The sequence below is a fragment of the Bradyrhizobium sp. CCGUVB1N3 genome (genome assembly GCF_024199925.1).
In the GTDB taxonomy this organism is placed as follows: Bacteria; Pseudomonadota; Alphaproteobacteria; order Rhizobiales; family Xanthobacteraceae; genus Bradyrhizobium.
Window position 1 is genome coordinate 6,414,283 of the sequence record NZ_JANADR010000001.1, and the last position, 110,738, is coordinate 6,525,020.

108 protein-coding genes, 1 tRNA gene and 1 pseudogene (2 of these 110 only partly in view) are annotated in these 110,738 nt (G+C 64.6%); 48 read left to right on the forward strand and 62 right to left on the reverse strand.

Going from position 1 to position 110,738, the window contains the following annotated elements:
• The 5 genes from NLM33_RS30605 to sdhC all read right to left on the reverse strand — a co-directional run.
• Positions 1–1,933, reverse strand: the 5' portion of a protein-coding gene (locus tag NLM33_RS30605) for a hybrid sensor histidine kinase/response regulator (RefSeq protein WP_254101745.1). The gene continues 206 nt to the left of window position 1, outside the view; 1,933 of the gene's 2,139 nt are visible here — the first part of the coding sequence; it begins with the start codon at positions 1,931–1,933; its stop codon lies beyond the left edge, outside the window.
• 194 nt (positions 1,934–2,127) lie between these two features.
• Positions 2,128–2,910 (reverse strand): succinate dehydrogenase iron-sulfur subunit, encoded by a 783-nt coding sequence (locus NLM33_RS30610; protein ID WP_254101747.1) that lies wholly within the window; start codon positions 2,908–2,910, stop codon positions 2,128–2,130.
• Positions 2,911–2,933: 23 nt separating this feature from the next.
• Positions 2,934–4,769, reverse strand: coding sequence for a succinate dehydrogenase flavoprotein subunit (gene sdhA, locus NLM33_RS30615; RefSeq protein ID WP_254101749.1), 1,836 nt, complete (start codon positions 4,767–4,769; stop codon positions 2,934–2,936).
• Between the two features lie 3 nt (positions 4,770–4,772).
• Complete coding sequence (gene sdhD / locus NLM33_RS30620) at positions 4,773–5,177, reverse strand: succinate dehydrogenase, hydrophobic membrane anchor protein (RefSeq protein WP_254101751.1); 405 nt, start codon at positions 5,175–5,177, stop codon at positions 4,773–4,775.
• Positions 5,174–5,572 (reverse strand): succinate dehydrogenase, cytochrome b556 subunit, encoded by a 399-nt coding sequence (gene sdhC, locus NLM33_RS30625; protein WP_254101753.1) that lies wholly within the window; start codon positions 5,570–5,572, stop codon positions 5,174–5,176. Before sdhC ends, sdhD begins: the two co-directional genes overlap by 4 nt.
• Before the next feature lie 568 nt (positions 5,573–6,140).
• Here sdhC and NLM33_RS30630 point away from each other — a divergent pair.
• A pseudogene (locus NLM33_RS30630) lies at positions 6,141–6,305 on the forward strand (sulfite exporter TauE/SafE family protein); the annotation flags it as partial.
• Positions 6,306–6,313: 8 nt separating this feature from the next.
• Here NLM33_RS30630 and NLM33_RS30635 read toward each other — a convergent pair.
• On the reverse strand, positions 6,314–6,811 hold the full coding sequence (locus tag NLM33_RS30635; RefSeq protein ID WP_254101755.1) for a DUF3658 domain-containing protein: 498 nt from the start codon (positions 6,809–6,811) through the stop codon (positions 6,314–6,316).
• A 31-nt stretch (positions 6,812–6,842) separates the two neighbouring features.
• Positions 6,843–8,372 (reverse strand): malonyl-CoA synthase, encoded by a 1,530-nt coding sequence (locus tag NLM33_RS30640; RefSeq protein ID WP_254101757.1) that lies wholly within the window; start codon positions 8,370–8,372, stop codon positions 6,843–6,845.
• Between the two features lie 86 nt (positions 8,373–8,458).
• Here NLM33_RS30640 and NLM33_RS30645 point away from each other — a divergent pair, with 86 nt between their 5' ends.
• The 4 genes from NLM33_RS30645 to NLM33_RS30660 all read left to right on the forward strand — a co-directional run bounded on the left by NLM33_RS30645 (position 8,459) and on the right by NLM33_RS30660 (position 11,754).
• On the forward strand, positions 8,459–9,208 hold the full coding sequence (locus NLM33_RS30645) for an SDR family oxidoreductase (RefSeq protein ID WP_254101759.1): 750 nt from the start codon (positions 8,459–8,461) through the stop codon (positions 9,206–9,208).
• Between the two features lie 319 nt (positions 9,209–9,527).
• Positions 9,528–10,082: a fasciclin domain-containing protein gene (locus NLM33_RS30650; protein ID WP_254101761.1), complete on the forward strand. Its 555-nt coding sequence runs from the start codon at positions 9,528–9,530 to the stop codon at positions 10,080–10,082.
• A 182-nt stretch (positions 10,083–10,264) separates the two neighbouring features.
• Positions 10,265–10,894: a cytochrome b/b6 domain-containing protein gene (locus NLM33_RS30655; protein WP_254101763.1), complete on the forward strand. Its 630-nt coding sequence runs from the start codon at positions 10,265–10,267 to the stop codon at positions 10,892–10,894.
• 77 nt (positions 10,895–10,971) lie between these two features.
• Positions 10,972–11,754, forward strand: coding sequence for a molybdopterin-binding protein (locus NLM33_RS30660; RefSeq protein WP_254101765.1), 783 nt, complete (start codon positions 10,972–10,974; stop codon positions 11,752–11,754).
• A 99-nt stretch (positions 11,755–11,853) separates the two neighbouring features.
• Here the strand turns inward: NLM33_RS30660 and NLM33_RS30665 are convergent, their stop codons facing one another.
• Positions 11,854–13,053 (reverse strand): YbfB/YjiJ family MFS transporter, encoded by a 1,200-nt coding sequence (locus tag NLM33_RS30665; protein WP_254101767.1) that lies wholly within the window; start codon positions 13,051–13,053, stop codon positions 11,854–11,856.
• Between the two features lie 132 nt (positions 13,054–13,185).
• Between NLM33_RS30665 and leuB the strand changes: the two genes are divergently transcribed.
• Both leuB and NLM33_RS30675 read left to right on the forward strand, forming a co-directional pair.
• Complete coding sequence (gene leuB / locus NLM33_RS30670) at positions 13,186–14,298, forward strand: 3-isopropylmalate dehydrogenase (RefSeq protein WP_254101768.1); 1,113 nt, start codon at positions 13,186–13,188, stop codon at positions 14,296–14,298.
• 133 nt (positions 14,299–14,431) lie between these two features.
• The gene (locus tag NLM33_RS30675) at positions 14,432–15,076 is read left to right on the forward strand and encodes a DapH/DapD/GlmU-related protein (protein WP_254101770.1); all 645 of its coding nucleotides are present in this window, start codon (positions 14,432–14,434) and stop codon (positions 15,074–15,076) included.
• 71 nt (positions 15,077–15,147) lie between these two features.
• On the opposite strand, the gene NLM33_RS30680 is transcribed toward NLM33_RS30675, so the two are convergent.
• Together NLM33_RS30680 and NLM33_RS30685 are read right to left on the reverse strand one after the other, a co-directional pair.
• Positions 15,148–15,531 (reverse strand): hypothetical protein, encoded by a 384-nt coding sequence (locus tag NLM33_RS30680; RefSeq protein WP_254101772.1) that lies wholly within the window; start codon positions 15,529–15,531, stop codon positions 15,148–15,150.
• Between the two features lie 156 nt (positions 15,532–15,687).
• The gene (locus tag NLM33_RS30685) at positions 15,688–16,470 is read right to left on the reverse strand and encodes a hypothetical protein (protein WP_254101774.1); all 783 of its coding nucleotides are present in this window, start codon (positions 16,468–16,470) and stop codon (positions 15,688–15,690) included.
• Positions 16,471–16,597: 127 nt separating this feature from the next.
• Here NLM33_RS30685 and NLM33_RS30690 point away from each other — a divergent pair, with 127 nt between their 5' ends.
• Positions 16,598–17,632: an aspartate-semialdehyde dehydrogenase gene (locus tag NLM33_RS30690; protein ID WP_254101776.1), complete on the forward strand. Its 1,035-nt coding sequence runs from the start codon at positions 16,598–16,600 to the stop codon at positions 17,630–17,632.
• Between the two features lie 129 nt (positions 17,633–17,761).
• Here the strand turns inward: NLM33_RS30690 and NLM33_RS30695 are convergent, their stop codons facing one another.
• Positions 17,762–18,406: a carbonic anhydrase gene (locus tag NLM33_RS30695; protein WP_254101778.1), complete on the reverse strand. Its 645-nt coding sequence runs from the start codon at positions 18,404–18,406 to the stop codon at positions 17,762–17,764.
• 111 nt (positions 18,407–18,517) lie between these two features.
• On the opposite strand from NLM33_RS30695, the gene NLM33_RS30700 reads away from it, so the two are divergent.
• Positions 18,518–19,399 carry a CoA ester lyase gene (locus NLM33_RS30700; RefSeq protein ID WP_254101780.1) on the forward strand — a complete coding sequence of 294 codons (882 nt, stop codon included), beginning with the start codon at positions 18,518–18,520 and terminating at the stop codon, positions 19,397–19,399.
• Positions 19,400–19,461: 62 nt separating this feature from the next.
• Here the strand turns inward: NLM33_RS30700 and NLM33_RS30705 are convergent, their stop codons facing one another.
• Together NLM33_RS30705 and NLM33_RS30710 are read right to left on the reverse strand one after the other, a co-directional pair.
• A complete protein-coding gene (locus NLM33_RS30705) occupies positions 19,462–19,860 on the reverse strand; it encodes a RidA family protein (RefSeq protein WP_254101783.1) in 399 nt (132 codons plus the stop codon).
• 781 nt (positions 19,861–20,641) lie between these two features.
• The gene (locus NLM33_RS30710; protein ID WP_254101785.1) at positions 20,642–21,142 is read right to left on the reverse strand and encodes a DUF1269 domain-containing protein; all 501 of its coding nucleotides are present in this window, start codon (positions 21,140–21,142) and stop codon (positions 20,642–20,644) included.
• Between the two features lie 171 nt (positions 21,143–21,313).
• On the opposite strand from NLM33_RS30710, the gene NLM33_RS30715 reads away from it, so the two are divergent.
• Entirely contained in the window at positions 21,314–21,586 is a 273-nt protein-coding gene (locus tag NLM33_RS30715; RefSeq protein ID WP_254101787.1) for a SemiSWEET family sugar transporter, read from the forward strand.
• A gap of 43 nt (positions 21,587–21,629) precedes the next feature.
• On the opposite strand, the gene NLM33_RS30720 is transcribed toward NLM33_RS30715, so the two are convergent.
• The 4 genes from NLM33_RS30720 to NLM33_RS30735 form a co-directional block, all read right to left on the reverse strand.
• A complete protein-coding gene (locus NLM33_RS30720) occupies positions 21,630–22,049 on the reverse strand; it encodes a hypothetical protein (protein WP_254101789.1) in 420 nt (139 codons plus the stop codon).
• A gap of 229 nt (positions 22,050–22,278) precedes the next feature.
• Positions 22,279–23,064: a hypothetical protein gene (locus NLM33_RS30725; RefSeq protein WP_254101791.1), complete on the reverse strand. Its 786-nt coding sequence runs from the start codon at positions 23,062–23,064 to the stop codon at positions 22,279–22,281.
• 159 nt (positions 23,065–23,223) lie between these two features.
• Entirely contained in the window at positions 23,224–23,829 is a 606-nt protein-coding gene (gene leuD / locus NLM33_RS30730) for a 3-isopropylmalate dehydratase small subunit (RefSeq protein ID WP_254101793.1), read from the reverse strand.
• Between the two features lie 275 nt (positions 23,830–24,104).
• Positions 24,105–24,503: a metallopeptidase family protein gene (locus NLM33_RS30735; protein ID WP_254101795.1), complete on the reverse strand. Its 399-nt coding sequence runs from the start codon at positions 24,501–24,503 to the stop codon at positions 24,105–24,107.
• A 160-nt stretch (positions 24,504–24,663) separates the two neighbouring features.
• Here NLM33_RS30735 and NLM33_RS30740 point away from each other — a divergent pair, with 160 nt between their 5' ends.
• The gene (locus NLM33_RS30740; RefSeq protein WP_254105968.1) at positions 24,664–24,939 is read left to right on the forward strand and encodes a hypothetical protein; all 276 of its coding nucleotides are present in this window, start codon (positions 24,664–24,666) and stop codon (positions 24,937–24,939) included.
• 1 nt (position 24,940) lies between these two features.
• Here NLM33_RS30740 and NLM33_RS30745 read toward each other — a convergent pair whose 3' ends face one another.
• Positions 24,941–25,153 (reverse strand): hypothetical protein, encoded by a 213-nt coding sequence (locus NLM33_RS30745; protein ID WP_254101798.1) that lies wholly within the window; start codon positions 25,151–25,153, stop codon positions 24,941–24,943.
• Positions 25,154–25,387: 234 nt separating this feature from the next.
• Here NLM33_RS30745 and NLM33_RS30750 point away from each other — a divergent pair, with 234 nt between their 5' ends.
• From NLM33_RS30750 to NLM33_RS30760, 3 genes are all read left to right on the forward strand, one after another.
• Positions 25,388–25,606, forward strand: coding sequence for a hypothetical protein (locus NLM33_RS30750; RefSeq protein WP_254101800.1), 219 nt, complete (start codon positions 25,388–25,390; stop codon positions 25,604–25,606).
• Positions 25,607–25,703: 97 nt separating this feature from the next.
• Positions 25,704–25,967 (forward strand): hypothetical protein, encoded by a 264-nt coding sequence (locus NLM33_RS30755; RefSeq protein WP_254101802.1) that lies wholly within the window; start codon positions 25,704–25,706, stop codon positions 25,965–25,967.
• Positions 25,968–26,175: 208 nt separating this feature from the next.
• Positions 26,176–26,736 carry a hypothetical protein gene (locus NLM33_RS30760; protein ID WP_254101804.1) on the forward strand — a complete coding sequence of 187 codons (561 nt, stop codon included), beginning with the start codon at positions 26,176–26,178 and terminating at the stop codon, positions 26,734–26,736.
• Positions 26,737–26,802: 66 nt separating this feature from the next.
• Here NLM33_RS30760 and NLM33_RS30765 read toward each other — a convergent pair whose 3' ends face one another.
• The 7 genes from NLM33_RS30765 to ffh form a co-directional block, all read right to left on the reverse strand.
• Entirely contained in the window at positions 26,803–27,012 is a 210-nt protein-coding gene (locus NLM33_RS30765; protein ID WP_254101807.1) for a hypothetical protein, read from the reverse strand.
• Positions 27,013–27,110: 98 nt separating this feature from the next.
• Positions 27,111–28,517: a 3-isopropylmalate dehydratase large subunit gene (leuC, locus tag NLM33_RS30770; RefSeq protein WP_254101809.1), complete on the reverse strand. Its 1,407-nt coding sequence runs from the start codon at positions 28,515–28,517 to the stop codon at positions 27,111–27,113.
• Positions 28,518–28,976: 459 nt separating this feature from the next.
• Positions 28,977–29,357 (reverse strand): 50S ribosomal protein L19, encoded by a 381-nt coding sequence (rplS, locus tag NLM33_RS30775; protein ID WP_254101811.1) that lies wholly within the window; start codon positions 29,355–29,357, stop codon positions 28,977–28,979.
• A 110-nt stretch (positions 29,358–29,467) separates the two neighbouring features.
• On the reverse strand, positions 29,468–30,214 hold the full coding sequence (gene trmD / locus NLM33_RS30780) for a tRNA (guanosine(37)-N1)-methyltransferase TrmD (RefSeq protein WP_254101813.1): 747 nt from the start codon (positions 30,212–30,214) through the stop codon (positions 29,468–29,470).
• A 148-nt stretch (positions 30,215–30,362) separates the two neighbouring features.
• Positions 30,363–30,920 (reverse strand): ribosome maturation factor RimM, encoded by a 558-nt coding sequence (rimM, locus tag NLM33_RS30785; protein ID WP_254101815.1) that lies wholly within the window; start codon positions 30,918–30,920, stop codon positions 30,363–30,365.
• Positions 30,921–31,048: 128 nt separating this feature from the next.
• Positions 31,049–31,381 carry a 30S ribosomal protein S16 gene (rpsP, locus tag NLM33_RS30790; RefSeq protein WP_254101817.1) on the reverse strand — a complete coding sequence of 111 codons (333 nt, stop codon included), beginning with the start codon at positions 31,379–31,381 and terminating at the stop codon, positions 31,049–31,051.
• A 78-nt stretch (positions 31,382–31,459) separates the two neighbouring features.
• Positions 31,460–33,016, reverse strand: coding sequence for a signal recognition particle protein (gene ffh, locus NLM33_RS30795; protein WP_254101820.1), 1,557 nt, complete (start codon positions 33,014–33,016; stop codon positions 31,460–31,462).
• Between the two features lie 268 nt (positions 33,017–33,284).
• Here ffh and NLM33_RS30800 point away from each other — a divergent pair, with 268 nt between their 5' ends.
• A complete protein-coding gene (locus NLM33_RS30800; protein ID WP_254101822.1) occupies positions 33,285–34,280 on the forward strand; it encodes an MBL fold metallo-hydrolase in 996 nt (331 codons plus the stop codon).
• A 162-nt stretch (positions 34,281–34,442) separates the two neighbouring features.
• Here NLM33_RS30800 and NLM33_RS30805 read toward each other — a convergent pair whose 3' ends face one another.
• Positions 34,443–35,150, reverse strand: a complete 708-nt coding sequence (locus NLM33_RS30805; RefSeq protein ID WP_254101824.1) for an SIMPL domain-containing protein — start codon at positions 35,148–35,150, stop codon at positions 34,443–34,445.
• 5 nt (positions 35,151–35,155) lie between these two features.
• Positions 35,156–35,896, reverse strand: a complete 741-nt coding sequence (locus tag NLM33_RS30810) for a GyrI-like domain-containing protein (RefSeq protein ID WP_254101826.1) — start codon at positions 35,894–35,896, stop codon at positions 35,156–35,158.
• Positions 35,897–36,094: 198 nt separating this feature from the next.
• Here NLM33_RS30810 and dapF point away from each other — a divergent pair, with 198 nt between their 5' ends.
• Positions 36,095–36,967: a diaminopimelate epimerase gene (dapF, locus tag NLM33_RS30815; RefSeq protein WP_254101828.1), complete on the forward strand. Its 873-nt coding sequence runs from the start codon at positions 36,095–36,097 to the stop codon at positions 36,965–36,967.
• Positions 36,967–38,220, forward strand: coding sequence for a tRNA (N(6)-L-threonylcarbamoyladenosine(37)-C(2))-methylthiotransferase MtaB (mtaB, locus tag NLM33_RS30820; protein ID WP_254101831.1), 1,254 nt, complete (start codon positions 36,967–36,969; stop codon positions 38,218–38,220). The genes dapF and mtaB overlap by 1 nt, the downstream gene beginning before the upstream one ends.
• Before the next feature lie 219 nt (positions 38,221–38,439).
• Here mtaB and NLM33_RS30825 read toward each other — a convergent pair whose 3' ends face one another.
• Together NLM33_RS30825 and NLM33_RS30830 are read right to left on the reverse strand one after the other, a co-directional pair.
• Positions 38,440–39,549, reverse strand: a complete 1,110-nt coding sequence (locus NLM33_RS30825) for a DUF2336 domain-containing protein (RefSeq protein WP_254101833.1) — start codon at positions 39,547–39,549, stop codon at positions 38,440–38,442.
• Between the two features lie 266 nt (positions 39,550–39,815).
• The gene (locus NLM33_RS30830) at positions 39,816–40,517 is read right to left on the reverse strand and encodes an RluA family pseudouridine synthase (RefSeq protein WP_254101835.1); all 702 of its coding nucleotides are present in this window, start codon (positions 40,515–40,517) and stop codon (positions 39,816–39,818) included.
• Positions 40,518–40,574: 57 nt separating this feature from the next.
• Here NLM33_RS30830 and ftsY point away from each other — a divergent pair, with 57 nt between their 5' ends.
• Entirely contained in the window at positions 40,575–41,519 is a 945-nt protein-coding gene (ftsY, locus tag NLM33_RS30835) for a signal recognition particle-docking protein FtsY (protein WP_254101837.1), read from the forward strand.
• Between the two features lies 1 nt (position 41,520).
• Positions 41,521–42,123, forward strand: coding sequence for a septation protein A (locus NLM33_RS30840; RefSeq protein WP_254101838.1), 603 nt, complete (start codon positions 41,521–41,523; stop codon positions 42,121–42,123).
• 132 nt (positions 42,124–42,255) lie between these two features.
• Here NLM33_RS30840 and NLM33_RS30845 read toward each other — a convergent pair whose 3' ends face one another.
• From NLM33_RS30845 to ccmA, 5 genes are all read right to left on the reverse strand, one after another.
• On the reverse strand, positions 42,256–42,849 hold the full coding sequence (locus NLM33_RS30845) for a DsbE family thiol:disulfide interchange protein (protein ID WP_254101839.1): 594 nt from the start codon (positions 42,847–42,849) through the stop codon (positions 42,256–42,258).
• Positions 42,846–43,025, reverse strand: a complete 180-nt coding sequence (ccmD, locus tag NLM33_RS30850) for a heme exporter protein CcmD (RefSeq protein WP_254101840.1) — start codon at positions 43,023–43,025, stop codon at positions 42,846–42,848. Before ccmD ends, NLM33_RS30845 begins: the two co-directional genes overlap by 4 nt.
• 1 nt (position 43,026) lies before the next feature.
• The gene (locus NLM33_RS30855; RefSeq protein ID WP_254105970.1) at positions 43,027–43,818 is read right to left on the reverse strand and encodes a heme ABC transporter permease; all 792 of its coding nucleotides are present in this window, start codon (positions 43,816–43,818) and stop codon (positions 43,027–43,029) included.
• A gap of 77 nt (positions 43,819–43,895) precedes the next feature.
• A complete protein-coding gene (ccmB, locus tag NLM33_RS30860; protein ID WP_027523533.1) occupies positions 43,896–44,564 on the reverse strand; it encodes a heme exporter protein CcmB in 669 nt (222 codons plus the stop codon).
• Positions 44,565–44,865: 301 nt separating this feature from the next.
• Positions 44,866–45,468 (reverse strand): heme ABC exporter ATP-binding protein CcmA, encoded by a 603-nt coding sequence (gene ccmA / locus NLM33_RS30865; RefSeq protein ID WP_254101841.1) that lies wholly within the window; start codon positions 45,466–45,468, stop codon positions 44,866–44,868.
• A gap of 239 nt (positions 45,469–45,707) precedes the next feature.
• Here ccmA and acnA point away from each other — a divergent pair, with 239 nt between their 5' ends.
• From acnA to NLM33_RS30880, 3 genes are all read left to right on the forward strand, one after another.
• Positions 45,708–48,428, forward strand: a complete 2,721-nt coding sequence (gene acnA / locus NLM33_RS30870; RefSeq protein ID WP_254101842.1) for an aconitate hydratase AcnA — start codon at positions 45,708–45,710, stop codon at positions 48,426–48,428.
• 234 nt (positions 48,429–48,662) lie between these two features.
• Entirely contained in the window at positions 48,663–49,439 is a 777-nt protein-coding gene (locus NLM33_RS30875; RefSeq protein WP_254101844.1) for a thioredoxin family protein, read from the forward strand.
• A gap of 580 nt (positions 49,440–50,019) precedes the next feature.
• Positions 50,020–50,391, forward strand: a complete 372-nt coding sequence (locus tag NLM33_RS30880; RefSeq protein WP_254101846.1) for a DUF2794 domain-containing protein — start codon at positions 50,020–50,022, stop codon at positions 50,389–50,391.
• Positions 50,392–50,604: 213 nt separating this feature from the next.
• Here the strand turns inward: NLM33_RS30880 and NLM33_RS30885 are convergent, their stop codons facing one another.
• From NLM33_RS30885 to NLM33_RS30905, 5 genes are all read right to left on the reverse strand, one after another.
• Positions 50,605–51,576: an IS110 family transposase gene (locus NLM33_RS30885; protein ID WP_254095913.1), complete on the reverse strand. Its 972-nt coding sequence runs from the start codon at positions 51,574–51,576 to the stop codon at positions 50,605–50,607.
• A 308-nt stretch (positions 51,577–51,884) separates the two neighbouring features.
• Positions 51,885–52,418 (reverse strand): GNAT family N-acetyltransferase, encoded by a 534-nt coding sequence (locus NLM33_RS30890; protein ID WP_254105972.1) that lies wholly within the window; start codon positions 52,416–52,418, stop codon positions 51,885–51,887.
• Between the two features lie 208 nt (positions 52,419–52,626).
• Entirely contained in the window at positions 52,627–53,418 is a 792-nt protein-coding gene (locus NLM33_RS30895) for a Bax inhibitor-1/YccA family protein (RefSeq protein WP_254101847.1), read from the reverse strand.
• Between the two features lie 270 nt (positions 53,419–53,688).
• Complete coding sequence (locus NLM33_RS30900; protein ID WP_254101848.1) at positions 53,689–56,274, reverse strand: ABC transporter permease; 2,586 nt, start codon at positions 56,272–56,274, stop codon at positions 53,689–53,691.
• A complete protein-coding gene (locus NLM33_RS30905; RefSeq protein WP_254101850.1) occupies positions 56,271–56,993 on the reverse strand; it encodes an ABC transporter ATP-binding protein in 723 nt (240 codons plus the stop codon). The genes NLM33_RS30900 and NLM33_RS30905 overlap by 4 nt, the downstream gene beginning before the upstream one ends.
• 55 nt (positions 56,994–57,048) lie before the next feature.
• Between NLM33_RS30905 and NLM33_RS30910 the strand changes: the two genes are divergently transcribed.
• The 13 genes from NLM33_RS30910 (at position 57,049) to NLM33_RS30970 (ending at position 72,379) form a co-directional block, all read left to right on the forward strand.
• Positions 57,049–57,684 (forward strand): arylesterase, encoded by a 636-nt coding sequence (locus NLM33_RS30910; protein ID WP_254101852.1) that lies wholly within the window; start codon positions 57,049–57,051, stop codon positions 57,682–57,684.
• Positions 57,685–57,856: 172 nt separating this feature from the next.
• Complete coding sequence (gene thpR / locus NLM33_RS30915) at positions 57,857–58,393, forward strand: RNA 2',3'-cyclic phosphodiesterase (RefSeq protein ID WP_254101854.1); 537 nt, start codon at positions 57,857–57,859, stop codon at positions 58,391–58,393.
• Between the two features lie 142 nt (positions 58,394–58,535).
• Positions 58,536–59,723, forward strand: a complete 1,188-nt coding sequence (gene zapE / locus NLM33_RS30920) for a cell division protein ZapE (RefSeq protein ID WP_254101856.1) — start codon at positions 58,536–58,538, stop codon at positions 59,721–59,723.
• A 249-nt stretch (positions 59,724–59,972) separates the two neighbouring features.
• A complete protein-coding gene (gene mdh, locus NLM33_RS30925; RefSeq protein ID WP_254101858.1) occupies positions 59,973–60,941 on the forward strand; it encodes a malate dehydrogenase in 969 nt (322 codons plus the stop codon).
• Positions 60,942–61,140: 199 nt separating this feature from the next.
• Positions 61,141–62,337: an ADP-forming succinate--CoA ligase subunit beta gene (gene sucC, locus NLM33_RS30930; protein ID WP_254101860.1), complete on the forward strand. Its 1,197-nt coding sequence runs from the start codon at positions 61,141–61,143 to the stop codon at positions 62,335–62,337.
• A gap of 3 nt (positions 62,338–62,340) precedes the next feature.
• Positions 62,341–62,820, forward strand: coding sequence for a DUF1579 family protein (locus NLM33_RS30935; RefSeq protein ID WP_254101862.1), 480 nt, complete (start codon positions 62,341–62,343; stop codon positions 62,818–62,820).
• 33 nt (positions 62,821–62,853) lie between these two features.
• Positions 62,854–63,735, forward strand: coding sequence for a succinate--CoA ligase subunit alpha (sucD, locus tag NLM33_RS30940; protein ID WP_254101863.1), 882 nt, complete (start codon positions 62,854–62,856; stop codon positions 63,733–63,735).
• A gap of 402 nt (positions 63,736–64,137) precedes the next feature.
• Positions 64,138–64,938, forward strand: a complete 801-nt coding sequence (locus tag NLM33_RS30945; protein WP_254101864.1) for an outer membrane protein — start codon at positions 64,138–64,140, stop codon at positions 64,936–64,938.
• A gap of 255 nt (positions 64,939–65,193) precedes the next feature.
• The gene (locus NLM33_RS30950) at positions 65,194–68,151 is read left to right on the forward strand and encodes a 2-oxoglutarate dehydrogenase E1 component (protein ID WP_254101865.1); all 2,958 of its coding nucleotides are present in this window, start codon (positions 65,194–65,196) and stop codon (positions 68,149–68,151) included.
• 176 nt (positions 68,152–68,327) lie between these two features.
• Entirely contained in the window at positions 68,328–69,560 is a 1,233-nt protein-coding gene (odhB, locus tag NLM33_RS30955) for a 2-oxoglutarate dehydrogenase complex dihydrolipoyllysine-residue succinyltransferase (RefSeq protein ID WP_254101866.1), read from the forward strand.
• Between the two features lie 55 nt (positions 69,561–69,615).
• Entirely contained in the window at positions 69,616–70,377 is a 762-nt protein-coding gene (locus NLM33_RS30960) for an SDR family oxidoreductase (protein ID WP_371930002.1), read from the forward strand.
• Positions 70,378–70,414: 37 nt separating this feature from the next.
• The gene (gene lpdA, locus NLM33_RS30965) at positions 70,415–71,815 is read left to right on the forward strand and encodes a dihydrolipoyl dehydrogenase (RefSeq protein ID WP_254101868.1); all 1,401 of its coding nucleotides are present in this window, start codon (positions 70,415–70,417) and stop codon (positions 71,813–71,815) included.
• A 33-nt stretch (positions 71,816–71,848) separates the two neighbouring features.
• A complete protein-coding gene (locus NLM33_RS30970; RefSeq protein ID WP_254101871.1) occupies positions 71,849–72,379 on the forward strand; it encodes a hypothetical protein in 531 nt (176 codons plus the stop codon).
• Positions 72,380–72,551: 172 nt separating this feature from the next.
• On the opposite strand, the gene NLM33_RS30975 is transcribed toward NLM33_RS30970, so the two are convergent.
• Both NLM33_RS30975 and NLM33_RS30980 read right to left on the reverse strand, forming a co-directional pair.
• Positions 72,552–73,145 carry a DUF4337 domain-containing protein gene (locus NLM33_RS30975; protein WP_254101873.1) on the reverse strand — a complete coding sequence of 198 codons (594 nt, stop codon included), beginning with the start codon at positions 73,143–73,145 and terminating at the stop codon, positions 72,552–72,554.
• Between the two features lie 227 nt (positions 73,146–73,372).
• On the reverse strand, positions 73,373–74,338 hold the full coding sequence (locus tag NLM33_RS30980) for a tyrosine recombinase XerC (protein WP_254101875.1): 966 nt from the start codon (positions 74,336–74,338) through the stop codon (positions 73,373–73,375).
• Between the two features lie 120 nt (positions 74,339–74,458).
• Here NLM33_RS30980 and NLM33_RS30985 point away from each other — a divergent pair, with 120 nt between their 5' ends.
• Positions 74,459–76,669 (forward strand): primosomal protein N', encoded by a 2,211-nt coding sequence (locus NLM33_RS30985; protein ID WP_254101877.1) that lies wholly within the window; start codon positions 74,459–74,461, stop codon positions 76,667–76,669.
• Positions 76,670–76,895: 226 nt separating this feature from the next.
• On the opposite strand, the gene NLM33_RS30990 is transcribed toward NLM33_RS30985, so the two are convergent.
• Entirely contained in the window at positions 76,896–77,405 is a 510-nt protein-coding gene (locus NLM33_RS30990; protein ID WP_254101878.1) for a septal ring lytic transglycosylase RlpA family protein, read from the reverse strand.
• A gap of 639 nt (positions 77,406–78,044) precedes the next feature.
• Here NLM33_RS30990 and NLM33_RS30995 point away from each other — a divergent pair.
• The 6 genes from NLM33_RS30995 (at position 78,045) to NLM33_RS31020 (ending at position 84,999) form a co-directional block, all read left to right on the forward strand.
• Complete coding sequence (locus NLM33_RS30995) at positions 78,045–78,605, forward strand: F0F1 ATP synthase subunit delta (protein ID WP_254101879.1); 561 nt, start codon at positions 78,045–78,047, stop codon at positions 78,603–78,605.
• A complete protein-coding gene (atpA, locus tag NLM33_RS31000; protein WP_254101880.1) occupies positions 78,605–80,134 on the forward strand; it encodes a F0F1 ATP synthase subunit alpha in 1,530 nt (509 codons plus the stop codon). The genes NLM33_RS30995 and atpA overlap by 1 nt, the downstream gene beginning before the upstream one ends.
• Positions 80,135–80,304: 170 nt before the next feature.
• Positions 80,305–81,180, forward strand: a complete 876-nt coding sequence (locus NLM33_RS31005) for a F0F1 ATP synthase subunit gamma (RefSeq protein ID WP_254101881.1) — start codon at positions 80,305–80,307, stop codon at positions 81,178–81,180.
• Between the two features lie 54 nt (positions 81,181–81,234).
• Positions 81,235–82,677, forward strand: a complete 1,443-nt coding sequence (gene atpD, locus NLM33_RS31010) for a F0F1 ATP synthase subunit beta (protein ID WP_254101882.1) — start codon at positions 81,235–81,237, stop codon at positions 82,675–82,677.
• Positions 82,678–82,766: 89 nt separating this feature from the next.
• Positions 82,767–83,174, forward strand: coding sequence for a F0F1 ATP synthase subunit epsilon (locus NLM33_RS31015; RefSeq protein WP_254101883.1), 408 nt, complete (start codon positions 82,767–82,769; stop codon positions 83,172–83,174).
• 142 nt (positions 83,175–83,316) lie between these two features.
• Positions 83,317–84,999, forward strand: a complete 1,683-nt coding sequence (locus NLM33_RS31020; RefSeq protein WP_254101885.1) for an adenylate/guanylate cyclase domain-containing protein — start codon at positions 83,317–83,319, stop codon at positions 84,997–84,999.
• Between the two features lie 108 nt (positions 85,000–85,107).
• On the opposite strand, the gene NLM33_RS31025 is transcribed toward NLM33_RS31020, so the two are convergent.
• From NLM33_RS31025 to proB, 10 genes are all read right to left on the reverse strand, one after another.
• The gene (locus tag NLM33_RS31025) at positions 85,108–85,608 is read right to left on the reverse strand and encodes an RNA pyrophosphohydrolase (RefSeq protein WP_254101887.1); all 501 of its coding nucleotides are present in this window, start codon (positions 85,606–85,608) and stop codon (positions 85,108–85,110) included.
• A gap of 96 nt (positions 85,609–85,704) precedes the next feature.
• Positions 85,705–86,211, reverse strand: coding sequence for an RNA pyrophosphohydrolase (locus NLM33_RS31030; protein WP_254101888.1), 507 nt, complete (start codon positions 86,209–86,211; stop codon positions 85,705–85,707).
• Positions 86,212–86,282: 71 nt separating this feature from the next.
• Positions 86,283–87,494 (reverse strand): divergent polysaccharide deacetylase family protein, encoded by a 1,212-nt coding sequence (locus NLM33_RS31035; RefSeq protein ID WP_254101889.1) that lies wholly within the window; start codon positions 87,492–87,494, stop codon positions 86,283–86,285.
• Positions 87,495–87,644: 150 nt separating this feature from the next.
• Positions 87,645–89,000, reverse strand: a complete 1,356-nt coding sequence (locus NLM33_RS31040; protein ID WP_254101890.1) for a S41 family peptidase — start codon at positions 88,998–89,000, stop codon at positions 87,645–87,647.
• The gene (locus NLM33_RS31045; protein ID WP_254105975.1) at positions 88,997–90,316 is read right to left on the reverse strand and encodes a murein hydrolase activator EnvC; all 1,320 of its coding nucleotides are present in this window, start codon (positions 90,314–90,316) and stop codon (positions 88,997–88,999) included. Before NLM33_RS31045 ends, NLM33_RS31040 begins: the two co-directional genes overlap by 4 nt.
• 32 nt (positions 90,317–90,348) lie before the next feature.
• The gene (gene rlmH / locus NLM33_RS31050; RefSeq protein WP_254101891.1) at positions 90,349–90,831 is read right to left on the reverse strand and encodes a 23S rRNA (pseudouridine(1915)-N(3))-methyltransferase RlmH; all 483 of its coding nucleotides are present in this window, start codon (positions 90,829–90,831) and stop codon (positions 90,349–90,351) included.
• 110 nt (positions 90,832–90,941) lie between these two features.
• Complete coding sequence (rsfS, locus tag NLM33_RS31055) at positions 90,942–91,298, reverse strand: ribosome silencing factor (protein WP_027523570.1); 357 nt, start codon at positions 91,296–91,298, stop codon at positions 90,942–90,944.
• Between the two features lie 207 nt (positions 91,299–91,505).
• Positions 91,506–92,150 (reverse strand): nicotinate-nucleotide adenylyltransferase, encoded by a 645-nt coding sequence (locus tag NLM33_RS31060; RefSeq protein ID WP_254101892.1) that lies wholly within the window; start codon positions 92,148–92,150, stop codon positions 91,506–91,508.
• 16 nt (positions 92,151–92,166) lie between these two features.
• Positions 92,167–93,462 carry a glutamate-5-semialdehyde dehydrogenase gene (locus NLM33_RS31065; RefSeq protein WP_254101893.1) on the reverse strand — a complete coding sequence of 432 codons (1,296 nt, stop codon included), beginning with the start codon at positions 93,460–93,462 and terminating at the stop codon, positions 92,167–92,169.
• 189 nt (positions 93,463–93,651) lie between these two features.
• A complete protein-coding gene (gene proB / locus NLM33_RS31070; protein ID WP_254101895.1) occupies positions 93,652–94,773 on the reverse strand; it encodes a glutamate 5-kinase in 1,122 nt (373 codons plus the stop codon).
• Positions 94,774–94,975: 202 nt separating this feature from the next.
• Between proB and NLM33_RS31075 the strand changes: the two genes are divergently transcribed.
• Positions 94,976–95,941 carry a Bug family tripartite tricarboxylate transporter substrate binding protein gene (locus NLM33_RS31075; protein ID WP_254101897.1) on the forward strand — a complete coding sequence of 322 codons (966 nt, stop codon included), beginning with the start codon at positions 94,976–94,978 and terminating at the stop codon, positions 95,939–95,941.
• Positions 95,942–96,086: 145 nt separating this feature from the next.
• Here NLM33_RS31075 and NLM33_RS31080 read toward each other — a convergent pair whose 3' ends face one another.
• The 3 genes from NLM33_RS31080 to NLM33_RS31090 all read right to left on the reverse strand — a co-directional run bounded on the left by NLM33_RS31080 (position 96,087) and on the right by NLM33_RS31090 (position 99,577).
• Positions 96,087–97,718 (reverse strand): alkaline phosphatase family protein, encoded by a 1,632-nt coding sequence (locus NLM33_RS31080; protein WP_254101899.1) that lies wholly within the window; start codon positions 97,716–97,718, stop codon positions 96,087–96,089.
• A gap of 232 nt (positions 97,719–97,950) precedes the next feature.
• Positions 97,951–98,991 (reverse strand): GTPase ObgE, encoded by a 1,041-nt coding sequence (obgE, locus tag NLM33_RS31085; RefSeq protein ID WP_254101901.1) that lies wholly within the window; start codon positions 98,989–98,991, stop codon positions 97,951–97,953.
• Between the two features lie 106 nt (positions 98,992–99,097).
• A complete protein-coding gene (locus tag NLM33_RS31090) occupies positions 99,098–99,577 on the reverse strand; it encodes a MaoC family dehydratase (protein WP_254101903.1) in 480 nt (159 codons plus the stop codon).
• A gap of 264 nt (positions 99,578–99,841) precedes the next feature.
• On the opposite strand from NLM33_RS31090, the gene NLM33_RS31095 reads away from it, so the two are divergent.
• Positions 99,842–100,756, forward strand: a complete 915-nt coding sequence (locus NLM33_RS31095; RefSeq protein WP_254101905.1) for a DMT family transporter — start codon at positions 99,842–99,844, stop codon at positions 100,754–100,756.
• 174 nt (positions 100,757–100,930) lie between these two features.
• Here the strand turns inward: NLM33_RS31095 and NLM33_RS31100 are convergent, their stop codons facing one another.
• From NLM33_RS31100 to rplU, 3 genes are all read right to left on the reverse strand, one after another.
• Complete coding sequence (locus NLM33_RS31100; RefSeq protein WP_254101908.1) at positions 100,931–101,524, reverse strand: GNAT family N-acetyltransferase; 594 nt, start codon at positions 101,522–101,524, stop codon at positions 100,931–100,933.
• 141 nt (positions 101,525–101,665) lie between these two features.
• A complete protein-coding gene (rpmA, locus tag NLM33_RS31105; protein WP_254101910.1) occupies positions 101,666–101,935 on the reverse strand; it encodes a 50S ribosomal protein L27 in 270 nt (89 codons plus the stop codon).
• A 103-nt stretch (positions 101,936–102,038) separates the two neighbouring features.
• Positions 102,039–102,413 (reverse strand): 50S ribosomal protein L21, encoded by a 375-nt coding sequence (rplU, locus tag NLM33_RS31110; protein ID WP_254101912.1) that lies wholly within the window; start codon positions 102,411–102,413, stop codon positions 102,039–102,041.
• A gap of 337 nt (positions 102,414–102,750) precedes the next feature.
• Here rplU and NLM33_RS31115 point away from each other — a divergent pair, with 337 nt between their 5' ends.
• Complete coding sequence (locus tag NLM33_RS31115) at positions 102,751–103,896, forward strand: ROK family protein (RefSeq protein WP_254101914.1); 1,146 nt, start codon at positions 102,751–102,753, stop codon at positions 103,894–103,896.
• A 648-nt stretch (positions 103,897–104,544) separates the two neighbouring features.
• Positions 104,545–104,634 (forward strand) — tRNA-Ser (locus NLM33_RS31120).
• 62 nt (positions 104,635–104,696) lie between these two features.
• Here NLM33_RS31120 and NLM33_RS31125 read toward each other — a convergent pair.
• Positions 104,697–105,719 (reverse strand): LLM class flavin-dependent oxidoreductase, encoded by a 1,023-nt coding sequence (locus NLM33_RS31125; protein ID WP_254101916.1) that lies wholly within the window; start codon positions 105,717–105,719, stop codon positions 104,697–104,699.
• Between the two features lie 172 nt (positions 105,720–105,891).
• Here NLM33_RS31125 and NLM33_RS31130 point away from each other — a divergent pair, with 172 nt between their 5' ends.
• Entirely contained in the window at positions 105,892–106,407 is a 516-nt protein-coding gene (locus NLM33_RS31130) for a hypothetical protein (protein ID WP_254101918.1), read from the forward strand.
• A 16-nt stretch (positions 106,408–106,423) separates the two neighbouring features.
• On the opposite strand, the gene NLM33_RS31135 is transcribed toward NLM33_RS31130, so the two are convergent.
• Positions 106,424–107,830 (reverse strand): PLP-dependent aminotransferase family protein, encoded by a 1,407-nt coding sequence (locus tag NLM33_RS31135; protein WP_254105980.1) that lies wholly within the window; start codon positions 107,828–107,830, stop codon positions 106,424–106,426.
• Positions 107,831–107,990: 160 nt separating this feature from the next.
• Between NLM33_RS31135 and NLM33_RS31140 the strand changes: the two genes are divergently transcribed.
• Complete coding sequence (locus NLM33_RS31140; protein ID WP_254101920.1) at positions 107,991–108,851, forward strand: DMT family transporter; 861 nt, start codon at positions 107,991–107,993, stop codon at positions 108,849–108,851.
• A gap of 10 nt (positions 108,852–108,861) precedes the next feature.
• Here the strand turns inward: NLM33_RS31140 and NLM33_RS31145 are convergent, their stop codons facing one another.
• Positions 108,862–110,076 carry an EAL domain-containing protein gene (locus NLM33_RS31145; protein ID WP_254101921.1) on the reverse strand — a complete coding sequence of 405 codons (1,215 nt, stop codon included), beginning with the start codon at positions 110,074–110,076 and terminating at the stop codon, positions 108,862–108,864.
• A 287-nt stretch (positions 110,077–110,363) separates the two neighbouring features.
• Positions 110,364–110,738, reverse strand: the 3' portion of a protein-coding gene (locus tag NLM33_RS31150; protein WP_254101922.1) for a hypothetical protein. The gene runs 51 nt beyond the window's last position; only the last 375 of its 426 coding nucleotides appear in the window; its start codon lies off the right edge, out of view — the gene reads right to left on this strand; its stop codon occupies positions 110,364–110,366.

The following is a 110,738-nucleotide window of genomic DNA, read 5'->3' on the forward strand; positions in this document are numbered from 1 at the left end:
TGCCGGGCATCACCACGTCGGAGAACACCACGTCGAAGCGGTCGACGTCCGCCACGAGCTCGGCGAGCGCGTCGTTGGCGTTGTCGACCAGCGTGACGCTGTAGCCGAGCTCGGTGAGCCCGTCGGCGGCGAAATTGGCGACCTCGATATTGTCCTCGACGACCAGCACCGACATGCCGCTGCCGGCAACTGCGGGCGCGGTGTCGGGCGCCTGCCGCTGCGGCAGCACCTCGGCGGGCACGCGCGGCAGATAGAGCGTGAAGGCGCTGCCGCGGCCGACCTCGCTCGCAACCGTCACCTCGCCGCCAGATTGCCTGACGAAGCCGAACACCTGCGACAGGCCGAGCCCGGTGCCCTGACCGACCTGCTTGGTCGTGAAGAACGGCTCGAAGATGCGGCCGAGCTGGCTTGCGGGGATGCCGGACCCGGTATCGGTGACCGTGACCGTGATGAAGCCATGGCTGCCGACGAGATGTACCAGGCTGTCAGGAACGGCCGCCGCGGCCTCCACCGTGAACGTGATCCTGCCGCGGCCCTGCATCGCATCGCGCGCATTGACCGCCATGTTGAACAGCGCCGTCTCGAACTGGCCGGCATCGGCGTTGACGAGAAAGGACCCCGCCGGCAGCCGCATCACGATCTCGATGGCCGGTCCCGTCAGCGTGGCGATCATGTCGCGCAGCGACTGCACGCGCGCGCCGACATCGAACACCTCGGGCTTCAACGTCTGCCGCCGCGCGAAGGCCAGCAGTTGCGAGGTCAGCTTTGCGGCGCGCGCGACCGCGTCGGTGATGGCGTTGATGTAGCGCTGCCGCCGCTCCTCCGACAATTGCGGCCGGTTCAACAGGTCGATGGAGGCGCGGATCACGGTCAGCAGGTTGTTGAAGTCGTGCGCCACGCCGCCGGTGAGCTGTCCGAGCGCCTCCAGGCGCTGGCTGTGCTTGAGCGCCTCCTCGGCGTCGCGCCGCCGTGCCGCCTCGGCCTGGAGGTTCTGCGTGCGCCGGAATGCCAGCGCGAGAATGAAGAAGAGCAGGGCGGTGGCAGGCAGGCCGAAGATCAGGTGCTGGCCCATGGTGGCGAGCCAGCGCGAACGGATCGCCGACGTCTCGAGCCCCGCGCTGACATAGATCGGATATTCGGCGACGCGCTTGTAGCCGATGCGCCGCTCGATCCCGTCGGCGGGCCAGGCGATGGTCATCAGCCCGTGCTCGGGGCTCAGCGCGATCTTCCGGCCGACCGGCCCGCCCGGATCGAGCCGGACGTCGTGATCGAGGTGCGGGTAATGCGCCAGCAGGGCGCCATCGGTCCGCCCGATCGTGAAGAAGCTGCCGGGCTCACTGCCGATCCGCGCGTAAAAGCTCTCGAAATATTCCGGGTATACCGAGGCCTGGATCACGCCGATGAAGCTGCCGTCGTCGGACTCGCGGCGGCGGCTCATGCCGAAGAAGCGGGCGCCCTGGTAGGGCTGACGCGGCGTCAGCGGCGTGCCGATGAAGGTGCCGATGTTCTGGTCGACATGGGCGTTGAAATAATCCCGGTCCGCAAAGCTGATCTGCGGCGCCGGCGACAACAGGCTGTTGACCAGCGCATGGCCCCGCGCGTCAAAAATCCAGGCGGATTTGAGCTGCGGCAGCGAATCGGTCAGCCGTTTCAGGCGCAGATGCAGCGCTGCCTCGCGCGACCGGATCGCCTCGTCCGAAAGTCCGCGCACCACCTCGTTGAGCTCGGCGAGGCTGCGGTCGATGGTCTCGAACACCTTGAGCGCATGTTCATGGGCGACGTCGAGCGTGCGCTCGATCTCGCGGTCGGCGATGTCGTTGGTCGAATTGTAGGAGATCGCCGAGGCGATGATGAACAGCGCAATCGGCAGCGCCAGGGATGCCGCCATCATCCACTGCAGCAGTTTCAACGAATTGCGTTGCGCGCCCTGCACAGTCGCTCCTGACCCGGAACGAAGCTTACTTGAATTTCCCGCAAGGAAGGAAGTGGCTTGTGATGGGAACCTTTGGTTGCGTTCGGCGCGTCTCCGCCCGCGAGGGGTGCGCTGGTAGAAATTTCAGGTTAAGCTACTATAGGTAGCAATTCGGCCATGGCTCTGACGGCCGCGGCCGATGCACAAAGTTTCGCTTAAACCTGACGCTCGACGAGCTTCAGCTTCAGCTCGGCGATCGCCTCTGCGGGGTTGAGGCCCTTCGGGCAGGCCTTGGCGCAGTTCATGATGGTGTGGCAGCGGTAGAGGCGGAACGGGTCCTCGAGATTGTCGAGCCGTTCGCCGGTCGCCTCATCGCGGGAATCCGACACCCAGCGGTTGGCCTGGAGCAGAGCGGCGGGGCCGAGATAGCGGTCGCTGTTCCACCAGTAGCTCGGGCAGGAGGTCGAGCAGCAGGCGCAGAGAATGCACTCGTAGAGGCCGTCGAGCTTCTCGCGGTCCTCGTGGCTCTGGCGCCATTCCTTCTGCGGCGTCGGCGAGGTCGTCTTCAGCCACGGCTCGACGGAAGCGTATTGCGCATAGAAATTGGTGAGGTCGGGGACGAGGTCCTTCACCACCGGCTGGTGCGGCAGCGGGTTGATCTTCACCGCGCCGTCCTTCACGTCGTGCATCGAGCGGGTGCAGGCGAGCGTGTTCTGGCCGTCGATGTTCATGGCGCAGGAGCCGCAGACGCCCTCGCGGCAGGAGCGGCGGAAGGTCAGCGACGGGTCGATGTGGTTCTTGATCCAGATCAGGCCATCCAGCACCATCGGACCGCAGTCGTTGGTGTCGACGTAATAGGTGTCGACGCTCGGATTCTTGCCGTCGTCCGGGTTCCAGCGATAGACGCGGAACTCGCGAACCTCGGTCGCGCCCGCAGGCTTCGGCCAGGTCTTGCCGCCGGTGATCTTCGAGTTCTTCGGAAGTGCGAATTCAGCCATTTTCGAAGGGCCTTCCCGTTCGCTCAGTACACGCGCGCCTTCGGCGGGATGTACTGCACGTCGTTGGTCATGGTGTAGTTGTGCACCGGGCGGTAGTCGATCGTGACCTTGGCTGCATCGTCGAGCCAGGCCAGCGTGTGCTTCATCCAGTTCTTGTCGTCACGATCGGCAAAGTCCTCGCGCGCATGCGCGCCGCGGCTCTCGGTGCGGTTGGCGGCCGAGTTCATCGTCACCACCGCCTGCGAGATCAGATTGTCGAACTCGAGCGTCTCGACGAGGTCCGAATTCCACACCAGCGAGCGGTCGGACACGGCGATGTCGGTGATGCCGCTATGGACCTTCTGGATCAGGTTCTGGCCTTCGCTCAGGACTTCGCCGGTGCGGAACACCGCGCAATTGTTCTGCATCACGTGCTGCATGCCTTCGCGCAGCTTCGCGGTCGGGGTGCCGCCGGAGGCGTAGCGATAATGGTCGAGGCGGCCGAGCGACTGCTCGGCCGAGTTCGCCGGCAGTTCCGGTTGCTTGCCGTTGGCGGTGAGCTTTTCGGCGCAGCGCAGCGCCGCGGCGCGGCCGAACACCACGAGGTCGATCAGCGAGTTGGAGCCGAGACGGTTGGCGCCGTGCACGGAGACGCAGGCCGCTTCGCCGATCGCCATCAGTCCGGGGATCACGGCGTTGTCGTCGCCGTCCTTCTTCGTCAGCACCTCGCCGTGATAATTCGTGGGGATGCCGCCCATGTTGTAGTGCACGGTCGGCACGATCGGAATCGGCTCGCGCGTCACGTCGACATTGGCGAAGATCTTGGCCGATTCGGAGATGCCGGGCAGCCGCTCGGCCAGCACCGAGGGATCGAGGTGGTCGAGATGCAGGAAGATGTGATCCTTCTTCTTGCCGACGCCGCGGCCCTCGCGGATCTCGATGGTCATCGCACGCGAGACGACGTCGCGCGAGGCGAGGTCCTTGGCCGACGGCGCGTAGCGCTCCATGAAGCGCTCGCCCTCGGAGTTGACGAGATAGCCGCCTTCGCCGCGCGCGCCTTCGGTGACGAGGCAGCCCGAGCCGTAGATGCCGGTCGGGTGGAACTGCACGAACTCCATGTCCTGGAGCGGCAGGCCGGCGCGCAGCACCATGCCGCCGCCGTCGCCGGTGCAGGTATGGGCCGAGGTGCAGGAGGCATAGGCGCGGCCGTAGCCGCCGGTCGCCAAAATCGTGGTCTGGGCGCGGAAGCGATGCAGCGTGCCGTCATCGAGCTTGAGCGCGATCACGCCGCGGCAGGCGCCCTGGTCGTCCATGATGAGGTCGATGGCGAAGAACTCGATGAAGAATTCTGCCGCATGGCGCAGCGACTGGCCGTACATCGTGTGCAGCATGGCGTGACCGGTGCGGTCGGCGGCCGCGCAGGTGCGCTGCGCCTGGCCCTTGCCGTAGTCCATGGTCATGCCGCCGAACGGGCGCTGGTAGATCTTGCCGTCCTCGGTGCGCGAGAACGGCACGCCCCAATGTTCGAGCTCGTAGACCGCTTCAGGGGCGTGGCGCACCATGTATTCGATCGCGTCCTGGTCGCCCAGCCAGTCCGACCCCTTCACGGTGTCGTACATGTGCCAGCGCCAGTCGTCCTTGTGCATGTTGCCGAGCGAAGCGGAGATGCCGCCCTGCGCCGCGACGGTGTGCGAGCGGGTCGGAAACACTTTTGTGATGCAGGCCGTGCGCAGGCCGGCCTCGCTGCAGCCGACGACGGCGCGCAGGCCCGCGCCACCGGCGCCGACCACGACGACGTCATAGGTGTGGTCTTCGATCGGATAGGCTTTTCCGTTGGTGGCGGGAGCGCCGTTGCCCTTGCCATTCGTGGTGACGGCCATGGGTTACACTCCGGATGACAGCTTGAGGATCGCGTATGTCGAGGCGAGCGCCACCGCGATCGAGAAGAAGTTGTTGAGCATGACCAAAACGAGCTTCACCTTCTCGTTGTGGACGTAGTCCTCGATCACGACCTGCATGCCGATCTTCATGTGCCAGGCGCTGGCGAAGATGAAGAGCAGGAGGATCAGCGCGATCGGCAGCGAGCCGAGAATCTGCGCGGCGCCCGCCTGGTTGCGGCCGAGCAGCATCATGACGACCACGATCACGGGGAGCATCAAGAGCACCATCGCGACGCCGGTGAGGCGCTGGCGCCAAAAGTCAGAGGTGCCGGAGTGCGCGGAGCCGAGACTGCGGACGCGGCCGAGCGGCGTGCGCATGCTGCGCTTGGGCGTATCGGTCGTGCTCATCGTCCGCCTCCGATCGCGTAGGCAATGATCCAGATCAGGACAGTGAGTGCGATGCCGCCGATCAGCGCGCCCCAGGTGAGCGCCTCGCGCTCATTGGCCTTGAAACCGTAGCCGAGGTCCCAGATGAAATGCCTGATGCCGCTCAGCATGTGGTGCATCAGCGCCCAGGTGTAGCCGAACACGATCAGCCGGCCGATGATGCTGCCGGTAAAGGCCTGCACATGGGAGTACGCCGTCGGGCCGGAGGCCGCGGCGATCAGCCACCAGGCCAGCAGCAGGGTTCCGACATAGAGCGCGATACCGGTGGCGCGGTGGACGACGGACAGCGCCATCGTCAGCGTCACCCGGTAGATCTGCAGGTGTGGTGAAATCGGTCGTTCGATCCGTGCGGTCATGGGCGGCTTTGATGTTTTGTTGCGGCCCAGCAGGGGGCGCGCGGGGATCGCGAAAGGTCGGCCCTATTTACGGAGTCGAGTTAACCTGCGCAATCACCAAATCGCCATAAAGCGAACCTGGGTTCAGCCTTACAGGGGTCACGAAACGAGACTGATCAGGGGCTTGGTATACCAGAGCGACATCGGGACGTTGAAGAAATGAATTCTTCACCACTCCTTCCGGGCCTCCCCTCGCGACTTGAAATCGCAAGAGGATCGTCCTCACGCGAACCAGTCCGTTCATGCTGTAAAGTGCAGTCAAAACGGCATTGAGTGGAACCGCAAAAGAGCCTGCCGCGCCCGCCGCTTGCCCCGTTTTTTCCCTCCATCATCTCGCCAGGGCGCTTCCGATATGCGCGCTCCGCATTCCGCGCCTGTCGCTTCCCGCTGACGACCGCGCGATCGAGATAGCCTAGAAGTTGCGGACGCATCGCTCTTCGTCCAGGCGCGCCGCCCCGGCGGTTCGCCGCTAACGTGCCGGGATACGATTCGCGTGATTGCAGGTCTCGATCTCCGCTCGGCTACGTCCTCGCTGGTCGGCGCCGTGCCCGTGATGCCGATAAGCCTCGTCACCGCACCACTCGGCGTGAAGGCCGAGCATGCGATGTCCAAGCGCACGCTGGAGGCCGCGTTCGGCTGCTATCTGTTTATCGTCGGCAGTCGGTTTGGGCTGAGCCTCGCGGGTGGCCACTAGTCGACGGACTAATCTTTCAATCGCACTTCGCTGTGGAACCACATTCGGGGATCGCCAATGCCCTCGATGCGATCGGAGTCCGCCAATACCTTCAATCGGGCTGCGATCATCTCGTCACTGATCGGCAATCCCAGTTCCTTGCAGCGGTCCATCACAAGAAACACCATCATCGCGGTCTTTCGCCAATGTGGCTTCATGACCGAGAAAATGATCTCGTCGAACTGTTGATCGGTTACCGACGGCGGTAGGAGCACCTCATCCCATGTGAGCTCGCTGGAGATTGTAGGCGGCTCCCAACTGGGCTTTGGGGGCTCTAGGTCCGGGTATTGTTCGTAAATCGGCAGGAGGACCTCGTCCTCCAAAGCGGCGACGATGTCGTCAAGCCAGTCTCCCAGCTTGATCCGCTCAGCTTTGCCAAGCCCTGCGATGGCCATTCGGGCCTGGTCCAATGCCGTGCAGGCTTTGAGGAGATAATCGTTGATCCGGACAGCCTGCTCGCGTTTCATGTCTCCCCAGCCCGGAGCGATCGGGCGCCCCTTACTTCTTCGCGTAGATATCCTTGTACGTATCCCGCAAAACGTTCTTCTGCACCTTGCCCATGGTGTTGCGCGGCAGCTCGTCGACGACGAAGACGCGCTTGGGCATCTTGAACTTTGCGAGACGGCCGTCGAGCGCCTTCAGCACCGAGGCCTCGCTGACATCGGCGCCCTTGTTGCAGACCAGGACCGCGGTGACGCCCTCGCCGAAATCGGCATGCGGCACGCCGATCACGGCGGACTCGATCACGCCCGGCATGGCGTCGATCTCGCTCTCGATTTCCTTCGGGTAGACATTGAAGCCGCCTGAAATGACGAGATCCTTACCGCGGCCGAGGATGTGGACGTAGCCCTTGGCGTCGATCTTGCCGAGGTCGCCAGTGATGAAGAAGCCGTCGGAACGGAATTCCGACTTGGTCTTCTCCGGCATGCGCCAATAGCCCTTGAAGACGTTCGGGCCCTTGACCTCGATCATGCCGATTTCGTCGCGCGGCAATTCCTTGCCGGTCTCGGGGTCGGTGACGCGGGCGGAGACGCCGGGCAGCGGAAAGCCGACCGCGCCGGGCACGCGCTCGCCGTCATAGGGGTTCGACGTGTTCATGTTGGTCTCGGTCATGCCGTAGCGCTCGAGCACGGCGTGTCCAGTGCGCGCCGACCATTCGCGATGGGTGTCGGCGAGCAGCGGTGCCGAGCCCGAGATGAAGAGACGCATGTGCCTGGTCGTCTCGCGCGACAGCGCGGGGTTTTGCAAGAGGCGCGTATAGAACGTCGGCACACCCATCAGCACGGTGGCGCGCGCCATCAGCTTGACGATCAGGTCAGGGTCGAGCTTCGGCAGGAAGATCATCGACGCGCGCGAAAACAGCGTGACGTTGGTCGCCACGAACAGGCCGTGAGTGTGGTAGATCGGCAGCGCGTGGATCAGCACGTCCTTGTCGGTGAAGCGCCAGTACTCGACCAGCGTCAGCGAGTTCGAGGCGAGATTGTCGTGGGACAGCATCGCGCCCTTGGAGCGGCCGGTGGTGCCTGACGTGTAGAGGATCGCGGCGAGATCGTCATTCGCGCGTGCCACAGTGGCGAATTCGCTCTTCGCCTTCGCTGCGGCGTCCGTCAGCGAGCCTTTGCCGTCGGGCCCGAGCGTTTCGACCTTGGCCTTCACCTTGGCGGCGATCGCAGCGATGCCGTCGGCCTTGGAGGGATCGCAGACCACCAGCGACGGCTCGGCGTCGGTGATGAAGTAGTCGAGCTCGTTCAGCGTATAGGCGGTGTTGAGCGGCAGATAGACCGCGCCGGCGCGCACGGTCGCGAGGTACAGCACGATGTTGGCGACGGATTTTTCGACCTGCACCGCGACGCGGTCGCCCGGCTTTACGCCGCGCTCCACCAGCACATTCGCCATCTGGCCCGCGCGTGCGATCAGCTCGCCGTAGCTGATGCGGCCGCCGTCATGGGTCTCGATCGCAAGCCGCGTCGGATCCTCGAGGCTATCGAACAGGCGGGAAAACAGATTGGCGTTGGCAGCTTGGTTCATGCAACATTCCTCGCCGGCGAAGGCCGGTCAAAACCGAGGGCTGCATTAGCAAAAACAGCCCCGATGAAGCAACGGAGACAGTTTGCATGACGAAAGGTGGGAAACGCGTGGCCTGGGTCACGGGCGGCGGCAGCGGGATCGGGGAGGCCGGCGCGGAGGCTCTCGCGGCCGACGGCTGGACGGTGGTGGTGTCCGGGCGGCGGAAGGATGCGTTGGATACCGTGGTCGCCAAAATCACCAGAGACGGCGGGGCGGCGGCGGCGATCCCGCTCGATGTCAGCGTCGCCGCGGATGTCCAGAAAGCAGCCGATCAGATCCTGGCGAAACACGGCCGCATCGACGTCCTGGTCAACAGTGCCGGCGTCAATGTTCCCAAGCGAAGCTGGAACGACATGGAACTGGAGGGCTGGGACAAGCTCGTCGAGATCAACCTCAACGGCGTGCTCTATTGCATGCGCGCGGTGCTGCCGGCGATGCGCAGGCAGCAGGACGGATGCATCATCAACGTCTCGTCCTGGGCCGGTCGTCACGTCTCGAAGATGCCGGGCCCGGCCTACACCACGACCAAACATGCGGTGCTTGCGCTGACCCATTCCTTCAACATGGACGAGTGCGTCAACGGCCTGCGCGCCTGCTGCCTGATGCCGGGCGAGGTGGCGACGCCGATCCTGAAGCTGCGGCCGGTCGTGCCGAGCGAGGAGGAGCAGGCGAGGATGCTCCAGTCCGAAGATCTTGGCCGCACCATCGCCTTCATCGCCTCCATGCCGCCGCGCGTCTGCATCAACGAAGTGCTGATCAGCCCCACGCATAATCGCGGATTTATTCAGACGCCGTGAAGCGGGGATTGATCGGCGCGCCACACTCTCGGTGCCGTAGGGTGGGCAAAGCGAAGCGTGCCCACCATCTTTCGCGAATCTGGACATAAATGGTGGGCACGGCGCTTGCGCGCCTTTGCCCCACAGCACCGGCGTGCTTGGCGCGAGCTCGCAGCACCCCACGAATTCGCCCACCCAAAGTTTCACGCATCACAATAAATTATTGTCCGAAACCGCTCGGCAAACCCTCCCGTAGTTCGGCCAACGACGGCGCTATCGCCTCACACCTGTCGCAGGCGCCGTTGTTGCAGGACTTCATCCAGATATCGGGAGACTCTCCATGTCGAAGCGTATTGCCTATCTCGCCGCTGCCGCCTTCAGCGCACTCGCCATCACCGCAACCGTCGTCGCGCCGGTTCGTGCCGAGGAAAAGACCGTGATGGTCGGCGGCGCCGCGATGTTCCCCTCCAAGAACATCATCCAGAACGCCGTCAACTCCAAGGACCACACCACGCTGGTGGCGGCGGTGAAGGCCGCCGGTCTCGTGCAGACGCTGGAAGGCAAGGGTCCGTTCACGGTGTTCGCGCCGACCAATGCGGCCTTCGGCAAGCTGCCGGCCGGCACCGTCGACACCCTGGTCAAGCCTGAGAACAAGGCGACCCTGACCAAGATCCTCACCTACCATGTCGTGCCCGGCAAGCTCGAGGCCTCCGATCTCCTCGACGGCAAGAAGCTGAAGACCGCCGAGGGCGAGGAGCTGACGATCAAGAAGATGGACGGCAAGACCTGGATCGTCGACGCCAAGGGCGGTACCTCGATGGTGACGATCACCAACGTCAACCAGTCGAACGGCGTGATCCATGTGGTCGACACCGTGCTGATGCCGGCGACGTAACACCGCACCGCCCTGTTTCATCCCCGAACGGGACGCGCGAAACGGCGAGCCGGGGGATCCCGGCTCGCTTTTTTGTGACCGCGATGTTTCATAGGCATCGATTCGATACCTAAGAGGGCGTAACGAAACCGAAATTGCCGGCGTATATTTGTTCTCACGCGATCCCTAAGGACGGAACCACCATGTCCAGCCTTGCTGCAACCGATGCACCCGCTACCTCCTCGCCGGCGAAGGTCATTCAGCCGGTCTGGGTGCGGGTGATGCACTGGATCAACGCATTCGCCATGATCCTGATGATCATGTCGGGCTGGCAGATCTACAACGCCTCGCCGCTGTTCAATTTCAGCTTCTCCCGCGACATCACGCTCGGCGGCTGGCTCGGCGGCGCGCTGCTCTGGCATTTTGCGGCGATGTGGCTGTTGATGATCAACGGGCTCGCCTATCTCATCACCGGCCTTGCCACCGGCCGCTTCGCCAGGAAGCTGCTGCCGATCACGCCGTCCGGCGTGCTCCACGACGTCAGGGCGGCCCTGACCTTCAAGCTCGGCCATGACGATCTCACCGTCTACAATTACGTGCAGCGCCTGCTTTATGCCGGGATCATCGTGGTCGGCGTGCTCATCGTGCTGTCGGGGCTGTCGATGTGGAAACCGGTCCAACTCTACTATCTGGTGGCGCTGTTCGGCGACTATCCGACGGCACGCTACGTCCACTTCTTCTGCATGGCCGCGATCTGCGCCTTCCTCGTGGTCCACGTGGCGCTCGCGCTGCTCGTGCCGAAGAGCCTGCGCGCCATGATCATCGGCCGCTGATCGAGCATGATCCGGAAAAGTGGGAACCGGTTTTCCGACAAGATCATGCTCAGAACAAAAGATTCTCGAGGAACATCATGGCCAAGCGTTCGTTCCTGATCCCCGGCGTCGACAAGCGTCTCCTGATCAAGGATTCGCTCAAGGCGATGCCGGACCTCACCCGCCGCCGCTTCATCACGGGCGGTGCCAGCCTGGGCGCGCTGAGCCTGCTCACCGGTTGCGACGTCGTCGATTCATCGTCGGCAGAAGAAATGCTGAAGACGGTCTCGAAATTCAACGACGCCGTGCAGGCCTTCATCTTCAATCCGGACGCGCTGGCGCCGACCTTCCCGGAGAGCGCGATCACAAAGCCGTTCCCGTTCAACGCCTATTACGATCTCGACGAGGCGCCCGAGGTTTCGGCCGCGGATTGGAAGCTCGAGGTGCGCGGCCTCGTCGACAACAAGAAGTCCTGGACGCTGGACGAACTCTACCAGCTCCCGCAGGTGACGCAGATCACCCGCCATATCTGCGTCGAGGGCTGGAGCGCGATCGGAAGCTGGACCGGCACTCCGCTGCGCGATTTCCTGAAACTGATCGGCGCCGACACCCGCGCGAAATATGTCTGGTTCCAGTGCGCCGACAAGGATGGCTACAACTCCCCGCTCGACATGCGCAGCGCGCTGCATCCGCAGACGCAGATGACGTTCAAATATGCCAACGACATTCTGCCGCGCGCCTACGGTTTTCCGATGAAGATCCGCGTGCCCACAAAACTCGGCTTCAAGAACCCGAAATACGTGGTCTCGATGGAAGTCACCAACGAGTACAAGGGCGGTTATTGGGAAGACCAGGGGTATAATTCGTTCAGTGGGAGTTGACGCCACGAATTGTAGGGTGGGCAAAGCGTAGCGTGCCCACCACTTCTGTTGCGATCGTGGAGAGATGGTGGGCACGGCGCAAGAGCGCCTTTGCACACCCTACGACACCGAATGCTTCGGCCCCACCTTCCGCTGGCACAGCGCCGCCACCGCCCCGAGCGCGAGCAGCGCGGCCGAAACATTCAACGCATACGACAGGCTCCCCAGCGCATCCGTGATGGCACCCACCACGATCGGCCCAAGCGTCTGGCCGACGCCGAACGAAATCGTCATCGCCGCGATCGCCGTTGGCCATATTGCGGGCGGATAGTTGAAGCGCACGAAAGCGGTCGTTGACCCCACGACCGCGAAGAAAGCGACACCGAACACGACGGCCGAGGTCGCAAGCCACGCCGTCGAATGCCCGAGCATCGGCAAGCTCGCGCCGAGCGCATTGGTGCCGAGGATGATCGCGGTGGCGAGCCCGCCGCGGTCGAGTGCCAGTACGCCGCGCCAGACCCAGGGCGTGACGAAGGCGCTCACCCCGATCAGGCTCCAGAACGCAGCCTGCGCCGCAGCGCCGCCACCGGCATCGCGCACATAGGCGATCATGAAGGTCATGTAGGCGATGTAGCCCGCCCCGAACAGGAAGTAGCCGGCGAGATAGATCAGGATCGGCGGAAGCGCGAACGAGCCGTGGCCGGCGTCGCTGAAGCGTGCCTTGCTCTCAATGCGGATCAAGAACAGCGGGATGGTCATGGCGGCCGAGAGCAGCGTCAGCGCCCACCACACGATCCACCACGAGCCCGGCCCGAAATGCTGCAGCGTGAACGGCGCGATCAGGCCGGAGGCGAGGATGCCGATGCCGGGGCCGGCATAGAACAGGCTGAGCAGGAAATTGGCCCTTTCAGGGTGCGACTGCGCGATGGTGGCGGCCAGCGCGCCGCCGGCCACGAAGCCGGCCGCAGCGCCCAGCCCCAGCACCAATCGCGCGAGACTCAACGCGAAGAAGTTCCCGGTGAGCGCGCAGACCGCCAGGGCGGCGAGGCAGGCCAGCGTTCCGCCGCGGATCGCGGCCGACCAGCCGACCCGCTTGATCAGCCGCGAGGCCATAAGGGCACCCGCGAGGTAGCCGACGGCGTTGATGGTGTTCATGAAACCGGCGGCCGAGTAGGACCAGCTCAGGCTGTCCCGCATGTCCGGCAGTACCAGCGCATAGGCGAAGCGGCCGATGCCGAGCCCGACCGTCGCCGCCAGCGACAGCATCAGAATCAGCCGCGCAGGATGCGGCTCTCGTGGGGGGCGGTCAGGGGCGTGCAAGGGGTACTCCGGCGCGGCCGATTGTGGCAGGCCCGGTGCGCCTTGCACAGCCGCGCCGCGGCAATGGTGTCTTGCCAAGCGCGCAACGCCGCTCTAGCACTCCGGCCGAATTCGACCTCAGAGGAACCGACCATGGCGACCCATAAACTGCTGCTGCTCCCCGGTGACGGCATTGGCCCCGAAGTGATGGGCGAGGTGAAGCGGCTGATCGACTGGCTCAATGCGGCCGGGATCGCCAAGTTCGAGACCGACACCGGGCTCGTGGGCGGCGCCGCCTATGACGCGCACAAGGTGTCGATCTCCGAGGGCGACATGGCCAAGGCCAAGGACGCCGACGCCGTGATCTTCGGTGCGGTCGGCGGTCCGAAATGGGATGCCGTTCCTTACGAGGTGCGCCCCGAAGCCGGCCTGCTCCGGCTGCGCAAGGATCTCGCTTTGTTCGCCAATTTACGCCCCGCCGTCTGCTATCCGGCGCTTGCCGACGCCTCGAGCCTGAAGCGTGAGGCCATCGAGGGCCTCGACATCGTGATCGTGCGGGAGCTCACCGGCGGCGTCTATTTCGGCGAGCCAAAGACCATCACCGATCTTGGCAACGGCCAGAAGCGCGCCATCGACACCCAGGTCTACGACACCTACGAGATCGAGCGCATCGGCCGCGTCGCCTTCGAGCTTGCCAAGAAGCGCAAGAACAAGGTGACCTCGATGGAAAAGCGCAACGTCATGAAGTCGGGCGTGCTCTGGAATGAGGTCATGACCCAGGTCCACAAGCGCGAATATCCCGATGTCACGCTCGAGCACCAGCTCGCCGATTCCGGCGGCATGATGCTGGTGAAATGGCCGAAGCAGTTCGACGTCATCGTCACCGACAATCTGTTCGGCGACATGCTCTCCGACATCGCGGCGATGCTGACCGGTTCGCTCGGCATGCTGCCCTCGGCCTCGCTCGGCGAGGTCGACGTCAAGAGCAAGAAGCGCAAGGCGCTGTACGAGCCCGTGCACGGCTCGGCGCCCGACATCGCAGGCCAAGGCCTCGCCAACCCGATCGCGATGATCTCGTCCTTCGGCATGGCGCTGCGCTATTCCTTCGACATGGGCGCGCTCGCCGACAAGGTCGATGCCGCGATCGCCGCCGTGCTGGCGAGCGGCCTGCGCACCGCCGACATCAAGTCGGAAGGCACCACCGCCGCCTCGACCACGCAGATGGGCGAAGCGATCCTGAAGGAATTGCAGAAGCTGCACGCGTAACGTCAAGCACCGCAATCGTAGGGTGGGCAAAGCGCAAGCGTGCCCACCTCTTCTCTCGCGATTGCCGCGAGATGGTGGGCACGGCGCTTCGCGCCTTTGCCCACCCTACGGCGTCTTCATCGGAGCCAGCCTCATGGATGCGTCGCATCGACCCAAGATCGCGGAAACCGTCATCCATGAAACGGTGCGCCTGCGCGAGGCGCAGATCGGGCGCCGTTGCGAAGTCCTGGGCGACACGCGCATCGAGTATTCCTCGCTCGGCGACTACTCCTATCTCGGCGAGAACTGCGAGGTCGCCGACGCCGTGATCGGGAAGTTCACGGCAATCGCCAACTCGGTGCGGATCGGCGCGCCGAATCATCCGATGGGTCGTCCGTCCCAACATCGCTTTACCTATTGCCCGGAATATTACGAGGCGACAGCGACCCGCGACCGCGACTTCTTTGCGGACCGCCGCAGCGACCGGGTGATCGTTGGCAATGATTGCTGGATCGGGCACGCCGCCATCCTGCTGCCGGGCGTGAGCGTCGGCGACGGCGCGGTGATCGCCGCAGGCGCGGTCGTCAGCCGCGATGTGCCGCCCTACACGATCGTCGGCGGCGTTCCCGCGCGCTCCATCCGCAAGCGCTTTATCGATTCTGTCGCGGAAAGCCTGCGCCGTATCGCCTGGTGGGATTGGCCGGATGAGATCATCTTCGAGCGTCTGAGCGATTTCCGCTCCGAGGCGATCGAACAATTTTGCAAGCGTTACGACCCGGCTTTTGCTCCCGGCCGGTAGAGCGGGAAGACATCACAAAACAAAAATGGCCGGGCGCGAGCCCGGCCATTTTGATTCAGTCGAAGCTCGTATCAATACAGCGGGAAGTTCCTCGGATAGCCGCCGACATCAGCCGGCGTGCTGAGCGGCTGGCGATCGATCGGACGGTTGAGGTTCTCGCGCGCGAAGGTGGGGTAGCCAATCTCCGGCGGGAACGCGTAGTCCATGAACTTGCGGTCGCCCGGATTGACCTCGGTGCCGCCATCGAGCCAGGAGCGCTTGCTGACATAGATGCGGGTGCGCGGGCCTTGCTGATAGACCACGTTGGGACCATTCGACCCGTAATAGACGCGGCCGCGATCGTCATAGGTGCGCTTGGTCTTGGCATCGACCGAGGCGGTCAGGCCGATGGCGGCAACGGCTCCCGCCGCAACCCACAGCGCCAATTTGTTCGCGGCAGAGAATTTCGAGCTCATCACGTCCCCTTCAAGCGGCAGGCCGCCAATCGATTTCATCTCATACTAGCGCGCCGGGGGTGGCTGCAACTAGGTCAATTGGGTCACACCGCGCCGGAATAATTGCGCCTGCGGCCAAAAGTTGCATGAAAACCAGCCACTTGAGCTTGATGCGCGTCAAAGCGCGCCGCGCAGCTGCGCATTGTCAGCGCCCATCAGCCAGTCCGCGGAGGCGGGCGGGCCGCAAGGGCGGCGCTTCAGCTCGGCATGGGCGAACAATTCGGCGAGCTTCGGCTCGTTGCCGGAGGTGAGCAGCGTGAGCCGGCTCAGCGTGCAGGCGATCGCGGCGCGCCGGGCCAGCAGCGCGTCGCCCTGGCACGACCAGCCGGAGATCTGCAGGCCCGGCTCCTCGATCCGCTTGAAATAGCCGAGACAGCCGGACGCCTGTCCGCTCGGGCGATACAGGGCCACGGGCCCGAACTTGCTGTCGATGACCCCGGCTGCCTCGAGCGGCGTCGCGTCCTTCAGGCCCATCCGGGCCATCATGTCGGCCGGCAGGCGTGTCGCCGGGTCGAATTCGCCGCCAGGCCGGTAGATTTCGAGCTCGGCGACCGGCACCGGCGTGTCGCCCGCCCAGCGCATGACGTCCTTGCGGCCGCCCTCAGGATGCCGAAGGATGATGTAAGCGTCTGTTTTATCGTTGGAATCGAGCCGGCTGACGGCAAAGGCGGGATGCGAGCGGTCGGCCACGCGCCAGCTTGGCCTCATTGCCGGCTCGTCGTCATGCAGGCTCGACAACTGGCCGAGCGCGGCCACGCCGAGGATGGCAAGCAGCGTCAGCGTCCCCACATAGGCGAACAGGCGCGCCAGCGTGCCGACCGTCTCGTCGGTCAGGCCTAGGACTGCCAGATGGATCCTGGTTCTGGGAAATGCGGCCGGAGTGGCCTGGTACGGCGGCATCCAATGCCTTCTGGCACGGTCAAAAATTGTCTTGGCGTTGTCTTGGGGGCGGTTCTCGCATAGAAGCGCTGCGCTTCCTGGTTAAGCGTGCCGCTTCGGGAAGGCCTTTTTCATCGGAGAGTGAACGATGGGTTACAAAGTCGCAGTCGTCGGAGCGACCGGCAATGTCGGACGGGAAATGCTCAACATCCTCGATGAGCGCAAATTCCCCGCGGACGAGGTCGTGGCGTTGGCTTCACGCCGCAGCGTCGGCGTCGAGGTCTCCTATGGCGATCGAACATTGAAGGTCAAAGCGCTCGAGCACTACGACTTCTCCGACATCGACATCTGCCTGATGTCGGCGGGCGGCTCGGTCTCGAAGGAATGGTCGCCGAAGATCGGCGCCGCCGGCGCGGTCGTGATCGACAATTCCTCGGCCTGGCGCATGGACCCGGACGTGCCGTTGATCGTGCCGGAGGTGAACGCCGATGCGACCAAGGGCTTTGCCAAGAAGAACATCATCGCCAACCCGAACTGCTCGACCGCGCAGCTCGTCGTCGCGCTGAAGCCGCTGCACGACAAGGCGACCATCAAGCGCGTCGTGGTCTCGACCTATCAATCGGTGTCGGGCGCCGGCAAGGACGCGATGGACGAATTGTTCTCGCAGACCAAAGCCGTCTACACCAATGACGAGCTGATCGCGAAGAAATTCCCCAAGCGCATCGCCTTCAACGTCATCCCCCACATCGACGTCTTCATGGAGGACGGCTACACCAAGGAAGAGTGGAAGATGATGGCGGAGACCAAGAAGATCCTTGATCCCAAGATCAAGCTCTCCGCGACCTGCGTGCGCGTGCCGGTCTTCGTCGGTCATTCGGAAGCCGTCAACGTCGAGTTCGAGAACCCGCTCGCCGCGGACGAGGCGCGCGAGATCCTGCGCAAGGCGCCCGGCTGTCTCGTCATCGACAAGCAGGAGCCCGGCGGCTACGCCACGCCTTACGAAGCGGCCGGCGAGGACGCGACCTATATCAGCCGCATCCGCGAGGACGCCACGGTCGAGAACGGTCTCGCGTTCTGGTGCGTGTCGGACAATCTTCGCAAGGGCGCCGCGCTCAACGCGATCCAGATCGCCGAGGTTTTGATCAACCGCAAGCTGATCACGGCGAAAAAGAAGGCGGCGTAAGACCGATCGAGATCTTGTATGGTGGGCAAAGCGAAGCGTGCCCACCACTTCTGATGAAATCGAGAAAAGTGGTGGGCACGGCGCGTCGCGCCTTTGCCCACCCTACAAATTCTCGCCGCGTTGACGGACCTACCCTGCATCCCCCACGCTGCGAAATTCCTTCGCGACCTTGTCGAGCACGAACAGCGATCCCTCCGCGACGCCGAAATAGGCGCCGTGGAGCTGCATCTGGCCGGCGTCGACCGCCTTGCGCACGAACGGGAAGGTCATGAGGTTTTCGAGGCTGCGGAACACCCCGGCCTTCTCGATGCGCTCGACGAATTGCGCCATCGTCTCGCGCTCGCGCTGCTCGACGACCTCGCCGGGCTTGATGAACATCTGCATCCATTTGCCGATGAAGTCGCCGGGTGTGAGCGGCTCGATCTTGTCGACGAAGGCGCGGATGCCGCCGCATTGCGCGTGCCCGAGCACCACGATGTGCTTCACCTTCAGCACCGTCACGGCATATTCCAGCGCCGCCGAGACGCCATGCGCGTTCTCGTCGGGCTGATACGTCGGCACCAGATTGGCGATGTTGCGGACGACGAAGAGCTCGCCCGGGCCGACGTCGAAGATCACTTCGGGCGAGACACGGGAATCGCAGCAGCCGATCACCATCACTTCCGGCGACTGCCCCTTCACCGACAGTTCGCGATAGCGGCTCTGCTCGGCCGGCAGCCGCTGGGTGGCGAAGGCCTTGTAGCCTTGCAGCAAGTGCTCAGGGAATGTGACCATGGCCTATGCCTAATCATATACCGCAGGGGTGAACAAGCCTTTCGAATAGGCAGTCCAGGTGCTATCGGCTCGGGCTAGAAAACATTCGAGGAACCCGGAAGGAACGCCAGCATGACCCGCCCGCGCCGCAGCCATCTGTTCATGCCTGGCTCCAACCCCCGCGCGCTGGAAAAGGCCCGCAACCTGCCGGCCGACGGCCTGATCCTGGACCTGGAGGACTCCGTCGCCCCCGATGCCAAGGCGGTGGCGCGGGACCAGATCGCCGCGGCGATCGCCGCAAAAGGCTTTGGCAGGCGCGAGATCCTGATCCGGACCAACGGTCTCGATACGCCCTGGTGGGCCGACGATGTCGCCATGGCCGCCAAGGCATCGCCGGACGGCATCCTGGTTCCAAAGGTCTCCAGCGTCGAGGATCTCGACACGATCGGCCGGTGGCTCGCCGAACTCGGCGCGGCCCCGAACGTGAAGGTCTGGGCCATGATCGAGACCGCGCGCGCGGTGCTGCATGCCGAGGAACTGTCGGCGGCCTCGCGCGATCCCAACACGCGTCTCGTCGGCTTCGTGTTCGGGCCGAACGACATCTCGCGCGAGACGCGAATCAGGATGCTGGAGGGCCGCGCCGCGATGATCCCGATGATCACCCATTGCATCCTGGCGACGCGCGCGCACGGCCTCGAAATCCTCGATGGGCCCTATAGCGACATCAACAATTCGAGCGGCTTTGCCACCGAATGCGCGCAGGGGCGCGATCTCGGCTTCGACGGCAAGACGCTGATTCATCCCTCGCAGATCGAGGCCTGCAACGTCATCTTCACGCCGCCCGAGGAGGACGTCACGCGGGCCCGCAAAATCATCGCGGCGTTCGAATTGCCGGAGAATATCTCGCGCGGCGCCATCCGCCTCGACGGCCAGATGGTCGAACGCCTGCACGCCGACATGGCGCGGCGCACGATCGCCATCGCGGATGCGATCGTCGCGATGGGTAAGGCGTAGCGCGCACGCTTAAAGGCGACGTCCGTCTTTCTGACGTCCAGCGGACGTCTTCTCGCAACGGATCATCGCTCTCTCGTCACCGCAGTAAGGTTCATCGTAAGCAAGACGCCTGGCTTAGGGAGTTCGTGGACAGAGAAAACTGTGCGCGCAGGTCTGTGGTCGCCCATCATCTCGACATAGGCAGCATTCATCGCCTCGAAGTCGGACATGTGCTGCAAGAAGACATTGATGTGAGTAACGTGGTTGAGGTCGGAGCCGACAGCATCAAGCATCACTTTGAATGAATTGAAGATCTGTCGTGTCTGGGCATCGATGTCTGCCCCTGCCAAATGTCCTGTAACCGGATCAACGCCAGCGGTCCCCCCAATCCATATATGTTCACCGACTTTGGCGATGTGACTATAAGGTCCGATCGGTTTCGGCGTGTTCGGCGGTGTGAGTGTCTCTACGCGGGATTTCATCGTTGGCCTCATTTCGTATCTCACATACCAACTCGCCGGCAGGTCTGAAAGTCGCCCCATCTGAGGGCAGGGCAATGGCAGATGCAAAAGAACCGGACGAGCAGTCTCTTTGCGGCCCATCCTTCGAGACGCCCGCCGTTGGCGGGCTCCTCAGGATGAGGTCTTAGTTTCGAGGCAAAATCTTAGACCCTCATGGTGAGGAGCGCCGCTTGCGGCGCGTCTCGAACCATGAGGCGGACGCGATTGTGGCGATGAGCAGGGGTTCTCAGAAAGAGCGATATCCGCCCCCTCTGACGCCTGCGGCCGGGCAAAGCGGCAATGATCACCTGTTCGGAATTCTCTCAGGGAGTGTTTGCGGTCGCTGGATTCCCGGCCGACTTGGCCCCGGTCGACCTGGTCTCGGTGGACGAGCAGCGGGTGGGCGAACTGTCGGCGGGCGTGCCACCGGGCGCTGATGTGGCCGTCGCCACCCATGCCAGCCGGCTGGACCACCCCAGCCCATGCCGCGCCGCCAATTGTAGCCACACCAGTACCAGCCGCCGCCCCGCCATCCGCCATTGTACCAACAGTAACGGCGGCCTCACGCAGGCCCAGTGGTGCGATAAGACCCGCCTGCGAACGACCGCCGGTCGTCACGACCACCGCCGAAGCAGCCGCAATAGCGAGCACCCATAAAGTCAATTTGCGCATCATGGCTCCCTCGCTCCGCCCGAGCCCCGGAATGACGGAACGGACAGTCGCAGTTACAACACCAGGCAACCTTGAACCATGCAGGCTTGAACTATGCGGCCTTGGACTGAGTTGCGGCTGCGAGGGTATCGCGCAGGTGCTTTTCCTTCTTTTCATCGAGCGAGGTCTTGAGGACCGTTCCTCCCGCATCCTTGATCTCATTGAGAACCTTGTCTGCGGTCATGCTCTGGATCAGCAGGAACAGAACGGCATCTCCCGATTTCACCTTCGCGGCGAGATCTTTCATGAACTGATCTCTGATCCCGAAATCGGTCAGCGCGCCGCCCAATGCGCCTGCGCCGGCGCCGAGAGCTACGCCGATAAGGGGATTCAGGAACACCAATCCAAACAGCAGTCCCCAGAAGCTGCCGCTTGCGGCGCCTGTCATCGCCGTGTTCACAAGCTGATTGAGTTTGACAGAATCTCCGGTTTTGACCGCGATCACGGCATCATGGATCTTGATCAGATACTCCTTCTGGAGCTTGAGTATTTTCTGCCGAACTTCTTCTGCCTTGGCTTCGGATGGGTACACGATCGCAACAAGGTCTGACATTGAACACTCCCGTATTGACTTGAGTGCTGCCCCTGATCCGCCTGATACGTGCCGCCTCGTTTAACACAGACCGAAAAGTCTCCTGCCGGCTAATCGGTTCCATGTGTTCACAAGTCGGAGATGGAGGGCGCACCACAAGCTTGCCTGCCCGCGCATGTGTGAGGAGGGGTGATGGATCTCAGTCAAATCATCGGCTTCGTGGCGGGTTTCGGGACAACTTTCGCCGCTCTGCCCGATCTCATTGCGATGTTGAAACGACGCTCCAGTGTCGGCATGAACCCCAGAATGGCAGCCATCACGGGCACTTTTCAAATTCTCTGGGTGATCTATGGCGTCTCAATCGGCTCGCGGAACATCGTCATCTGGAACGTAATCGCAGTCTTGACCAACTATCTTACCGTCGGGGCATACATGTACTTTCGTCGCCAGGAAGCGCGATCGTGATGACATAGCGTACGCACATTCGGCCGCTGTCTCCCGAACCTCGTTAGTGCGTCGCGCCGCCCGTGCGATCCAGCGTCTCCAGCGTTGAGGCGTTCGGGCAATAGCCCTCATAATTTTCGGCGGCAGTGCCGTCGGCGAGATCGCGGTGGCAGTGCGCCTTTTCGTTGCACAGCGCGCAGACGCGCTCCATGTCGCGCAGCAGAAGCGGCTGGGCGCGGCCGAGCTGTTCTTCGCTGATGCCGAGCTGCGCCAGCATTTTCGGAAGCTCGTTGGCGGCATGATGGCCGTGACGGACCAGCTCCTCGAGATCATCCGGCGACACGCGCAGATCGCTTGCGATCCGGTTGAAATCGGAACGATCGAGCTGCCGCATTTCGTTCAGCTCGCGGCGGTGCTTCAGCCAGCCGGCAAAGGAATCGATGAGGTTCTGCACCACGGGATAGGGTCTGCTCTCGGTGCTCATGCCAAGCTCCATTCGGCGGTATTGCAGGGAGTAGAGCAGACCTGCAGGAAATTGCGTTGCGCTGGATCAAACAGGAATGATGAGGCCGCTGATCCCGCGTCACGGACGCGCTGCAGCGTGAAACGCTGCTCCGCAGAGCCGGGACCCATCTCGCTTCTCATCGCTGGGCCCCGGTTCAGCAGCGCACCGCTTCGCGCTGCGCCGCGTCCGGGGCACGAGAGCAGAGCTGTTACGCAAACCGCTCCGCTGCCCAGGCATACAGGCTGCCGGGAATCGGCTTCTGGCCGCCGCGTCCCTTGGGCGAGATGTGCAGGCCGATGATGTCGGGGTTGGCAACGAGGTCGAGATAGTTGGACGGTTCGAAGAACAGCTTTGGCTCGGCGTGCACCGCGTAGAACGATTGCTTCGGCAGCGCCCGCTGCAATTCGCCGAAGCGGTGCGCGAGCGCAGTCAGCGCGGCGGGGCCATAAATCGCGACGCGAATATCCGAGAGACGGTTCGAGCCGCCGCGCAGGCGGCGTATCGCAAAGGTCAGGCGGTGGCGCAGCGACAGCCAGTCCGGCGTCAGCTCCTCCTGCTCCATCAGCGCCTCGAATGCGCGGACGATGCCGTGCTCGGCCGGCAGGTACAGCACGGAGTTGCCGAGCTGGCGCGGCCGCTCCCAGGCGAAATAGGGTTCTGCCGAATCGATCTCGACAGGCTTCAGGAGCAGCACATCGGCGTCGAGCCAGACGCCTGCGCTCTTAGCCATCAGCTTCATGCGGAAGAAGTCGCTGAACTGAAGCGTGGTCCAGTCGCGCCAGCTTCCGTCCGGCTGCGGCGGCCGCAGCTTTTCCGAGAACGCATGCGGCAGGATCGCTTCGGCCTCGGCATTGTCGACGCCGGCAGGTAGACCCGGAATCGTATCGAAGCTGTAGACCGTGACCTTATGTCCGGCCTTAAGCTGCGAGCGCAGACAGGTCTGGCGCAGCGCGTCCATCTTGCCATGCCAGAAGGTGACGATCTCGGGCAACATGCGGGCAAGCTATAAATGACAAACGCAAGAGGGCAAAGAACAAGAGGGCAAAGAAAAAGCCCCGGCGCTGTCAGCACCGGGGCTCGAAACGGCACTAGAGCATGATCCGGAAAAGTGTGAAGCGGTTTTCCGAAAAGATCATGCTCAAACAACAGGATCTCAAGCCCAGGCGCGCTCGCGCTTGAGCTTTTCCTCGTAGGTGTCGATCGAGGCCTTCTTCTCCATCGTCAGGCCAATATCGTCGAGGCCGTTGATCAGGCAGTGCTTGCGGAACGGATCGATCTCGAACTTGACCTTGCCGCCGTCGGGGCCGCGGATCTCCTGGTTGGGCAGGTCGATGGTGAGCGTTGCATTGGCGCCGCGCTCGGCATCGTCGAACAGCTTGTCGAGGTCTTCCTGCGAGACGCGGATCGGCAGAATGCCGTTCTTGAAGCAGTTGTTGTAGAAGATGTCGCCGAACGAGGTCGAGATCACGCAGCGGATGCCGAAGTCGAGCAGCGCCCAGGGCGCGTGCTCGCGGCTCGAGCCGCAGCCGAAATTGTCGCCGGCAACCATCACCTTGGCGTTGCGGTAAGCCGGCTGGTTGAGCACGAAATCCGGATTCTCGCTGCCGTCGTCCTTGTAGCGCTGCTCGGAGAAAAGCCCCTTGCCAAGGCCGGTGCGCTTGATGGTCTTCAGATACTGCTTCGGAATGATCATGTCGGTGTCGACATTGATGATCTTCAGCGGCGCCGCGACGCCTTCCAGCGTGGTGAATTTGTCCATGTTGCGCTTCCCGGGTAGGTCAGGGGAACGGCTGTTTATCCCGATCGGGGCCCAAATCCTAGGCCAAATTCGGCAGATCTCGTCTGCTTATTGCCACGAGGGAGGTGCGCTCCCTCTCCAGCTTGCGGGAGAGGGTTGGGGTGAGGGTGTCTCCCCAACCGATGGCCCCTGTGTGGAGACAGCCCCCACCCGCGCCTTCGGCGCGACCTCCCCCGCAAGCGGGAGAGGTTGACCGAGCCTGCGGCCCAATCGATCCAACCTCACGCCATTCCGCTCTAGTCTGCGGAGGCCTCAATCGCGGCCATATCGTCGTCGGAGAGACCGAAATGGTGGCCGATCTCGTGGATCAGCACGTGGCGGACGATATGGCCCAGCGTCTCCTCGTGCTCGGCCCAGTAGTCCAGGATCGGCCGGCGGTAGAGCCAGACCATGTTGGGCAGCCGCGCCACGTCGCCAAGGCTCTGCTGCGGCAGGCCGACCCCCTGGAACAGGCCGAGCAGGTCGAACTCGCTCTCGCAGTCCATCTCGTCCAGGACCTCCTCGGTCGGGAAGTCGTCGACGCGGATGATCACGCCTTCGCAGAGATCGCGAAAGTGTTTGGGCAGGCGCTCGAAGATGTCATGCGCCACCACCTCCATTTCGGCGAGCGAAGGCGCTTTCAATTCCGTCCACATGCCTCCTCTTAGCGCGGGTTCCCCGGCGATGCATCCGGCTTTATGATGGCGGCAAGGTTGACGCGCGGCGCCAAAACGGGGAGCGTACGGAGCCTCGATGGGGACGGTTCAGGTGGGTGGTACGATGCGGGCGGGAACAGCGGCACAGATCTTACTTTGCATGGGGTTGTTTTCGTTGTTTTTTGATTCCGGCGCGCAGGCCCAGACGACTGGTGCCGAAGTCCGGTTGGCCCAGGTCTTTTCGCCGGATGCCCCGCCGCCGCGCCGCCGGCCGCGGTTGCGGGTGGTGCCCTACGAGACGCCGGACGGGGTCTATCCGCGGTACAATCCCGGCCCGGACGCGGTGCGGGAATGCAATGCCACCTATGTGCAGGAATATCGGCCGAGCGGCACCGTGATCGTGCCGCGCATGAGTTGCTACTGGCGGCGCGGATAAACTAACGGCCGCGCAGCGCGCCAATCAGGCCAACGCCGACGATGAGCGCGGAGGCGCCATAGACCAGGATCGCCATCACCGCTTGCGCGAACGGGCTCGCCGTGCCGGCCTCGACGCCCGGTCCCTGGGCGGCGAGCGCCGCCTCCGAGCCGAACAGCGTGACCGTTGAAACAGCAAGGCGAGACACCGGCAGCCCACTGCGAGACTGTGCCATGACCATCTCCTGCATCTGGTCGTCCAGAAGATACGCCGATCATTGACGGTTGGTTTTGTTGGCGCAAACGAAATGTGTTGCGCAGGTCTCGAGAGCATCTGGCCGCAGATCTTTCGCGTTTGTGTCTTCGCATTCATCTTTGCGGCGCGTTCATTCATACACGATTCAGGCCGTCGCCTCTAGCGTCCTCTCCGTGACGATTGCGTCACACAATCGAGATCAGAGGAGGACGACATGCAATCAACGAAGGTCAAGGTGCTCAGCCTCGCTGCCGTCGCAGCAGTGCTTACGTGTGCTGTGTCCGTCGAGCGTGCGCAGGCCGTATCCCTGATCAATCCCGGCGCCGCGCAAGCGGTGCAGGATGTCGCTGCTACAACGACGGAAGTGCACTGGCATGGCTGGCACCATCATCATTGGCGCTGGCACCATTGGCATCACCGTCGCTGGTGGTGACGCGTCGATCGGCGGCAAAACAGGCCCGGATAACCGGGCCTGTTTTCGCTTGCGGATGACGTCGCGAAGGCTCCATGCTGGCGGCATGGAGATTGTCATGAAGACAGCGATCGTGATCGTCGGCGCTTTGGGACTGGCGATGGCCTTGCCGGATGCCTCGGTTGCGGCAACGTCAATCGCAATGCAGCAGCAGCCGTCGGCGCGAACAGCCGATTTCGGCGCGCCGCGTCACGACCGATACGCACATCGCGTTCGGCACGTGCCCTATCAGCCGCACTACTACGCGCGGCCCGTCTATTATCGGCCGTATCCCTACCGTGTGCCCGCTCCCTTCGTGCTCGGCTTCGGGCCGTGGTGGTGACGGCGCGCTCTTGCTTGGCGCAACTTCACACACTCTCGCAGCGCTCCGCCGCAGCCGATCTGCCGGAATGTGATTCATTCATGAGGGGTTCACGTCGCTGTCCCTAATTTAATCTGGGGAGCGACCGCACATGAACAGCGCCCGCCAAGCCCGCCTCGCACTTCGAGGCGGAGCTCACAACCGCGCTGTCCAGATCCAGGAGGGTTTGATGCTGAGGAGTCTTGATCCCCGGGCAAGCGTGATCCGCTTGTTCGGACTTGCGGCCGTGGCAGCGCTGGTGCTGTCGGCAGGGATTGCGCAGCGCGCCGAGGCGCTGACCCCAATCAATCCGGTCGCCTTACCGGCAGCGAAGGCCGCTACCGAAGACATGGTCACGCAGGTTCGTCACGGTGGTGGCGGTGGTGGCTTCCGTGGTGGTGGCGGTTTTCACGGTGGCGGAGGCTTTCATGGCGGTGGCGGTGCGCATTTCGGCGGCTTCCACGGTGGGGGTTTCCACGGCGGTGGCTTCCGCGCCGCGCCGGCATTTCACGGTGGCGGCTCTCGTTATGGCGGCTTCCGCTATGGCGGATATCACCGTCACTGGGGCTATCGTCCCTCTTACGGCTATCGCCACTTCCACCGGCGCTACTACTACGGCGGCTACTATCCCTATTACAGCTATCCGCGCCGCTGCCGGGTGATCTGGACCTATTGGGGCCCGCGCCGCATCTGCCGGTGGCACCATTGGCATCGCTGGCATCACTGGCACCGGCCGTACCGTTATTGGTGATGTGAAGCGCAACGGCTGAATCGAGAAGGGCGCCCGCGAGGCGCCCTTGGTTTGCGCTGCGTCAGCTCAGAGCCAATCCTTGAGCTTCCAGGATGCAGACTTCCAGCGCATCAGATTGTCGAGCTTCCATTGCCGGAACATCGCCGGCGGCCAGCGGCTGAGGCGCGAGGTCTCCTCGACCTCAGGCTTGGCGACGACGCGCAACGGCGTCGCGCGCCGCCGATGCTGGCGTGTCGCGTCGCTGACGAGATCGACATATTCGGGCTTGTTGGCCATGGCCTTTTCATCCTCGCGAGCTCGTCGCGAGGATGAAGTCTTGGGGCATGCCGCTTAAGGCACGCTTGCCCGGATCGTTAGAATTGCGCGGGAGTGGCTCAGCGCCAATCCCTGACGTCGACGAAGTGACCGGCGATCGCCGCCGCCGCCGCCATCGCCGGCGAGACGAGGTGCGTGCGGCCCTTGAAGCCCTGACGGCCCTCGAAATTGCGGTTCGAGGTCGAGGCGCAGCGCTCTTCCGGCTTCAGCTTGTCCGGGTTCATGGCGAGGCACATCGAGCAGCCCGGCTCACGCCATTCGAAGCCGGCCTTGATGAAGATCTTGTCGAGACCTTCCGCTTCGGCCTGCTCCTTCACGATGCCGGAGCCCGGCACGACCATGGCGTTGACATGGGCGCTGACGGTCTTGCCCTCGGCGATCTTCGCCGCGGCGCGCAGGTCCTCGATGCGGCCGTTGGTGCAGGAGCCGATGAAGACGCGATCGAGCTTGATGTCGGTGATCTTGGTGCCTGCTGATAGCCCCATATATTTCAGCGCGCGATGCTTGGAGAGGCGCTTGGCCTCATCCGCGATCTTGTCCGGATCCGGCACGAGGCCGGTCACCGAGATCACGTCTTCAGGCGAGGTGCCCCAGGTCACGATCGGCGGCAGCTTGGCAGCATCGAGCCGCAGCTCGTGGTCGAAATGCGCGCCGTCGTCGGAGCGCAACTTCTCCCAATAGCGCATCGCGGCATCCCAGGCGGCGCCCTGCGGCGATTTGGGGCGGCCGCGCAGGAAGTCGAACGCCTTCTGGTCGGGCGCGACGAGGCCGGCGCGCGCGCCGCCTTCGATCGACATGTTGCAGACCGTCATGCGGCCTTCCATGCTGAGCGCGCGGATCGCATCGCCGGCATATTCCAGCACATAGCCGGTGCCGCCCGCGGTGCCGATCTCGCCGATGATGGCCAGGATGATGTCCTTGCCCGTCACGCCCTCCGGCAATTTGCCGTCGACGGTGACGCGCATGTTCTTCGCCTTCTTCTGGATCAGCGTCTGCGTCGCCAGCACGTGCTCGACCTCGCTCGTACCGATGCCGTGCGCGAGCGCGCCGAAGGCGCCATGCGTCGAGGTGTGGCTGTCACCGCAGACGATGGTGGTGCCGGGCAGCGTAAAACCCTGCTCGGGGCCGATGACGTGGACGATGCCCTGGCGCTTGTCGAACTCGTTGTAATATTCGATGCCGAATTCCTTGGCGTTCTCGGCGAGCGCCTTGATCTGCTCGATGCTTTCGGGATCGGGGTTCGGCTTGGTGCGATCGGTGGTCGGAACGTTGTGGTCGACGACGGCGAGCGTCTTCTCCGGCGCGTGCACCTTGCGCCCCGTGGCGCGCAGGCCTTCGAAGGCCTGCGGCGACGTCACCTCATGGACGAGGTGCCGGTCGATATAGAGCAGGCAGGTGCCGTCCTCGGCTTCGTGCACCAAATGGTCGTTCCAGATCTTGTCGTACAGGGTGGTCGGCTTGGACATGAGCGTGAGCTCCGGGAATGTTGTGAGCGGAAGAGCGCGCCTTACGCGCGGGGCAACAAAATCGTCAGCGCAGCGTTTAAGCTGCGCGTCTAAGCTCTGACGTTGCCGAGGTCGCAAAGCGTCCGAAGAACCGGCCAGGCAGCCGCGAGCGATCGTCGATGACGATGCGTTTGATGGGCTCGTTGCTGGTCCGATCTGGAAACATTCCAGGAATATATAGCAGGCCGATTTGGAAGCGCGAGGGCTTTCAATGCACGCACAGGACATGCCCCTCACCCTGAGGAGCGCGCCTTGGCGCGCGTCTCGAAGGGCGAGGCCACAGACCGGGGCCTTCATCCTTCGAGACGCGCGTTCCGCGCTCCTCAGGATGAGGGACTGGCACTACAGGCTTGGCGTGAGTGCAACAAAAAAGCGCGGAGCCAAGCCCCGCGCTTTTTGTCGATCCGCCTATTGCGAAGATTACTCGTTGACTGCAGTCGCGCGGTCCTGCTTCTCGACGATGCGGGCCGACTTGCCGCGGAGATTGCGCAGGTAATAGAGCTTGGCGCGACGCACCTTGCCGCGACGCACCACCTTGATCGAGTCGATCATCGGGGAGAGCAGCGGGAACACGCGCTCGACGCCCTCGCCGTAGGAGATCTTGCGCACGGTGAAGCTCTCGTTGAGGCCACCACCGGAACGGCCGATGCAGACGCCTTCATAGGCCTGCACGCGGGTGCGGTCGCCTTCGACGACCTTCACGTTGACGATCACGGTGTCGCCGGGGGCGAATTCCGGAATCTCCTTACCGGCGGAGAGCTTGTCGAATTGCTCTTTTTCGAGCTGCTTGATCAGGTTCATGGGTAATTCTCCATCGGCGCGCCCAGCCGAATAAAGAGGGGGCTGCGCGAAATTCGTCTATCCAGCCATTGCGGATTTGGCCGCTCCTATAAGGCAAGCGGGAGCGTTTGTCACCCGTCTGTCGTGTTTTTTGGCGTTTTTTGGCCGGAGGCCCGATTCGCCGCTTTTTCCCACAGATCCGGCCGCCGGGCGGCCGTCAGGGCCTCGGATTCGGCCCGCCGCCAGGCCGCGACTTTGGCGTGATCGCCGGAGGTCAGGATTTGGGGGATCGGAACTCCCTCAAACAGTTGCGGACGGGTGTACTGGGGATACTCCAAAAGGCCGTCCGAGAAGCTTTCATCGGTTCCCGAGGCCTCCTTGCCCATCACCCCCGGCAGCAGCCGGACGCAGGCGTCGATCAGCGCCAGCGCGGCGATTTCCCCGCCTGAGAGCACGTAATCGCCGATCGAGACCTCCTCGAGGCCCCGTCCGTCGATCACCCGCTGGTCGATCCCCTCGAACCGGCCACAGACGATCAGGGGGCCCGGGCGCTGTGCCAGCTCGACGACGCGGGCCTGGGTCAGTGGCCGACCGCGGGGGCTCATCAGCAGCTTTGGCCGCTCCGGGCCGATTTCGGCGGCATCGATGGCCGCGGCCAGGACATCCGCCCGCAGCACCATGCCCGGCCCGCCCCCGGCCGGCGTGTCGTCGACGCTGCGGTGACGATCGGTCGCGGACGCGCGGATGTCCCGCGCCTCGAGCTCCCAGAGGCCCGTGGCCAGCGCCCGGCCGGCGAGGCTCACGCCGAGCGGCCCCGGAAACATCTCCGGAAACAGCGTCAGCACCGTCGCGCGCCAGGGTGAGGAGGAGGTTGTCATTGCTTTCCAATTTTCGTTGTCACGGACAAGCGACTTGCCCGCCGTAGCTCGAAGAGCGAAGGCGGAAGCGCGAGCCCGGGACCCATAACCACCGCAGTTAGTTTTGCGATGGCTGGCCGCCAGCTTAGCCAAAAACCACGGCCTGTGGTTATGGGTCCCGGCCTTCGTCGGGACGACTCGTGGAGGAGTCCTTGTCCCGCTCTTCGCCGTCGATCTCCTGCGGCAGCGCGATCACCACGCGGCCGCCTGCAAGATCGACTTCCGGCACCACCGCGTTGGAGAACGGCAGCAGCAGCGTCGTGCCTTTCGGCGGGGCGATCTCGATGATGTCTCCGGCGCCGAAATTATGGATCGCGACGACGCGGCCGAGCGCATCCCCGGCCGTGGTGACGGCGGCGAGCCCGATCAGATCGGTGTGGTAATATTCGTCCTCGTCGGTCGCGGGCAGTTTTTCGCGCGCGACGTAGAGCTCGATGCCGTTGAGCCGTTCGGCCTCATCGCGGGTCGTGACGCCCTTGAACGTCGCGACCAGATGATCCTTGGCCTCGCGCGCCTGCGCAACCTCGAACTGGCGCTTGCCGTCCTTGGTGACAAGCGGACCATAGCGCCGCACGGCAAAGGGATCTTCGGTGAAGGTCCACAATTTGACCGCGCCGCGCACACCATGCGCGGCGCCGATCCGCGCGACGCAGATGAGCTGAGACATCAGGTGGCCTCACCCTTCGAGACGCACGCTTGCGCGCGCTCCTCAGGATGAGGAGAAAGACCCTCATGCTGAGGAGCACGGCGAAAGCCGTGCGTCTCGAAGCATGAAGGCCCGGCCATCGAAGCGGCTTACGCCTTCGCGGCGGCTTCGGCCTGCGCCTTGCGCTCCTTGCGCGGCACGGCCTTCTGCGGGTTGCTGCGCGCTTCGCGCTTCTTGACGCCGGCGGCGTCCAGGAAACGCATCACGCGGTCCGACGGCTGCGCGCCCTTGGCGAGCCAGGCCTTCACCTTGTCCATGTCGAGCTTCAGCCGGGTCTCGTTGTCCTTCGGCAGCAGCGGGTTGAAATGGCCGAGGCGCTCGATGAAGCGGCCATCGCGCGGGAAGCGCGAGTCGGCGACGACGACGTGATAGACGGGGCGCTTCTTGGTGCCCGCGCGCGCGAGGCGGATAACGACTGACATTCTGGTCTCCTGAGTAGCTGTTAATTCAAAGGTTGGTTTGGTTCGTCATTGCGAGTTGCTTCGCGATGACGGGTGAACTCACTTCTTCTTCCCCAGTCCGGGGAAGCCGCCGAGCCCGGGCAGGGTCGGCTTGTTGCTGAGGCCCGTGAGCCCCGGCACATTCGGTAGGCCTTGGCGCAGGCCCGCGGGCAGGTCCTTCGGCAGGTTGGGCAGGCCCTGTCCGCCGCCCGCGCCTTGCATCTTCTCCTGCAACGCCTTCATCTCTTCGGGCGAAGGCATCTTCATGCCGCCGCCAAAGCCCATGGCCTGCGCGATACCGGCGAGCGGGCCGCGCTTGCCCGAGCCCATGGCCTTCATCACGTCGGCCATGTTCCGGTGCATCTTGAGCAGCTTGTTGACGTGCTCGACGCTCTGGCCGCTTCCGGCTGCGATGCGCTTCTTGCGGCTCGCCTTGAGCAGGTCGGGGTGCCGACGCTCCTCGCGCGTCATCGAATCGATGATCGCGACCTGGCGCTTCAGAATCTTGTCGTCGATCCCTGCGGCGGCGATCTGGTTCTTCATCTTGGAGATGCCGGGCATCATGCCCATCAGCCCGCTGATGCCGCCCATATTCGCCATCTGCGAGAGCTGCTCGCGCATGTCGTTGAGGTCGAACTGGCCCTTGCGCATCCGCTCGGCGGTGCGCGCGGCCTTCTCGGCGTCGATGTTGGCGGCGGCCCGCTCGACCAGCGACACCACGTCGCCCATGCCGAGGATGCGGCCTGCGATACGGTCGGGGTGGAAGTCTTCCAGCGCGTCGGTCTTTTCGCCGGTGCCGATCAGCTTGATCGGCTTGCCGGTGACCGCGCGCATCGACAGTGCAGCGCCGCCGCGGCCGTCGCCATCCACTCTTGTCAGCACGATACCGGTGAGGCCGACGCGCTGATCGAACGAGCGCGCGAGGTTCACCGCGTCCTGGCCGGTGAGGCTATCCGCGACCAGCAGCACCTCGTGCGGATTTGCGGCGGCTTTGATCGCGGCGGCCTCCGCCATCATCTCTTCGTCGAGCGTGGTACGGCCGGCGGTGTCGAGCAGCACGATGTCGTAGCCGCCGAGCTTGCCGGCTTCCAGCGCGCGCTTCGCAATCTGCGGCGGCTGCTGGCCCGCGACGATCGGCAGCGTCGGAATGTCGAGGTCACGGCCGAGCACGGCGAGCTGCTCCATCGCCGCCGGACGGTAGACGTCGAGGGAAGCCATCAGCACCTTGCGCTTGTCGCGCTGGACGAGGCGGCGGGCGAGCTTTGCGGTGGTCGTCGTCTTACCGGAGCCCTGCAGGCCGACCATCATGATCGGCACCGGCGGCACGGAATTCACGTCGATGGTCTGGCCTTCGGCGCCGAGCGTGTTGATCAGCTCGTCATGGACGATCTTGACGACCATCTGGCCGGGCGTCACCGACTTCACGACGGTGGCGCCGATCGCCTGCTCGCGGACGCGCTCGGTGAAGCTGCGCACCACTTCGAGCGCAACGTCGGCTTCCAGCAGCGCGCGGCGCACCTCGCGCATCGCGGCGTCGACGTCCTTTTCGGTCAGCGCCCCGCGCCCCGTCAGACGATCGAGGATGCCGCCAAGCCTTTCCGACAGATTGTCGAACAATGGAGTCGTCCTTTGTCCTGCTCGCGAAAAATACGATCTTCCAAACACCTTTGCGCCCGAGGGCGCATCGCGCTGTCGGGCGTTGACCTCCGGCCTCCAGGGCCAGTCGGCGGGTCGAAAAGAAAGCCTTTCCGAGAAGTGGTGCGGCCTTAAACCCCCGCAAGGCACAAAAGTCAAGGAAACAAGCCGGAATGCGGCATCTTGAAGGGGTCGGTTCGGCTGCTTATTCCATGCCGGAACCCAATTTTGGGGCCAATCGGGCCGTGAAATGACCTCCCGTCGCATCAAGACCTATTCCGGCCCGCCATCCGATCATTTCGACGGCGAAAAGTTCTTCGACCCCGACGGGGTGCCGCCGAAATCGCTCCGCGAGGTCCTGCGCTGGCAGTTCGGCGGCAAGCGCGACCGCTCGATCTGGCCGAAATGGGTTCCGAGCCCCTATGCCGATTATCCGCCGGTGGAGGTTAATGGCGGCAAGGTCAGGCTGTCCTTCGTCGGGCACGCGAGCTGGCTGATCCAGACCGGCGGTCTCAACATCCTCGTCGATCCCGTCTGGTCGATGCGGGTCTCGCCGGTGGGCTGGGCCGGGCCGAAGCGCCACAACGACCCCGGCATCGCCTTCGACAAGCTGCCGAAGATCGACGTCGTGCTGGTCTCGCACGGTCACTACGATCACCTCGATATCGCGACGCTGTCGCGGCTCGCCAAGAATTTTGCCCCACGCGTGATCACGCCGCTCGGCAATGATCTCACCATGCGTGAGCGCGACGGCGCGATCCGCGCCGAGGCGTTCGACTGGCACGACCGCGTCGAGCTCGGCGGCGGCGTTGCCGTGCATCTCGTGCCGACACGGCACTGGTCGGCGCGCAGCCTGTTCGACCGCAACAGGGCGCTGTGGGCGAGCTTCGTGCTGGAGACGCCGGCGGGGAAAATCTACGTCGTCTGCGATTCCGGCTATGGCGAGGGCATGCATTTCCGCCGCGTCGGCCAAGCGCATGGTCCCTTGCGCCTCGCGATCCTGCCGATCGGCGCCTACGAGCCGCGCTGGTTCATGCGCGAGCAGCACATGAACCCGGAAGACGCGGTCAAGGCGCTGATCGATTGCGGCGCGCAGGCCGCGCTGGCGCATCACCACGGCACGTTCCAGCTCACCGATGAGGCCATCGACGCACCGGCAAAGGCGCTGCTCGAAGCCCTGGATGCAGCGAACATTCCGCACGAGCGGTTCGTGGCGCTGAAGCCGGGGCAGGTGGTGGAGATTTAGCTCTCCACACACACACCACTCGTGCCCCGGACGCAGCGCAGCGTCTCTTCGACGGTGCGCTGCAGAGCCGGGGCCCATGTCGCGGCATTGTACCGTGCACCATTCTGGGTCCCGGCTCTGCGGAGCAGCGTTGCACGCTGCTCCGCGTCCGGGACACGAGACTTACTGCTCCTTGGCCTTGATCGCCCAGCTCACATTCACCGTCACCGACAGCGTCTCCTCGCCGGGAGCCACCTGCGCCGGAGCTGCGGCCATAGGCGCTGCGGCGATGCGGCTCTTGAACAGCGGCATCGGGCCGCCGCCTTCGGAGATGCTGAGCGGGGCGCCGAGCGTGACGCCGGCGGCCTTGGCGTAGATCTCGGCCTTGCGGCGGGCATCCGCAAGCGCCTGCTCGCGGGCGCCGTCGAGCAGTTTCGAGGCTTGCGTGACCTCGAAGGAAATGTTGCCGATATCGTTGGCGCCGGCGCCGACTAGCGTGTCGATGATGCCGGCGACCTTGGTCACGTCGCGGGTCTTGACGGTGACGCGATTGCTGGCGCGGAAGCCGACCACGGGCGAAGCGCCGCTGGAGCGGTTCGGCGCATATTGCGGCTGCAGCGACAGCCGCGAGGTCTGATAGTCCTTCTCGTCGATGCCTGCGCTCTTCAGGGCCAGCAGCACCTTGCCCATTGCCGCGTTGTTGGCGTCCGAGGCCTCCTTCGCTGTCTTCGCATCATTTGCGACGCCGGCATCGATCTGCGCAAGGTCAGGCGCCGCCGACACGGACGCCTCCCCGCTCACCGAGACCGCCGACGGAAAATCGTCGGCAAGCGCAGGCGTTGCGCCAAGCGCGGCGGCGAAAATGGCGGCGATGATCGCGTTGCTCTTCATCACGCTCACTTCAGCGGCACATAGACGTTGATCACGAGCTTGTCCTCCGCCGTCTTCAGGGGATCGGTGAGGTACTCCTCGATGAAAGTGTCCTTGGCTTCCAGCTTCTTGTCGTCGAGGTGATTGGTGATCGCCTCATAGGTGTTGTCCATGTTGTCGTAGGAGCCGCGATGGACGAACTTCAGCGCCTTGCCCTCCGGCGACTTGCCGACGCTCATGTCCTTCGCCAGGTTTTTGGGATCCTGATCGATCGGGATCTCGGCGAGGAAGGTGAAGCCGGTGTCGTCGGTCGAGGTGTAGACGATCATCGGATTGCCCGCGGGCTTGATGCCCTGCTTGTCCAGAAGCGCGTTCAGCGCCTTGAACGAATCGATCAGCGTGTCGAAGGCGGAATCCCAGTTGGCGCTGCCCTTGGCCATCACGACCTTCTTCGGTTCCAGCGTCGTCTCGAGCCCGAAGGGGTCGGCGGTCTGCACCGGGGCGGAGGTGGCGGGCGGGGTCGTGGCTGCCGCGGGCGGCGCCGTCGGGCTGGGCGAGGGTGAGGCGCTGGCCGCCGGAGCCGGCGACGTGGCAGGTGAGGGCGATGCGCTTGCGGCCGGGGAGGGCGAGGCCGCTGGTGCCGGCGAGGGGCTTGCGGAGGCTGCCGGTGCCGGGGTCGGTGATTGTGCGAACGCGCCGGAGAGGCAGAGGGTAATGGCCGCTGCCGGGATCACCGCGGCCAGAAAAGGACGGAAAAAGCTCGTCATTACGTGTCTCCCCAAGGCAAGTAAGGCCCTGCCCGCATTCTTGCACCACGTGCGCGTCCCGGTTCGCGCGAACGCGCCTATCTAACACGCATGCGCCAAATTCGTCCCATGACAGATGCGTCATAGGGCACACGCGGCAAATGACTGGCCAACCGTCCCATGATCGCCATATAAGGCAGGCGAAATTCAGGACATTTCATGAGCGCGCTCGCCAATCACGCATTTGCCAAGATGAACGGCATCGGCAACGAGATCGTCGTTGTCGACATGCGGGATTCGGCTGCCCCGGTCACGTCGGACGACGCGCGTGCGGTCGCCTCCGCGAAGGGCGTGCCCTACGACCAGCTCATGGTGCTCCAGAAGCCGCGGCTCGACGGCACCGAGGCCTTCATCCGCATCTACAACAATGACGGCTCGGAGGCCGGCGCCTGCGGTAACGGCATGCGCTGCGTGGTGCGGCGGGTCTTCGAGAAGACCGGGCAGACCACCGCGACGTTCGAGACTCCCGCGGGGCTTCTGAACTGCTGGCAGGGGCCGGCCCCCGATCTCTATACCGTCGACATGGGCACGCCGAAGTTTGGCTGGCAGGACATTCCGCTCGCGGAGGAGTTTCGCGACACCCGTTACATCGAGCTGCAGATCGGGCCGATCGACAAGCCGATCCTGCACTCGCCCTCAGCGGTGAGCATGGGCAATCCGCACGCGATCTTCTGGGTCGACGACGTCGACGCCTATGACCTCGGGCGTTTTGGTCCGCTCTTGGAAAACCATCCGATCTTCCCCGAGCGCGCCAACATCACGCTCGCGCACATCGTCGATCGCGATCACATCACGATCCGCACCTGGGAGCGCGGTGCGGGCCTCACCAGGGCCTGCGGCTCGGCGGCTTGCGCGACGGCGGTGGCGGCGGCGCGTTTGAAGCGCGCCAACCGCAGCGTGGAGATCACGCTGCCCGGCGGCAAGCTCGGCATCGAATGGCGCGAGCGCGACGATCACGTGCTGATGACGGGTACGGCGACCTTCGAATATGAGGGCAATTTCGATCCGGCGCTGTTCGCCTCGGTCGCCTGATGGGCGTCGAGGTCCTGACCTTCGGCTGCCGCCTCAACGCCTTCGAGGCTGAGGTGATCCGCCGCGAGGTGGAAGGCGCAGGACTCTCAAACACCATCGTCATCAATAGCTGCGCGGTCACCAACGAGGCGGTGGCGCAGGCGCGGCAGTCGATCCGCAAATTGAAGCGCGAGCGGCCCGGCTCGCGCATCGTCGTCACCGGCTGTGCGGCGCAGACGCAAAGCGAGATGTTCGCTGATATGGCCGAGGTCGATCGCGTCGTCGGCAATGACGACAAGATGCACGCCAGGGCCTGGCGCGAAGCGCGCGCCGCGTTCGATGTCGGCAGCAGCGACAAGATCGCGGTCAGCGACATCATGGCGGTCAAGGCGATGGCGCCGCATCTGATCGACGGCTTTGCGAGCGGCCTGCCGCGGGTGTTCGTGCAGGTGCAGAACGGCTGCGACCATCGCTGCACCTTCTGCATCATCCCGTTCGGCCGCGGCAATTCGCGCTCGGTGCCGATGGGGGCGGTGGTCGAACAGGTCCGTGCACTGGTGGAACGCGGCCATGCCGAGATCGTGCTGACCGGCGTCGACCTCACCAGCTACGGCGCAGACCTGCCGGGCGCGCCAAAACTCGGCATGCTGGCGAAGCAGATCCTGCGGCATGTGCCGGAGCTGAAGCGGCTGCGCATTTCCTCGATCGATTCGATCGAGGCAGATAGCGATCTGCTCGATGCCGTCGCAGATGATGCGCGGCTGATGCCGCATCTGCATCTGTCGCTGCAATCCGGCGACGACATGATCTTGAAGCGGATGAAGCGGCGGCATTCGCGCTCGGATGCGATTGCATTCTGCGAGCAGGTCCGCCGCCTGCGGCCCGACATTGCGCTCGGCGCCGACATCATCGCGGGCTTTCCGACCGAGACGGAAGAGATGTTCGCGCGCTCGCGCGACCTCGTTGAGGAATGCGGTCTCACCTTCCTCCACGTCTTCCCTTATTCCCCGCGCCCCGGCACCCCGGCCGCGCGGATGCCGCAGGTCGCAGGCGCGGTCATCAAGGATCGCGCGCGCCACCTGCGCGCGGCCGGCGAAGCGGCATTGCAGCGCCGCCTACAGGCTGAAGTCGGCGCGACCCGCGACGTGCTGATCGAAAGCGACAGCCAGGGGCGCACGGAGCATTATCTGCCGGTCGTGATTGCGGGGGCGCGGGTGGGGCATGTGGTGCCGCTCAAGATCGGCGGCAGTGATGGCGAGCGGCTGACCACATAATCCGGTCATCGTGCGTTGCGTCGCGCGGCATCCCCAACGTCGTCCCGGCGAAGGCCGGGACCCATACCGCGTGATCTATCGATAGAGCCCGGTAACAGTACCGTGGGAAGACTTCCTAACTACAGGTCTTCGCAAAACTACTTCTTGGGGTTATGGGTCCCGGCCTGCGCCGGGACGACACCGAGGATGTGGGACGCAGCGCGCTCCAAAATGCGCGACTTACGACGCCCGCACCTGCCAGAATCGCAGCGTACGTCGTGCGTTTTCCGGTGTCATTCTCGCGAAATGGCCCTTCGCCTTGGCGAGGTCCGCGGGCTTCATCGTGCCAGTTGCGTAGCGGCTTTCGAGAACGGCGGCCGTCGTTTCCCAGCTCAGCAGTGCCGCGCGGCACGGCACGAGCAGGCCGTCATCGCGCAAGCTCTGCATCAAGGGACGAATGACCTCGTAACTCGATTCGGATAGAGCCGCCAGCGCCGCGACGGTCTCTTCATATCGACGCTGTTTGGCAAAGCCATACAGCGTCGTTTCGTTGAGCTGACCGGCTTTCTTGAGATTTGCGACGGCTCGCTTCGCACCTTCAAAATCGCGGATCCCCGACATCTCGCGATCGACGCCGGTGGCGACCGCCGCGATGGCGTTCTGGATCTCCTCGAACAGATGCGCCGGGGCGCGCGACAACAGGCGCGTGCGAACCGCGTCGGTCGCCGAGCGCAGCAATTGACGGCGCAGGTCCGACGGCAGATCGACGCGTACGCCGACGCTCACGGTCAGTTCGGGATCCTGTTCGGCCTGTCCGACGATGACGGCAAAGCCATTTGCCGAAAACCGCGCGCCCGGATTGGCGGCAAGGCGCCGGCTGACGCTCGGATAGCTGCGCGCCAGAAGCGCGTCGGTGACGATTTCCTTCAGCCACCAGCGGCCGGCGACCGCGAGCAGGTGCTGCTCGCCCTTGCTGGCCGCGATGTTGAGCAATTCGGCCTCATCGAGGCGCGCCGATTCCTGAAGCACGGGGCCGGCGATCCTGATCTCGTCATTGCCGGCAAGACGGCGGATCACGGACGGCGGCGCCTGGGCGATCGGCGCGAGCTGCGTGCTGATCTCGGCGAGCGCGACCCGCGCGCCCATGTCGGCGATCGAGCGCAGCTCGATGGTCTTGATCAGCCGCTCGAGCACGTCGTCGAACAGCGTGATCTGCTCGTCATTGAAGCTGCCGGCGGAGGACAGGAACAGGTCGGTGACGCGCCGCGCCGTTTCCAGGCGCTTCTCGTCCGAGCCGGCGCGAATCGCCCCCTCGACTTCGTCGATGATCGATGGCTGGGCCTGCGGCATGAAGCGTTGCTCGTCCTGAGCCGGTTCGAAGAAGCTTGTTCTAAGCAACCGGTATCATTAGAGGCGAGCACTGAAGGTTTCGTAAACCATGGTCCGGGATCAGGTTCGATTGCCGCCACGAACGCGGTGGGCTCCCTCTCCCGCTTGCGGGAGAGGGCTGGGGAGAGGGTGTCTCCGCAACCGAGAACCTCCAAGAGGAGAAAGCCCTCACCCGCGCCTTCGGCGCGACCTCTCCCGCAAGCGGGAGAGGTGAACGACGGCGGCACCTATTCCCCGTTCCAGCCGCAGGTCCTGAGCCGCTCCTGCATGTGCGGCGGCGCTGGGGCGACCACGCGCACCGGCTCCTTGTTGCGGGAGACCGGCACCACGATTTCGCGCGAATGCAGATGCAGCCGCGGCTCGCCGAAGCGCGGGCCATTGCCGTAGATGTTGTCGCCAACGATCGGCCAGCCCTGCGCCGCGCAATGCACCCGCAATTGATGGGTGCGGCCGGTAATCGGTTCCATGGCGAGCCAGCTCAGGCCGTCAGCCCGCCCCATCACCTTCCAGTTGGTGATCGCCTTCTGGCCTTCCGGGTCCGGCTTCTGCCACCAGCCGCGCTCGGCATTGAGGCGACCGAGGGCTAAGTCGATCGTGCCTTCGTCCTCGGCCGGGCCGCCTTCGACGAGGGCCCAATAGGTCTTGCCGATCTTGCCGTGCTTGAACAACAGGCCGAGCGAGGCGGTCGCCTTGCGATGGCGCCCAAGCACGAGGCAGCCGGAGGTGTCCTTGTCCAGCCGGTGGGCAAGCACCGGGGGCCGCGGCAGGCCGAAGCGCAGCGCGTCGAAGGATGCTTCCAGGTTCGCCCCGCCCTTGGGGCCGCGATGGACGGGAAGGCCCGCCGGCTTGTCGATCACCAGCATCAGCCCGTCGCGGTGAAGCACGCGCGCTATGATTTCATCCGCGGTCAACTCGGGAACATCGAGCAATATCAGGACTTTCGTTGGAGACTTTCGTTTAGGAGCCGGAACGGCTAACACGCCACCATGAACGATACCACTGACACCCCCAAACTGAGCTGGTGGCGACGCCTGTCCAACGGGCTGAAGCGCACGTCGGCCTCGCTCGGGACCGCGGTCGCCGACCTCGTCACCAAGCGCAAGCTCGACCGCGCCATGCTCGACGACATCGAGGACGTGCTGCTGCGCGCCGACCTCGGCACCGAGGTTTCGGTGCGGATCGCGGACGCGGTCGGTACAGGACGTTACGACAAGGCGATCTCGGCGGATGAGGTGAAGGACGTCGTCGCCACCGAGGTCGAGAAGGTGCTGGTCCCGGTCGCCAAGGCGCTCGAGATCGATGCGGCGAAAAAGCCCTTCGTCATCCTCGTCGTCGGCGTCAACGGCTCCGGCAAGACCACGACCATCGGCAAGCTGTCGGCGAAATTCGCGTCCGAAGGCCGCAAGGTGATGCTGGCGGCCGGCGACACGTTTCGTGCCGCCGCAATCGAGCAACTCAAGGTCTGGGGCGAGCGCACCAGGACGCCGGTGATTGCCGGCGCGCAGGGCTCGGATTCGGCAAGCCTCGCCTTCAATGCGCTGACGACGGCCAAGGAGCAGGCGATCGACGTGCTGCTGGTCGACACGGCCGGGCGGTTGCAGAACAAAGCCGAGCTGATGAACGAGCTCGAAAAAGTCGTGCGTGTGATCCGCAAGGTGGATAGCTCGGCGCCGCATGCGGTGCTCTTGGTGCTGGACGCCACGGTCGGCCAGAACGCGCTGTCGCAGGTCGAGGCGTTCCACCGCACGGCCGGTGTTACGGGCCTCGTGATGACGAAACTCGACGGCACCGCGCGCGGCGGCATTCTGGTGGCGCTGGCCGAAAAGTTCAAACTGCCGGTGCACTTCATCGGCGTCGGCGAAGGCGTCGACGATCTCGCGCCGTTCACCGCGCGCGATTTCGCCCGTGCGATCGCCGGAATTGAGAGTTGAAATGGACAAGACCCAGCCGCATCCGCTGTTCAAGCTGGCAACCGAGCTCGGCCCGCTGCTCGTATTTTTCTTCGTGAATTCGAGGTTCAATCTGTTCGCCGCGACCGGCGCCTTCATGGTCGCGATCGTGGCGGCGATAATCGCCTCCTACGTGGTGACGCGCCATGTGCCGATCATGGCGCTGGTCACCGGCGCGATCGTGCTGGTGTTCGGTACGCTGACCCTGGTGCTGCACGACGAGACCTTCATCAAGGTCAAGCCGACCATCATCTACGGCCTGTTCGCGGCCGTGCTCGGCGGCGGGCTGTTGTTCGGCCGCTCCTTCATCGCCATCATGTTCGACCAGATGTTCAACCTGACGCCGCAGGGTTGGCGCATCCTGACCTTCCGCTGGGCGCTGTTCTTCGCCGGCATGGCGGTGCTCAACGAAATCGTCTGGCGCACCCAGAGCACGGATTTCTGGGTCAACTTCAAGGTTTTCGGCGTGACGCCGCTGACGATGATCTTCGCCATCGCGCAGATGCCGCTGACCAAGCGCTATCACATTGCGCCGGTCTCGCTGGAAGCGAGCGAGGCCGAAGCGGGGGATGTGCGGAAGGGGTAGGTCTCGTGTCCCGGACGCGCGAAGCGCGAGCCGGGACCCAGCCTCTCTCCGGAACGGCATCGTGGAAACATGGGCCCCGGCCCTGCAGCGCATCACTTCGTGCTGCGCAGCGTCCGGGGCACGAGACCGGCGTTACGATCCCGCCTTCAACGCCTTCTCGAGCTGCGGCATGAGCACGGTCTGCAAATTCTCCGGCGTGATCGGGCCGACCAGCTTGTAGGCGATCTTGCCTTCGCGCCCGACGACGAAGGTTTCCGGCACGCCGTAGACGCCCCATTCGATCGAGGCGCGGCCGTTGGCATCCGTGCCGACGACGCCGAACGGATTGCCGTAGCGGCCGAGGAAGCGTCGCGCGTTGTCGGGCGCATCCTTGTAGTTGATGCCGACGAGCTGGAAGCGCTTGTCCTTGGCAAGCTCGGTCAAGAGCGGCGCCTCGTCGTGACAGGGCACGCACCAGGAGGCCCAGACATTGACCAGGCTGACCTTGCCCATGAACGCGGCCGGGTCGAGGCCCGGCACCTGTGCGCCGCCAATTTGCAGGCCGTCGAGTTGCGGCAGCGCGATCTGCGGCGCAGGCCGGCCGATCAGCGCCGAGGGAATGCGCGAGGGATCGCCGCTGCCGAGTCGGAACCAGAACAGCAGCGCAAGGCCGATGAAGGCGATCAGCGGCAGCACCACCAGGAAGGTGCCGCGCGACGGCGTGGCGGGCGTCGAGTGATCGCTCATCGCAGCTCCGTTGCGCTGCGGCCCGAACGGCGGGTGACGCCGCTCTTGTCCAGCTCACGCAGGCGTTCTGTCTGGTTGCGATAGTCGATCATGATCCAGCCGATCAGGATCGACACCACGATAGCCACGGCGAGATAGGACGTCACGATGAAGGACGCGTAGGGACCGAGCGACATGTTAGGCGGCCCCAATTTCTTTTGACGCGTTGTCTTCACGCGAACCGACGCTTGACTCGCTCGAAAACGCCATACGGCTCGCCTGCATCATTTGCAGGGAGCGGACACGGCGGCGCAAAATCTCGTTGCGCATCGCCGCCAGGTGCAGCGTGACGAACAAAAGCGTGAACGCGATCGCCATCACGAGCAGGGGAATCAAAAACGACTTGTCGAGCGTCGAGCCACCCATGCGCATCACCGAGGCCGGCTGATGCAGCGTGTTCCACCAGTCGACCGAGAACTTGATGATCGGCAGATTGATCGCGCCGACCAGCGTCAGCACCGCAGCGGCCCGCGCCGCGCGCGAGGGATCTTCGACCGCGCGCCACAGCGCCATCAGGCCGAGATACATCAGGAACAGGATCAGCACCGAGGTCAGCCGCGCATCCCATTCCCAATAGGTGCCCCACATCGGCCGGCCCCATAGCGAGCCGGTGAGCAGCGCGAGGAAGGTGAAGGCGGCGCCGATCGGCGCGGCCGCCTTCGCGGCGACGTCGGCGAGCGGATGCCGCCACACCAGTGTGCCGAGCGAGGCCACGCTCATGACGCCCCAGACGAACATCGACAGCCAGGCATTGGGCACATGGATGAACATGATCTTCACGGTGGCGCCCTGCTGATAGTCGTCCGGCGCCAGCGCCGATTGATAGAGGCCAAGCGCGAGCAGGATCACGGTCGCCCCCGCAAGCCACGGCAGCACGCGCGCCGTCAGCGCAAGGAACCGCGAGGGGTTGGCGAGGTCGATCAGCGTCATGGTCACCTGATAATCATGGTGAGGGGCCGCAGGCAATCAGCACGAAAGTGCGAAGCGAAAGTTGATCGGGGTCAAGATCAGTCCAGCCCGTGCCGGAGGCTTGCCGCCGCGGCAAACGGGCCGATCACCAGGCTGACGAGCGAGAGCGCGCACAGGATCGAGAACGGGGCGCCGAATGACATCGGTCCGACGATCACGGCTTGGGAGGCCGCGACGCCGAAGATCAGCACCGGAATCGACAGCGGCAGCACCAATACCGCCATCAACAGCCCGCCGCGATGCAGCGTCACGGCCAGTGCGGCGCCGATCATGCCGGTGAAGGTCAGGGCCGGCGTTCCCGCCAGCAGCGTCAGGGCCACCGCGCCGGTTGCAACCATGTCGAGATTGAGCAGGAGGCCGAGCACGGGGGTTGCGACAATCAGCGGCAGGCCGGCGGCCAGCCAATGCGCCAGCGCCTTGGCAGCGCAGGCGAGTTCCAGTGGTGTCCGGCTCATCGTGATCAGGTCGAGCGAGCCGTCCTCGTGGTCGGCCATGAAGAGACGGTCGAGGGTGAGCAGGCTCGCCAGCAGCGCTCCCAGCCACAGGATCGCCGGCCCCAGCCGCGACAGCAGCGCCAGATCCGGCCCCACCGCAAACGGCATCAGCACCACCACGGTCAGGAAGAACAACACCCCAATCAGTGCCCCGCCGCCCACCCGCAGGGCAATCCGGACGTCGCGACGAATGAGGGCTGAGAGGGCGGTCATGGGGTGCCCCCGACGGACGTGGAGACGTTCGCCGCCTGCCACGCGCAGGCTGCGCTCCCTCCCCCCTTGTGGGGGAGGGCGGGGGAGGGGGGTAGCCCCGGGGAGGGTGCTCGTCGGACACGGATGGCGGGCAGCGGAGCTCCCGCATCCTCAGCGCTCAAACCGCGAGAGCCTGCCGTGTGGCACCCCCCTCCCTGGCCCTCCCCCACAAGGGGGGAGGGGACGGGGAAAGCGAGGCCCGACGGCCACGAAGACTCGGAGCGCGAGGGACAAGAGCAGGAAAGCTGAGGGTCGACGTAGCTCACGCCACACCTCCGATCCGCAGCTCCCGCGCGTCGATCCCGAGCGGAATGTGGGTGGCGGCGATGATCACGCCGCCGCGCTCCAGATGTTCCCGCATCAACCCGCAAAACATCTCCTGGCCGGCGACGTCGAGCGCGGTGGTCGGCTCGTCCAGCAGCCAGACCGGGCGGCGGACCGCCAGCAGGCGGGCGAGCGAGAGGCGGCGGCGTTGGCCGGCGGAGAGGAAGGCGGCCGGCAGATGGGTGGCGTGGTCGAGGCCGACGGTCGCAAGGCTCATCGCTACGTCGAAGCGCTCGCCACCCAGAAAATCGGCCCAGAATGCGAGGTTTTCCGCCACGCTCAGCGCCGGCTTCAGCGCGTCGCGGTGGCCGAGATAGTGGCATTGTTCGGCCAAGCTCAGCTCGCTGTCGCCGCCGGAAAGCTCGATCGTGCCCCCGGCCGGAACCAGCAGCCCCGCGATCAGGCGCAGCAGCGAGGTCTTGCCGGAGCCGTTGCGCCCCACGACTGCCAGCGCCTCGCCGGAGGCGGCCGCAAAATCGAGGCCGGCAAACACCTCCCGGCCGCCCCGCACGCATCTGATGCCATGCCCTGAGAGCTGCATGCCGCCTCTGGTCGACCCCTTCACCGCTGGCCCTCAAGAAAACTTGGGGTAGCGCAGCAGAATTTGAGGCTCCCGGATTGCTGCGGCACGATCGTCCTTGTGGCGGTGCGGTTAGAAAGCTTCTATAAGCCCGGAACTTGATGCAGCACTCCACTCGCTCCTGCAAGCGACCCAGCCGGATTCGCTGACGGTGTTAAAGTACCCTCTGCCGGGTATAACTAACAATTGGGATTTCCTACATGACCTCGCTCGACAGCTTCAAATGCAAAAAGACCCTCAAGGTCGGCGCCAAGACCTATGTCTATTACAGCCTGCCGACCGCCGAGAAGAATGGTCTGAAGGGGATTTCAAAGCTCCCTTATTCGATGAAGGTCCTGCTCGAGAACCTGCTGCGCAACGAGGACGGCCGCTCGGTCAAGAAGGAGGACATCGTCGCGGTGTCCAAATGGCTGCGCAAGAAGTCGCTGGAGCATGAGATCGCGTTCCGCCCGGCGCGCGTGCTGATGCAGGATTTCACCGGCGTGCCGGCGGTGGTCGACCTCGCCGCGATGCGCAACGCGATGCAGAAGCTCGGCGGCGATGCCGAGAAGATCAACCCGCTGGTGCCCGTCGATCTCGTCATCGACCACTCCGTGATTGTGAACTTCTTCGGCGACAACAAGGCCTTCGCCAAGAACGTCACCGAGGAATACAAGCAGAACCAGGAGCGTTATGAGTTCCTGAAGTGGGGCCAGAAGGCGTTCTCGAATTTCTCCGTCGTGCCGCCCGGCACCGGCATCTGCCACCAGGTCAATCTCGAATATCTCTCCCAGACGGTCTGGACCAAGAAGGAGAAGATGACGGTCGGCAAGAAGACCGGCACCTTCGAGGTGGCCTATCCGGATTCCCTTGTCGGTACTGACTCCCACACCACCATGGTCAACGGTCTCGCCGTGCTCGGCTGGGGCGTCGGCGGCATCGAGGCGGAAGCCTGCATGCTCGGCCAGCCGCTGTCGATGCTGCTGCCGAACGTCGTCGGCTTCAAGCTGAAGGGTGCGCTGAAGGAAGGCGTCACCGCGACCGACCTCGTGCTGACCGTGACGCAGATGCTGCGCAAGCTCGGCGTGGTCGGCAAGTTCGTCGAGTTCTTCGGCCCCGGCCTCGACCATCTCTCGGTCGCCGACAAGGCCACCATCGCCAACATGGCACCCGAATACGGCGCGACCTGCGGCTTCTTCCCCGTCGACGATGCCGCGATCGACTACCTCAAGACGTCGGGGCGCGCGGCGCCGCGCGTTGCGCTGGTGCAGGCCTATGCCAAGGCGCAGGGGCTGTTCCGCACCGCCAAGTCGGCTGATCCGGTGTTCACGGAAACGCTGACGCTGGACCTCGGCGACGTCGTGCCCTCGATGGCCGGTCCCAAGCGCCCCGAAGGTCGCATCGCGCTGCCCGCGGTATCCGAAGGCTTCTCGCTCGCGCTCAGCAATGAGTACAAGAAGACCGAAGAGCCCGCGAAGCGCTTTGCCGTCGAAGGCAAGAATTTCGAGATCGGCCATGGCGACGTCGTGATCGCCGCGATTACCTCCTGCACCAACACCTCGAATCCGAGCGTGCTGATCGGCGCTGGCCTGCTGGCCCGCAACGCCGCAGCGAAAGGCCTCAAGGCAAAACCGTGGGTGAAGACCTCGCTGGCTCCCGGTAGCCAGGTGGTCGCAGCCTATCTCGCCGATTCCGGTCTCCAGACCGATCTCGACAAGGTCGGCTTCAACCTGGTCGGCTTCGGCTGCACCACCTGCATCGGCAATTCCGGTCCGCTGCCGGAAGAGATCTCGAAGTCGATCAACGACAACGGCATCGTCGCGGCCGCCGTGCTCTCCGGCAACCGCAACTTCGAAGGCCGCGTCTCGCCGGACGTGCAGGCGAACTATCTGGCTTCGCCGCCGCTCGTCGTCGCCCACGCGCTCGCCGGCAGCGTGACCAAGAACCTTGCCACCGAGCCGCTTGGCGAGGGCAAGGACGGCAAGCCGGTGTACCTGAAGGATATCTGGCCGACGACGAAAGAGATCAACGCCTTCATGAAGAAGTTCGTGACCGCGTCGATCTTCAAGAAGAAGTATGCCGACGTGTTCAAGGGCGACACCAACTGGCGCAAGATCAAGACGGTCGAGAGCGAGACCTATCGCTGGAACATGAGCTCGACCTATGTGCAGAACCCGCCCTATTTCGATGGCATGAAGAAGGAGCCGGAGCCGGTCACCGACATCGTCGAGGCGCGCATCCTCGCCATGTTCGGCGACAAGATCACCACCGACCACATCTCGCCGGCCGGCTCGATCAAGCTCACCTCGCCTGCGGGCAAGTATCTCAGCGAGCATCAGGTGCGTCCCGCCGACTTCAACCAGTACGGCACGCGGCGCGGCAACCATGAAGTGATGATGCGCGGCACCTTCGCCAACATCCGCATCAAGAATTTCATGCTCAAGGGCGCCGACGGCAACATCCCGGAAGGTGGTCTCACCAAGCACTGGCCCGACGGCGAGCAGATGTCGATCTACGACGCCGCGATGAAGTATCAGCAGGAGAACGTGCCGCTGGTGGTGTTCGCCGGCGCTGAATACGGCAACGGCTCCTCGCGCGACTGGGCGGCGAAGGGCACGCGTCTGCTCGGCGTTCGCGCCGTGGTGTGCCAGAGCTTCGAGCGCATCCATCGCTCCAACCTGGTCGGCATGGGCGTGCTGCCGCTCACCTTCGAGGAAGGCACTTCCTGGCAGTCGCTTGGTCTGAAGGGCGACGAGAAGGTCACGCTGCGCGGCCTCGTCGGCGACCTCAAGCCGCGCCAGAAGCTGACCGCAGAGATCGTCTCGGCCGACGGCTCGCTGCAGCGCGTCTCGCTGCTCTGCCGCATCGATACGCTGGACGAGCTCGACTACTATCGCAACGGCGGTATCCTGCACTATGTGCTGCGCAAACTCGCGGCGTAAGCGCGGATTTGTGAACGATGGCTCACTGCGAAGTGAGTAGAAGGTTAAGCGAAGGCGGCCTATCAAGGGCCGCCTTTGTTCGTTTGCGGTATGTTCCAGATGGGCGCGTCCGGCGAAAGGTCTTCGCCTCGGACGATGCGGAGCGCACCGTGCGCGCAAGATTTATCCGTAAGACTACGGTGACCAGTCGGCGATAGAATCCCCTCGACATCAGCTAGGTGTGCGGCGTTCAACATGACTACAATGATGGCCTCTAATTCGATCTCGCGTTGGTCCGGCGCAATCTGGTCCGGTGCACTCGGTGTCTGCGCGATCATCGCCGTCATTCGTCCCGCCCAGGCGGATCCCCGCGCGGTCGTCGAGCTCTTCACCTCGCAGGGCTGCTCGTCCTGTCCGCCCGCCGATAAGATCATCGGCGAGCTCTCCAACGATCCCTCGATCATCGCGCTCAGCATGCCGATCGACTACTGGGATTATCTCGGCTGGAAGGACACGCTGGCGGATTCACGTTTCTCTGCGCGGCAGCGCGCCTATTCGCGGATGCGCGGCGATCGTGAGGTCTACACGCCGCAGGTCGTCGTCAACGGCTCCGCGCATGTCATCGGCAGCGACCGCGCCGGTATCGAGAGCGCGATCGCGAAGACCGCCAAGGGCGACACCGTGATGAGCGTGCCGGTGTCGATGTCGCTCGCCGGCAAGCAGCTCAATGTTTCGGTGGCGGCGAGCAAGGAGCCGGCCGTCTCGCATGGCGAGGTCTGGATCTGCTCGATCACCAAGGCGGTGCCGATCGCGATCAGCCGCGGCGAAAATCGCGGACAGCAGATCACCTACCACAACGTGGTGCGCAACCTTCTGAAGGTCGGCGACTGGAACGGCACTCCGGAAAACTGGACCGTGCCGCTGGAGAACCTCGCGCACGAGGGCGTCGATGGCGCGGTGGTCTATATCCAGGATGGCAGCCGCGAGAAGCCCGGGCCCATGCTGGGCGCGGCGTACACGTCGCTGCACTGATCAGCTTCTCTCGCCGTCCAGAATTAGGACTCGCTCTCACGCCTCATGGTGAGGAGCGCGCTGTTGCGCGCGTCTCGAACCAAGCAGGCCTGCGCTGACAGATGATCGGCCTCGATCCTTCGAGACGCTTGCTGCGCAAGCCCCTCAGGATGAGGGGAGACAGTGGGGGAGGTGGAGAGAGGTTGGGAGAAACATCCCGACACAACAAAAAAGGACCAACTCGCGTTGGTCCTCCTTCGTGCGAACAGGCCCGATCCCGACGACCCCGGGGGGCTGGGGGCTGAGGAATCCGGAACCGAAAGGACCGGGCCAACGCACACGAATCTTTTCGCAGTGCAGGGCGGCAGGCGCTAGGCGGAAAAGCGGCGAGACTATGATTCCTGCTAACGATCCCGTGACGGTATGTCGCGAGCAAGTTCCACAGCCGGAAGGTGTGTTTGCGATGCGATCTGGAGCCGTGCGGGTAGGCGCCCCTTGCGGCCGGCCGCGGTTGGCGCAATCATGTAACTGTCATGATCCGGGGTTCCGGGACGGTGTTTACGGCCGCCGGTCATGGATTTGAAGCGACAGGAGGCGCTCCATGAGTCTGATGTCGGAGGATGCCGATCCGAGCGAGCAGCGCGCAGTGGCGCGAGGCGCCGCTGCGAGTTCCCAACCGGGCCGGGTGACGTTCAACCGGCTCGAATTGCATCGCATCCTCAACCTCTATGGGCGCATGGTCGCCGACGGCGAGTGGCGCGACTATGCCATCGACTTCCTGAAGGACCGCGCCGTGTTCTCGGTCTATCGCCGCGCCTCCGAAGTACCGATCTACCGCATCGAGAAAGACCCGCGGCTCGCGCGCAAGCAGGGCATGTACAGCGTGATCTCGGCGACCGGCCTGATCCTGCGCCGCGGCCACGAACTCGAGCGCGTGCTGCTCGCGATCGATCGCAAGCTGGCGGTGGTTTAGCCGCTGGTTCTGCCGTCGTAGCAACCATTAAAGCGACGTCCGATTGCCGGGAGGATGACGCCGTGCTCGTGGCCGTCAAGGCGTGGCCTGGCAGCGGCGGATGTGAGGCGAGGCCGGCACGACGGCCAGCCTTGACGGCCGCTGTGCGCGGCGTCATTTGCGAGGGCAGGTCGGGACGAAGAAACGGTGCTTCGGCCGAACAAAGAAACGCGATCAGGTGGCGGGCACGCTCGCGATTTTGGGCGGTTCGGCGAGCCACGGCGTTCCGCGTGCGACGACGGCGTTGATGACGACGAGCAGCTTCCTGGCACAGGCGATGAGCGCGCGCTTGTGGCCCTTGCCGGCGGCGATCAGCCGGTTGTACAGGGCCATGAGCTGCGGATTCCAGCGGAATGATGCCGGTAGAGCCGCGGTGTAGAGCGCCCGGCGCAAGCGTTCGCGCCCGCCTTCGATGTGACGGACGCCAACGTGATCGCCGCTGTCGTTGTCGTAAGGCGCAAGCCCGACGAGGGCTGCGGCTTGCTCGCGCGTGACCTGGCCAATCTCGGGCATCCTGATCAGGATGGAAACCGCAGTCGGAAGGCCGCTGCCGGCGACGCCGTAGATCAGATCGAGCCGTTCGGCGAGATCGCGATGCTTGCGGATCGCTGCCACCAGAGCCTTGAACTCGGCTCGTTTGTGCCTGGCCAAGAGAGCAATCTGCTCCTTCCAGAGCTTCTGGATACGCGCGTTGCGGCAGCTCTCCAACCGGTTTTTGAGCTTTGCAATATCCTCTCCGATCTGCTCGATCATTGTCAGATGCTCGGCAAAGGGCCCCAGCCGAGGATCCGGAGCGGGGTGGATCTTCTTGGCCGCGGCGGTGCAGGCTGCAATCAGCGCTGCATCGATCTTGTCATTCTTGGCCCGCTGCAGGTGGAACATGGCAAAGGCGCGCACCTGGACCGGCTGAAAGACCACGACGACAAAACGTTTGCGTCGCAGCTCGGCGACGACCGCCCGCTCATAGCCCCCGCTCGCCTCGATCCCGACCCGTTTGACCTTCCGGCGCTGCAACCATTCCACCAGCACCTTGTAGCCTTCCGGTGTGTTCTCGACCTGCAACGGCTCCGAACAGCCATCGACTGCCACGTCAAGTTTGCGCTTGCCGGTATCGATCCCGGCACAGATCGTGATACGCTTGGCCATCTTCCTCGACCCTCCCTTGTGATGCGAACCTGAAGTTCGTTCAACCATGCGGGTCCCGATGAAGTGCCGATCGCGATCTTGCTACGAAACGCAGCCCTCAAGGCTTCGGTGGGCATCGATCCGATCGATCGGCGGCCCAGCTCGGGTGGCCGCCCGGGCTGGGCCATTCCTCACGGAACCAGGCCATTGTAATCCGGCGCGCTAATACAAGGGTGGGCAAAGGCGCGCTCTCGCGCGCCGTGTCCACCATCTTTCGACAATTGCAACAGAAGTGGTGGGCACGCTTTGCTTTGCCCACCTTACGGCAGCTATCGATCCGCCGGCACCGTGCGCCCGCCCTCGCCGAGGTCGCGCTGCATCATCACCGTGTCCAGCCAGCGGCCGAACTTCAGGCCGACATTGGGATGCGTGCCGATCATCTTGAAGCCGGCGCGGGTGTGCACGCCGATCGAGCCGGCATTGGCGGAATCGCCGATCACGGCGATCATCTGGCGGAAGCCGCGCGCCTCGCATTCCACGATCAGCCGCTGCAACAGCGCCGCGCCGATGCCGCGGCGATGGAACGACGGCTCGAGATAGATCGAGTTCTCCACCGTGAAGCGATAGGCCGGCCGCGGCCGGTAGGCGCCGGCATAGGCATAGCCGGCAATGCGGCCATCGAGCACGGCGACGAAATAGGGGTAGCCGCCATCTGTCAGCGCCTTGTAGCGGCGCGTCATCTCGGCGAGGTCGGGCGGCTCGAGCTCGAAGGTCGCAGTGCCCTCGCGTACGGCGTGCTCGTAGATGGCGGTGATGGCGGGAAGGTCGGCCTCGGTCGTGGGCCTGATTTCAGGTGTGGGCATGCGAGCGAAGATAGCAGCGGTGTCGCGACGGGCAACGAGTGTTTCCGCATACGTCATGGCCGGGCTCGTCCCGGCCATCCACGGCCTTTCTTGCTCGCGGTCGCACAGCTCGTGGATGCCCGGGACAAGCCCGGGCATGACGGAGAGACTGCCAAAACAAAAACCCCGGCCATGGGCCGGGGCTCGTGTCGTTCACTCGTCTCAGAGCCTAGTCGCGCTGGCCGAGGAGCTGCAGCAGCAGCGTGAACAGGTTGATGAAGTTCAAATACAGCGACAGCGCACCGGTGATCGCCGCGCGTTCGGCAATGTCACCGCCGGCCGAGGCGTAGCCGTAGATGTAGTCGTTCTTCAGCCGCTGGGTGTCCCAGGCGGTGAGGCCCGCGAACACCAGCACGCCGACCACCGAGACGATGAACTGCAGCGCCGAGCTCGCCAGGAACAGGTTGACGAGGCTCGCGATGATGATGCCGATCAGGCCCATGAACAGGAACGATCCCATTCCGCTCATGTCACGCTTGGTGGTGTAGCCGTAGAGGCTCAGCGCGCCGAAGGTGGCCGCGGTGATGAAGAACACCCGCACGATCGAGGTGTGCGTGAACACCAGGAAGATCGAGGACAACGAGATGCCCATCAGCGCCGAGAACACCCAGAACAGGATCTGGGCGGTCGAGGGGGCGAGGCGGTTGATGCCGGCCGAGATCACGAACACCATGGCGAGCGGCGCCAGGATGAACAGCCATTTCAGCGGGCTCACGAACATCGCGTAGCCGAACGGCGTCAGGAACGCGTTGCCGATCTTCGCGGCAGCGCCCGACGGGTCGTTGGTCACGGCCGCCATGTAGACACCGAGCGCGGCGAGGCCGGTGATGGCCAAGCCGATGCTCATGTAATTGTAGATGCGCAGCATGTATGCGCGCAGGCCGGCATCGACCGTCGCGGCGTCGACACGCCCGGCGGCCCTGCCGAAAGGAGAAGCGTAGTTGCGGTCTAGGTCCGACATGGTCGAATTCCCGTTGGTTGGTCGGGGCGCAAGGGCTGGCGCCGCCGGGTCGTCAAAACTCTATCCCGGATACCGATGTCTGCCGACATTAATTTTGCATAACAATCGGGGATCCGAACCCACCTGATATGTGGGAAACTAACACATTCGCTGCAAGCGTTCACGCGCGGCTGAATGTCGCCATGGCCGCGCAATCCTGACACGCCATCGCGGTTAACCCCGGAAAATCCCCCGGATTGGGGGTGCCGCGCCCGCGCCCGCTTCAATTTGTCACAAATTCCGCAACACCGTGGCGGGCTTTTGGTTCAGCGCCAGCAGCGTTCCGGCAAGCCCGAGCCCGACCGTGACGACGAGCGCCGAGGCGACCACGCCGGCCGCGCTGCCGGCCTGCCAGACGAAAGTCAGCGTCATCAGCCGGGTCACGATCATCCAGGCCGCGATGCTGCCGGCGATGACGCCGAACACGGCGGTGGCAAGGCCGATCAGGAGATATTCGAGGGCATAGGCGCCGAGCAGCCGCAGCCGCGTCGCGCCCAGCGTCTTCAGGATCACGGCGTCATAGACCCGGTGGCGATGGCCGGCGGCGAGCGCGCCGCCCAGCACCAGGATGGCGGAGATCAACGTCACCGCGCTGGCGCCGCGGATCGCGAGCGTGAGATTGGTGACGACCGAGCCGACGGTCTCCATGACCTCGCGGACCCGCACGCTCGTTACCATTGGATAGGCGTCGGCGACCTGCTTGATGATCTTGCCGTCGCCGGCCGCATCGCCGCCCGGTTCGGTCAGCGTCGCGATATGGGTGTGCGGCGCGCCCTTGAAGGCATTGGGCGAGAACACCAGAACGAAATTGATGCCGAGCCCCTGCCAGTCGATGTTGCGCAGGTTGGAGATTTTCGCGGGAATGTCGCGGCCGAGCACGTTGACGACGACATCGTCGCCGAGCTTGAGCCCGAGCCCGTCGGCGATCTTCTTCTCCATCGAGACCAGCGGGGGGCCGGAATAGTCGGCGCGCCACCATTCGCCCTCGACCACCTTGGAGCCCTTCGGCAGTTCGCTGGTGTAGGTCAGGCCGCGGTCGCTTTGCAGCACCCATTCGGCGTCGGTCGCAGGCTTGAGGTCCTCGGCCTTGACACCGCGTGCGGCGACGATGCGGCCGCGCAGCATCGGCACGTCCTCGACTCTCGCCCCCGGCGCGATCTGGCGCAGATAGCCGTCGAATTGTTCCGCCTGCGCGCTCGGGATGTCGATGAAGTAGAACGATGGCGCCCGGTCCGGCAGCGCCGCGAGAAACTGCCGGCGCAGATTGCCGTCGATCTGGGTGATGGTGACGAGCACGGCGAGACCGAGGCCCAGAGACAGCACCACGGACGGCGTCAGCGCGCCGGGACGGTGGATGTTCGCGATCGCAAGCCGCAGCATCGGCAGCCGCGTGCGGGGCAATCGCCGCGCGATCGTCATCAACAGGCCCGCGATGCCGCGCAGGACCGCAAACACCACGACGGACGAGAGCACGAACACCGTGGCGATGCGCTTGTCGAAGGACAGTCCGATCACGACCGCGACGAGAAGCGCGACCACGACGGCCATGAAGGCGAGATAGCGCCAGCGCGGTCGGTGCCATTCGGCGCTGATCGTGTCGCGAAACAGCGCGGCCACAGGCACGTCATGGACGCGCCCGAGCGGCCACAGGCCGAAGGCGAGCGCGGTGAGCAGGCCATAGACGAAGGAGAGTGCCAGCTCATCGGCATGCACGGCCGGGATCACCGGCAGCGGCAACAGCTTTCCGAACAGGCCGACGATGGCGAAGGGGAGCGCTGCGCCAAGCGCGAGCCCGATCACCGAGCCGATCCCGGCGAGCAGGATCACCTGCGCGAAATAAATGCCGAACACGTCACGTCCCGTCGCGCCGACGGCCTTGAATGCCGCGATCACCTCGAGCCGGCGGTCGATATGGCTCTTCACGGCATTGGCGACGCCGACACCTCCGACCAGAAGCGCGGCGAGGCCGACCAGCGTCAGGAACTGGGTGAAGCGGCTGATATTGCGCTCGAGCTGCGGCGAGGCATTGGAGCGGCTGCGGATTTCCCAGCCGGCCTGCGGCGCCGCGTTGCGGGCGTCGCTGATGAAGGCCTCGGTCGCGCGCTCGCTGTTGGCGCTGTCAGGCAGTTTGACGCGATAGACCCAGCGCACCAGGCTGCCGGGCTGGATCAGGCCGGTGGCGCGCAAGGCTTCCTCGCTGATCAGGAAACGCGGGCCAAAGCCGATGCCGCCGGCGAGCTTGTCGGGCTCGGCCTCGACCGCGCTGCGGATCTGGAAGGTCGCGTTGCCGATGGTGACGCGGTCGCCGGTCCTGAGGGAAAGCCGCGCCAGCAGCGTCGGATCCGCGGCGGCACCGAACGCGCCGTCGCGCTCCGCCAGAAGATCGGACAGCGGCAAAGGCGGCGTCAGCGTCAACTGGCCGAGCATCGGGTAATTGTCGTCGACCGCCTTCATCTCGACCAGCGCGAGCTTGCCGTCGGCCGCACGCGCCATGCCGCGCAAGGTTGCGGCGATCGACACCGTGCCGCGCGAGCGCAGGAAGGCGATCTCCTCGGGCTTTGCCTCGCGCTGGAACAGCACGAACGAGGCGTCGCCGCCCAGCAGCGTGCGGCCTTCGCGCGCCAGGCCCTCGCTGAGACTCGCGGCAACCGAGCCGACGCCGGCAATCGCCATCACCCCGAGCGCGATGCAGGCGATGAAGACGTAGAAGCCGCGCAGGCCGCCGCGCAGTTCGCGCAGCGCATAGCGCAGCGACAGCGCGGCCGCGCCACGTCGCACGAACGGTTTTGGCGCGAACGGTTCAGCGGCGAGGGTCATGACTGGGAATACTGCGTATCGATGCGCCCGGAGCGCAGGCGGATCACGCGATCGCAGCGATGCGCGAGCGCGGAATCATGGGTCACCAGCACCAGCGTCATGCCGCGCTCTGCATGCTTGCCGAAGATGAGATCGACGATCTGCTTTCCCGTCGCTTCGTCGAGATTGCCGGTGGGTTCGTCGGCGACCAGGATCGCAGGGTCCGGCGCCAGCGCGCGGGCGAGCGCGACACGCTGCTGCTCGCCGCCCGAGAGTTGCGAGGGATAGTGATGCAGGCGATCGCCGAGCCCGACCGATTGCAGCTCCTGCGCGGCGCGCTTGGCCGCATCCGGATTGCCGGCCAGCTCCAGCGGTACCGCGACGTTCTCCAGCGCCGTCATGGTCGGGATCAGGTGAAAGGACTGGAAGACGATGCCGACCTCGCGGCCGCGGAAGCGGGCGAGCGCATCCTCGTCGAGGGCATTGAAAGGCGTGCCGCTGACCACCACCTCTCCGCTATCAGGACGCTCCAACCCCGCCATCACCATCAGCAGCGTGGATTTGCCCGAGCCTGAGGGGCCGATCAGGCCGATCGCTTCGCTACGGCCGACCCGAAGGCTGATATCCTTGAGAATGTGAACGCGTGCCGCGCCCGTGCCCAGTGAGAGATTGACGTTGGCGATGGAGATGGTGTCCGGCGTCGTGCCGGCCAGCGAAGAGGATTCGATGCGACTGTCCATGGTCCGGTCATATGGCAACTCCGCGCACGCGGTCGAGAGGCGTTACGGATTCTTCATGCACATAGCCGTGTTGATGGTCGCTTTGATGACGGGGATTGCCGGCGCCAGCGCGCAGGCCAAACCGCCGATCAAGCTCGTTGTGCTCGGCGACTCCTTGAGTGCGGGCCTCGGCCTTCAGGGCCAGGATGCGTTTCCCATGAAGCTCCAAAAAGCCTTGCGAGACAAGGGTATAGCCCTCGATATGATCAATGCCGGAGTGTCCGGCGACACCTCGTCCGGGGGCCGCGACCGGCTCGATTGGTCGGTGCCGGAGGGAACCGAGGGCGTCATCGTCGAGCTCGGGGCCAACGATGCGCTGCGCGGGCTCGACCCCGACGTCACGCGCGCGGCGCTCAGCGACATCGTGGCGCGGCTGAAGGCGCGCGGCGTTGCGGTGATGCTGTGCGGCATGCTGGCGCCGCCGAACTACGGGGCCGACTATGCCGCGCGCTTCAATTCGATTTATCCGGATCTGGCGAAAAAATTCGACGTGCCGCTCTATCCGTTCTTCCTCGACGGCGTTGCGGCCGACGCCAAGCTCAACCAGGCCGACGGCATTCACCCGACGCCCGCGGGCGTCGACATCATCGTCAAGAACATCATGCCCACCGTGGAGGCATTCCTAGGCGCGATAAGCGGGCAACGGCGTTGAAAAGCAGGCAAAGCTAACCCTAATTCCCAGGGTTTTCCCGGAGTAGCCCGCGCACTGCTTCGCAGAGTCACATAACTGCGATAGGAATCAGGTTACCGGTGATTCGTCGCCGGCTCTAATTTGGACATGGGCCTTTTCAAGGCGCATGTCCAAGCATCGGGAGTGCTCAACGATGCCACGCTTGTTTACTGGTCTGGAAATTCCGGCCGAGGTCGGTCAGACACTTTCCAACTTGCGGGGCGGCCTTCCCGGCGCCCGCTGGATCGATCCCGAAAATTATCACGTCACGCTGCGCTTCATCGGCGATATCGACGGCGTCTCCGCCAACGAGATCGCCTCGCTGCTGTTTCGCGTCGACCGCAAGCCGTTCGAGGTGAAGTTGCAGGGGCTCACGAGCTTCGGCGGCCGCAAGCCGCGCGCGGTGGTCGCAACCATCGCGCCGAGCAAGCCGCTGATGGAATTGCAGGCCGAGCTGGAGCGGATGATGCAGCGCATCGGCCTCGATCCGGAAGGGCGCAAGTTCATTCCGCACGTCACGCTGGCGCGGCTGCACGACGCCTCGGACCAGGACGTCGCCGACTATCTCTCGCTGCGCGGCTACTTCCCCAGCAAGGCGTTCATGGCGGAACGGTTCGTGCTGTTCTCGTCGCGTGCCTCCACCGGCGGCGGGCCCTATGTGGTCGAGGATGCCTACGAGCTGTGTGCGTAGGCGGCCGCTGCCGCCGGAAGCCTTCGTTGACGCTGGCATTCCAGAATACGGCGCCTTGACGGCGCCGTATTCCCACCAGCGCATACCCCCTGGCACCAATTCTCGGCTTGCATTTTCGGCCGGTCTCTGGCGGTAAGGGGCCATGCTCTCCACCCTAAATTCATCGTTCCGAAGCGAATACCAGGCGCTGGTCTCGTCCGGCGCGATCGAGCCGGATGCGGCCCAGGCCGAGGTCGCGGAGGCCTATGCGGCGCTGGACCAGCGGCTTGCGAGCTATAACCCCACGCGCAAGCCGGGCCTGCTCGGCCGCCTGTTCCGCAACGGCGACAAGGACGATGCGCCGCGCGGGCTCTACATCCACGGCGAGGTCGGACGCGGCAAGACCATGCTGATGGATCTGTTCTTTCAGCACGCCTCCGTCGCGCACAAGCGCCGCGCGCATTTCCACGAATTCATGGCCGAGGTGCATGAGCGCATCTACGGCTATCGCCAGAACATCGCCCGCGGCGAGATCGCCGATGGCGATGTGATCGCGCTGACGGCGCATGCGATCTTCGAGGAGAGCTGGCTGCTCTGCTTCGACGAATTCCACGTCACCGACATTGCGGACGCGATGATCCTGGGGCGGCTGTTCGCAAAACTGTTCGAGCTCGGCACGGTGGTGGTGGCGACGTCGAACGTCGCCCCCGACGATCTCTACAAGGGCGGACTCAACCGAGCGCTGTTCCTTCCCTTCATCGCGCAGATCAACGATCACATGGACGTGCTGCGGCTCGATGCGCGCACCGACTTTCGTTTGGAGAAACTTCAGGGCGTCAAGATGTGGCTGGTGCCGGCCGATGCCGACGCCGATGCCGCGCTCGATCGCGCCTGGGCGAAGATGACCGGCCATGCCAAATGCAAGTCGCGCGATATTTCGATCAAGGGCCGCATCCTGCACGTGCCGTGCTCGGCGCACGGCGTGGCGCGGTTCTCGTTCGCCGATCTCTGCGAGAAGCCGCTCGGCGCATCCGACTACTTAAGGCTCGCGCACGACTATCACACCATTCTGGTCGACCATATTCCAGTGATGGACTTCGCCGAGCGCAACGCCGCCAAGCGCTTCATCACGCTGATCGACACGCTCTATGACAATGCCGTGAAGCTGATGGCCTCGGCCGAAGCCAATCCGGTGTCGCTGTACCTGGCGAACGAAGGCAACGAGGCGAACGAGTTCAAGCGCACGTCTTCGCGCCTGATCGAGATGAGCTCGGAATCCTATCTGGCGCAGCCGCACGGCCGCAAGGATTCCACCGCAAGCGGCTCCACCAAGGGTCTGGTGGAGACTTAGGTCCTATTTCCCAACCCAGTCATTCCGGGGCGCGCGTCAGCGCGAACCCGGAATCCCGCGCCACAAGTTCGAGATTCCGGGTTCGCCCGCGCAATGGCGCGGGCGCCCCGGAATGACAGCGTTATCGTTGCGCGCCCCAATTCTCGGCAAGCCCGACAATTGAGCATTCGGCGACTTGAACGGGGGAGGCGAAAGGGATAACCACCCTCTCAGTTTTCCCCTCCTTACGTGTCTAAAGGACAGGTTCACATGGCGCGCGACAAGATTGCTTTGATTGGCTCCGGTCAGATCGGCGGAACGCTGGCTCATCTCATCGGCCTGAAAGAACTCGGCGACGTGGTGATGTTCGACATCGCCGAGGGCGTGCCGCAGGGCAAGGCGCTCGACATCGCGCAATCCTCGCCGGTCGACGGTTTTGACGCGCACTACACCGGCGCGAACTCCTACGAGGCGCTCGACAACGCCAAGGTCTGCATCGTCACCGCCGGCGTGCCGCGCAAGCCCGGCATGAGCCGCGACGACCTCCTCTCCATCAACCTCAAGGTCATGGAGCAGGTCGGTGCCGGCATCAAGAAGTACGCCCCCGACGCCTTCGTCATCTGCATCACCAACCCGCTCGACGCGATGGTCTGGGCGCTGCAGAAGGCCTCCGGCATGCCGCACAAGAAAGTCGTCGGCATGGCCGGCGTGCTGGACTCGGCGCGCTTCCGTTACTTCCTGGCCGATGAGTTCAACGTCTCCGTCGAAGACGTCACCGCCTTCGTGCTCGGCGGCCACGGCGACACCATGGTGCCGCTGGTGAAGTACTCCACCGTCGCCGGCATTCCGCTGCCCGATCTCGTCAAGATGGGCTGGACCTCGCAGGCGCGCCTGGACGAGATCGTCGATCGCACCCGCAATGGCGGCGCCGAGATCGTCAACCTGCTGAAGACCGGCTCGGCCTTCTACGCGCCGGCGGCGTCCGCGATCGCGATGGCCGAGAGCTATCTGAGGGACAAGAAGCGCGTGCTGCCCTGCGCCGCGTACCTCAACGGCGAATATGGCGTGAAGGACATGTATGTCGGCGTGCCCGTCGTCATCGGCTCCAAGGGCGTCGAGCGCGTCGTCGAGATCGAGCTCGCCGGCAAGGACCGCGAAGCCTTCGACAAGTCGGTCGGCGCGGTGTCCGGCCTGGTCGACGCCTGCAAGAAGATCGCGCCCGACCTTCTGGGCCGCTGATCGGGAAAAAATCTCGCCGAGGATCGGACCCGATCCTCGGCGCTTTCATGTCCGGGACCCCGGTCGGGCGGGTTCCCGGGGTCCGGCAGTCCAGAGTCCGAAAGATTCCGGGTTGCAGTTGTTCTGGTATATGGTATGCCAGACGGAAATTAGAGGTGAACCCCCGAGGTCACCACGCGCGGGTTCAGGGAGCGACCAGATGAATATCCATGAGTACCAGGCCAAGGCGCTTTTGAACGAGTTCGGTGTGCCGATCTCCAAGGGCGTTCCGGTCCTGAAGGCAGCCGACGCGGAAGCGGCGGCAAAGGCTCTCCCGGGCCCGGTCTGGGTGGTGAAGAGCCAGATCCATGCCGGCGGCCGCGGCAAGGGCAAGTTCAAGGAAGCCTCAGCCGGCGACAAGGGCGGCGTCCGCATCGCCAAGTCGGCCACTGAAGTTGCCGAATTCGCCAAGCAGATGCTCGGCGCCACGCTCGTGACCGTGCAGACGGGACCTGCCGGCAAGCAGGTCAACCGCCTCTACATCGAGGACGGCTCCGACATCGACAAGGAGTTCTACCTCTCGATCCTGGTCGACCGCGAGACCTCGCGCGTCTCCTTCGTGGTGTCGACCGAAGGCGGCGTCAACATCGAGGACGTCGCGCACAATACGCCTGAGAAGATCGTCACCTTCTCGGTCGATCCGGCGACCGGCATCATGGGCCATCACGGCCGCACCGTCGCCAAGGCACTGAACCTGTCCGGCGATCTCGCCAAGCAGGCCGAAAAGCTCACCGCGCAGCTCTTTGCCGCCTTCGTCGCCAAGGACATGTCGATGCTGGAGATCAACCCGCTGGTCGTGACCAAGCAGGGTCAGCTCCGCGTGCTCGACGCCAAGGTGTCGTTCGACGACAACGCGCTGTTCCGTCATCCCGAGGTGGTGGCGCTGCGCGACGAGACCGAAGAGGACGCCAAGGAGATCGAGGCCTCGAAATACGATCTCAACTACGTCACGCTCGACGGCAATATCGGCTGCATGGTCAATGGCGCCGGCCTTGCCATGGCGACCATGGACATCATCAAGCTCTACGGCATGGCGCCGGCCAACTTCCTCGACGTCGGCGGCAGCGCCAGCAAGGAGAAGGTCGCCGCCGCCTTCAAGATCATCACCGCTGACCCGAACGTGAAGGGCATTCTGGTCAACATCTTTGGTGGTATCATGAAGTGTGACGTGATCGCCGAAGGCGTCACGGCTGCAGTGCGCGAAGTCGGCCTCAGCGTCCCGCTGGTGGTCCGCCTCGAAGGCACCAATGTCGAGCTCGGCAAGAAGATCATCCGTGAATCGGGCCTGAACGTCGTGCCGGCCGACAATCTCGATGACGCCGCGCAGAAGATCGTGAAGGCCGTCAAGGGAGGCTAGGCCATGCCCCAGGACCATCTCGCTCAATCATCTCCGCTGCCGGAACACGCGCGTCTCGCCGCGTTCGCCGGTGAATGGAATGGCGAGGAGATGGTCTACCCGTCGCGCTGGAATGCCGGGGGACCTGCGACCTCGCGCACCGTGGCGCGCATGGATCTCAACGGCTTCTACCTGATCCAGGACGGTGTCCAGATGCGCGACGGCAAGGAGATCTTCGCCACCCACGGCCTCTTCACCTACGACCGCGACGATCGGACCTACAAATTGTTCTGGTACGACTCGCTCGGCTACACGCCGCCCTCGCCCGCCTCCGGCGGCTGGGTCGGCAAGACCCTGACGCTGGTGCGCGGCTCGCTGCGCGGCAATGCGCGCCACGTCTACGAGATCATCGACGACAATTCCTACTCGTTGAAGATCCAGTTCTCGCCGGACGCGGAAGGCTGGGCCGACGTGCTCACCGGCGTCTATCGTCGCATCCACTGACCTCTCACTAGTTAGTTCGCGAAAGCAGACCTCATGTCCATCCTGATCGACAAGAACACCAAGGTCATCTGCCAGGGCTTTACCGGCAAGAACGGCACCTTCCACTCCGAGGCCGCGATTGCCTACGGCACCAAGATGGTCGGCGGCACCTCGCCGGGCAAAGGCGGCGCGACGCATCTGGGCCTGCCGGTGTTTGACACCGTGCGCGAGGCGCGAGAGAAGACCGGCGCGGATGCGTCCGTGATCTACGTGCCGCCGCCGGGTGCGGCGGACGCGATCTGCGAAGCGATCGATGCCGAGATCCCGCTGATCGTCTGCATCACCGAGGGCATTCCGGTCCTCGACATGGTGCGCGTGAAGCGCTCGCTCGCCGGCTCCAAGTCGCGCCTGATCGGGCCGAACTGCCCGGGCGTCATGACTGCCGGCGAATGCAAGATCGGCATCATGCCCGCCAACATCTTCAAGACCGGCAGCGTCGGCATCGTCTCTCGTTCCGGCACCCTGACCTATGAAGCCGTGTTCCAGACCTCCCAGGAAGGCCTCGGCCAGACCACCGCGGTCGGCATCGGCGGCGACCCGGTCAAGGGCACCGAGTTCATCGACGTCCTGGAAATGCTGCTGGCCGACCCCAAGACCGAGTCGATCATCATGATCGGCGAGATCGGCGGTTCCGCCGAGGAGGACGCCGCCCAGTTCCTCAAGGACGAGGCCAAGCGCGGCCGCAAGAAGCCGATGGTCGGGTTCATCGCCGGTGTGACCGCACCTCCCGGCCGCCGCATGGGCCATGCCGGCGCGATCATCTCGGGCGGCAAGGGTGATGCCGGTTCCAAGACCGAAGCGATGAAATCGGCGGGGATTACCGTCTCTCCGTCGCCCGCACGGCTCGGACATACCCTTGCCGAACTCTTGAAATAGTCGGCCGCGCGCTGCCGCCTGCGCGGAAGCAGCGCCTCAGAGCGATCCCTTGCTTTCAATAGGACATGCACTGGGGCGCCCCCTTGGGGGCGCTCTTTCCGTGCGTGCCGAGTACGGACGACAGCTTGGAGGAGGAAGTCCTCTTGGCTTTTATGAGCCTTCGCATCATCCCGCTGCGGAGCGGAGATCGCGCGGCGTCACCTGAAGGCGTGGCAGATCGGCAACAGCCGGTGAGCCTTTGTACGCAATAGTCCATCGAGTTCGCTTCATTCCAAGCGAATATCGCTGCAGGACAAGACGGGGGGCGTGCCGGGATTTATCCACGACATGCGCCTGCTGTTCCCCCGATCGCGCCTCCGACGGCGCATCCACGGGGACGCGTCTTGGTCTGGAGACTGATTGATGAAGAGACTTGCCCTGGCGATTTCGCTGGCTGTTTTGGGAACGGGGTCGGCGTTTGCCGCGGATCTGGCGCCGAGCTACACCAAGGCGCCCGTGATGGCGTCGGTCTACAATTGGACCGGCTTTTACGTCGGTGGCAACCTTGGTTATGGCTGGGGCCGAACCAGTGACGATGTGAATTTTCTGCGCTCGGCGGTGGCTTTCGGCGCGGTGCCGTTCAGCGTCTCGGCGGACCTGAAGGGCGTGCTTGGCGGCGTTCAGGCCGGATATAACTGGCAGATCCAGCGCGTGGTCTTCGGCATTGAGGCGGATATCGACGCCGCAGACATCAAGGGAAGCCCTTTCCAGGCGGTGCTATCCGATTTCGGGGGGCCGGTTCCGGGTTGGTCCCACAGCGCTAGCCAGAAGGTCGATTGGTTGGGCACCGTGCGCGGTCGGGTCGGCTTTACCCCAGTCGATCGCCTGCTGCTCTACGTAACGGGCGGTCTGGCCTATGGAGAGGTGAAGACCAGCAGCCTCACCTTCTTCAGCGCATCGCCAATGTATCAGTATGCCAAAGGATCCAGCACTTGGAGAGCTGGTTGGACCGCCGGCGTCGGTGGTGAATGGGCATTTGCCGCCGACTGGAGCGCCAAGCTGGAATACCTGCATTACGATCTCGGCTCGCAGGATTTGATCGCGTTGCCCCTGGCGGCCAATCCTCCGTGGGCGGTGACGAACCATTGGACGACCCAGGGTGACATTGTGCGGGCCGGAATCAACTACAAGTTCGGCGGCGGCGGGGTGGCGGCCAAGTATTGATCTAGGTTCCAGTCAGGGCAGAGGACCTAAGCGCCGAGCCCGGGCATCGCCCCGGGCTCTCGGCTGTTTGCCCTTCAGCGAGGCCACATCGGGTGCCTCACGATATTCTGAAAGCAAATTCAGTTCTTCGTGCTTTTCAGGGCGAAGTTTTGCAACAGATAGGGTAAACGGTGCCTGATACGCCGATCCGCTGCCGGAGGATCGGGGTCAGCGCCGTTTTCATTTGCGCGAACCGAAATCGCCAGGAACTCAAGTATGTCTCGCCAGGACGCGAACGCAGCCTTTGCCCTCTCATCGTTTTTGCAGGGCACCAACGCCACCTACATCGACGAAATCTACGCCCGCTACGAGAAAGACCCCTCCTCGGTTGACGCCGAGTGGCAGGAGTTCTTCCAGAGCCTGAAGGACCAGCCGGCTGACGTCCGCAAGAACGCCGAAGGGCCGTCCTGGGCCCGGGACAACTGGCCGGTCACCCCCCAGGACGAGCTGACCTCGGCGCTCGACGGCAACTGGGCCCAGGTCGAGAAGGCAGTGGGCACCAAGATCGCCGCCAAGGCGCAGGCCAAGGGGGCCGATCTGTCCTCCGCCGACGTGCTTCAGGCGACCCGCGATTCGGTCCGCGCCTTGATGCTGATCCGCGCCTACCGCATGCGCGGCCATTTCCACGCCAAGCTCGATCCGCTCGGTATCGAGGCGCAGCGCAACCGCGAGGAACTCGACCCGCGCACCTACGGCTTCGGCGAGGCCGATTTCGACCGCAGGATCTTCCTCGATCACGTCCTTGGCCTCGAATACGGCAGCCTGCGCGAGATCGTCGCGATCTGCGAGCGCACCTACTGCCAGACGCTCGGCGTCGAGTTCATGCACATCAGCAATGCCGCGCAGAAGGCCTGGATCCAGGAGCGCATCGAAGGTCCGGACAAGGAGATCTCGTTCACCCGCGAAGGTCGCCGTGCCATCCTGATGAAGCTGGTCGAAACCGAGGGTTTCGAGAAGTTCTGCGATACCAAGTTCACGGGCACCAAGCGCTTCGGCCTGGACGGCGGTGAATCGCTGATCCCCGCGCTGGAGCAAATCATCAAGCGCGGCGGCAATCTCGGCGTGAAGGAAATCGTCGTGGGCATGCCGCATCGCGGCCGCCTCAACGTGCTGACCCAGGTGATGGGCAAGGCGCACCGCGCGCTGTTCCACGAATTCAAGGGCGGCTCGGCGAACCCGGACGCGGTCGAAGGCTCAGGCGACGTCAAATATCACCTTGGCGCCTCCTCGGATCGCGAGTTCGACAGCAACCGCATCCATCTGTCGCTGACCGCGAACCCCTCGCATCTGGAAATCGTCGATCCAGTGGTGCTCGGCAAGGTCCGCGCCAAGCAGGACCAGCATGGCGACCCACCGGACATGCGTATCTCGGTGCTGCCGCTCCTGATGCATGGCGACGCAGCGTTCGCCGGCCAGGGCGTGGTGGCGGAATGCTTCAGCCTCTCGGACCTGAAGGGCTATCGCACCGGCGGCTCGCTGCATTTCATCGTCAACAACCAGATCGGCTTCACCACCTATCCGCGTTATTCCCGTTCTTCGCCTTACCCGTCCGATGTGGCGAAGATGATCGACGCGCCGATCTTCCACGTCAACGGCGACGATCCGGAGGCCGTGGTGTTCGCCGCCAAGGTCGCGATCGAGTTCCGGCAGAAATTCCACAAGCCGGTCGTCATCGACATGTGGTGTTATCGCCGCTACGGCCACAATGAGGGCGACGAGCCGGCATTCACCCAGCCGGTGATGTACAAGCGCATCGCGGCACATCCGTCGACGCTGACGCTTTACGCCAAGCGCCTGATCGCCGAGGGCGTGGTCACCGAAGGCGAGGTCGACAAGCTGAAGGCCGACTGGCGCGCGCGGCTCGATGCCGAGTTCGAGGCCGGCACCAGCTACAAGCCGAACAAGGCCGACTGGCTCGACGGCAAATGGGCCGGCTTCAAGATCGCCGACCAGGAAGAGGACGCCCGTCGCGGCGTCACCGGCGTCGAGACTGCCGTCCTCAAGGACATCGGCCGCAAGATCACCAAGGTGCCCGACGGTTTCCGCGTCCACCGCACCATCCAGCGCTTCCTCGACAACCGCGCCAAGGCGATCGACAGCGGCGTCGGCATCGACTGGGCGACCGGCGAGGCTCTGGCGTTCTGCTCGCTGCTGGAGGAAGGTCGTCATGTCCGCCTGTCCGGCCAGGACTGCGAGCGCGGCACCTTCTCGCAGCGCCATTCGGTGCTGATCGACCAGGAGGACGAGAGCCGCTACACGCCGTTCAACCATCTCGGCGTCGAGCAGGGCCATTACGAGGTCATCAACTCGCTGCTGTCGGAAGAGGCCGTGCTCGGCTTCGAATACGGCTACTCGCTGGCCGAGCCGAATGCGCTGGCGCTGTGGGAAGCCCAGTTCGGCGACTTCGCGAACGGCGCGCAGGTGCTGTTCGACCAGTTCATCTCCTCCGGCGAGCGCAAATGGCTGCGCATGTCCGGCCTCGTCTGCCTCCTGCCGCATGGCTATGAGGGCCAGGGACCCGAGCACTCCTCGGCGCGCCTCGAGCGCTACTTGCAGATGTGCGCGGAAGACAACATGCAGGTGGTCTATCCGACCACGCCGGCGAACTACTTCCACGTGCTGCGCCGCCAGCTCCATCGCGAGATCCGCAAGCCGCTGATCCTGATGACGCCGAAGTCGCTGCTGCGGCACAAGCGTGCGGTGTCGCGGCTCGACGAGCTCGCCAAGGATACGACGTTCCACCGCATCCTCTATGATGACGCCCAGATGCTGCCGAGCGAGGCCACCAAGCTGGTGCCGGACGAGAAGATCCGCCGCCTCGTGCTGTGCTCGGGCAAGGTCTATTACGACCTCTACGAGGAGCGCGAGAAGCGCGGCCTCGACGACATCTACCTGATGCGCGTCGAGCAGCTTTATCCGGTGCCGCTGAAGGCGCTGGTGGCGGAGCTCTCGCGCTTCAAGAAGGCCGAGGTGATCTGGTGCCAGGAGGAGCCGCGCAACATGGGTGCGTGGCACTTCATCGAGCCCTATCTCGAATGGGTGCTCAACCAGGTGAACGGCGTAAGCCGGCGTCCGCGCTATGTCGGCCGCGCCGCCTCCGCCGCGACCGCGACCGGCTTGATGTCGAAGCACCAGGCGCAGCTCAAGGCGTTCCTGGATGAGGCGCTGAGCTAAACAATTTTAGGACTTCGTCATGCCCCGCGAAAGCGGGGCATCCAGTACTCCGCGGCGTTCGTTCTGATCACGAAGGTCGCGGCGTATTGGATCGCCCGCCCCAGCGCGCAAGTAGCACCAGGCGTGGCGGTGACATCTCAATTCATGACCGCACAAGCGATCTTAGGGAAAAGACCATGACTGAAATTCGTGTGCCGACGCTCGGCGAATCCGTCACCGAGGCCACCATCGGCCGCTGGTTCAAGAAGGCCGGCGATCCCGTCGCCGTCGACGAGCCGTTGGTGGAGCTCGAGACCGACAAGGTCACCATCGAGGTGCCGGCGCCCTCGGCCGGCACGCTCAGTGAGATCATCGCCGCTGACGGTACGACGGTTGCGGTCGGCGCGCTGCTTGGACAGATCACCGATGGCGCCGGTGCCGCCAAGCCGGCGGCGGCTCCCGCCAAGCCTGCCGCTGCCACTCCGGCTGCTGCGCCCGCGCCCGCAGCGCCGAAGGCGGCGCCCGCCGATGCGCCGCTCGCCCCGTCGGTGCGAAAGCTCTCGGCCGAGACTGGCATCGATGCTTCGACCGTTCCCGGCTCCGGCAAGGATGGCCGCGTCACCAAGGGCGACATGCTCGCCGCGATCGAACGCGCCGCCTCCGCGCCGACCCCGGTCAACCAGCCGGCCGCTGCCGTGCAGGTGCGCAGCCCCTCGCCGGCCGACGACGCCGCGCGCGAGGAGCGCGTCAAGATGACCCGCCTGCGCCAGACCATCGCGCGGCGCCTCAAGGACGTGCAGAACACGGCTGCGATGCTGACGACCTTCAACGAGGTCGACATGACCAACGTCATGGCGCTGCGCGCGCATTACAAGGACGTGTTCGAGAAGAAGCACGGCTCCAAGCTCGGCTTCATGGGCTTCTTCACCAAGGCGGTGGTCCAGGCGCTGAAGGACATCCCGGCGGTCAACGCCGAGATCGACGGCACCGACCTGATCTACAAGAACTACTACCACATCGGCGTCGCCGTCGGCACCGACAAGGGACTTGTCGTTCCCGTGGTCCGCGATTGCGATCAGAAGTCGATCGCCGACATCGAGAAAGGCATCGCCGATTTCGGCCGCCGCGCGCGTGACGGCCAGCTCAAGATCGACGAGATGCAGGGCGGCACCTTCACCATCACCAATGGCGGCATCTACGGCTCGCTGATGTCGACGCCGATCCTGAACGCGCCGCAGTCCGGCATCCTCGGCATGCACAAGATCCAGGAGCGGCCGATGGTCGTCGGCGGCAAGATCGAGGTCCGCCCGATGATGTATCTGGCGCTGTCCTACGATCATCGCGTGATCGACGGCAAGGAAGCCGTGACCTTCCTGGTCCGCGTCAAGGAGAGCCTGGAAGATCCGGCGCGGCTCGTCCTGGACCTCTGACACCCTGACTCTTGAAAGCGCCGTCGCCTGCACAGGCGACGGCGCGTGCGCAAAGATGGAGGCGAGCGTGACGGACAAGGTTGCGATCATCACCGGCGGCAGCCGCGGCATCGGGCGGGCGACCGCGATTGCGGCGGCCGCGCGCGGCTTCCGTGTCGTCGTCGGCTATGCCAGCAACAAGAAGGCCGCCGACGAGGTGGTCGCGCAGATCGAAGCCATGAACGGCAAGGCCATCGCGGTGAAATGCGATGTCGCCGAGGAGAAAGATATCCTCGCGCTGTTCAAGGCCGCGGACAAGTTCGGCACGCTCGGCGCCCTCGTCAACAATGGCGGCATCGTCGGCAAGAGCGGCGTGCGCGTCGACGAGATGTCGGCCGAGCGCATCCAGCGCGTGATGGCGGTCAACGTCACCGGCTCCATCCTCTGCGCGCGTGAGGCGGTGAAGCGAATGTCGACCAAGCATGGCGGCGAGGGCGGCGTCATCGTCAACCTGTCGTCGGTCGCAGCCAGACTTGGCGCACCCAACACCTATGTCGACTATGCCGCCTCCAAGGGCGCGGTCGATTCCTTCACCGTCGGCCTCGGCTATGAGGTCGCGGGCGAAGGCATCCGCGTCGCTGCGATCCGGCCCGGCCTGATCGATACCGAAATCCACGCCGCCGGCGGCGAGCCCGATCGCGCCCATCGTCTGGCCCATATGGTGCCGATGAAGCGCGTCGGCACCGCCGAGGAAATCGCCAACGCCATCGTCTGGCTGATGTCGGACGATGCCTCCTACGTCACCTCAGCCATTCTCGATGTGTCCGGCGGACGCTGACGCATCCTTTCACGCTAAACCTACGGGACTTTCTCTCATGGCTACCTACGATCTCGTCGTCATCGGCACCGGACCGGGCGGTTATGTCTGCGCAGTGCGCGCGAGCCAGCTCGGCATGAAAGTCGCCGTGGTGGAAAAGAACGCCAGCCTCGGCGGCACCTGCCTCAATGTCGGCTGCATGCCGTCGAAGGCGCTGCTGCATGCTTCCGAGATGTTCGAGGAAGCCGCGCACTCCTTCGCCAAGATGGGCGTCTCGGTCTCGGCGCCGAAGCTCGAGCTTCCGGCGATGATGAACTTCAAGCAGCAGGGCATCGACGGCAACGTCAAGGGCGTCGAGTTCCTTATGAAGAAGAACAAGGTCGACGTTCTCAAGGGCACCGGCAAGATATTGGGCACCGGCAAGGTCGAGGTCTCCGCCGACGGCAAGTCGCAAACGATCGAGACCAAGAACATCGTGATCGCCACCGGCTCGGACATCGCGCGGCTGAAGGGCATCGAGATCGACGAGAAGCGCATCGTGTCGTCGACCGGCGCGCTGTCGCTGGAGAAGGTGCCGGGCAGGTTGCTGGTCATCGGCGCGGGCGTGATCGGGCTCGAGCTCGGCTCGGTCTGGCGCCGGCTCGGGTCCGAAGTCATGGTGGTCGAATTCCTCGATCGCATCCTGCCGGGCATGGATGGCGAGGTCGCACGGCAATTCCAGCGTATGCTGGAAAAGCAGGGATTTGCGTTCAAGCTGGGTTCGAAGGTCACCGGCGTCGAATCCAACGGCAAGGCGTTGCTTGCGAAGATCGAGCCGGCCGCGGGCGGTGCGGCCGAGACCATCGAAGCCGATGTCGTGCTGGTCTGCATCGGCCGCGTGCCCTACACCGACGGTCTCGGGCTGAAGGAGGCCGGCGTTGCGCTGGACAATCGCGGCCGCGTCCAGATCGATGCCCACTTCGCGACCACCCTGAAGGGGGTCTACGCCATCGGCGATGTCGTCGCCGGCCCGATGCTCGCGCACAAGGCGGAAGACGAAGGGGTTGCGGTTGCGGAAATTCTCGCCGGCCAGGCCGGCCACGTGAACTACGACGTGATCCCAGGTGTGGTGTATACCACGCCGGAAGTGTCCTCCGTCGGCAAGACCGAGGAAGAGCTGAAGCAGGCGGGCGTGGCCTATACCGTCGGGAAGTTTCCCTTTACCGCCAACGGCCGCTCCAAGGTCAACCAGACCACCGACGGTTTTGTGAAGATTCTCGCAGATGCGAAGACCGATCGCGTGCTTGGCGTGCATATTGTCGGCCGCGAAGCCGGCGAAATGATCCACGAGGCGTGCGTGCTGATGGAGTTTGGGGGCAGCGCGGAAGATCTCGCCCGTACCTGCCATGCGCATCCGACCCGCTCCGAGGCCGTCAAGGAAGCCGCGCTTGCAGTCGGCAAGCGGGCCATCCATATGTAGGCGACGCGCCGAGCCGAATCGGGCGGGAAAGACATGCTGCGCCGCCTTCTTCAACCGGTCTGGATCCTGCTGGCGATCATCTTTTTGATCGAAGCCTGGCTGTGGGACCATCTCGAGCCGATCGTGGCGCGTGTCGTCGCCGCGTTCCCGCTCGCGCGGCTCAAGGAATGGCTGACCGAGCGGGTCGACGCGCTGTCGCCGGCGATGACGCTGATCGTCTTCGCCGTGCCGATCATCCCGCTGTTTCCGCTCAAGCTGGTCGGGCTGTGGCTGCTCACCCATGAATACTGGATGAGCGCGGTGTTCACGATCCTGTTCGCCAAACTGCTCGGCGTCGGTGTCACCGCCTTCGTGTTCGATGTGACGCGCGACAAGCTCTTGGAGATGGCGTGGTTCGAGCGGCTCTATGATTTCGTGATGATGATCCGCGCCAAATCGACGGCGCTGGTCGAGCCGATGAAGCAGCGTCTCAAGGAAATCATCTCCGGCAATGGCGAGGGCTGGTCCGCCCGCACCTTCCGCCTGATCCAGCGCTTCCGCAAGAGCGTCCACGAGGCGCGGTAGCTGTCTGCTACGTATTCGGTGTCATTGCCCGCGCAGGCGGGCAATCCAGTATTCCAGAGACGGCGAAGCTCGATCCGAGAGGCCGCGGCGTACTGGATGCCCCGGTCAAGCCGGGGCATGACAGCGGTATGTGTGTGTCGGCTGATTTGCTGCGCCGTCTCTCTACGCCCCGCTACCCGTGCAGATGCAGCAGATGCGGCAACCACAGGCCGAGCGCGGTCATCACCATGCCGGCGAGCGTCAGGATGCCACCGACATAGGCGAGCGCAATGATGCCGGTGATGATGGTGGCCGAGGCCAGCACGATGCCGATCTGGAAGGCGGCCGAGGCCAGCTCGAAGTGATGGTACTTTGCGGTCGCCTCGTCGCGCTCGTGCTCGGCGTGCTTGGCCTTCTCGGCAAGCTGCTCGGTGCCCTCGCCGGTCTCCGGCTCGGAGCGATAGCGCGCCGCGGTCTTCTGCCAATCCTCGATCTGCTTCTGGATTGCCGCCTTGTTGGCGTCGTCGGAGGCCGTGCCCAGCGTGAGCTTGCCCTGCTCGCCCGCGGTCTGCACCACGGTGCGGCGGATGCTCTTGGCCTGGAAGAACGCCCAGAGATTGGCGGCCTCGACGTTCTTGCTGATCGCCTCGGTCTGCGCGCCCTTGCCGAGCGTCTCCGAGATCGCAAGGAACAGCGCCAGCACCGCGATCAATAGGGCGATCTTCTTGTTCTCGCCGGATGCGTGCTCGGCATGCTCGGCATGCTCCATGCTTTCGTGTGCGCTCATGATTCCCTCCTGCCTCGGTTCCCCACGATTGACCGAACCGCGGGCGCCGCGCAAGAGGCAAGCAAGTTGTGACGTCAGTGTGTCAGGTTACGCACTCTCGTGTCCCGGACGCGGCGCAGCGCGTAGCGCTGCGACGCTGAGCCGGGACCCATCGCGACGCGTGCCCCGGCTCAGCAGCGCATCACTGCGTGACGCGCTGCGTCCGGGGCACGAGAGCTGCGCTGGTGTCAGCGTCGCGGATGCGCGCTGGCGTAGACTTCGAGCAGCCGCTCGGAATCGATGCCGGTATAGACCTGCGTGGTCGACAGCGAGGAATGGCCGAGCAATTCCTGGATCGCGCGCAAGTCGCCGCCGCGCGACAAGAGATGCGTGGCAAAGGAATGCCGCAGCGCATGCGGCGTCGCGCTGTCGGGCAGGCCAAGTGCGCCGCGCAGCCGCTCCATCGCGAGCTGGATAATGCGCGGGCTCAAGGGCCCGCCGCGCGCGCCGACGAAGATCGGCCCTTCGGCGGGAAGCGGATACGGGCACATCGCGACATATTCGGCGACCAGCGCCAGCACGTTTTGCAGCACCGGCACCATGCGCGTCTTGTTGCCCTTGCCGGTGACGACGAGCACGTCGCCTTCACCGGGGCGCGGCACGTCGCGCCGCTTCAGCCCCAGGGCTTCCGAGATGCGCAGGCCCGAACCGTAGAGCAGGGCCATCACGGCGGCGTCGCGCACGAGGATCCAGGTCTCGCGCTCTTCGCCGGCGCGCTCGTCGGCGTCAGCGAGGCGCTTTGCGGACGCCATCGGCAGCGGCTTCGGCAGGCTCTTGGCCACCTTCGGCGCGCGGATCGCCGAGAGCGCGCCGACCTTGCCCTTGCCTTCACGTTCCAGGAAGCGGCCGAACGAGCGCAGGCCCGCAAGCGCGCGCATCAGGGAGCGGCCGGCGACGTCGTCGGCGCGGCGCATCGCCATGAAGGCTCTGATGTCGCTGGCCTCGAGCGCGGCGAAGCGCTTCAGCGTCACGCGCTCGCCCCAATGCCTGCAGATGAAATCCAGGCACTGCCTGAGATCGCGGGCATAGGCCTCCAGCGTCTTCGGCGACAGCCGCCGCTCGGCGCCGAGATGCGACAGCCAGCGCATCATCTCCTGCGCGATGCTCTCATCGGCGCTGGCGAGCTCGATTTTCGGGGCGGCCGCTTTGCTCATGAGCTCTGGACGTGGTGATTCCGCACAGTATATCGCATCACACTCGTTTATCGTTCGCTAAGGCCGCCGCGCGCGGCTAGCCTTGAGGCCCGGGTTCCGATTCTCCGTCCAAGACCATTCATGGATCATTCGTCGCCTAGCCACACTGTCCCCGCCATTTCGACCCGCATGGTCGACGTGCTGGTGCCGGTCGCGCTCGACCAGACCTATTCCTATCGCGTGCCGCGCGGCATGGAATTGAAGGCGGGCGATCTCGTCGGCGTGCCGCTCGGCCCGCGCGAGGTGCTGGCGGTGGTGTGGGCGGAGAATGCCAATCCGGATCCGCGCCTGCACAACCGTCTGAAGGACGTCAGCGAGAAGCTCGACGTTCCGCCGCTCAAGAGCGAGCTGCGCGCGCTGGTCGACTGGGTTGCCAACTATACGCTCGGTCCGCGGGGCATGGTTTTGCGCATGTGCCTGCGCATGGGCGAAAATCTCGGGCCCGAACGGATGCGTGCCGGCGTGCGGCTGGTCGGCGATCCCCCAAGGCGGCTGACGCCGGCGCGGCGGCGGGTGATCGAGGTGCTGTCGGATCGTCTGCTGCACGGCAAGTCCGATGTCGTGAAGGAGGCGGGCGTCTCGGCCGGCGTGATCGACGGCCTGGTCGACGAAGGTACGCTCACGGTCGAGCCGCTGCCGCCGCCGCCACCACCGCCGGCGCCCGATCCCGCTTTCGGCCAGCCGGAATTCACGCAACTGCAACGCACTGCGGTCGATGCGATGCGCGCGCTTGCGGCCAACGGCACGTTTCATGTCGCCCTCCTCGACGGCGTCACCGGCTCGGGGAAGACCGAGGTCTATTTCGAGGCGGTCGCCGAGACCATCCGCCGCGGCAAGCAGTCGTTGATCCTGATGCCGGAGATCGCGCTCACCGGCCAGTTCCTCGATCGCTTCGCGCAGCGGTTTGGCGTGCGGCCGCTCGAATGGCATTCGGAGCTCACCCCGCGCACCCGCGCGCGCAACTGGGCGGCGATCTCGCAAGGCAGCGCGCCGGTCGTGGTCGGTGCGCGCTCGGCGCTGTTTTTGCCCTATGCCGATCTCGGCCTCATCGTCGTGGATGAAGAGCACGACCAGGCCTACAAGCAGGATGACGGCGTGCATTATCACGCCCGCGACATGGCGGTGGTGCGGGCGCATATCGCAAAAATTCCGATCGTGCTGGCGTCCGCGACGCCGTCGGTCGAGTCAGAGGTCAATGTGCGCAAGGGACGCTACCAGCGCATCGCGCTGCCCTCGCGCTTCGGCGGCCAGCACATGCCGCATATCGAGGCGATCGATTTGCGCCGCGAGCAGCCGGCGCGTGGCCGCTTCATCTCGCCGCGCCTCGCCGGCGAGATCCGGACCGCGATCGAAAAGCGTGAGCAGGCGCTCTTGTTCCTCAATCGCCGCGGCTACGCGCCGCTGACGCTGTGCCGCGCCTGCGGCCATCGCTTTGCCTGCACCATCTGCGATGCCTGGCTGGTCGATCACAGATTCCGCCAGCGGCTGGTCTGCCATCACTGCGGCTTCTCGATGCCGCGGCCGAACGTCTGCCCGCATTGCGCGGCGGAGGAATCGCTGGTTGCGGTCGGGCCCGGCGTCGAGCGCTTGCAGGAGGAGGCGGCAGCGCTGTTCCCGCAAGCGCGCGCCATGGTGCTGTCGAGCGATCTCATCACCTCGATCGAGACGATGCGCTCGGAGCTGAACGACATTGCCGAGGGCCGCGTCGATATCATCATCGGCACGCAGCTCGTCGCCAAGGGCCATAATTTCCCGCGGCTCAATCTGGTCGGCGTGGTCGATGCGGATCTCGGCTTAAGCAACGGCGATCCGCGCGCGGCAGAGCGCACCTGGCAGTTGCTCAACCAGGTGATCGGCCGCGCCGGCCGCGAGCAGGGCCGTGGCGTCGGCTATCTGCAGACCCATCAGCCCGAGCATCCCGTGATGAAGGCGCTGATCGCCTGCGATCGCGAGGCGTTCTACGACAGCGAGATCGATCTGCGCGAGCGCACGCTCTATCCGCCGTTCGGGCGGCTCGCGGGCCTGATCATTTCCGCGGGCGATCGACCGAGTGCCGAAGGCTTTGCGCGCCGGCTCGTTGCGGTGGCGCCGCGCGACGAGCGCGTGAAGGTGCTCGGGCCGGCGGAAGCGCCGCTCGCCGTGATCAAGGGCCGCTATCGCTTCCGCATCCTGGTGAAATCGGCGCGCGGCTTCGATCTCTCGGACTATTTGCGCAATTGGCTGGCCGTGGCGCCGAAGCCGAAAGGCAATCTCAAGCTCGAGACCGACGTCGACCCGCAGAGCTTTTTGTAGGGCTCACTGTTATTCCGGGGTACGCGAAGCGTGAACCCGGAACCTCGAGATTCTCAGGTGCGCAATGGCGCACCATAGTTCGATGCTGCGCATCGCCCCGGAATCATCACCAGGCAACGAAAAAGCCCGCCGTCCCCCAAGACGGCGGGCTTGTTTCGAGCGCGCAGCAAATCTCACAAGGTTCCTTGCGGACGATGCATTTGCTGGGCTCGTTATTGACGACGCGTCAGGAGACGACCTCGGCGGTTACGCGGCCGACGCCGGCGCCGGTCAGGCCGATGGCGCGGGCAGCACCGGTGGAGAGGTCGAGGACACGGCCGCGAACGAACGGGCCACGGTCATTGATGGTGACGATGACGCTCTGGCCGCCATGGGTGACGCGCAGCTTGGTGCCGAACGGCAGCGAACGGTGCGCCGCGGTCATGGCGTTCTGGTTGAAGCGTGCGCCCGACGCGGTGCGGCTGCCGGACTCATTGCCGTAATAGGAGGCCATGCCGGAGAAGCTGTGGCCCGAACCCGAAGAGGGCGCCACGGAGGCGTTGGCGTTCATCCAGGAGCCCGCATTGGACGTATCGCTGGTGCTGGCCTCGTGATGGCCGTGGTGGTGCCGGTAATGGTGATGCCGGGATTTGGCGGATGCATCGGTGGCAGTTCCACCGACGACGAGAGTGGCAGCGACGAAAGCGATCGCCGTGCGCGGCCGGGTTGCGAACCCCAATGTCTTCAATGACAACATTTTTTGGTCCCTACGCTAGTATTGCCACATATGTGGCTAGTGGAGCCCCCATCAGTTTGTGAGCGGTTGCGCGTTTCACGGTGCAATGCGGCATGAATTGGGCAGTAATTTCGGTATGTGCCCGGATGAAATATCTTGTTGTCTTGCCAGATATTCGACGGACGTTTCGTCATCTCTGGCATTAACGATTGGTTAACTATTCGAATACTTACGAATACTGTAAAACCAAGTTATCGGCGGGCGTGTTGAGAATTTGATAAGTAATTGACCAAGTGAAGCGGCGGCGGTCAGACTCACGCCTCTGCGAGCTGTGTTCATGGCGGCTATGCGTAAATGGCAGGAACGAATTCCTGTCGGGCCGGCCGCGGGGGGCGGGGGCAGAATTGTGGCGCGGCGCCGTGTGGCCTGCCGTGCTCGTGACCCACAACAGGGACGGAGAGCCGCAGCCTTTAATTTGGCGTCATGTTGCACCTGCGCGCCTGCTATGTTAGCAAAGCCGCGATTTTAACGAGCCCGGCACATCCCTGTGTCGGTCGAAAATCGAAGTCCCGCTTGAATTCCAAGGGCTTGGATCGCTAGGCGCCGCTTCGTGGCGACGGTTTTTCCCTTGCGAGTTTGACAGCTATAAAGAGCGCGTCTGTGGCTGCAGAAGATACGTCCGTTTCAGGTGTGTCCGGTCGTTATGCAACGGCCTTGTTTGAACTGGCCCGCGACCAGAATGTGGTCGATGCGGTCAAAGCCGATCTCGACCGGTTCGGCACCATGCTCAGCGAGAGCGCCGATCTGAAGCGCCTCGTCCGCAGCCCGGTGTTCTCGGCAGATAGCCAGTCCAAGGCGCTGTCCGCGGTGCTGGACAAGGCCGGCATCACCGGCATTTCCGCCAATTTCCTCAAGGTGCTGACCGCCAACCGCCGGCTGTTCGCGGTGGCCGACGTCATCCGCGCCTACGGCGCGCTGGTCGCCAAATATAAAGGCGAGGCCTCTGCCGACGTGACCGTCGCGGAGCCGCTCTCGGACAAGAACCTCGACGCCCTCAAGGCCGCCCTCAAGTCGGTGACCGGCAAGGACGTCGCGCTCAACGTGAAAGTCGATCCCTCGATCATCGGCGGCCTCGTCGTCAAGCTTGGCAGCCGCATGATCGATAGTTCGCTTCGCACCAAACTCAATTCGATCAAGCACGCGATGAAAGAGGCAGGCTGATGGACATCCGCGCCGCGGAAATTTCCGCGATCCTCAAGGACCAGATCAAGAATTTCGGCCAGGAAGCTGAAGTCTCCGAAGTCGGACAGGTGCTGTCCGTCGGCGACGGCATCGCCCGCGTCTACGGTCTGGACAACGTCCAGGCCGGTGAAATGGTCGAGTTCGAGAACGGCACCCGCGGCATGGCGCTGAACCTCGAAACCGACAACGTCGGTATCGTTATTTTCGGCGCCGACCGCGAGATCAAGGAAGGCCAGACCGTCAAGCGTACCCGCGCCATCGTGGACGCGCCGGTCGGCAAGGGCCTGCTCGGCCGCGTCGTCGACGCGCTGGGTAACCCGATCGACGGCAAGGGCCCGATCCAGGCCGACAAGCGCATGCGCGTCGACGTCAAGGCGCCCGGCATCATTCCGCGCAAGTCGGTGAACGAGCCGATGGCGACCGGCCTCAAGGCGATCGACGCCCTGATCCCGATCGGCCGCGGCCAGCGCGAGCTGATCATCGGCGACCGCCAGACCGGCAAGACCGCGATCGCGCTCGACACCATCCTGAACCAGAAGCCGCTCAACGCGCAGCCGGACGAGAACATCAAGCTGTATTGCGTCTACGTCGCGATCGGCCAGAAGCGTTCCACCGTCGCCCAGTTCGTGAAGGTGCTGGAAGAGCAGGGCGCGCTCGAATACTCGATCATCGTCGCCGCGACCGCGTCGGATCCGGCGCCGATGCAGTACATCGCCCCCTTCACCGGCTGCACCATGGGCGAGTACTTCCGCGACAACGGCATGCACGCCGTCATCATCTATGACGATTTGTCCAAGCAGGCCGTCGCCTACCGCCAGATGTCGCTGCTGCTGCGCCGCCCGCCGGGCCGCGAAGCCTATCCGGGCGACGTGTTCTACCTGCACTCCCGCCTGCTCGAGCGCGCGGCGAAGCTCAACAAGGACCAGGGCTCGGGCTCGCTGACGGCGCTGCCGGTCATCGAAACCCAGGCCAACGACGTGTCGGCCTACATCCCGACCAACGTCATCTCGATCACCGACGGCCAGATCTTCCTGGAAACCGACCTGTTCTTCCAGGGCATCCGCCCCGCGGTGAACGTCGGTCTGTCGGTGTCGCGCGTCGGCTCCTCGGCGCAGACCAAGGCCACCAAGAAGGTCGCCGGCAAGATCAAGGGCGAGCTCGCGCAGTACCGCGAAATGGCGGCGTTCGCGCAGTTCGGCTCCGACCTCGACGCCTCGACCCAGCGCCTGCTCAACCGCGGCTCGCGCCTGACCGAACTCCTGAAGCAGCCGCAGTTCGCGCCGCTGAAGATGGAAGAGCAGGTCTGCGTGATCTGGGCCGGCACCAACGGCTATCTCGATCCGCTGCCGCTCAACAAGGTGCGGGCGTTCGAGGACGGTCTGTTGTCGCTGCTGCGCGGCAAGAACGTCGAGATCCTCAATGCGATCCGCGACAGCCGCGACCTCTCGGACGACAGCGCGGCCAAGCTGAAGGCCGTGGTCGAAGGCTTCGCGAAGTCCTTCGCTTAAGAGTGCAACGTCCTGGCCGGGCGAAAGCGCGAAGCGCGTCTTCGCATTTCACGTCCCGGCCATCCACCCGTGTGGAGACGAAGACGTGGATGCCCGGGACAAGCCCGGGCATGACGATAGGATAGGCAGCGGCTTGATCGTAAGGGTCGAACCGTCGGGGTGAACGAAGAATGGCGTCTCTCAAAGACATGCGCGTCCGCATCGCCTCGACCAAGGCGACGCAGAAGATCACCAAGGCGATGCAGATGGTCGCGGCGTCCAGATTGCGCCGCGCTCAGCAAGCGGCCGAAGCGGCGCGGCCCTATGCCGACAAGATGGGCGCGGTGATCGCCAATATCGCCAGCGCCGCCGCGGGCTCGCCCGGTGCGCCGACCCTGCTGACCGGCACCGGCAAGGACCAGGTTCACCTGCTGCTGGTGTGCACCGGCGAGCGCGGCCTGTCTGGCGCCTTCAACTCCTCGATCGTGCGTCTGGCGCGCGACCGCGCACTGGCGCTGATGAACGAGGGCAAGGAAGTCAAATTCTTCTGCGTCGGCCGCAAGGGCTATGAGCAGCTCCGCCGCCTGTTCGAGAAGCAGATCGTCGAGCATCTCGACCTGCGCAGTGTTCGCCAGCTCGCCTTCGTCAACGCCGAGGACATCGCCAAGAAGGTGCTGGCCCGTTTCGATAACGGCGAGTTCGACGTCTGCACGCTGTTCTACGCGCAGTTCAAGTCGGTGATCGCCCAAATTCCGACCGCGCAGCAGCTCATTCCGCTGGCCTTGGAAGAAAAGGCGGCGAACGCGCCGTCGACGTCCTACGAATATGAGCCGGAGGAGGACGAGCTCCTCTCCCGCCTTCTGCCGCGCAATATCGCGGTGCAGATTTTCCGCGCGCTGCTCGAAAACAACGCCTCGTTCTATGGCGCGCAGATGAGCTCGATGGACAACGCCACCCGCAACGCGGGTGAAATGATTCGCAAGCAAACCCAGATCTACAACCGAACCCGTCAAGCCCAGATCACCAAGGAGCTGATCGAGATCATCTCCGGCGCCGAGGCGGTCTGACGCAAGAATCGAACGACGGTCGTTCAAGTACACAAATTCGAAGGAGAGCTAATCATGGCCACAGCCGCTAAGCAGATCGGTCGCGTCACCCAGGTCATGGGCGCTGTCGTCGACGTGCAGTTCGAGGGCCACCTGCCGGCCATTCTCAATTCGCTGGAGACCAAGAACGGCAACATCCGCCTCGTGCTGGAAGTTGCGCAGCATCTCGGTGAGTCCACAGTGCGCACGATCGCGATGGACGTGACCGAAGGTCTGGTCCGCGGCCAGGAAGTGACCGACACCGGCCAGCCGATCGCGGTTCCGGTGGGCGACGGCACGCTCGGCCGCATCATGAACGTGATCGGCGAGCCGATCGACGAAGCCGGTCCGATCAAGTCGGAAGGCCTGCGCGCCATCCACCAGGAGGCGCCGACCTACACCGACCAGTCGACCGAAGCTGAAATTCTCGTCACCGGCATCAAGGTCGTCGATCTTCTTGCTCCGTACGCGAAGGGCGGCAAGATCGGCCTGTTCGGCGGCGCCGGCGTCGGCAAGACCGTGCTGATTCAGGAGCTGATCAACAACGTCGCCAAGGCGCACGGCGGTTACTCCGTGTTCGCAGGCGTCGGCGAGCGCACCCGCGAAGGCAACGACCTCTATCACGAGTTCATCGAGTCCAAGGTCAACGCCGATCCGCACAATCCGGATCCGAGCGTGAAGTCGAAGTGCGCGCTGGTGTTCGGCCAGATGAACGAGCCGCCGGGCGCGCGTGCCCGCGTCGGCCTGACCGGTCTGACCGTTGCCGAGCACTTCCGCGACCAGGGCCAGGACGTGCTGTTCTTCGTCGACAACATCTTCCGCTTCACGCAAGCGGGCTCGGAAGTGTCGGCGCTGCTCGGCCGTATTCCTTCGGCGGTGGGTTATCAGCCGACGCTCGCCACCGACATGGGCGCGCTGCAGGAGCGCATCACCACCACCCAGAAGGGCTCGATCACTTCGGTGCAGGCGATCTACGTGCCGGCCGACGACTTGACCGACCCGGCGCCGGCGACCTCGTTCGCCCACTTGGACGCGACCACCGTGCTGTCGCGCGCGATCTCGGAAAAGGGCATCTACCCCGCGGTGGACCCGCTCGACTCGACATCGCGCATGCTCTCCCCGCTCGTCGTCGGCGAAGAGCACTACTCCACCGCCCGCATGGTCCAGCAGGTGCTCCAGCGCTACAAGTCGCTCCAGGACATCATCGCCATTCTCGGCATGGACGAGCTCTCGGAAGAGGACAAGCTGACGGTGGCCCGCGCCCGCAAGATCGAGCGCTTCCTGTCGCAGCCGTTCCACGTCGCCGAAGTCTTCACCGGCTCGCCCGGCAAGTTCGTCGAGCTCGCGGACACCATCAAGGGCTTCCGCGGCCTCTGCGAAGGCAAGTACGACCACCTCCCGGAAGCCGCCTTCTACATGGTCGGCACCATCGAAGAGGCGGTCGAGAAGGGCAAGAAGCTCGCCGCTGAAGCGGCTTAAGGGGCGAATGGCGAATGGGGAGTAGCGAATAGTTTCGCTGCCTCTTTTCGCCACTCGCTATTCGCCATTCGCTATTCGCAAGGTTCTCCATGGCCACCTTCCACTTCGATCTCGTCTCTCCCGAAAAGCTCGCCTTCTCCGGCGAGGTCGATCAGGTCGACATTCCCGGCTGGGAAGGTGATTTCGGCGTGCTCGCCGGACATGCGCCGGTGGTGGCCGCAGTGCGGCCGGGCATCCTGACCATTTTCATCGGCGGCCAGAAGCAGAAGGTCATCGTGACCGGCGGCCTCGCCGAAGTCTCCGACAACCGCCTGACGGTCCTCGCCGACGTCGCCACCTCGATCGACGAGCTCGACCGGGCGCAGTTCGCCGATACCATCACGCAGATGCAGGAGAAGCTCTCCGAGAAGGAAGGCGGCGAGCTCGATCTCGCGATCGCGCGGCTCGACCACTACAAGAGCATCCAGAGCCAGCTCAACACGACGGCGATGCACTAGCCTCACGCAGATCGCCGCTCCGTCGAAAAACCGTAATAGATTCAGCGCTCGTCACGGAAGTGACGGGCGCTGAAACCTTATTGCACCGCGTCTTGGATAGCGGCATTCTGCCGCTGCAAATGGAGTTCCAGGGCTGGTGCAGATGAAACGCAAGATCGCGGCGATCTTCGCAGCCGATATTGCCGGTTATTCCAGGCTGGTCGCGGAAGACGAAGAGGAGACGCTGCGGCGTCTTGCCTCCTATCGGTCCGTCGTCGACGATTTCATTGCGAAGGCGGGCGGGCGGATCTTCAATACCGCCGGCGATGCCGTGCTCGCGGAATTTCCGAGCGCAGTGGATGCGGTGCGCTGCGCGATCGACATCCAGGAATCCCTGCGGACCCGCAACATGGCCTATCCGCCGAGCCGGCAGATGTCGTTCCGCATCGGCATCACCATCGGCGACGTCGTCGAGCGCGACGGCGATCTGTTGGGCGATGGCGTCAACATCGCCGCGCGCCTCGAGGGGCTCGCCGAAGTCGGCGGCATCTGCGTCTCGCGAGCGGTGCACGAGCAGGTCGCCAACAAGCTCTCGGTGCAGTTCGCCGATATCGGGGCGCAGGAGGTCAAGAACATTCCGACCCCCGTGCACGCCTACATGGTCGCGATGCGCCGCGAGGACGGAAGCTATGCGCAGCCACAGGTGAAGAAGGCGGGCGCGAAGGCCGCGCCGGCGCCGAACTGGATGTGGCCGCTGGTGGTCGCGGTGGTCTCGATCGTTGCGATCGGCGTTGCGGGCTTTCTCTACTTCACCAAGCTGGAGCAGACATCGACGGTGGTTGCGACGTCGAGCCCGCCGTCAGCCGCAACCGCGGCCGCCGTGCCGAGCACGCCTGCGACGCCGGCCAGCACGGCGGCAAGCCCAGCGGCAAAAGCACCTGCGAGCGCGCCGACCGCGGCCCCGACTGCGACGGCTGCAGCCACACCCAACCCGGCGCCGTCGCCGCCGGCCGCCGCAGCCGCCGCCAAGTTCCCGGCCGCCGCCGTTCCTTTCGTCAGCGAACGCGTGCGCAGCTACCTGAGCAATGAGTACACGGCGGCCGTCGACTACAAGGCGTTCGCGTTGAACATTGGCGGTTTCACCGGCGCGGCGCTCAATCAGCCGAGCGAGGACGCCGCACGAAACGCTGCCGTCGAACAGTGCCAGAAGCGCGCCGATACCGCGCAATCGCCGCGCCGCTGCGAGATCTACGCGGTCGGCAACAATGTGGTCTATGCGCACGGCAAGCCGCCGATGCCGCCGCAGCCCTTCATGCGGCACGACACGATGACCGAACGTGCATTCGTGTCTAAGGATGTGCCGCTGCTGCGGGATCAGGGCAAGCAACGGCTCGAGACCATGTTCCTCCCGGCGGCCAAATCGCGGGCGCTCGCACTCGGGCCCGGCGCGGCTCAGTACTTCATGATTTTCGGCGCGCCGTCACTTGACGAGGCGATGCGCCGCGCGCTGGAGTCCTGTGGCGCGATCGCCGGTGTCGCCTGCATGATCATCGCGGTCGACGACAATTTCGTCGTGCCGATTCCGAGCCTGTTCAAGGTCACCGGTTTCTTCCACGCGGCGGGCAACGCCTCGATCGCGGCTGACGCACGCGACGACGTCGTGCGCAAGCTTGGCGATGCGATGGGCTGGAACGCGGTGGCCGTCGGCACCACGGGACGTCCGGGTCTCGGCCTGAAGTCCGCCGACGAGCAGGGCGCCGTCAACGCGGCGCTTGCCGATTGCGCCAAGCGCGACAGCGATTGCCACGTCATCGCCGTCGGCCCGTTCACGGTGGGCCCGAATTAAAAGCGCGTCCTGCCCCTGATTTTACCCAACATCTCAGTGGCTTCGCAGAAGCCACAGCGCATCACGCCGGCACATGTCGGCTACTGTGCATGGGGTTGTTTTCGACATTTAGGTTCCGAACGGCGCGAAGTGCTGCGCCACCGCGCGATAAACCTCGCGGCGGAACGGCACCACGAGATCGGCAACGCGATCAAGCCGCTCCCAGCGCCAGGCATCGAACTCCGCAGGCTGGCCGTTGCGCGGCGTCAGCGGATCGATCTCCTCGTCACGCCCCGTGAAGCGTAGCGCGAACCATTTTTGCCGCTGGCCGCGGAATTTCGCCAGGCGATGCGTTTGCGGCCCGTCATAGGGCGGAAAGTCGTAGCTGAACCAGTCGGTCTCGCCGAGATATTCGGCACTCTTGACGCTGGTCTCCTCCCAGAGCTCGCGCATGGCGGCATCGCGCAGGTCCTCGCCCTCGTCGACGCCGCCCTGCGGCATCTGCCAGTCCAGTCCGGGCAGGATGATTTCGGGGCCGTCACCGCGGAAGCGATGGCCGATCAGCACCTGGCCGGCGGCATTGAACAACGCGATCCCGACATTGGGACGATAGGGCTTTTGATTTGTCATAAGTCATCTTCTTTCCGTCATTCCGGGGCGATGCGTCAGCATCGCGCCCGGAATCTCCAGCTTCCGGGTTCGCGCGCCCCGGAATGACGGTCGGTGTTACTCGTCCGCCAGCGCGGCAAATTCCTGCACCACGCGATCATAGACCGGGCGCTTGAAGGGAATGATCAGCGAGGACAGATTTTTCATCTGCTCCCAGCGCCAGGTGACGAATTCCGCCTTGTGACCGCCGCCGCCGGGATGGGCGACGTCGATCTCGCTGTCCTTGCCGGTAAAGCGCATGGCGTACCATTTCTGGCGCTGGCCGCGGTAACGGCCTTTCCAGGCACGGCCCGCGACGGTGCGCGGAATGTCGTAGGTGAGCCAGTCGGCGACCTCGCCGAGCCGTTCCACCGAGCGCACGCTGGTCTCCTCGTAGAGCTCGCGCGTGGCGGCTTCCCAGGTATCCTCGCCGGGATCGACGCCGCCTTGCGGCATCTGCCAGACATGGGTCTCGTCGACATGCTCGATGCCGCCGGCGCGGCGCCCGATGAAGACCCGTCCGTCCTTGTTGAGCAGCATCACCCCGACGCAGGTCCGGTAGGGCAGATCCTCGTAACGCGTCATTCCGCCAAACCTCTCGCCACTCGTGGCCGACCTTTTCGGTCCCGGGGGACCTGCCGTGCCAATCCGTTGATTCAGCTGGATTTTGATTTCAACATCGCGGTTGTCAATGGCACCAGCAGGACACCGCGGTCGGGAAGCGTCTTGATCCAGGCACCTAACCGCTCGATCGAGACGGGCAGGGCGGAGGCGGTGCCGATGGCGACGCCGCGCTCGCGGGCGATGGATTCCAGCTTGTTCAGGGCGCGGTCGATCTCGGTGCCGGTCGGCACCGCGTCGATCGCGATGTCACCCTTGCCGAACGGCATGGCCTGGCTTGCGGCGGCCTGGGGCGCGACACTGCGCGGCGAGGCGCCGTCGTCGAAGAAGCCGAGTCCGCGCTTGGCCGCCTCGCGCACGATCGGCTGCATCGCCGCGTCGGTGGCGATGAAACGCGCGCCCATGAAATTGGCAAGGCCCGCATAGCCCTGCATCCGGCTCAGATGCCAGTACAGCCGGTCCATGTTCTGGTCCGCGCTCAGCGAAGTCAGCAGGGTCTGCGGGCCCGGATCATTGTCGGGGAAGTCGTAGGGCTCCATCGGGATCTGGAGGAAGATCTCGTGGCGCTGGGCGCGGGCCCGCTCGGCGAGTTTTCCGGGATCTGATCCATAAGGCGTGAAGGCCAGCGTCACCGCGCCCGGCAGCTTCATGATCGCGTCAGCCGTCTTGGCCGCACCGACGCCGAGCCCGCCGATGACGATCGCGACGACGGGCGTCTTGGCCGCCTTGGCGCGGTCGGCCTCCGCCGCATAGGCCGTGAACGGCTTCAGGTCGGCGGCCGCAACCGGGATCATGCCGTAGCGCGACTTCTCGAGGAGCCGTTGGTCGACCCCGGACATAATGGGCGGTGCTGCGGAGGCAGGCTCGCCCTTGTCTGCAGCCTCGCCGCCGCTGCCGATCATGACGTCGTGGCGGGCGCCGCTCGAGCCGTCGATGATGGTGACGGTCTTCTGGTCGCCGGGCGCAGCCTGCTTCGGCGCTGCCTTGGTCTCATGGCCCGAACTTTCGGGCGCGGCGGTTGCCGGCTTGTCCTCGGCGGCCTTCTGCTCGCGGATGGCAACGCGCGTGATTGGCTCGCCGCCGAGCGGGTCCTTGTTGAAGACGGCAAAGCCGGCAAAGGTCGCGAGGAACAGGAGAAGCAGGACGCCGAGCGCCTGGAGTCCCGTGAACGGCAGCCGCAGCCGGCGTCTCCGCCGCGGCTTGTCCTGTCCGAGCGGGGCGCTCAGATCATCGGCCGTTTCAGTCATGCGCGATCCCGAATCACTCGGCCATGACGATACCACGGCCGGGTCAAGCGGCGGCAGGCCGGGGGTCTACAGGGGCGGAGCTTCCCAGCAAAAAGGGCGGCTCCAAGAGCCGCCCTTTTTTTCGAAACGGTGCTGCGTCAGTTCGCGGCCTTAGTTCGCTGCTTTGGGCTTGTCCGCCGCAGCCTTGTCGGTACCGGGTGCGGGCGCCGCGGAGGCACTGTTCTTGATGCCGTGCAGGAGGTCGTCGGCCATCTTGAGCGCCTTGTCGTCCTTGGCATCCGGCGGAACGTAGGACTGCGAGCCGGTCTTCTCGTCGCCGTCGTTCTTGAGGTGGCCGCGCAGCGAAGCCTCGCCCTTGGTGTCGGTGCGGGACTTCAGCTCGTCCGGCACATCCTGCAGCACTTCGATGTCGGGCACGATGCCCTTGGCCTGGATCGATTTGCCCGACGGCGTGTAGTAGCGCGCCGTGGTCAGCCGCAGCGCGCCGTTGCCGCTGCCGAGCGGGATGATGGTCTGCACCGATCCCTTGCCGAAGGAGCGCGTGCCGACGATGGTCGCGCGCTTGTGGTCCTGCAGCGCGCCGGCGACGATTTCCGAAGCCGAGGCCGAGCCACCGTTGACCAGCACGATCACCGGCTTGCCCTTGGTCAGGTCGCCCGGATGGGCGGAGCGGCGCTGGGTCTCCTCGGCGTTGCGGCCGCGGGTCGACACGATCTCGCCGCGCTCCAGGAAGGAGTCGGACACGGTGACCGCTTCTTCAAGAAGGCCGCCGGGATTGTTGCGGAGATCGATGACGTAGCCCTTCAGCTTGTCGCCGATCTGGGTCGAGAGATTGGCGATCTCCTTCTTCAGGCCTTCGGTGGTCTGCTCGTTGAAGGTGGTGATGCGGATATAGGCGATGTCGTCGGCCTCGACGCGTGCGCGTACCGAGCGGACGCGGATGTTGTCGCGCACGAGAGTGACGTCGATCGGATTGTCGACGCCCTTGCGGATGATCTTGAGCTTGATCTTGGTGTTGACGGGGCCGCGCATCTTCTCGACCGCCTGGTTTAGGGTCAGGCCCTGCACCGCCTCGTCGTCGAGATTGGTGATGATGTCGTTGGCCATGACGCCGGCGCGCGAGGCCGGGGTGTCGTCGATCGGCGAGACCACCTTGATCAGGCCGTCCTCCATGGTGACCTCGATGCCGAGGCCGCCGAACTCGCCGCGGGTCTGCACCTGCATGTCACGGAAGCTCTTGGCGTCCATGTAGCTGGAGTGCGGATCGAGGCCGGAGAGCATGCCGCTGATCGCCGATTCGATCAGCTTGGTGTCGTCAGGCTTCTCGACATAGTCGGAGCGCACGCGCTCGAACACGTCGCCGAACAGATTGAGCTGGCGATACGTGTCCGCGGTCGCGGCGCGCGCGCTCGAACCCATGAACACCGCGCGCGGCTGGGTCACGAACAGCGTCAGCGCCGCGCCGGTGGCCGCGCTGAGGAGGATAACTGAAGTCTTGCGCATCATCCGCGAACCTTTTCGCCTTCATTTGCGGCCCACCATGGGCCTGGATCGATTGGAGTGCCGTCTTTACGGAACTCGACATAGAGCACGGGTTGACTCGCATTGGTGGCGAGAATGGAGGCGACTTGGGATGTCGACCCCATGGTCGCGACCGGCTCTCCCGTGAGCACGAACTGTCCGATGTTTACCGAAATGCGCTCCATCCCGGCGATCAGGACATGATACCCGCCCCCCGCGTTAAGGATCAAGAGTTGTCCATAGCTGCGGAAGGGGCCGGAATAGACCACCCAGCCGTCACACGGTGTCGTGACCTGGGAGCCGGGTCTGCTTGCCAGAGAAATGCCCTTTTGGACGCCGCCAACGCCGTCGGAACCGCCGAAATCCCTGATCTTGGTACCGTTGACGGGCAGCGGCAGGAGGCCCTTGGCCGAGGCGAAGGCGATCGCCGGGCTGGTCCGGGAACGGTCCTTGAAGGTGGCCGGCCCCGGCTTGGCGTTGGCGGCCGCCTTCGCCTCGGCCTGCTTCGCGGCCTCGGCCGCCTTGGCGGCGCTTTGCAGGTCCTGCTCCATCTTGGCGATCAGGCCCTGGAGGTCGCCGACCTGCCTGGAGAGCGTGATCGCGCGCGTATTCTCGGCATCGAGGTCCTTTTCCCGCGAGGCCTGCTGGCGCTGTCGCTCGTCGACGAGCGCCGCAAGCCGCGCCTGATCGTTGCGGACCTTGTCGCGGTCGGCGCCGAGCTGGTCGCGCTCGGTTGCGATGGTCTTGCGCAAGGCAACGAGCTCGCCGAGCTCGCTTGCGAGCTTTTCAGCGCGGCCGCGCAGTTCCGGAACCACGGCGCCGAGCAGCATGGCCGTGCGCAGCGATTGCAGCGCGTCCTCGGGTCGCACCAAAAGCGCGGGCGGCGTCCGCCGGCCGGCGCGCTGGAGCGCGGCCAGGACCTCCACGATATCCGCACGCCGCGAATCGAGCGAGGCCCGCTTCTCCTGCTCGCGCCCGCTCAGCGCGGTCAGCCGCGATTCGGCCTCGCCGATCTTGGTCTCGACCGAGCGCACGCTGGCGGCGGTGTCGATCAGTTGCTGGTTGAGCTGGGTGCGGTCCTGGCCGAGCGAGGCGATCTCGGCCTTCAGCTTGGCCTGCGCTTCCTCGGCGCTCTTCTGGCGCTGGCGTGCCGCTTCGAGCTCCTGCTCGCGCTGCCTGATCGCATCGGTCGAGACGGCGGCAGTCTGCGGCGCAGGCGTTGCCGTCTGCGCCGCCGCCGGCGCAAGATGGCTGCCCACAAAGCCTGCGATCAGCAACAGGTTGAAAAGCGGCGCCCGCATCTCGTCGGAAAAGGTGCTCGTTGTGGCGCGAATCACGCGCGATGATAGGGATGGCCGGCCAGGATGGTTGCGGCCCGATAAAGCTGTTCCAGAAGCATGACGCGGACCATTTGGTGCGGCCATGTCGCCGAGCCGAACGCGATCGCGAGCTTGGCCTTACGGCGCAATTCGGGCGAAAGTCCGTCCGCCCCGCCAATGATGAATATTGTATGCCCGCACCCCTCGTCGCGCCAGCGGCCGAGATTCCGGGCGAATACGGTCGAATCGAGATTTTGCCCCCGCTCGTCCATCGCCACGATCACCGATCTGTCGGGAATGTGCGCTTCTATCGCCGCGGCCTCTTCGGCCATGCGCGTTGCGGTATCGCGCGCGCGGCTTTCCGGAATTTCATGAATCGTGAGCTCGCGAAACCCGAGCTTGCGGCCGACCTCGTCGAACCGCTGGAAATAGCGATCGGCAAGCTCCCGTTCGGGGCCCTGCTTCAGCCGGCCAACCGCAATGACAGCAACACGCATGACGTCTTTAGAACCGCGTCTTGAGAGCCGCGTTTTCAACCCGCGCGCACCACGCGCGCGCACGACGCTAGCATGCGCGTCAGCCGATTCGAAATCGGCCTCTTCAGCCTCTAGATCGCCTTCGCCGCTCCAGGGCCCTGCGTGTACAATCTCTCGAGATTGTAGAACTCACGGACCTCGGGTCTGAACACGTGCACGATCACATCGCCGGAATCGATCAGCACCCAGTCGCAATTGGGCAAGCCCTCGACATGGATGTTCTTGATGCCGGTTTCCTTGAGGCTCTTCGTGACGTTTTCCGCGATCGCGCCAACGTGCCGGTTGGCCCGGCCCGTGGTGACGATCATGTAGTCGGAGTACGCCGATTTGCCGCGAAGGTCGATGGTGACCGTCTCTTCCGCCTTCATATCCTCGAGGCGGGAGAGGATCAGGCTCAGCGTCTTGTCGGCGTCGGGTTGCGCCTTCAAGGCCGCAGCTTGGGTCGATGTTTTACGCGTAGGCTTAGCAACCTTGGGTAAAACAGACTTGGACAATACAGATGTGGCCAGGGACCATTCCTTTCACTGTATCGCGAACGCCGAATCCGGCACTCACTGGTTACACTACATCATGTGGGGTTAAGGGTTTCAATATGCCAGAGCGTGTTCCCCCCACGACCCGGCTCACGCGATGCCTCATTTGGCCGCCTTCCAGCTCCCGTCCGGGTTCCGCAAGGTGGTCGACGACAGGCTGAGCTTCAGCCCGGTGAGGAAGACCCATGCCGGCGTCCGCCGGTCCGCAAGCCGCGCTGCTTCATTCTCGGGCAAGCGGTAACGGGCGAGTGCCTGGGCGGCGGGCGAGGCGAGGGCGCGAAAGCTTTGGGGCGGGCGGTCGATGACCGCCATCGGCACCTGGGCGGCAATGCGCTGCCAGTCCTGCCAGCGATGGAATTGCGCGAGGTTGTCGGCGCCCATGATCCAGACAAATCGCAAGCCGCTTGCGCGGCGGCGCAAGAAGTTGATCGTGTCGATAGTGTAGCGCGTGCGGATGACGGATTCGAGACAGCTCACCTCGATGCGCGGATCGTCGGCGACATCGCGCGCGGCCTTCATGCGCTCGCCCAGCGCATGCAGCGCGCCGTTCTCCTTCAAGGGATTGCCCGGCGTCACCAGCCACCACACGCGATCGAGCTGCAATCGCGTGAGCGCGAAGCGGCTGATCTCGCGGTGCGCGTGATGCGGCGGATTGAAGGAGCCGCCGAGCAGCCCGATGCGCATGCCGTCGGTGTAAGGCGGCAACGCTTGCGCCACGAAGCGCGGCACGACGAAATTGTTGCTCAATGCCCGCACTGCGAGGTCACGGCCGCGTCTGTCCGGTGCCGTGGACGCGGTACTTGAAGCTCGTGAGCTGCTCGGCGCCGACCGGGCCGCGCGCGTGGAATCGGCCGGTGGCGATTCCGATCTCGGCGCCGAATCCGAACTCGCCGCCATCGGCGAATTGCGTCGAGGCGTTGTGCAGGACGATCGCGGAGTCCACTTCGCTCAGGAATTTTTTCGCGGCAGCTTCGTCCTTGCTCACGATCGCATCGGTGTGGTGCGAGCCGTGGCTCTGGATGTGCGCGATGGCGCCGTCAACGCCGTCGACCACCTTCGCCGCGATGATCGCGTCGAGATATTCGGTATCCCAGTCGTCCTCGCTGGCAGCTTTGACGCGCGCGTCGGTGCCTTGCACTGCCTCGTCGCCGCGCACCTCGCAGCCGGCGTCGATCAGCATCTCGACCAGCGGCTTCATGCTCCTTGCAGCGCCTGCGCGATCGACCAGCAGCGTCTCCGCCGCGCCACAGACGCCGGTGCGGCGCATCTTGGCATTGAGCACGATCGACTTCGCCATCTCGAGATCGGCGCTGCCATCGACATAGACGTGGTTGACGCCTTCGAGATGCGCGAACACCGGCACGCGCGCCTCCGCCTCGACGCGCGCGACGAGGCTTTTTCCCCCGCGCGGCACGATCACGTCGACGGCGCCGTTCAGGCCAGCAAGCATCATGCCGACGGCCGCGCGGTCGCGCGTCGGCACCAGCGTGATCGCAGCCTCAGGCAGGCCGGCCTCGCGCAGGCCCTGCACCAGGCATTCATGGATCGCGCGGCAGGAGCGGAAGCTGTCGGAGCCGCCGCGCAGGATCACGGCGTTGCCGGATTTCAGGCACAGCACGCCGGCATCGGCCGCGACATTGGGCCGGCTCTCGAAGATCACGCCGACGACGCCGAGCGGCACGCGCACGCGCTCGATCGTCATGCCGTTCGGCCGCTGCCAGCTCTCGGTGACGACGCCGACGGGATCGGCAATGCCGCGCACGATGGCGATGCCCTCGGCCATCGCCTCGACACGCGCAGGCGTCAGCGTCAGGCGGTCGAGGAAGGCGCCGGTCGCGTCGCCGCCGGAGCGCGCTTCGGCCACGTCCTCGGCATTGGCCGCGAGAATGGCCGCCGCGTTCTTGCGGATCGCCCGCTCCATGGCCTCCAGCGCCCAGTTCTTCTGCTCCGCCGGCGCCAGCGCCAGCACGCGCGCCGCAGCGCGGGCACGGGCGGCGAGATCGGTCATCAGCGCCTGAAGATCGGCAGTGCCGTCGAGGGCTTTGAGAGGGGCGGCCATGGGAGTTCAACCTTCTGCTAAGGGCGTGTCCTAGCACGGAAATCCCGTATTTGCGAAGGCCGGGGCGGGTATGGCAGGTACCCCGCCGACCAGCGACGGCTGGGCCAATGGCCCAGCTCCGGCGTCATGGCCGGACATAGCCGTCCTTCGGACGGCTGTGTCCGGGCATGACGGTTGCGACGCGCGCCTTTACCCGCCCACCACCAGGTCATCGCGGTGGATCATCTCCGATCTCCCGCTGATGCCGAGGATGGCCATCACGTCCGGCGAGGAGCGGCCCTTGATGCGCTCGGCGTCGTCGGCGTCATAGGCGATCAGGCCGCGGCCGATCTCGCGCATATCGGGGCCGCGCACGATCACGGCATCGCCGCGGGCGAACTGGCCCTCGACCTTGATCACGCCCGCCGGCAGCAGGCTGGCGCCGGCGCGAAGCGCGGCGACCGCGCCGGCGTCGATCGTCAGCGTGCCCTTCGGCTCCAACGATCCCGCGATCCAGCGCTTTCGCGAGGTCACCGGATTGGCAGGCGTCAGGAACCAGGTGCAGCGGCCGCCATCGGCGATTGCCTGCAAGGGATGCTCGATCTTGCCCGAGGCGATCAGCATATGCGTGCCGCCGGTGGTCGCGATCTTCGCGGCCTCGACCTTGGTGCGCATGCCGCCGCGCGACAGTTCGGACTCGGCGTCGCCCGCCACGGCCTCGATCTCCGAGGAGATGCTGTCGACCACCGGAATCAACTTTGCGTCCGGGTTGTTCTTCGGCGGCGCGTCGTAGAGCCCGTCGATGTCGGACAGCAGCACCAGGAGGTCGGCGCTCGCCATGGTGGCGACGCGCGCGGCGAGGCGGTCGTTGTCGCCATAGCGGATCTCGGTGGTCGCGACCGTGTCGTTCTCGTTGATGACGGGGATCGCGCGCCACTCCAGGAGCTTGCCGATGGTCGAGCGCGCGTTGAGATAGCGACGGCGCTCCTCGGTGTCCTGCAGTGTCACCAAAATCTGGCCGGCGCCGATGCCATGGGCCCCAAGCACCTCCGACCAGATCCGCGCCAGCGCGATCTGGCCGACGGCGGCTGCGGCCTGGCTCTCCTCGAGCTTCAGGGGGCCACGCGGCAGCTTGAGCCGGCTGCGGCCGAGCGCAATCGAGCCGGAGGAGACGATCAGGACATCGCGCCCCTCGCGATGCAGCTTTGCGAGGTCGTCCGCCAGCGCCGCGAGCCAGGACGCGCGCACTTCGCCGGCGTCGGAATCGACAAGCAGGGCCGAGCCGACCTTGACGACGATGCGGCGGAATTGACTGAGTTCGGGGCTGGCCATGTGTGTATGTGTTGGCGCGTGTGACGAATTGCTTTGCATTGGAAACGGCGGAGCGACAGGCGGCGCCGGTAGGGCCTGCTTTTGCAGCAGGACGATGGCCGGCGCAAGGCTGCCGGCATGGTAAACGGCGCACGTCGGCCTTGTCGGGGACGCCTGCCCGGCTCTAATTGCCGTCCACGATAACGGGCTGGAGAAGAAACGAATGGATCGCCGCAAGTTCATGGCCGGATGTCTGGGCCTGCCGTTGCTCGCGCAGGCGGATGGCGTGCAGGCCCAAGTCGGGCTCACGAAAATCATCTTCCCGTTCGCGGCGGGCGCCGGCGGCGACACGCTGTGCCGGCTGATCGCGCAGGAGATGGCGCCGGTGTTGCAGAAGACCATCGTCGTCGAGAACCGCACCGGCGGTGACGGCCTGATCGGCATCAAGGCGGTGAAGGGCGCCAATCCCGACGGCAGCATGGTGCTGGTGACGACGGGTCCCACCATGTACCTGCTGCCGATGGTGGAGACGACGCCGACCTTCGATGCGGCAAAGGATTTCATGCCGGTGTCGTTGCTGGCGCGCTTCGAGTTCGCCGTCGTGATTGGACCTGCGATCGCAGCCAGGAATTTCGACGAGTTCGTCGCCTGGCTGAAGGCGAATCCGGACAAGGCGACGTTCGGCGTGCCCAGCAATGGCACCATCCCGCACTTCATGGGCTCCAAGCTGGAGAAGGACCTCGGCATCTCCTTAAGCCGTGTGCCCTATCGCGGCAGCGCGCCGATCCTCAACGATCTCGTCGGCGGCCATGTGCCGTTCGGCATCACGACGCTGGCCGACGCGCTTCCGCAGCATCGCGTCAAGGGCGTGACGATCATCGCCGTCTCGAGCGCAGAGCGTTCGCCGTTCGCGCCGGATGTTCCGACGCTGAAGGAGAGCGGCATCGATCTCGTCGCGGATGCCTGGTACGGCATGTGGCTTCCCGCTGGCAGCCCGCCCGAATTCGCGAGCAAGCTCAGCGCGGCGGCGGCCGCAGCGCTCGCCAAGCCCGAGGTGAAGGAGAAGCTCACGGGAATCGGACTCATTCCGGTCGGCAGCACGGCGGAGGGGCTCACCCAGGAGCTCGCCGCGAACACGGCCTTCTGGCAGCCGATCGTGAAGGCGACGGGGTACAAGATCGAGAATTGAGAGGCACAACCCACTCCATCTCCTCATCCTGAGGAGCCGCGAAGCGGCGTCTCGAAGGATCAGCAGCGGGGCCTTCATGGTTCTCGCGGCGATGCGAAGCATCGTCGGCGAGACGGCGCTATCGCGCCTCCTCACCATGAGGGTCCTACATCTTCGCGCGCTGTGCGATGCCGTCGCGGATCGCGGCGAGCTCGGCTTCATCCCAGATGCCGATCAGGAACCCGCCCTTCACCTGGAGCTGGTTGTCGGCATAGGCCGCGATCTTCTCAGGGGGCGTGGTGATATGACCGCTCGGATGCAGCGCCCAGTCGAACAGTTCCGCCTGAAGCCTTGCGATGATGCCGGCGCACTCAGGATCGTCGCCGCGATCGACAAACTCTTCCGGATCGGTCTCGAGGTCGTAGAGCATCGGGCGGAAGCCGGAGGCGTGGATATATTTCCAGCGGCCGTCGAACACCATGAACAGGCGGCAGCGCTCGATCGGCTGGTTCAGCTTCAGCCGCACGTCCTGCATGGCATAGTCGTATTCGGAGAACGCGACCTTGCGCCATTCGGGCTTCTCGCCGCGCAGCAGCGGCAATAGCGAACGGCCCTCGAGGATGTGGCCCGGCACCTTGCCGCCAAAATAGTCGACGAAGGTCGGCGCGAGATCGATGCCCTCGACGAGCGCATCGCATTGCGTACCGCGCGTGGCGTCGGCGTCCTTCGAGGGATCGATGACGATCAGCGGGATCTTCGCCGACTGTTCGTGGAACAGGTCCTTCTCGCCCATCCAGTGATCGCCGAGATAGTCGCCATGATCGGACGTGAACACGATCATGGTGGTTTCCAGCAGGCTGCGCGCCTCCAGGAACTTCATCAGCACGCCCATCTGGTCGTCGATCTGCGTGATCAGGCCCATATAGGTCGGGATCACCTTCTCGCGGGCGTCGTCGCGCGCCATGTTCCTGGAATAGCGCATGTCCATGTAGGCGCCGAACACGGGATGCGGGTTTTGCCGCTCGCGCTCGGAGCGGATCGCCGGCAGCATGTCCGAGGTCTTGTACATGCTGGCGTAGGGCTCGGGCGCGATATAGGGCCAGTGCGGCTTGATGTAGGACAGATGCAGGCACCAGGGCCGGCCATCCGTCTCGGCCTCGGTGATGAAGTCCATCGCGCGGCGCGTCATATAGGGCGTCTCGGAATGTTCGTCCGGCACGCGCGCGGCCTTGTCGGCGTGCACCAGCAGCCAGCCGTTCTGCAAAGACCCGTCGTCGGCAGCACCTGAATTCGCCCAATGCTCCCAGGGATTGGTCGCCTCAAATCCTTGGCTGCGCAGATACGCGTCGTATTTCGGGCGCGGCCGGCCCGTCGGATGCAGGCCGTCGTCGCGCTCATAGGGCTCGAAGCCGCATTCGGCGACGTGTACGCCGATGATCGATTCCAAGGGGATGCCGAGCGCCTTCATGCCTTCGAGGTCGGGCGCCATGTGGGTCTTGCCGACCAGCACATTGCGCACGCCGATCTTGTTGAGGTGATCGCCGAGCGTCGGCTCGCCGACGCGTAAGGGCCAGCCGTTCCAGTGTGAGCCGTGCGAGCGCATGTAGCGCCCGGTGTAGAACGACATCCGCGACGGCCCGCAGATCGGTGATTGCACATAGGCCTTGGAGAACAGCACGCCGCGCTTGGCCATGGCGTCGATGTTCGGCGTCTTCAGCGTCGGATGTCCGGTGCAGCCGAGATAGTCATAGCGAAGCTGGTCGCACATGATCCAGAGAACGTTTTTCACGCGCGACATGCTTCGCCGCTGCTTCTTCTTGATTGCTTGATGCTGCGATATTGGAGCGCCGGTGACAACCTCACATTCGATGTCGTCCCGGCCTAGTGCGCAATTGCGCACGGGGGGCCGGGACCCATAACCCCAGGGAGAGGTTTGGCGACGACTGGTTGCTCGGGACTAAGATCGTCCCCATCGATAGATCGCGCGGTATGGGTCCCGGCCTTCGCCGGGACGACGTTGGGGAGACAGTTTACGCCGACCACGGCTCCGCTTCGGCGGCGCTCTTGGCCTTGCTGGACACCGGGCTTTCGCCGATCACGTCTGCAAGCGCGCGCAATGCTTCCGTGACGCCCTGGCCGGTGACGCCGGAGAGCAGCAGCGGTGTCTTCTTGGCAGCGCGCTTCAGCCGGTCCTTCTGCTTCTTCAATTCGTCCGGCTCGACCGCGTCGATCTTGTTCAGCGCGACGATCTCGATCTTGTCGGTCAACAGCCCGCCATAGGCATCGAGCTCCTTGCGCACCGTCTTGTAGGCCTTGCCGGCATGCTCGCTGGTTGCATCGACGAGATGCAGCAGCACGCGGCAGCGCTCGACATGGCCGAGGAAGCGGTCGCCGAGACCTGCGCCCTCATGCGCGCCTTCGATCAGTCCCGGAATATCCGCCAGCACGAATTCGCGGCCGTCGGCATTCACGACGCCGAGCTGCGGATGCAGCGTGGTGAAGGGATAATCGGCGATCTTTGGCTTTGCTGCGCTGACCTTGGAGAGAAAGGTCGACTTGCCGGCATTGGGCAGGCCGACGAGGCCGGCATCCGCGATCAGCTTCAGCCGCAGCCAGATCCAGCGCTCCTCGCCGGGCTGGCCGGGATTGGCGTTGCGCGGCGCACGGTTGGTCGACGACTTGAAATGCGCGTTGCCGAAACCGCCATTGCCGCCCTCCGCCAGCACGAATTTTTCGCCGACGTTGGTGAAGTCGTGGATCAGCGTCTCGCGGTCCTCGTCGAAGATCTGCGTGCCCACGGGCACCTTCAGCACGATCGCCTTGCCGTTGGCGCCGTGGCGGTCCGAGCCCATGCCGTTCTCGCCCTTCTGGGCCTTGAAGTGCTGCTGGTAGCGGTAGTCGATCAGCGTGTTGAGCCCGTCGGCGACCTCGATGACGACATTGCCGCCGCGGCCGCCATTGCCGCCGGAGGGCCCGCCGAATTCGATGAATTTTTCGCGCCGGAACGCCACGCAGCCGTTCCCGCCGTCACCGGAGCGGATATAGACCTTTGCTTCGTCGAGGAATTTCATGGGCCATAGGTAGGGCAGGGGAGCGGGCGCGGCAACCCGAACTTTCCCGTGAATTGGCCGAATTTCCGTGATTCTAGGCCGTTGCTTAACCCGGAGATCACGGAGATCACGCCGATCGGCGGCGGATCAGGAATTTCTGCGTCCCCTCCAGCACCAGCTCCTTGCGCTGGTTGTAGACTGTGCTCTGAAGCGTCACCACGCCGGTCGAGCGTCCCGGCACGAGCTCGGTCACCTCGAGCGCCGGATAGATCGTGTCGTCGGCGAACACCGGCATGAGAAAGCGGCTTGACTGCTCGAGGAAGCCGACCAGCGACTCCTCGACCATGAAGGGGAACAGGCCCGCGCCGGGTGCGGTGTGGATCAGCGTCTGGAAGCCGTGGGCGAGCAGATGCGGCATGCCGCGGGCGCGGCAATACTCCACGTCGTAATGCACCGGATGGGTGTCGCCGCTCGCGGTCTGGAATGCGGCGAATACGGCCGAGGTCTGCGTGCGGCTCGGCAGCACGAAGCGTTCGCCAAGGACGAAATCCTCAAACCAGCGTTGCGTGGGGATCATGCGATGCCGGGCCGGATCGAACGCGGTCATATCTGCCTCTCTCTTGCCGGAGATATCAATCGCTACCGCGATGCGAAGAGTGCGACAATACGTTCAATTGGTCATGACCGGGCTTGTCCCAGGCGTCCACGTCATTAAAACAACCGTCAGCGAGTCTATTCGCCGGTTCCTGACGCTTCCCTCCGCCCGTCATTGCGAGCGAAGCGAAGCAATCCAGCCTGTCTCCGCAGAAGCAGTCTGGATTGCTTCGTCGCTTCGCTCCTCGCAATGACGGGGTCTCTACGAACGACAGCAATGCCTCTCTTCAAGAAACTCTCCGCCTATGACGAGCGCTCGGCGCGGCTGGCCGGCATCGCGCTGATGGTGTTGTCGATCTTCCTGTTCTCGTTCGGCGATGCTATGGGCAAGTTCATCGTCGCGACCTATTCGGTGGGGCAGCTCTTGTTTCTGCGCGCCTGCGCCGCCTTGCTCGTGCTGGCGCCGTCGATCTGGCGGCAGCGTCACGAATTCACCCATCTGGAGCGGCCGTGGTTGCAGCTCTTCCGCGTGGTGCTCTCGACGCTGGAGGTGGCGGCCTTCTTCGTGGCGACGGTCTACCTGCCGCTCGCCGACGTCATCACCTATTATCTCGCCGGTCCCATTTTCGTCACCGCGCTGTCGGCGATCTTCTTAGGCGAGCAGGTCGGCTGGCGGCGCTGGACGGCGATCCTGATCGGCTTCTGCGGCGTCCTGATCGCGCTCCGCCCGTCGGCGCAGACGGTGAGCCTGCCGGCGCTGATCGCGCTCGGCGGCAGCCTGTCGTTTGCGACGCTGATGCTGGTCACGCGGTCCTTGCGCGAGACGCCCGACATCGTGATGGCCTCCTCGCAGTTCGGCGGCACGTTCTTGCTCGGGCTCGCACTTTCCCTGTTCCACTGGGTGCCGCCGAGCGCGGGCAGTCTCGTGGTGTTCGTGCTGGCCGGCTGCACCTCGGTCGCCGCGCTTCTGTGCGTCAACCGCTCGCTCAAGCTTGCGCCTGCGAGCGTGGTCGTGCCCTATCAATATTCGATGATCGTCTGGGCCGTGATCTTCGGCTTCGTCGTGTTCGGCGACGTCCCCTCGATCGCCACCATCATCGGCGCCGCCATCATCATCGGCGCCGGCTTCTACATCTATCTGCGCGAACGGGATTTGGGACGGCAGGACACGCAGGTGAATCCGCCTGTGTGAGTGCAAGTGCGATCGTCGTCCCGGGGCGCGCGAAGCGCGAGCCCGGGACCCATAACCACAGGGAGTGGTTTGGCGAAGACTGGCGGTTGCCAGATCGCGCCATAACTCCTCCCTGGGATTATGGGTCCCGGCCTCCGCCGGGACGACGACTGTGATTGCGGCGCCGCTCGCGCCTTACCGCACTCTTCTCGCGCTGCTCCAGCTCTTCAGCGACGACCACACCCCGCGCGACAGGCGGAAGCAGTCGACGGGGGTCGAGGATCCCAGGGCGTAGAAGCGGTGCAGCTGGACGCCGCTCCACTGGAAGCCGCACTTCTCCAGCACGTTGCGCGAGGCCGGATTGGTGACGCGCGCGCCGGCGTAGAGATGGTCTTCCGAGAACTCCTCGAAGAAGAAGTCGATCGCGCCGCGCGCAGCCTCGGTGGCAAAGCCTTTTCCCCAATGCTCGACGCCGAGCCAGTAGCCGAGCTCGGCATTGTCAGGCGTCGAGCAGTCGATCCCGATCATGCCCACGGGCGCATTGTCATGCTCGATCAGGAACACGGTCTCGCTGCCCAGCTCTGCGGTGGCGCGGACGAATGCCACGGCGTCCTCGTGCGAATAGGGATGCGGCAGGCGACGCGTGTTCTCGGCGATGCGGCGGTCGTTGGCGAGGCGCGCGATCGCCTTGACGTCGGCGAGCGTCGGCTTGCGCAAGGTCAACCGCTCGGTGGCGACGACATCGGGCCTCGCCTCGCGCAAATGGGTGCTCGAAAAGTCCTGCAACATGTCCGGCTCCGTCAAAGACTTGAGTCAAAACGAAAATGGGGAGGCCGGTTTCCCGCCTCCCCTGGAGCCTTCGATCTTTTGATCTTAAGGACTCCGCCGGTTTGGTCAGGACCCGGCGGACTCCAAATTTGATCCACCGTGTTATTCAGCCGCCTCTGCGATCGGAAGTACCGATACGAATGTGCGGCCGTTGGCTTTAGCCTGGAACGCAACGCGACCTTCGACCTTCGCGAACAGAGTGTGGTCAGTGCCCATGCCCACATTAAGGCCGGGATGCCAGGTGGTGCCGCGCTGGCGCGCGATGATGTTGCCGGGAATCACATGCTCCCCGCCGAACACCTTGACGCCGAGGCGCTTGCCCTTCGAATCGCGGCCGTTACGCGATGAACCGCCTGCTTTTTTGTGAGCCATGGCTCGTCTCCGAAATCCTGCGTATTTCTAGATCAATTCCTTGACGGAATCATTTCACTTTTTCTCACGCATCAATTTGTGAATTGGCGTGATCAAAGTTTCGCTATTCAGCGGCTTCCTTTGCCACCTTCTCCTTCTTCGGACGCGGCCCCTTGGTGGGCTTGGCGTTGCCGGTCAGGATCTCGGTGACGCGGAGCACGGTGATCTCGTCGCGATAGCCGCGCTTGCGGCGCGAATTCTTGCGGCGGCGCTTCTTGAACGCGATGACCTTCGGCCCGCGCTTGTGCTGGAGCACCTCGGCTGCCACGGACGCGCCCGCAACCGTCGGGGCACCCAGGACCGGCGTGTCACCGCCGACCAGCAAAACTTCACTCAGCTGCACGATCGTGCCGACTTCGCCGGCGATCTTGCCAATTTCCAGGACATCATCCGCAACGACCCGGTACTGCCGGCCGCCGGTTTTGATGACTGCGAACATCGTTCTCTTCCTTCGTGTTCAATCCCGGTCTTTCGGACTTTCGTCCGGGCCGGCTTTTTGTCAGTCGCTATGGGTTTTCAGCGTTCTGCGCGGGTGGGGTATGACCCTCAAAATCCACGCAAAAACAAGCGGCGCGAGAAACGCCCCGCGCCGGCTGGGGGACTTATAGCGGCCGAGAGCCCCGAGTCAAGGAAAACCGGGCTGAAAAAGCCCCGAATTTGAAGGATTTGGCTGGTTCTTGCCGCAAGGCCCGGGACCTTCGGATAGTTGGCAGCAGCTGCAACCATTGAGTTCCCCCGCCGTTGTCATCCCGAATTTCAAAGCGGGCAAGGGCTCCATGGCAGACGAGCTGGTTTTGACGACGGGGATCGCGCAGCACGGCGCTTCCCGCCTGCCGTCGGTGGACGTCGACAGTTTTAACGCCGAGCTGAAGGACGAGGACGGCTTTCTCGGCGACCGCGCCAGCAAGGGCGCGTTCCGGGCCATCCTGGACCATTGGCGCAAGCCGCTGCGCAAGACCGGCGAGGACCCCTTCGGCGACGAGCCCTCGGAGAAGATAGCCAAGAAGACGCTGGACGAGATGCTGGTCGGCGACGACACCGAGGCCTCCGCCGTGGTGCACAGCGCGATCGAGGATTTTGCCCAGGAGCTCGCTTACGTCACCCGCCGTTTCCTGAAGACGAAGGCCTGGGCGAAGACCGAACGCATCGTGGTTGGCGGCGGTTTTCGCGATTCCAGGCTCGGCGAACTGGCCATCGCGCGTGCCGACATCGTCCTGAAGGCCGAGGGTTTCAGGGGCGACATGCTGCCGATCCGCTTCCACCCGGACGAGGCGGCCCTGATCGGCGCGCTGCATCTGGCGCCGTCCTGGATTTTCGAGGCCCATGACAGCATCCTCGCGGTCGATATCGGCGGCACCAATATCCGCTGCGGCGTGGTCGAGACCCGTTGGAAGAAAGCGAAGGACCTTTCCAAGGCCTGCGTCCGGAAGTCCGATCTGTGGCGTCACGCCGACGACGAGCCGACCCGCGAAGGCGCGGTGAAGCGGCTCACCAAGATGCTGAAGGAGCTGATCGCGGAGGCCGACACCGAGGGGTTGAGGCTCGCGCCCTTCATCGGCATCGCCTGTCCCGGCGTGATCAAGGAGGACGGCTCGATCGAGAAGGGCGCGCAAAATCTCCCCGGCAATTGGGAGAGCAGCAAGTTCAACCTGCCGGCGAGCCTCGTCGAGGGCATCCCCGCGATCGGCGAGCACGACACCGCGATCCTGATGCACAATGACGGCGTGGTGCAGGGGCTTTCCGAGGTGCCATTCATGCAGGACGTCGAGCGCTGGGGCGTCCTCACCATCGGCACCGGGCTTGGCAATGCGCGCTTCACCAACCGCCGCAAGGAGGCCAACGGCAAGGACCGTGACTCTACGGACGGGAAGAAGAAGGCCAAGGAAAGCAACAAGGAAAGCAAGCAAACCGACAAGGAGTAACCTTGATCGGTTAGGTTAAGGCACGGATTGCGTTGCGGGGTGCCGTGCGCGCGCTACGGTCCGGCCCGTCGCCTCACGCCGGCCGGCGAAGCCGCCCTTCTCGGCCTGCAATTTCAATGAGCGGCAACGGGACCGCCAGTGTTTACCGCGTCTGGCGGTCCCACCCGTCGGGCCGTCGCCGTGCCGGCCCGTCTCTATCTCGGCCCAAGACCTCGGCCCAAGACGTCGGCCCAAGACCTAGGCCCATGTGATTCGCGTCGGCCGGGCTCGGCTGCGCGCTCCGCCAGGTTCGGGAAGTTTTGGCACAAACTGCTCTTTGCACCCGTTCTGCCCGGTCTAATATTACCGCATGGGGAACGATCTGGTGTTTCGTATCACGGTCATCGTCCTGGGAACGCTGCCGGTCGTACTGACGGCTTTGGCCGTCCTCGGCGCGCCGTTTGGAGACTGAGCGCCCGAACCCGGCGCCGGTGCAGGACCACGCAAATCGGCGCGGAACCGGCTCTCAGCCCGGTTTCGGCTGCGTCTTTCCTGCGCGCACCATTCACGAGGCGCGGGATTTTCGTCCCGCCCGCCTTGTCTGGCCCGCCATCCTCGCCTAGAACACGCCCCGACCGCACGGGGCTACCCCCCGATCAGGCGCCTTCAGGAGAGGTGGCAGAGTGGTTGAATGCACCGCACTCGAAATGCGGCATAGGTGCAAGCCTATCGGGGGTTCGAATCCCTCCCTCTCCGCCATGCTCACGACATTCCAGTAAGCGCCTTCGCCCTTCGGGCTCCAGCTGCCCGAACGCCTTGCCTCACCGCCACCCGAGCGCGGGAGCGACGTGCTTCAGGATCGCTTCGATCGCATGGGCGCAGTAGGCGACGCCCAGCTGGTTGGGGATGGTCAGCAGCAACGTGTCCGCTTCGGTGATGGCGTCGTCCGCCCGGAGCTGCTCGATCAGGACGTCCGGCTCGGCGGCATAGCTGCGGCCGAAGATCGCGCGCGTCTGCGGATCGATGAAACCGATCTGGTCCTCGGATTCGCCGCCGCGTCCGAAATAGGCGCGATCGCGATCATCCATCAGCGCGAAGATGCTGCGGCTGACCGAGACGCGCGGCTCTCGGACATGGCCGGCCTCCTTCCAGGCAGCACGGTAGGCGCGGATCTGCGCGGCCTGCTGCACGTGGAAGGCTTCGCCGGTCTCGTCGTTCTTCAACGTCGAGCTTTGCAGGTTCATGCCGAGCCTGGCCGCCCAGACGGCGGTGGCGTTCGAGCCGGCGCCCCACCAGATCCGCTCGCGCAGGCCCTCCGAATGCGGCTCGAGGCGCAGTAGGCCGGGCGGGTTTGGAAACATCGGCTGCGGATTGGGCTTTGCAAAACCTTCGCCACGCAAGAGGTCGAGGAAAACCTCGGCATGACGCCGGCCCATGTCGGCGTCATCAGCGCCCTCGGCCGGCTGATAGCCGAAATAGCGCCAGCCATCGATCACCTGCTCGGGCGAGCCGCGGCTGATGCCGAGCTGCAGCCGTCCGCCGGCGATCAGATCGGCGCTGCCTGCGTCCTCCACCATATAGAGTGGATTCTCGTAGCGCATGTCGATGACCGCGGTGCCGATCTCGATACGGCGGGTCCTCGCACCGACCGCCGCCAGCAGCGGAAAGGGCGAGGCGAGCTGGCGCGCGAAATGATGGACGCGGAAATAGGCCCCGTCGGCGCCCAGTTCTTCGGCGGCGACCGCGAGCTCGATGGATTGCAACAGCGTATCCCCAGCCGAGCGGGTCTGCGATTGCGGCGAGGGCGTCCAGTGCCCGAACGAGAGAAAGCCGATCTTTTTCATGCTGCCAATCTAGTTATGTCCGGGCTGGTTTACGATGGTCAATGTGAACGACTGGTTCGGGCTTGCTTGACGTGGGCGGCTCCAGCTATTTTCAACCTCCGGTGTTGCTCCTCCAAGCGCGACTTGGCGCGCAAGCTCACCACGGTTTGCCTGGCGGTCCAGGAACTATGCGATGGCGGACTGGCTTACTCACTTTTTCTATTCGTTTGCGAACCAGGCCGGTGCCTGGTTCGTCGGCATCGTCTTGACCGTGCTCGGACTGTTTTCGGCGCGGCTTGTGGAGAAAATAAAGTTCGCCCTGAACCGGGCCGACATGCGCGCCAAGTACTATGAAGAAATGGCGATCGATATCAGTCATTTCGTCTTTATCATCGATCGGCTCGTGAAGGTCTATTACGGCAGCACATGGGCCAGTGACGACGACAAGAGCGCTATTGCGCAAGAGTACAATGAGGTGATGAACACGATTTCAAGGAAGGAATACGTCTACCGCTCATGGGTCCAGCGCTTCTGGGACAAGGAAACTGCAGCCGCCTTCGATCTGACCATGGAAAAGATGAAGGCCGTCGACCGTCTCCTGATTCTGATCAACGAGGGCGGCAACCAGAAGGATAATCTGGAAAAACTCAATGTCGCGTTTCGCGACCTCCGCCAGACAGCCTCTGACCTGCTTGCGGCAAGCGTTTAGGTGAACGCAAAGCCCGCTAACCTCTGCGGGCTTTTGGCGCGGCAATATCCGCGTCCCGATGACGTCGCTTCGCGCTCAACGCGCGGTGCAGCACATCCCAGATTCGCGGCTCCGTCGACTGAGCCGCATTGAAACGCAGGAAGGCGCTGGCGGTCTGCGACGCGCTGAAGACATTCCCCGGCGCAAGCACCACGTCTTCGGCAAGCGCCGCGCGGGCGATTTCCGCCGAATCCAGTCCGTCGGGCAGGCGGCACCACAGAAAGAATCCGCCGCGCGGCATCAGCCAGGGTTCGAGGCCGAGCGCCCCGAGCTTCTTCGCCACGTCACGTCGCGTGCGCGAGAGCCTTTGCCTCAGCTCATCCATGTGCTTGCGGTAGCTGCCGCCCGCGAGCACCTTCGCAATCACGTCGGTCGCAACCGGGCTCGGGCCGCCAAAGCTGGTTGCGACCTGGAGATCGACGAGATGCTCGATCCAGTCGGCGCGCGCGGCGATATAGCCGCAGCGTACCGAGGCGGAGAGCGTCTTGGAAAAGCTGCCGATGCGGATGACGTTGCAGAGGCCGTCGAGCGCGGCGAGGCGCGGCGACCGCTCGGGCTCGAGATCGGCAAAGATGTCGTCCTCGATGATTACCAGCCCATGTGCAGCGGCGGCGCTCAGCACGCGGTGCGCGGTTTGCAGCGACAGCGTCGCGCCGGTCGGGTTGTGGAGCGCGGAATTGGTGATGTAGAGGCGCGGCCGCATCGCGCTGAGGATCGCTTCGAAACGCGCGACTTCCGGACCTGACGGCGTGTAGGGCACGCCGATGATTTTCACCTGATGCGCGCGCAGCAGCGCGCGAAAATTGAAGTAGCAGGGATCGTCGACCAGCACGGTGTCGCCGGGCCGCAGCAGGAAACGGCAGACGAGGTCGGCTGCTTGCGTGCCCGAACCCGTGAGCAGGAGCTGGTCGATCGAGGCCGCGATGCCATCCTCGGCAAAGCGGGCCAGCAGATAGCGGCGCAGCGCAAGCGAGCCGCGCGTAGAGCCATAGTCCGCGAGCACGCTGTCATCGCTCCTGGCGACCGCGCGAAAAGCGCGGCGCAAGGCGGCCTCCGGCATCCAGTCCGCCGGCAGCCAGCCGCAGCCGGGCTTGAGCGTGGCGGAATCGGCATCGAGCGATTGCCGTGACACCCAGAACGGATCGACGGCGCGGTCGCGGCGCGGCTCGACATCGGTGAGCGCGAGCGGCGGCATGGAGGTCGCGGAGACGTAGAAGCCGGAGCCGCGCCGCGCCCGGATCAAGCCTTCGGCAGCCAGCCGATCATAGGCTTCAACCACGGTGGAGGGCGAAACACCCATGCTCGCGGCGAGCTTGCGGATCGATGGCAAGCGATCGCCGGCGCCGAGCACGCGGCCCGCGACCTTGGCGCGGATGGCGCTCATCACCTCGAGGGTGCGCGCCCCGCCGCGGCCTTTGGTTGTTGCCGTCTGGTCCAAGTGTATGGGCTTCCATATCGATACAGTTTCGCCAGATTGTATGGAATTGTCGCTGGTTTCGCCACTGCCAAAAGGCCAGGGTCGCGATTGGGGAAAGCGAGGCGACATGCAAGCGGCCGGCAACGGATGGGGTAACGGGCTCCTGGGCGTCGTCATCTTCAGCGGTTCGCTGCCGGCGACGCGCGTCGCGGTCGGCGGCTTTTCCGCAACCTTCCTGACCTCGGCGCGCGCGGTGATTGCGGCCCTGTTGGGGGCAGCGCTGCTTGCCCTGCTTCATCAGCAGAGACCCGCGCGAAAAGACCTTGCCTCGCTCGCCATCGTTTCGATGGGCGTCGTGATCGGCTTCCCGCTGCTGACGGCGCTGGCGCTGAAGCACATCACCTCGGCACATTCGATCGTCTTCGTCGGCCTGTTGCCGCTGGCGACCGCAATCTTCGCCGTGCTGCGCGGTGGCGAGCGGCCGCGCCCCCTGTTCTGGTTGTTCTCGATCGTCGGCAGCGCGACGGTTGCCGGCTTTGCGCTGTCGGGCGGCGGCGCGGGCTCGCTCACCGGCGATCTGCTGATGGTCGCAGCGATCCTGCTCTGCGGCCTCGGTTACGCCGAAGGCGCGACGCTGTCGCGCCGGCTCGGCGGCTGGCAGGTCATCTCATGGGCGCTGATCCTTGCCTTGCCGCTGATGCTGCCGGTCGCGATCCTGTCGTTGCCGCCGACATGGGACGGCATCGGCGCGCCGGCCTGGATCGGCCTTGCCTACGTCTCCGTCTTCAGCATGTTCGTCGGCTTCGTGTTCTGGTACCGCGGCCTCGCCCTCGGCGGCACCGCCAGTGTCGGTCAGCTGCAACAGGTTCAGCCGTTCCTTGGCCTCGCGCTCGCCGGTCTCGTCCTGCACGAGCCGGTGGCGTGGAGCATGATCGCAGCAACCGCGCTCGTGGTCGTCTGCGTCGCCTTTGCGCGGCGGTTTGCGTGAGGCCGCCGCCTCACCCCTGTCCCATCACCGTCCGCGTCAGCGCGCTCCTCGCAAACTTCTTCAGCGGCATCGGCTTGCCGAACAGATAGCCCTGCACGAGGTCGAAGCCGATCTCGTTGGCGGCGACGAGATCGGCACGGGTTTCGATGCCTTCGGCGACGCTGCGCGCGCCGTAATCCCGGGCTAGCTCGACGATGTGGCGGCACACGTTGCGCTTCAGCGCATCGTTGCTGCTGCCGGTGACGAAGTGCCGGTCGGCCTTGAGCTTGACGAAGGGAAACCGGTCGAGCCCCATCAGCTCCGGCCAGTTGGTGCCGACATTGTCGATGGCGAGGCCAATGTTGTGGAAGCGCACGTCGGATGCGACGTCGAGCAGCAGGTCGAGATCCCGGATCACCTCGGAGCTCTCGATCTCGATCGTCAGCCCGCCGAAGGCGGGATGGGCGGGCATGCATTGGCAGAGATCGCGTACGGCCTGGGGCTCGCGCAGGAACGAGGCTGGCAGGTTGATGGAGAGATCGACCGGGCTCTGCCGTTCCACCAGATAGTGCCAGTCCTGCAGGACGCGCTCGATCACGAACTCGGAGAGTTCGCGGAAGTGCGGATCGCGCTCCTCCGGAATGAAATAGGCCGGCGGCACCACGCCCCAGGTCGGATGCCGCATCCGCACCAGCGCCTCGGCGCCGCAGCGGATCAGCGTGCGCGCGTCGATCTTCGGCTGGTACCAGAGCTCGAGCCAGCCCGCATGCAAGGCTTCGCCGACATGCACGGCAGGGCTCGGCGCCGGCTCGTCCGGCAGCAGCATCGCAATGCGGTCGCGCAGCGTCTCGGCGGCAAACGGCGTCGTCAGCGGCGGCAGCATGGCAAGGCCATATTCCTCGCCGACCTGCTGCACCGCCTTGACGATGATCGACTCGCGCGCGCCGACGGCCAAAACCTTGCCGCCGAATTCCTCGCGCACCAAAATCTCCAGAAATCTTCCCGGCTCGATGCCGTCGGCGGCAATGCCGAGCAGTATGAGATCGGGGAGTTCCGTGGCGAGCACGCCACGCAGCTCGTCGGCATTGGCGCATTCGCTGGTGACGAAGCCGAGATCCTCGAGCACCTCGCTCATGAAGGCACGCAGGTGCCGCTTGCCGTCAGCCACGCAAGCGCGCGGCGTCACCTTTCGCCGTCCAAAGGTTACAGTCTTCCGTCCAACGAGCTCGCCCAGCCCCTCGTCCATCGCACAGCACTCCCCGTTCCGTGACAACTTCATAACGGCGTGCGCGGCTCCAAATATGGAGAGCTTCAGCATCATTGTTGAATTATTTGGGTAACGTTAAAGCCCTCATCATATGTAAAATTGTACGGATCCTGTTGAAGAAGACTTCACACCCGCGTCCGTCGCGCGCGGGTGGCGCTGCAATCGTTGCGATATCGGCAATGCCGCGCACGCGATGCGGCAACTCATCTGACCCAGCGATGAGGCGACGTCGCGCGCGATGTCGCCTCATTCGATAACGCCGGTAATCAGTTGCTGGCAGCCTTGTCGTGCTTCGCCATGCCGACCGCCTTGTAGTCGTAGGTCGGATAGAACTCGGTCCGGTACGGCCCCCACGCGCTGTCCTCGATGATGCGATTGACCTCGCGCAGCTGCGAGGCTGGAAGCCTGAGCGTGACCACCTGGCCGATGCCCATCATCACGTACCAGCTCACCACCTCGACGCCCGGCGGCGGGAAGGATTTGTAGTAGCCCTGCTTCTCGAGCTGGGCGTTCAGTTCGTGCACAGGGCGCGACTGGTCGTGCTTGAAGAACACCGTGAGCATGACGGCATTGTCGGCGGTCGGCGCGGCGCTCTCCGGCGGCGGCGCGGTCTGCGCAATGGCCGCGGACTTGATCGCCAA

Excerpts from the sequence above, each read along its gene's own strand:
- NLM33_RS30610 (WP_254101747.1), bottom strand. The coding sequence starts at position 2,910 with ATGGCTGAATTCGCACTTCCGAAGAACTCGAAGATCACCGGCGGCAAG.
- sdhA (WP_254101749.1), bottom strand. The coding sequence starts at position 4,769 with ATGGCCGTCACCACGAATGGCAAGGGCAACGGCGCTCCCGCCACCAAC.
- sdhD (WP_254101751.1), bottom strand. The coding sequence starts at position 5,177 with ATGAGCACGACCGATACGCCCAAGCGCAGCATGCGCACGCCGCTCGGC.
- sdhC (WP_254101753.1), bottom strand. The coding sequence starts at position 5,572 with ATGACCGCACGGATCGAACGACCGATTTCACCACACCTGCAGATCTAC.
- NLM33_RS30635 (WP_254101755.1), bottom strand. The coding sequence starts at position 6,811 with ATGAAACGCGAGCAGGCTGTCCGGATCAACGATTATCTCCTCAAAGCC.
- NLM33_RS30640 (WP_254101757.1), bottom strand. The coding sequence starts at position 8,372 with ATGAACCAAGCTGCCAACGCCAATCTGTTTTCCCGCCTGTTCGATAGC.
- NLM33_RS30645 (WP_254101759.1), top strand. The coding sequence starts at position 8,459 with ATGACGAAAGGTGGGAAACGCGTGGCCTGGGTCACGGGCGGCGGCAGC.
- NLM33_RS30650 (WP_254101761.1), top strand. The coding sequence starts at position 9,528 with ATGTCGAAGCGTATTGCCTATCTCGCCGCTGCCGCCTTCAGCGCACTC.
- NLM33_RS30655 (WP_254101763.1), top strand. The coding sequence starts at position 10,265 with ATGTCCAGCCTTGCTGCAACCGATGCACCCGCTACCTCCTCGCCGGCG.
- NLM33_RS30660 (WP_254101765.1), top strand. The coding sequence starts at position 10,972 with ATGGCCAAGCGTTCGTTCCTGATCCCCGGCGTCGACAAGCGTCTCCTG.
- leuB (WP_254101768.1), top strand. The coding sequence starts at position 13,186 with ATGGCGACCCATAAACTGCTGCTGCTCCCCGGTGACGGCATTGGCCCC.
- NLM33_RS30675 (WP_254101770.1), top strand. The coding sequence starts at position 14,432 with ATGGATGCGTCGCATCGACCCAAGATCGCGGAAACCGTCATCCATGAA.
- NLM33_RS30680 (WP_254101772.1), bottom strand. The coding sequence starts at position 15,531 with ATGAGCTCGAAATTCTCTGCCGCGAACAAATTGGCGCTGTGGGTTGCG.
- NLM33_RS30685 (WP_254101774.1), bottom strand. The coding sequence starts at position 16,470 with ATGCCGCCGTACCAGGCCACTCCGGCCGCATTTCCCAGAACCAGGATC.
- NLM33_RS30690 (WP_254101776.1), top strand. The coding sequence starts at position 16,598 with ATGGGTTACAAAGTCGCAGTCGTCGGAGCGACCGGCAATGTCGGACGG.
- NLM33_RS30695 (WP_254101778.1), bottom strand. The coding sequence starts at position 18,406 with ATGGTCACATTCCCTGAGCACTTGCTGCAAGGCTACAAGGCCTTCGCC.
- NLM33_RS30700 (WP_254101780.1), top strand. The coding sequence starts at position 18,518 with ATGACCCGCCCGCGCCGCAGCCATCTGTTCATGCCTGGCTCCAACCCC.
- NLM33_RS30705 (WP_254101783.1), bottom strand. The coding sequence starts at position 19,860 with ATGAAATCCCGCGTAGAGACACTCACACCGCCGAACACGCCGAAACCG.
- NLM33_RS30710 (WP_254101785.1), bottom strand. The coding sequence starts at position 21,142 with ATGTCAGACCTTGTTGCGATCGTGTACCCATCCGAAGCCAAGGCAGAA.
- NLM33_RS30715 (WP_254101787.1), top strand. The coding sequence starts at position 21,314 with ATGGATCTCAGTCAAATCATCGGCTTCGTGGCGGGTTTCGGGACAACT.
- NLM33_RS30720 (WP_254101789.1), bottom strand. The coding sequence starts at position 22,049 with ATGAGCACCGAGAGCAGACCCTATCCCGTGGTGCAGAACCTCATCGAT.
- NLM33_RS30725 (WP_254101791.1), bottom strand. The coding sequence starts at position 23,064 with ATGTTGCCCGAGATCGTCACCTTCTGGCATGGCAAGATGGACGCGCTG.
- leuD (WP_254101793.1), bottom strand. The coding sequence starts at position 23,829 with ATGGACAAATTCACCACGCTGGAAGGCGTCGCGGCGCCGCTGAAGATC.
- NLM33_RS30735 (WP_254101795.1), bottom strand. The coding sequence starts at position 24,503 with ATGTGGACGGAATTGAAAGCGCCTTCGCTCGCCGAAATGGAGGTGGTG.
- NLM33_RS30740 (WP_254105968.1), top strand. The coding sequence starts at position 24,664 with ATGGGGTTGTTTTCGTTGTTTTTTGATTCCGGCGCGCAGGCCCAGACG.
- NLM33_RS30745 (WP_254101798.1), bottom strand. The coding sequence starts at position 25,153 with ATGGCACAGTCTCGCAGTGGGCTGCCGGTGTCTCGCCTTGCTGTTTCA.
- NLM33_RS30750 (WP_254101800.1), top strand. The coding sequence starts at position 25,388 with ATGCAATCAACGAAGGTCAAGGTGCTCAGCCTCGCTGCCGTCGCAGCA.
- NLM33_RS30755 (WP_254101802.1), top strand. The coding sequence starts at position 25,704 with ATGAAGACAGCGATCGTGATCGTCGGCGCTTTGGGACTGGCGATGGCC.
- NLM33_RS30760 (WP_254101804.1), top strand. The coding sequence starts at position 26,176 with ATGCTGAGGAGTCTTGATCCCCGGGCAAGCGTGATCCGCTTGTTCGGA.
- NLM33_RS30765 (WP_254101807.1), bottom strand. The coding sequence starts at position 27,012 with ATGGCCAACAAGCCCGAATATGTCGATCTCGTCAGCGACGCGACACGC.
- leuC (WP_254101809.1), bottom strand. The coding sequence starts at position 28,517 with ATGTCCAAGCCGACCACCCTGTACGACAAGATCTGGAACGACCATTTG.
- rplS (WP_254101811.1), bottom strand. The coding sequence starts at position 29,357 with ATGAACCTGATCAAGCAGCTCGAAAAAGAGCAATTCGACAAGCTCTCC.
- trmD (WP_254101813.1), bottom strand. The coding sequence starts at position 30,214 with ATGACAACCTCCTCCTCACCCTGGCGCGCGACGGTGCTGACGCTGTTT.
- rimM (WP_254101815.1), bottom strand. The coding sequence starts at position 30,920 with ATGTCTCAGCTCATCTGCGTCGCGCGGATCGGCGCCGCGCATGGTGTG.
- rpsP (WP_254101817.1), bottom strand. The coding sequence starts at position 31,381 with ATGTCAGTCGTTATCCGCCTCGCGCGCGCGGGCACCAAGAAGCGCCCC.
- NLM33_RS30800 (WP_254101822.1), top strand. The coding sequence starts at position 33,285 with ATGACCTCCCGTCGCATCAAGACCTATTCCGGCCCGCCATCCGATCAT.
- NLM33_RS30805 (WP_254101824.1), bottom strand. The coding sequence starts at position 35,150 with ATGAAGAGCAACGCGATCATCGCCGCCATTTTCGCCGCCGCGCTTGGC.
- NLM33_RS30810 (WP_254101826.1), bottom strand. The coding sequence starts at position 35,896 with ATGACGAGCTTTTTCCGTCCTTTTCTGGCCGCGGTGATCCCGGCAGCG.
- dapF (WP_254101828.1), top strand. The coding sequence starts at position 36,095 with ATGAGCGCGCTCGCCAATCACGCATTTGCCAAGATGAACGGCATCGGC.
- mtaB (WP_254101831.1), top strand. The coding sequence starts at position 36,967 with ATGGGCGTCGAGGTCCTGACCTTCGGCTGCCGCCTCAACGCCTTCGAG.
- NLM33_RS30825 (WP_254101833.1), bottom strand. The coding sequence starts at position 39,549 with ATGCCGCAGGCCCAGCCATCGATCATCGACGAAGTCGAGGGGGCGATT.
- ftsY (WP_254101837.1), top strand. The coding sequence starts at position 40,575 with ATGAACGATACCACTGACACCCCCAAACTGAGCTGGTGGCGACGCCTG.
- NLM33_RS30840 (WP_254101838.1), top strand. The coding sequence starts at position 41,521 with ATGGACAAGACCCAGCCGCATCCGCTGTTCAAGCTGGCAACCGAGCTC.
- NLM33_RS30845 (WP_254101839.1), bottom strand. The coding sequence starts at position 42,849 with ATGAGCGATCACTCGACGCCCGCCACGCCGTCGCGCGGCACCTTCCTG.
- ccmD (WP_254101840.1), bottom strand. The coding sequence starts at position 43,025 with ATGTCGCTCGGTCCCTACGCGTCCTTCATCGTGACGTCCTATCTCGCC.
- NLM33_RS30855 (WP_254105970.1), bottom strand. The coding sequence starts at position 43,818 with ATGACGCTGATCGACCTCGCCAACCCCTCGCGGTTCCTTGCGCTGACG.
- ccmB (WP_027523533.1), bottom strand. The coding sequence starts at position 44,564 with ATGACCGCCCTCTCAGCCCTCATTCGTCGCGACGTCCGGATTGCCCTG.
- ccmA (WP_254101841.1), bottom strand. The coding sequence starts at position 45,468 with ATGCAGCTCTCAGGGCATGGCATCAGATGCGTGCGGGGCGGCCGGGAG.
- acnA (WP_254101842.1), top strand. The coding sequence starts at position 45,708 with ATGACCTCGCTCGACAGCTTCAAATGCAAAAAGACCCTCAAGGTCGGC.
- NLM33_RS30875 (WP_254101844.1), top strand. The coding sequence starts at position 48,663 with ATGACTACAATGATGGCCTCTAATTCGATCTCGCGTTGGTCCGGCGCA.
- NLM33_RS30880 (WP_254101846.1), top strand. The coding sequence starts at position 50,020 with ATGAGTCTGATGTCGGAGGATGCCGATCCGAGCGAGCAGCGCGCAGTG.
- NLM33_RS30885 (WP_254095913.1), bottom strand. The coding sequence starts at position 51,576 with ATGGCCAAGCGTATCACGATCTGTGCCGGGATCGATACCGGCAAGCGC.
- NLM33_RS30890 (WP_254105972.1), bottom strand. The coding sequence starts at position 52,418 with ATGCCCACACCTGAAATCAGGCCCACGACCGAGGCCGACCTTCCCGCC.
- NLM33_RS30895 (WP_254101847.1), bottom strand. The coding sequence starts at position 53,418 with ATGTCGGACCTAGACCGCAACTACGCTTCTCCTTTCGGCAGGGCCGCC.
- NLM33_RS30900 (WP_254101848.1), bottom strand. The coding sequence starts at position 56,274 with ATGACCCTCGCCGCTGAACCGTTCGCGCCAAAACCGTTCGTGCGACGT.
- NLM33_RS30905 (WP_254101850.1), bottom strand. The coding sequence starts at position 56,993 with ATGGACAGTCGCATCGAATCCTCTTCGCTGGCCGGCACGACGCCGGAC.
- NLM33_RS30910 (WP_254101852.1), top strand. The coding sequence starts at position 57,049 with ATGCACATAGCCGTGTTGATGGTCGCTTTGATGACGGGGATTGCCGGC.
- thpR (WP_254101854.1), top strand. The coding sequence starts at position 57,857 with ATGCCACGCTTGTTTACTGGTCTGGAAATTCCGGCCGAGGTCGGTCAG.
- zapE (WP_254101856.1), top strand. The coding sequence starts at position 58,536 with ATGCTCTCCACCCTAAATTCATCGTTCCGAAGCGAATACCAGGCGCTG.
- mdh (WP_254101858.1), top strand. The coding sequence starts at position 59,973 with ATGGCGCGCGACAAGATTGCTTTGATTGGCTCCGGTCAGATCGGCGGA.
- sucC (WP_254101860.1), top strand. The coding sequence starts at position 61,141 with ATGAATATCCATGAGTACCAGGCCAAGGCGCTTTTGAACGAGTTCGGT.
- NLM33_RS30935 (WP_254101862.1), top strand. The coding sequence starts at position 62,341 with ATGCCCCAGGACCATCTCGCTCAATCATCTCCGCTGCCGGAACACGCG.
- sucD (WP_254101863.1), top strand. The coding sequence starts at position 62,854 with ATGTCCATCCTGATCGACAAGAACACCAAGGTCATCTGCCAGGGCTTT.
- NLM33_RS30945 (WP_254101864.1), top strand. The coding sequence starts at position 64,138 with ATGAAGAGACTTGCCCTGGCGATTTCGCTGGCTGTTTTGGGAACGGGG.
- NLM33_RS30950 (WP_254101865.1), top strand. The coding sequence starts at position 65,194 with ATGTCTCGCCAGGACGCGAACGCAGCCTTTGCCCTCTCATCGTTTTTG.
- odhB (WP_254101866.1), top strand. The coding sequence starts at position 68,328 with ATGACTGAAATTCGTGTGCCGACGCTCGGCGAATCCGTCACCGAGGCC.
- NLM33_RS30960 (WP_371930002.1), top strand. The coding sequence starts at position 69,616 with ATGGAGGCGAGCGTGACGGACAAGGTTGCGATCATCACCGGCGGCAGC.
- lpdA (WP_254101868.1), top strand. The coding sequence starts at position 70,415 with ATGGCTACCTACGATCTCGTCGTCATCGGCACCGGACCGGGCGGTTAT.
- NLM33_RS30970 (WP_254101871.1), top strand. The coding sequence starts at position 71,849 with ATGCTGCGCCGCCTTCTTCAACCGGTCTGGATCCTGCTGGCGATCATC.
- NLM33_RS30975 (WP_254101873.1), bottom strand. The coding sequence starts at position 73,145 with ATGAGCGCACACGAAAGCATGGAGCATGCCGAGCATGCCGAGCACGCA.
- NLM33_RS30980 (WP_254101875.1), bottom strand. The coding sequence starts at position 74,338 with ATGAGCAAAGCGGCCGCCCCGAAAATCGAGCTCGCCAGCGCCGATGAG.
- NLM33_RS30985 (WP_254101877.1), top strand. The coding sequence starts at position 74,459 with ATGGATCATTCGTCGCCTAGCCACACTGTCCCCGCCATTTCGACCCGC.
- NLM33_RS30990 (WP_254101878.1), bottom strand. The coding sequence starts at position 77,405 with ATGTTGTCATTGAAGACATTGGGGTTCGCAACCCGGCCGCGCACGGCG.
- atpA (WP_254101880.1), top strand. The coding sequence starts at position 78,605 with ATGGACATCCGCGCCGCGGAAATTTCCGCGATCCTCAAGGACCAGATC.
- NLM33_RS31005 (WP_254101881.1), top strand. The coding sequence starts at position 80,305 with ATGGCGTCTCTCAAAGACATGCGCGTCCGCATCGCCTCGACCAAGGCG.
- atpD (WP_254101882.1), top strand. The coding sequence starts at position 81,235 with ATGGCCACAGCCGCTAAGCAGATCGGTCGCGTCACCCAGGTCATGGGC.
- NLM33_RS31015 (WP_254101883.1), top strand. The coding sequence starts at position 82,767 with ATGGCCACCTTCCACTTCGATCTCGTCTCTCCCGAAAAGCTCGCCTTC.
- NLM33_RS31020 (WP_254101885.1), top strand. The coding sequence starts at position 83,317 with ATGAAACGCAAGATCGCGGCGATCTTCGCAGCCGATATTGCCGGTTAT.
- NLM33_RS31025 (WP_254101887.1), bottom strand. The coding sequence starts at position 85,608 with ATGACAAATCAAAAGCCCTATCGTCCCAATGTCGGGATCGCGTTGTTC.
- NLM33_RS31030 (WP_254101888.1), bottom strand. The coding sequence starts at position 86,211 with ATGACGCGTTACGAGGATCTGCCCTACCGGACCTGCGTCGGGGTGATG.
- NLM33_RS31035 (WP_254101889.1), bottom strand. The coding sequence starts at position 87,494 with ATGACTGAAACGGCCGATGATCTGAGCGCCCCGCTCGGACAGGACAAG.
- NLM33_RS31040 (WP_254101890.1), bottom strand. The coding sequence starts at position 89,000 with ATGATGCGCAAGACTTCAGTTATCCTCCTCAGCGCGGCCACCGGCGCG.
- NLM33_RS31045 (WP_254105975.1), bottom strand. The coding sequence starts at position 90,316 with ATGCGGGCGCCGCTTTTCAACCTGTTGCTGATCGCAGGCTTTGTGGGC.
- rlmH (WP_254101891.1), bottom strand. The coding sequence starts at position 90,831 with ATGCGTGTTGCTGTCATTGCGGTTGGCCGGCTGAAGCAGGGCCCCGAA.
- NLM33_RS31065 (WP_254101893.1), bottom strand. The coding sequence starts at position 93,462 with ATGGCCGCCCCTCTCAAAGCCCTCGACGGCACTGCCGATCTTCAGGCG.
- proB (WP_254101895.1), bottom strand. The coding sequence starts at position 94,773 with ATGGCCAGCCCCGAACTCAGTCAATTCCGCCGCATCGTCGTCAAGGTC.
- NLM33_RS31075 (WP_254101897.1), top strand. The coding sequence starts at position 94,976 with ATGGATCGCCGCAAGTTCATGGCCGGATGTCTGGGCCTGCCGTTGCTC.
- NLM33_RS31080 (WP_254101899.1), bottom strand. The coding sequence starts at position 97,718 with ATGTCGCGCGTGAAAAACGTTCTCTGGATCATGTGCGACCAGCTTCGC.
- obgE (WP_254101901.1), bottom strand. The coding sequence starts at position 98,991 with ATGAAATTCCTCGACGAAGCAAAGGTCTATATCCGCTCCGGTGACGGC.
- NLM33_RS31090 (WP_254101903.1), bottom strand. The coding sequence starts at position 99,577 with ATGACCGCGTTCGATCCGGCCCGGCATCGCATGATCCCCACGCAACGC.
- NLM33_RS31095 (WP_254101905.1), top strand. The coding sequence starts at position 99,842 with ATGCCTCTCTTCAAGAAACTCTCCGCCTATGACGAGCGCTCGGCGCGG.
- NLM33_RS31100 (WP_254101908.1), bottom strand. The coding sequence starts at position 101,524 with ATGTTGCAGGACTTTTCGAGCACCCATTTGCGCGAGGCGAGGCCCGAT.
- rpmA (WP_254101910.1), bottom strand. The coding sequence starts at position 101,935 with ATGGCTCACAAAAAAGCAGGCGGTTCATCGCGTAACGGCCGCGATTCG.
- rplU (WP_254101912.1), bottom strand. The coding sequence starts at position 102,413 with ATGTTCGCAGTCATCAAAACCGGCGGCCGGCAGTACCGGGTCGTTGCG.
- NLM33_RS31115 (WP_254101914.1), top strand. The coding sequence starts at position 102,751 with ATGGCAGACGAGCTGGTTTTGACGACGGGGATCGCGCAGCACGGCGCT.
- NLM33_RS31125 (WP_254101916.1), bottom strand. The coding sequence starts at position 105,719 with ATGAAAAAGATCGGCTTTCTCTCGTTCGGGCACTGGACGCCCTCGCCG.
- NLM33_RS31130 (WP_254101918.1), top strand. The coding sequence starts at position 105,892 with ATGGCGGACTGGCTTACTCACTTTTTCTATTCGTTTGCGAACCAGGCC.
- NLM33_RS31135 (WP_254105980.1), bottom strand. The coding sequence starts at position 107,830 with ATGAGCGCCATCCGCGCCAAGGTCGCGGGCCGCGTGCTCGGCGCCGGC.
- NLM33_RS31140 (WP_254101920.1), top strand. The coding sequence starts at position 107,991 with ATGCAAGCGGCCGGCAACGGATGGGGTAACGGGCTCCTGGGCGTCGTC.
- NLM33_RS31145 (WP_254101921.1), bottom strand. The coding sequence starts at position 110,076 with ATGGACGAGGGGCTGGGCGAGCTCGTTGGACGGAAGACTGTAACCTTT.